The following is an 80,917-nucleotide window of genomic DNA, read 5'->3' on the forward strand; positions in this document are numbered from 1 at the left end:
TCAGTGGAGCTTGTGGAGCAGGTCCCGCACCGTGCCGGAGATCGCGGCCGGCGCGAGCAGCGACCGCGGCGCGAAGGGCTGCCGCCACAGACCGCCGTGGGCGGCGCCCGCCGCGAACAGCGCTTCCGGGTTGGATATTCGCGGCTCCTCGGGCGCGAACAGGTCGGCGACCAGCTTCGCGGCGAGCAGGGTCCGCGCGGTGGCGGGGTCGAAGATCTCGATGCCGAAACGGGAGGACGCCCGGTACGCGGCCGCGCGCCAGCCGTTCTCGCGGGCCAGACCACGGGTCCACGCGGGCGGGGCCACGGTGAACGACACCGGGCAGCCCGCCGACGCGGCGAGCACCGCCCGCCAGCGCGGCAATCGTTGCGCCAGCGCGTAATCCGGCCCGGCCAGCGCGGGCAGATTGTCGAACAGCCCCCACGCCCCGCCCTCGGTGTCGAAGATCGGGCGGGTGTAGTTGAGCCGGTACAGCGAGTGCGGCGCCACCCGGTGCAGCAGATCCTGCGCATTGCCGCGGAAACCGCGCTGCGCCAGGTGATCCCGGGCGGCCGCCACCACCGACGCCGGGACCGCGTAGGTGTCGGTCGGCGAACCCAGCATGGCCAGCGCCGCGTCGGGGTGATGCCGCAGCACCGCGTCGGCGAGCACGTCGGAGGCCACCGCCAGCCGCACCCCGGCGGCTCCGGGCAGCCCGGCGTAGAGCCCGAGCACCGGCCGCGCGTCACTGTGCGCCGTGATCCATTGCGCCAGGGCCGGAAAGCCCCGGGAGATGTCGACGCCCGGTTCGCCGTCCGCGACGGGGTAGTGCATGACCCCCGCGCCGGACTTGGCGGCGGCCCGCAGCCGCTCCCAGCGCACCCGGCCCGGCCGATCGACCGCGAGCACTTCCGCGCCCCAGCTCAGCAGCGGCCGCAGCGGCCCGAGTTCCGCGCCCGCGCCGGTCACGGTGACCCGGAAACCGGGCAGCGCCAGCCACTCCGGATGGTCGATGACCCGCTCGATCGCGGCCACGAAATCGGCTTCCAGGATGCCGTGGGTCTGCCATTCGGCCAGGCGCAGCCGCAGCGCGTCCTCGGCCAGCAGCAGTCCGCGCCACGGCACCTCGAGCCGCTTCACCACCGCGGCCTCGCCGGCCACGGCGGCGGTCTCCAGCCCGGCGCCGTCGGCCGCGGCGTCCACGTCGACGGTGTCCAGGGCCGCGACCGTGCGGCCGACGGTGAACCGCAGCATGTGCCGCACCGAGCGCAGCCCGGCCTCGGCCATGCCGATCGAGATCTCGGGCGCGCTGATCGCCAGCGCCGTCATTCCCCGGAAGACGCGGTGGTAGCCGTGCCGCCAGTCGCGGCAGGTCTCCACCGACTGCGCCAGGTCGGCGTCGTAGGGCCGGATCGCGTCGGCGACGACGGCGGCCGAGAACATGTCCGCGATCCGTTCGGGCGGGCCCGGCGGAAACACCAGATCCCACACGCCAGCACCGGTCCCCATACCAGTCACCCTGCCACGAATCGCGCGCCCGCAAAACTCGAAACCCGCACCCCGCGATCCCCGGAATGCCGTCCGGCGAACGCTAGCGGTGATCTTCCTGCGCGCGAGCCAGCGCGCGATGCAGCCGGGCCGCGGTGGCCGGGTCCAGAGCCGCACTGGCGGAACGGATCTCGGCCCGGGCGCAGCGGTGGATGGCGACCGCGTCGGACACCACCTCGTCCAGGGCGGCCTGCCCGATCCCGGCCTCGGCCAGATCCATGACGGTGCGCAGCGGCGTGGTCACCAGGAACGCGCCCGCCGATTCCACATCCTTGCGCGCGAAACTGCGCCGCAGCACGACCAGCCGCGGCGACAGCGGGAACCGCCCGACCCGCGCCGACAGGTGCACGAACCGCGGCCGCAACCGGCCCAGCCCGTGCAGTTCGGCGGCGCTGTGGTGGGAGACGGCGGCCGCCCCGTCGAACCAGGCCGACCACATGGCGTACTCGTCGAGCGGCCCGTCCGGCCAGTCGGCCAGCCGGAGCAGCCCCACCCCCGACCGCAGCACGCTGCCGTCGCGTAATCCGTCGCGGATCCGGACCTCACATCCGGTGCGCAGTACCTGTCGGGTGGTGAAGTATCCCGCGTGCCGCCCGGCCTGCTCCCGCAACGCGTCCCAGTCGTGTTCCGGATCCCCCGGTGCCGCGTTCCCAGCCATGGCACTCAGGATAAGCCGGACCCATGTGTGTTATGTCACAATCCGCGCCTGTGTGCCGACACCTCACACGATGCACAGAGCTCACACAGAAAGCTCGGGAAGAATCGCCCCCATGAGTTCGGAACCCACCTCGGACGACGCAACCAAGCGCGACGCCTCCGCCGCGCAGCCGGTCGACCCCTCCGTGCGGCCCGGCGACTCCACGGCGCAGCCGGTTGACCTCGGTAAACCGGACGGCACCCCCACCGAGGTCCTAGGTGCGAGACAGGACGCGACCACCGACTGGTGGAACGACCCCGCTCACACCGGCGACCCGGCCACCCCCGACCCCGACGCCCAGCCCACCCAGGTCCTGCACCCCGGCGAGGCCGCCTACGCGGCGGGCGCGACCGGCCGTCCCGGCCCCGGCTCGACACCGACCGCCGACACCGCGAAACTCGCGAACGGCACCGGTCCGACCGCGGCGCTGCCGGGCGGACCCGGTTATCCGGCAGGGCCTTCGGGTCCGATCACCCAGTCCGGCGGTATGCAGGTGCCACCGGGCGCCCCGCCTCCCCCGGCGAAAGTCGGTGGTGGACAGACCGGTTCGTCCGGTCCGAAGCGCAGCCGCAAGAAGACCCTGCTGATCGTCGCCCTGGTGGCCGCACTGCTGATCGCGGGCGGGCTCGCCGGCGGCGAGGCCTGGGCCCGCCACAAGGTCGAGAAGTGCATCAGCTCGCAGTTCGAGGCCCAGATGGGCTCCAAGATCGACGTCTCGTTCGGCTGGAAACCGCTGCTGCTCACCATGATCGACCACAAGGTCGGCGAGGTCACCGTGAAGAGCGACGATTCCAAGTTCGGCCCGGCCCAGGGCATGGTCGTGAACGCCACCTTCCACGACGTGGAGACCAAGGACGGCGGCAAGCAGGCCAGCGTCGGCAGCTCCAGCGCCGACGTCACCTGGAGCAATGACGGCATCACCCAGACGATGGCCGGTCTGGTCTCGGCCACCGCCTCCGATCCCGCCACCGGCACACTGAGCTTCGCGGTACTGGGCGGCCTGGCCCAACTGCAGGTCAAGCCGAAGATCGTGGACGGCAAGATCGAGGTCGAGACGCTGCAGGCGTCGCTGCTCGGCTTCGGACTGCCCACCGATCTGGTCTCGGGCATCGTCAAGCTCATGACCGAGAGCCTGCAGACCTACCCGATGGGATTGACCCCCAACAAGGTCGAGGTCACCAAGGACGGCCTGCACATCACCCTGCAGGGCGGAAACACCGTGCTGCAGGCGGATCCGAACGCCCAGCAGCAGCCCATCCTCTGCTGACGGATCGCCGCTAGACCGGAAACCCTTCCAGCACTGCGCGAGACCGGGACAGCCCCAGCCGGGTGGCGCCGGCGGCGATCAACTCCGCCGCCTGCGCCGCGTCCCGGATCCCGCCGCTGGCCTTCACCCCGAGCCGCCCGCCGACCGTTTCGGCCATGAGCCGCACCGCGTGCGCGCTCGCGCCGCCCGCGGGGTGAAAACCGGTGGAGGTCTTCACGAAATCCGCGCCCGCGCGTTCCGCGGCCCGGCACACCTCCACGATCGCCTCATCGCTCAGCGCCGCCGCTTCGATGATCACCTTGAGCAGGGCGCGATCTCCCACCGCCTCCCGCACGGTGACGATGTCGGAGAGCACCGCGCCGTACTCGCCCGCGCGCGCCGCGCCGACGTCGATGACCATGTCCACCTCGGCCGCGCCCTGCTCCACGGCGAGCCGCGCCTCGGCCCCCTTCACCAGCGAATGATGTTTGCCGGAAGGGAAACCCGCGACCGTGGCCACCACCAGACCGGGCGCGCGCACCGGCAGCATGGACGGCGACACGCAGATCGCGAACACCCCCAATTCGCGCGCCTCGGCCACCAGCGCGGTCACATCCGCGGGGGTGGCATCGGGTGACAGCAGGGTGTGATCGATCATCTCCGCCACGTCAGAGCGGGAAATCTTCGGCATGAGCACCGAGTTTGGCACATCTTTGTTGCGGGGCGCCGCCGCTGTCACGCAGACTTGTAGGCGTGCTGATCCGTCGTGAACGTACCGGCGATGCCGCCGCGATCGACGCGGTACACCGCGGCGCTTTCGGCGCGAGCCCCGATCGCCCCGCGGCTGCCGACGGCGATTCCTCTTCCTCCCGCGCCTCCGGCGACCCCGTCGAAGTAGGCCTGGTGCACACGCTGCGCGACGACGCGGCCGTCTGGGTCCCGACCCTGTCACTGGTGGCGGAGGTCCACGATCGGGTGGTCGGCCACGTCTGCCTCACCCGCGCGACCGTGGGCCCGTTCCCGGTGCTGGCGCTGGGGCCGCTCGGGGTGCTCCCGAACCATCAGGCCGCGGGCATCGGCTCGGCCCTCATGCACGCCGCCCTCGGGGCCGCGGACGCCCTCGACGAGCCCCTCGTCGGCCTGCTGGGCAGCCTCGAGTACTACCCGCGCTTCGGCTTCGTCCCCGGCGCCCGGGTGGGCATCATCCCGGATCAGCCGGACTGGGCCACCCACTTCCAGGTCCGCACCCTCACCGCCTACGAACTCGAGATCAAGGGCGACTTCCACTACGCCGAGGCGTTCTACAAGCTCTGACCGGGGCGTGCTTCACCCCTGTGCCGCGAGCCGGGCGGTTGCTGGGAGTATGTCCCTCATGAGTTCCACCCTGGACGACCGTCGCTACGTGCTCACCCTGGGCTGCCCGGACCGTCCCGGCATCATCGCCCGCATCACCTCGTTCATCGCCGATTTCGGCGGGTCGATCGTGGAGGCGGGTTACCACTCCGACCTGGAGACCGGGTGGTTCTTCACCCGGCAGGCCATCAAGGCCGCCACCGTGCCCTTCGACCTGGACGAGCTGCGCGACCGGTTCACCGCCGTCGCCGCCGACCTGGGCCCGGAGACCGACTGGCAGCTGCACGACTCCGGGGAGCGCCGTCGCGCGGTGCTGCTGGTCTCCAAGGACGGCCACTGCCTGCACGACCTGCTGGGCCGCGCCGCCTCCGGCGAGCTGCCCGCCACCATCGAGGCCGTCATCGGCAACCACCCCGACCTGGCCGGGATGACCGAGGCGCACGGCATCAAATTCCACTACATCCCGTTCCCGAAGGATCCGGCCGAGCGCGGTCCCGCCTTCGAGCAGATGCGGGACCTGGTCGACGCCCACGACCCGCACGCCGTCGTGCTGGCCCGCTTCATGCAGGTGCTGCCCGCCGAACTGTGCGAGCACTGGGCGGGCAAGGCCATCAATATCCACCACAGCTTCCTGCCGTCCTTCGTCGGCGCCCGCCCCTACCACCAGGCGTTCGCGCGCGGCGTGAAGCTGATCGGCGCGACCTGCCACTACGTGACCGCAGAACTGGACGCGGGCCCGATCATCGAGCAGGACGTCACCCGCATCGACCACTCCGACACCGTGCGCGACATGGTCCGGCAGGGCCGCGACATCGAGCGCGTGGTGCTGGCCCGCGGGCTGCGCTGGCATCTGGAGGGCCGGGTGCTGGTGCACGGCCGCCGCACGGTCGTCTTCGAATAGGACCCCGAAAGCCGAACGCCCGCCCCCGGTTTCCCGGGAGCGGGCGTTGTCGTTCGTGCGGCGGGTCAGCCCGCGACGGCGGCCGGGCCCCGGCGCGCGGTCCGGATGACCCGGTGCAGTTCGCTGTTGAAGGCGTGCTCGGCCTCGATGTTCACCAGGTGACCGGTCGGCAGGATGGTGTACCGCTCCAGATTGCCCGCGGCCGCGAGGTTGTCGGCGATCTCGCGCGAGTGCACCTCGGGCAGCAGCTTGTCGAAGGAGCCCGCCACGACCGTGGTCGGCACCGTCAGCGCCGCCGCGGCGTCGACCACGTCCAGCTCGACCAGTCCGCGGGCCACGGCCGCGCGCACCGACGGACGGCAGGAGCGCACGATCGAGACGCCGAAGTCGACCTGGTCGCGGGTGGCCGCGGGATTGGCGAGCCGGGACTTGGCGATCCTGTTGACCGCCGCGCCGCCGGGCAGCGGCAGCGGGGTGCCGAACAGCACCCGGGCCACCGACTGCGGATTCGGGACGATCTCGTTGAGCAGCGGAATCACGGTGGCGCGGTGCGAGATCTGCCGCGCGGCCGTGGTGGCCAACAGGGCCGCGGAGGCCCGATGCCGCACCTGGTGCGGATACTTGCGGGCCCAGGCCTGAATCGTCATGCCGCCCATGCTGTGTCCCACCAGCACCGCCTGCTGACCGGGCCGCAGCACCGCGTCGAGCAGATCGGAGAAGTCGTCGGCCAGCTGGTCGGCGCCGAAAGCCCGGGTGCCGCTGTCGCTTTCGCCGTGGCCGCGCTGATCGAAGGCGATCACGCGGTACTCGCCGGCGAAGGCGTTGATCTGCGGGTTCCAGTATTCGAGGGCACAGGACCAGCCGTGGGCCAGCACGATGACCTCGCCGTCGGCGGGACCGTACGCGTGCACGCGCAGCTCGGCGCCGTCACGGGTGGTTACGGGGATGACCTCGGCGGGACGCGGCGTGTTGAGGGAAGCCGTCTTGTAGCGGCGGGACCGCAGTCCGGGGCGAAAGGGAGCGGTCAACGCATCCGCGCCCGCCTCCTGGAGTTTCACCAGCATGAGCACTCCTTTGTGTTCCCGACCACAGTATCGCGCTAACCGGGGTGCTTGCAACAGCAAGCGGGTATATATCTTCTTGCTATACAACAATGTTCGCGGTGCGCGACCTCGCGGATAAGGTCCCCCAGGGGTGGGCGAGCCCCACCCCTCAGGCACCCACCACCTTCGCCGGAACCCCGAAAGCGGCCCCGGCGACCCGCGCGAGTTCGGCGTTGAACTCCCGGTAGGCCTCCACATTGCCCAGGTGCCCGGTCGGCAGCACCCGGTAGGCGTCCAGGCTGCCGGTCTCGGTGAGCATCGCCACGATCCGCTCCGCGTGCACCGGCGGGGTCATGTCGTCGGCCGAACCCGCGATGACCGTGGTCGGCACCGTCAGGTTGGCCGCGCCGCGCCCGACGTCCAAGTAGGACAACAGGGTTCCGAACCGCCCGCGCACCCGTGCCGGGCAGGACCGCACGATATTTTGGCCGAAGTCCGCGATGTCGCCGACCGACTGCAGGCTCATGACCTGGCGGCGGAACACCCATTGCACGGGCTTGACCGGCGGGAACAGGATCGGCGCGCTCAGCCCGAGCAGACCCATCCGGAACGGCAGCGCGACCGCGCCGCGATTGAAGAACGGGACCACGGTGGTCTCGGCGATCAGGTCACCGGCCGCGGTATTGGTCAGCAGCACCGCGTGCAGCTGCTTCCGCACGCGCTGCGGGTAGCGGCCCGCCCAGGCCTGAATCGTCATGCCTCCCAGGCTGTGTCCCACCAGCACGGCCCGCTGACCCGGCCGCAGCGCCGCGTCGAGGACCTCGGCCAGATCGTCGGCGAGCTGATCGGTGGTGAGCGGGGCGGTGCCCTCGTCGCTCTCCCCGTGCCCGCGCACGTCGTAGGCGATCACGCGGTATTCACCGGCGAAGGCGTTGATCTGGGGATTCCAGTACTCGAGGCAGCAGGTCCAGCCGTGCACCAGCACGATCACATCGCCGTCGGCGGGACCGTAGGCGTGCACCCGCAGCCGGGCGCCGTCGGAGGCGGTGACCGGCAGGACCTCGTAGGGTCCGGCGGGCGGATTCAGATCCGCGGTGCCGTAGGTCCGGGTGCGCAGGTCGGCCCGGTGCGCGAGCACCAGGTCACGGACCTTCCGGCCGAGGTCCGCAGGGTGAGGCAGCGTTGCCCGCATAGGACACTCCTTTGTGTTACTGACAGATACAGTAACCCGGAGTACCAGGTGCTAGCTAGTGCAAGCACCCGAAAAGTCCCCAATCGGAATCGAGCGCACAAAAAAGGCCGCCACCCGGTGAGCCGGGTGACGGCCGAAACTCGGAGGAACAGCTACCAGCGCGGCCCGCGCTGGATCTCGTCGACCTTGGGTCGCACATCGGCCAGGTAGACGCCGGTCGCGACCACCGCCGCGATACCGAGGAACCCGACCGCGGTCTGCCCCAGCAGCAACCCGCCCAGCGACGCCAGCAGAATGGCGATCCACACCGGCTTGGTCAGCTTGTCCACGGCCGTGAAGGCATCCGGACGCTGGCGAATCGCGTGCACGAGGGCGAACACGGTCATGCCCATCGCGGCCAGCCACAAGACCCACAGAATCAGTCCGGGTATTCCCATCACGCCACCATCATAGGAGCGACGACCCGGCCACCGCGACTTCCGGGCACGACACGAATCCGCACGACCTCCGGAACCCAGCGGCACTGCCCCGTAAACGAGCGTCGCCCCCGCGCACCGGAGTGCGCGAGGGCGACAAGCTCTTTCGCGGAACGCGAAGACCTACTTCTTGGCCGGGGCGGCCTTCTTGGCCGGGGCAGCCTTCTTGGCGGGCGCGGCCTTCTTGGCCGGAGCGGCCTTCTTGGCGGCGGGGGCCTCGTCCTCGACCGGAGCGGTCTCGGTGGTCACGTCCACGACCTCGGCGTCGACGGTCTCGTCGGCCGGGGCCTCCTCCTTGGCGGTGAAGCCGAGGTACGGGCCGACCTGGTCGCTGACCTTGCCCAGCACGTCCTGGGTCTGGGCCAGCAGGTCGTTGTAGCGGGTCTCGACCAGCTCGATGCGGTCCTCGAAGGCCGGGTTGGCGCGCAGCTTCTCGACGGTCTCCTCGCCGCGGGCGGCCAGGTCGGCGTAGAAGTCCAGCAGCTGGTGGTAGTACTGGTCGACCAGCTTGCGCAGCTCTTCGGGGGTGGCCTTCTCGCGCAGCTCGGCCAGATCCTCGGGCAGCTCGGACGGCAGCGCCTGCACGCGCTGGCGCAGGGTCTCGGCCTGCTCCTGCAGGTCGGCGGGAAGATTGGCGAAGCGCTCGCGGGCCTCTTCGATGCGACCCTGCACGTCTGCGGAGTTGGCGCGCTCACGGATCTGCGAGACGGCGTCGGTCACGACGGCGTAGAGGGCGTCGCCGGCACCGACGGTGGCGTAGATCGGCTTGGTGACGGTGGCGGTCAGATTCGATTCGGTCATGATGGTTCGCTCTCCTGGCGTGGCGGAACTTCGGTTGTGCGGTGCGGAACCTCGTTGTCCCTGTTTCCCCCGGGAACGCCCCCCATTAGCTCCGTTGCGTCCCCTCTGTCCTCGTTAGCCTGGTTCTCCCGGCAAAACGATTCATAGATGTCCAGGAGGACCTGCTTCTGACGTTCGGTCAGACCGTTGTCGGCCAGCAGGGCATCCCGGACCGGGCCGTGCGGCCTCTGCTCGAGGTACCCGGCCCGCATGTACAAGACCTCCGAGGAGACCCGCAGACCCTTGGCGATCTGCGCGAGTACCTCGGCGGACGGGTTCCGCAGTCCGCGCTCGATCTGACTCAAGTACGGATTGCTCACCCCCGCCAGCGCTGCGAGCTGCCGCAGCGAGACCTGGGCGGCCTCGCGTTGCGACCGAATGAAGCCCCCGATGTCGTGAGCCGCGTTGGCTACGCGGCCCGACCGGTCTCCGGCGGCGGACGTCTCCGCCGCGTCGCCGTCGATCGGTTCGGGAACCTCGGGATCGTGCTTCATCACTCACCTTCCGGCGGTTGTGGGGCCAATTCTAGGACGGGGTGCTAACTCTTGCAAGCGCTCTGTTAGCACGCCTTATCGATGCCAGGTCGGCAAACACTCAGCGCTTCAACCGAAGCGCCAATTGGTCAATTGTTCAGCCATTGAACAGCAAATGCGAAACGGTGTAGATCACAAGGCCCGCAAGCGAACCCACGACGGTGCCGTTGATACGGATGAATTGCAGGTCCTTGCCGGCCGCCAATTCGATCTTGCGCGAAGCCTCCTCGGCATCCCAGCGCGCCACCGTGTCGCTGACCAGACCGGCGAACTCGGCGCCGTAGTTGGCGACCAGGTAACGGACGCCCCGCTCCAGCCAGCCGTCCACCTGATCGCGCATCGCCGGGTCCGAGGACAACCGCTCGCCCAACTGCAGGACGTTCTCCGACACCTTGCGCCGCAAGGTCGAATTCGGATCGTCGGCCGATTCCAGGATCACCCGCTTGGCCGCGCGCCAGGTGGCCTGCGCCATCCCGGTGACCTCGCGCCGGCCCATCAGCTCGGTCTTGATCTTTTCCGCCTTCTCGATCATCGCCTCGTCGAATTGCAGATCGTGGGCGAATTCCTCGAGGAAGCGATTCGCGGCCAGCCGCACCTCGTGATCGGGCTGGGTCCGCACCTTCCAGGTGAATTCCACCAGCTCGCGATAAATGCGTTCGGCCAGGAGCGAATTCACGAATTTCGGGGCCCACGAGGGCGCGTCCCGGTTCACGATGCGGTCGAGGGTCTCCTGCGAGTCCAGCGCCCACTGGTGCGCGCGCTCGGCCAGCAGGTCCAGCAGCGGGGCCTGCCGGTTGTCGGCGATCAACTCGTTGAGGACCTTGCCGATGGGCGGGCCCCACAGCGGTTCCGCGATCCGCTTCACGATGGTCTGGTCGATGATCTGCTCGACGTCCTCGTCGCGCAACACGCCGATCACCGCGCGCAGAATCGTCGCGCTCTCGTCGGAGATCCGTTCCGCGTTCGCCGGTTCGGCCATCCACCGGCCCAGCCGCAACGGAATCTGCGCGGAATTCACCTTGACGGCGACGGCGTCGGGCGAGAGGAAATTGGTGCGCACGAAGTCACCGAGGCCCTCACCCACCTGATCCTTCTTCTTGCGGATGATCGCGGTGTGCGGGATCGGCAGACCCAGCGGATGCCGGAACAGGGCGGTGACGGCGAACCAGTCGGCCAGCGCGCCCACCATGCCCGCCTCGGAGGCGGCCTTGACGTAGCCCACCCACTCCCCGCCCCCGCCGCGGGAACTGATCCACGCGCAGACGATGTAGATGACGGTGGCCACGGCCAGGAAGCCCGTCGCGATGGCCTTCATCCGCCACAGCTCGCGCTTCTTACCCTCTTCGTCCAGGAGATCGGCGAACGCTCCGCCGCCGGTGGGCATGGTCTTCATCGGCTTCGGCTCGGTCTGCTCGAGTACCCCGGCACTGCCGGTAGGTTGCTCCATGACTTCCATTCTGGCGCGTGATGTGACGGACTCCCCGCCACCGGGCCCTTCCCGAACGGCGGCGATCCACAGCATGGGAGGCTTAAGCTGAATAGGCCCAGGCCCAGGACGCGAACAAGGAGCCAACGCAGCGTGACCACCAAAGGCAGCGTGAGTGCAGCCGTCGAGGCTGCCACCGGTCCACGCGGGGGTCGTGTGGACGGTCGCAAACGTCGCTGGCAGCAGCACAAGATCGACCGACGCGAAGAACTGGTGGACGGCACCCTCGCCGCCATCCGCAAGCGCGGCGGCGATGCCGGAATGGACGAGATCGCCGCCGAGATCGGCGTCTCCAAAACCGTGCTCTACCGGTATTTCTCGGACAAGCAGGATTTGACCCGCGCCACCATGGAACGGTTCATCGAGACCACCCTGATGCCGCGCATCTACGGCGCCATCAGCGACGACCTCGACGAATACCAATTGGTCCGCAACACGCTGGCGGCGTACGTCCACACCGTGGATTCGGACACCGATGTGTACCGGTTCATCATGGGCAACGGCGCGGCGACCGACACCTCCACCCTCGCCGACTTCGAGAAGTTGTTCGCGCAGGTGGTCTCGGCGGTCATCATCGACAAGTCCTTCGACCGCGGCCTGCAGACCGAAGGCGCCATGCTGTGGTCCTACGTGCTGGTCGGCGGCGTGCAGCTGGCGACGGACTGGTGGATCTCCAACCGCACCATGTCCAGCGAGGAAATGCTCGACTACCTCACCATGATGGCCTGGAGCGCCATCGAGGGCATGGTCCGCGCGGGCGGCGACCGCCATTACTTCAACTCGCGCCCCCACGTGCTACCCGATGCGGAGAACAACCAAAACAGTGCTAGCTGACGGCTAGCACTGGAGTTCCCAGTGTGGTTAGTCTGAGGTCGGCGGAGCGCACCCTCTGAGACGCTCACATCACAGGGCTTCCGCCATGTCGGCACCAACGGGGGTGTTGGCTCCCATGGAGGGTCACTGATGGCGAAAGAGCTGCCCACATCCAGGCTCGCGCGGGGGACGAAGCTGGGAATCGCTGTAGCCGGTAATGCCTTGCGCGCCCAGAAGACCCGACGCTCCATGCGCGGCAGATCCGAGGCGGTGCGCGCCCGGATGGCCGAGGAATCCATGATCCGGGCCACCGAGCAGATGGTCATGGTGCTGGGCACCATGAAGGGCGTCGCCATGAAGCTCGGGCAGATGCTGTCGGTGCTGGATCTGGACCTGGTGCCGCCCGAGCATCGGGAGCGGTTCCAGCGGCGGCTCGCGGTGCTGCGCGACAGCGCGCCCTCGGTGTCGTTCGACGTGATGCGGGCGGTCATCGAGGAGGACTTCGGGCAGCCGCTGGAGCAGGTGTTCGCCGAATTCGATCCCGAACCCGTCGCCGCCGCCTCGATCGGGCAGGTCTACAAGGCGACCCTGCACGACGGCCGCGAGGTCGCGGTGAAGGTGCAGTACCCGGGCATCGACACCGCCGTGCGCGCGGACCTCAAGAACCTGGCCATGTTCCGCCGCATCCTGCAGTCCGCCATGCCCTGGGTGACCCCGGCCGTGCTCGACGAGCTGCGGCTGAACCTGGAGAGCGAACTCGACTACGTCGCCGAGGCCACCACCCAGAAGCAGATCTCGGACCTGTTCGCCGGGCACCCGTTCATCGTGGTGCCCACCACCTACCCGGAACTGTCCACCACCCGCGTGCTGGTCAGCGAGTACTTCCCCGGCCGCGGCTTCGAGGAGATCCGGGAAATGCCCGCCGCCGAACGGAATCGGATCGGCGAGATCATCTACCGGTTCTACGTGGGCTCGCTGTTCACCTTCAACGAGTTCTGCGGCGACCCGCACCCCGGCAACCTGCTGCTCGGCCCCGACGGCCGGGTCGCGTTCCTGGATTTCGGGCTCTACAACCGGATGGATCCCGAACACGTGCGCTTCGAGGCCGTCTGCATTCGCGCGGCCGCCGAGGAGCGGGCCGAGGACCTGCGCGACCTCATGGTGCAGCGCGGCGTCATCGAGTCGCCCGAGGAGATCACGCCCGAGGAATGCCTGGAATACGTGCTCGCCGCGTGTGAATGGGCGCTGGTGGACGAGGAACTCACCATCACCCCGGAATTGGCCTCGGGCGCCTTCGTCCTCGCGGTGGACCCGCGGGCCACCGACTTCGAGGGCATGAAACAACAGAATCTGCCGCCCGAGCACCTGTTCTCCCGCCGCGCCGACTTCCTGACCTTCGGCATGCTCGGGCAGCTGGAAGCGACCGGCAACTGGCATCGCATCGCGCGCGAGTGGCTGTACGGGGACGACCCGGTCACCGAACTCGGCCGCGCCCATCACGAATGGCTGGCGAGCCGACCGGCTCCCACGCCCACCACCGGGGCACCCACCAAGAAGCCCCGCAAGCGCGCCGCCAAGGCGTGACAACCCCAACTCGCGGGGCTCTCTGGGGCTTCGCCCCCGAACCCCCAGGAACAGATTGGTGAGACCTGTGGCCGCAAGGGAATTCGACATAGCGTTATTCGGGGCGACCGGCTTCGTGGGGAAGCTGACCGCGCAGTATCTGGTGGAGGCGGCGCCCGCGGGCGCGCGTATCGCGCTGGCCGGCCGCTCGCTGGAGAAGCTGGCCGCCGTCCGCGCGGAACTCGGCCCGCTCGCCGCGGAATGGCCGCTGGTGCAGGCGGATTCGACGGATCAGGAGAGCTTGAACGCGCTGGCGGCGCGGACCAAGGTGGTCGTCACGACCGTGGGTCCGTACCTGCGCTACGGGTTCCCGTTGGTCCAGGCGTGCGCGGAGAACGGCACGCACTACGCCGATCTGACCGGCGAGCCGCTGTTCATCCGCGAATGCATCGACCGGTTCGGCGACAAGGCCGCCGAGACCGGCGCGAAGATCGTCAATTCCTGCGGCTACGACTCGATCCCGTCGGATCTGAGCGTGTACCAGCTCTACAAGCGCAGCGTCGACGACAATGCCGGTGAGCTCACCGACGTCACCCTGGTGGCGTGGCTCAAGGGCGGAATGAGCGGCGGCACCATCGATTCCGGGCGCGCCATGATGGAGGCCATCGCCGCGGATCCGGCCAAGGCGTCGGTCATGTCGCACCCGTATTCGCTGAGTCCCGACAAGTCCATGGAACCCGATGTCGGCCGCCAGTCCGACCAGGCGTGGTCCCGGGCCTCGGACATCGACCCGAGCCTGAACGGCTGGGTGGCGACATTCATCATGGGCGCGCACAACAGCAAGGTGGTGCGCCGCTCGAACGGCCTGCTGGGCTGGCCGTACGGCAAGAACTTCCGCTACCGCGAGGTGATGAGCGCGGGCTCGTCGGCCACCTCGCCGCTGGTCGCCGCCGGTATCGCGGGCGGCATCGTGGCCACCATGGCGACCGGCGCGGTGTTGTCGCGGGTGGCGCTGGGCCGCAAGCTGCTCGACCGGATCGTGCCCGCGCCGGGCACCGGTCCGAGCGAGCAGGCCCGCCGCAGTGGCTGGTTCACCATGCGCACCTTCGCCCACACCACCTCGGGCGCCAAGTACGAGTGCACCTTCGCGGGCAAGGGCGACCCCGGCTACCAGGCCACCTCGGTCATGCTCGGCCAGGCCGGTCTCTGCCTGGCCTTCGACGACCTGCCGGAGCTGGCGGGCATCCTCACCCCCGCCTCGGCCATGGGTGACGCGCTGACCGAGCGACTGCGCACCGCCGACATCACCATCGAGGTCACCCCGGTCTGACCGGGCTCGGCGGTCACGCCGGGGCGCTGTACTTCGCGATCAGCTCGCGATACTTCTCGAAGGCCGGCTTCGGCGTGTAATCCGAACGCAGAAGCCCGAATTCGAGGTTCATATCGCCCTGGTCGCTGTACGAATCGCGGAGGCCGAAGTGCTCGTAGGTGGTGATGCCGAGTTCGTCGGCCAGGCCGTCGACGAGCTCGACCACGGTCTCGAGCACCTCGGCCTGCCGCGCGTAGGACCGTCCCGGCCCGGTGGCCCAACCGTTTTCGCTGATGTGGATGGGTGTCGTGGCTGGTATGCCCGCGGCGGCGAGGCTGTCGCGCCGGAAGCCCCTCAGCACCGCCGTGGCGGCAGCTTCCAATTCCGAGGCCGGTAGCGGCCGGAAGACGTCGGGGAAGAAGTCCAGCCCGACATAGTCCAGCGCGTCGGTGAATTCGCGGCCGCCCAGGCGGCCGAGGTCCGTCCAGTACTCCTGCCCCGGATCGAAGGCCGGCGCCGCGTTGCAGCCGATGCGCACCGCGAGGCCGAGCCGATCCACCTCCGCGCGAGCGGCCAGCACTCCCTCGACCACGGCCCGCCGGACCTGCGGGAAGTCGCCGTTGCCGCCGGGGCCGGCGTGGTTGGGCTCCTGCGCGATCTGCAGCGAGGACAGCACCGGCCCGTACTCGCGAATCTGCTCGAGCAGGAACGCGAGCCAGCCGGTGAGGTCGTCGCCGGGCTCGTGGAAACACACCGCCAGATCGAGGGTCCGACGCGCCCCGGCGTACTGCCACGGCCGTGGCGGGGCCTCCTGGAATCCGCCGCGCGCATCGCTGTACAGGACGTATCCGCGCACCACGAACGGGTGTTCGCCGTGCAGTTCGTCGAGGGCGGCCGCGATGCGGTCGGTCCGTTCCGGCGGTCCGGGGGTGACATTGCCGTACTGGTCGCCGCCGAGCCCGCCCGCGTAGATGCCGAATCCGAGAGTCATGCCCCGACCGTACCTAGAATTTTGGTGTCACACCATTTTTAGTGTCACACCTATACTGGCCGCGACCGGAAGGAGCGATCGTTGGCACTGCGCGAGGAGAAGAAGGCCGCCACCCGGACCGCACTGGCCGACGCGGCCATGGCGCTGTTCGCGGAGAAGGGGTTCGACAAGGTCACCGTGGCGGAGGTCGCGCGGGCGGCGAACGTGTCGGTCAATACCGCGTTCAACTACTTCCCGACCAAGGAGGACCTGTTCTTCGACCGTCAGGACGAGGTCGTGGACCGGCTCGCGGCGGCGGTGCGGGATCGCGAACCGGGCGAGTCGGCCGCGGCGGCGGTGCGGCGCTCCTTCCTCGACCGGGTGCGCCGGGACGATCCGACGCTCGGCCTCGCGCCCGCCGCCGCCACCTTCTGGCAGCTGATCGACGACAGCCCGGCACTGCGAGCACGCTTGCTGCGACTCGGCGAGCAGACCGAGAACACCCTCGCCGAGGTACTGGCCGAGGCCACCGGCGCGGGTGCGGACGATCCCGTGCCGCGGCTCGTCGCGGCAGCTCTCGCGGGCCTCGATCGCGCACTGCACGCCGAGATCCGCCGCGCCATCCTGGCGGGCGCGGCCCCGGAGACGGTGCGGGCCACGGCGATTCGAGCGGCCACCGAAGGATTCGACGCGGCCGTGACGGGGCTCGCCGACGGCGAGCGGTGAGCCCCGGTCAGCCCGCGGTGCGGTCGATCAACGCGGTGAGCGCGACGCGGAGGTCGGGGCGGGCCGCGCCGGAATACAGTTCGGCCAGCGCGATCTCGGCGACCATGGCGATCACCAGATGTGCCACGGCGGGAGGATTCCCCCAGCCCAGCGTTTCGATATCGGGGGCGATCATGGCGGCCACGAGCTGATTGCGGGCCGTCACCTCGTCGAGCAGGTCCGCGTCGGTGCGGGATTGGGCCAGGAAGGCCTTCGTGCCGCGAGTCGCGAGGCAGGCGTCGAGGTACGCGGCGAGGCCGGTGTGGAGGCGGGCCGGGCCCGGCTCGAGCTCGCCGATGGCGGCGAGGACCAAGGTGGTCAGCTCGTCGTGATAGCGCCGGTGCAGGGCCACCACGTAGCTGCGGCGATCCGGGAAGTGGTGGTAGAAGGTGCCTTTCGCCATCCCCGCCGCCTGCACGACGGCGTTCACGGACAGTCCGGCCAGGCCCGTGCGGGCGGCCACGTCGGCCCCCGCGTCGAGCAGGGCGTTGCGGCCGGGTTCCGCCGGTCGTGGCATGGCCGAAATCCTTTCCTGGGCCGAGGCTTTCCCCGAGGGTACATCGCGAGCTAGCCTATGACCGACCGGTCGGTCATGCCCGGCGCGCTGGGGGCGCCGGGCGTACGACCGCCACGAACACCGGGAGCATCCATGTCGCGATCGGCCACCGGCCGTCTCACCCTCGCCGCCTTGTTCACCGCGAGCCTGTGCGCCGGCGCCCTCACCGGCCCGGCCACCGCCGACCAGCCCGATCCGTCGTACAGCTATTTCGGCGGGCTGGCCGCCGAGCTCACCGCGCCGGGGCAGCCGCCGCCGGGCGCGAACGACTGGTCCTGCACACCGACCGCGGCGCACCCGAATCCGGTCGTCCTGCTGCACGGGCTGGGCAATGAGACCGTCGGCTGGAACACCCTGTCGCCGGTGCTCGTCAACGCCGGATACTGCGTCTTCACCACGACCTACGGCACGGGCGCGCTCGGACCGATCATGGGCGCGGTGACGCCGGTCGAGACCAGCGCCCGGCAGATCTCCGACTTCATCGACCGGGTGCGCGCCGAAACCGGTTCGGACAAGGTCGATCTCGTCGGCCATTCGATGGGCGGCGCGGTCCCCTTCTTCGCCCTGAACCACCTCGGCGCGGCTCCGAAGATCGACCACTACGTGGCGCTGGCCGCGCCGCTGCACGGCTCGACGGTGAGCGGTCTGGCGAGCCTGCAACCGCTGCTCGAATCCACCGCACCCGGAATGGAATTGGCGGCGCAGTGCGGTCCCTGCCAGCTGTCGCCCGGTTCGCGAATCGCGGTGGACCTGAACCCGGACCCGGCCATCGCCCCCGCGATCCGGTTCACCACGGTGGTGTCCCGCTACGACGAGATCGCCACCCCCTGGACCACCGGCCTGCTCGACGGTCCGAACGTCGACAATGTGGTGCTGCAGGACCTGTGCGCGACCGACTACACCGAGCACTTCGAACTGCCCGCCGATCCGGTGGCGGTGCGGGTGGTGCTCAATGCCCTCGATCCCGGACACGCCCGGCCGGTGTCCTGCACGGTCGTGCTGCCGTTCGCGGGACCGCCGGTCCGATAGAAATCCTCCGCCCGAATGCGACAGGTCACGAACTGCGGTCGAGCGCGACGACCAGCACCCGCAGAATCTCTCCGGTAGGGTCGCGGGCGGGACGGAGGTGGTTACCGAGAAAGGGGGGTCGGCCACGTGAAATGGATCCTGACCCCGGACGAGTTCGCGATCATCTGGACCCGCGAAACCGATCTGGAACGCCGTCCCTACCCGCTCGACACGAGCCCCCCGGCCACCGAGAACCCCGGCGGCGCATCGCGATTCGGCCCGCTGGCGCTGGGCGCGCCGATGCCGCGCCACCTGCGCCGCACCGATCCGGACCTGGCCGCCGCCCTGGCGCTGTGCGCCCGCACCGACACCACGACCGTCACCCTCTACGGCGAACGCACGGCCCGGCCCGGCGCCCGGCGCATTCTCGCCTTCGCGGCGGTGGGCCAGCAGCGGGCCGGGATCCTGGTCTCGATGCCGGACGCGGTGACCGTATCCCTGTGTCCCGCCGAGCATCTGGGACGGGAGCTGGTGGAGATCATCGGATCCGCGCCGCCCGGACGGCTGGACACGCTGCGCGAACCCCAGCAGGCCGTGCTGTATCCCGACGCCGCCGGAGCCGGGGAGGAAGCGGATCGCTTCCGCCGCAAACTGCGCGAGCCCGTGGACGGGCGCGGCTTCATCACCGTCTCGGTGGAACCGGCGAATCCGCTCTCGCCGCCGACCCGGCATCGCACCTGGCTCGACTTCTCCGGCGACGGCCGCTACCTGCTCACCACGGCCGCCGATCTCACGCTGACCCCGGTCACCGACGAGGAACTGGCCGCCCAGCTGGTGCACCTGGCCCGGGTGTGATTCGGCGCGGTTGCCTGCGGGAAACCACGCCGCGTGCTACGCATGACGAATGGCGAAGGCGACATCCTGGTCCAAACCGGTCACCAAGGCGCTACGCGCCGACGGCATCTCGGTCGCGGACCTGAATCCGTCCACGACTCCGGGCTTCAAGGGCGACAAGCGTGCCGGTGAGGCCCTGCTCGAGGAGCGCCGCTCGGTGCTGTCGGATCTGCAGGAGAAGCTCTACGCCAACGGCCGCTCCGGCGACACCCGCAGTGTGCTGCTGGTGCTGCAGGGCATGGACACCGCGGGCAAGGGCGGCATCGTCCGGCACGTGATCGGCTCGGTCGACCCGCAGGGCGTGGATCACGCGGCCTTCGGGGTGCCGACCGCCGAGGAGCGCAAACACCACTATCTGTGGCGGATCCGCAAGCAGCTGCCGCGCGGCGGGCAGCTCGGCGTGTTCGACCGCTCGCACTACGAGGACGTGCTGGTGGTGCGGGTGCACGAGCTGGTCCCGCCGGACGTGTGGGGCAAGCGCTACGACGAGATCAACAAGTTCGAGCGCAAACTCGTCGACGACGGCACCACCGTGGTGAAGGTCGCCATGTTCGTCTCCCTCGACGAGCAGAAGAAGCGGCTCATGCAGCGGCTGGAACGCCCCGACAAGTACTGGAAGTTCAATCCCGCCGACATCGACGAGCGCGGCTACTGGCCGCAGTACCAAGAGGCGTACCAGGCGGTCCTGGATCGCACCAACACCGACTACGCCCCCTGGTACGTGCTGCCCTGCGACTCCAAGTGGTACGCCCGGCTGGCCGTCACGGAACTGCTGATCGACGCCCTGCAGGGCCTGAAACTGGACTGGCCGCCGGCCGGGTTCGATATCGACGAGCAGAAGAAGCGCCTCGCGCGGGCGTGATCCCTGTCCCCCACACGCCCGCTTGCTGGTTTCTCTCAGGTTCGCGGGTGAAGATGGGCCCGCACATGTCGTGACTACGGAAGGTGTGGTGAGCGCAGAGGTGAGCAACAAACCGGGTCGGAACCCGCTGGCGCAGGCGGCCAAGGCCGACCGCAACCGCAGGATCCTCATTCAAGTGGCGGTGGCCGTCGTCCTGCTCGGCCTGATCGCCGGCATCGGCATCACCTTGGCGACGCGCAAGCACAACGACGACAAGGCCGCCGAGAGCTCGAACACGTTCCACTGGAATGCCGAGCAGGCCGCGCTGGTGCCGCCGAACCTCACCCCCGAGGGCGCGATCCGGATCGACAACGCCGCCGCCCCCGCGCCCGCGGGCAAGCAGAAGGTGTCCGTGCGCGTGGTCGCCGACGTGCAGTGCCCCGCCTGCAACATGTTCGAGAAGGCCAATGCCGACGCGCTGGTCAAGGCCGTCCAGGGCGGCCAGGCGGTGGTGGACTACAACATCATCACCTTCCTCGACCGCGCCTCCAACGGCAATCAGTTCTCCACCCGCGGGGCCGCGGCCGCGTACGTGATGTACGAGGCCGACCCGTCGAAGTTCCAGGCCTGGCTGTCCGCCATGTACGAGCACCAGCCCAAGGAGGGCGGCAACGGCATGAGCGACGACCAGCTCATCAAGATCGCCAAGGACTCCGGGTACACCGATCCGGCTGTGGCCCAGGCCATCAAGGACGGCAAGTACACCACCTGGGTGAAGCAGCAGACCGACAAGGTCTTCGCCACCGGTGTGAAGTCCACCCCGACGGTGTACGTGAACGGCACCCAGGTGTCCGACTCCCAGGCCCTCATGTCCTCCGGCGGCATGACCTCGGTGATCGAGAACGCGAGCAAGTGATGATCTCCGCGGGACCCCGATCGGCGTGGCCGCTGCTGCTGGCCGCGCTGATCGGCTGGGGGGCCTCGGTCACGTTGCTGGTCGAGAAGTTCAAGTCGCTCACCGAACCCGGCTACCGGCCGTCGTGCACGATCGACTCGACGCTGTCGTGCACCACGGTGATGGCGGACAAGACGGCGTCGCTGTTCGGATTCCCGAATCCGATCATCGGTGTCGTGGGCTTCTCGGTGGCCGTCACCATCGGCGTACTGCTGGTATGCGGAATCTCCTTGCCGCGCTGGTTCGTCGGAGGTCTGTGGCTGGGCCTGCTGCTCGGTGTGGCCGCGATCGGCTGGCTGGTCTGGGACGCGACCTTCCGGATCCACGCGCTGTGCCCGTGGTGCATGGTGGTCTGGGTCGTAACCCCGGCCATGCTCGCCATCGTGACGGGCCTGATGTTCGGGCGCGGGCGCGGAGTGGCACAGATCGTCGCGGAGTGGCGATGGACGCTGGTCGCCGTGTTCTACGCGGTGGTCATCCTGATCGTGTACGTCCAGTTCCAGTCGTACTGGAACAGCAAGTTCTGATCGGCCGGGGCTAGTTCGGCGGGCCGACGGTGAGGGTCACATTCACCGTCCGGCGCGCCCCGCCCGGTTCGCTGATCTCGAGCCGCACCACATCGTCCGGTTTATGGGCGTTGAGTGCGGCTTTCAGCATTTGTGAGCCCGTGATGGGGCGATCGTCGACGGCGGTGATGACCTCGCCGTCGGCGAGCCCGGCCTCGTAGGCGGGCTGTCCGTAGATGGCGACGTCGATGCGCGCGCCCGCCGGCGCCCCCGACTGCGGGGACGGCTGCGCGTCGGAGGTGAGGATGCCGAGGGTGGCGGTGGGGCCGATGTGCACGGTGTCGGTCGGTGTGCCGGAATGGATCTGGCGGACCACGCCCATGGCGGTGTCGATGGGCACCGCGTACCCGTTGGGCCCCTTGCCCACCGCCTTCGCCGCCTCGCCGGAGGCGGCGGTGACGACCCCGATCACCGAGCCGTAGCGGTCCACCAGCGCGCCGCCGGACTGCCCGGCGGCGACCGCGGCCGCGACCTCGATCATGCCGCGCAACGACTTCCGCGTGAGGTCGGCCGAATTGCGCGCCACGATGGACGAATCCAGATTGGTGATGGGCCCGCCCACCGCGGTCGGCGATCCGGTGCCGCCCGCATTGCCGATGGCCAGCACGTCGTCGCCCACGTGCAGCGGGGCGGAACTGCCGATCCGGGCGACCGGGAGCCCGCCCGCGCCCTGCAGATCCAGCAGGGCGATATCGGCCATGGCGTCGTATCCGGCCACGACGGCGGTGTAGACGGCGCCGGTGCCGACATCCGAAACCGTCACGGTGTCAGCGCCTTTGATGACGTGATGGCTGGTGAGCACCTCCCCCTCGGCGCTGAGCACGATGCCGGATCCGGCCGCGCCCATGCCGTAGGGGCGGATGCCCGCGGTGATGTTGACCAGCGCCGGTTCCGCGACGCGCGAGACCAGGGTGACGTCCAGCGGAGGCAGCGGCGGGCCGGTCAGTCCGGCGGTGGCGATCTGGTCGCCGAAGGGCCAGCGGGGCAGTTCGCCGCGGTAGCCGAGGAATCCGGTGATGCCGAGTACGACCACCACGATCAGCGCGAGCACCCGGCCGCCGCCACCGCGTCTGTCGCTGTCCACGGACCCTCCCGATTGCGGTTCGCCCGCCGGCTCGAGCAAGTGTCTCTCTACCGGTGTACCAGCATTTCCCCGGCCCGTTGCGCATTCAGTGGCTGAGTGCCGCGACGCCCAGCATGAACAACACCCCGGCCAGGGTGCACACCAGCGGTCCCCGAGCCGGTTTGCCCGCGTGTGCCTCGGGCAGGATATCGGCCGTGGCGAGGTACAGCAGGAAGCCCGCGAAATAACCCAAGAACAGTCCGACCAGTCCGGATGGGACGCGGACCACCGTGCCGATCACGGCGCCGATCACCGGCGCGGCCGCGTCCAGCCCGAGCATGATCAGGCCGCGCTTGCGGGCATTGCCGTACAGCGTGGTCAGCGTGAAAGTGTTGAATCCGTCCGCGAAGTCGTGGCAGATGACCGCGATCGCCACCGCCACACCGGTCGCCGCGCCCGCCTGGAAACCGAAGCCGATGCTCAGACCGTCGAGCGTGCTGTGGAAGACCAGCCCGCCCGCGGCCATCAGCCCCAGCGAACTGAAGTCGTGATTGTGCTGGTGAGCGACGAATTCGTCCTCGTAGCCGGTGTGGATCGCCATGGACCGCTCGATCACGTGCACGGTGAAGAAGCCGACCACCGCGGCCAGCAGCGGCACCGGCACCCCCAGCACCTCGCTGTCGTCGAGCTCCAGCGCCTCGGGCATCAGGTCGAACGCCACCACACCGAGCATGACGCCCGCGGCCAGCCCCAGCACCAGGCGCTTGCGCTCGCCGATGCGCACCGCCAGCAGCCCGCCCACCAGGGTCGAGCACATCGACAACAGGGCCAGCAGAATCGCCATTCCGCCAGCATGCCGACCGATTGCGGGGCCGTCGGCGCGGCGCGCCGGGGTGGGAAAACGGACGGATGGTTTGAGCTCCAGGGCATGCCGGAGTAGGCATGACTGCATGAGCACCGCTACCGCCTATGCCGTGAACGCCCCGGACGGGTCCTTCGAGAAGGTCGCCATCGAGCGCCGCGAACTCGGCCCCCACGACGTGCTGATCGACGTGAAGTACGCGGGCATCTGCCACTCCGACATCCACACCGCCCGCGACGAATGGCACGGGACCGCCTACCCGTGCGTGCCCGGCCACGAGATCGCCGGAATCGTGGCCGCCGTCGGCTCCGAGGTGACCCGGCACCGGGTCGGCGACCGCGTCGGCGTGGGCTGTCTGGTCGGCTCGTGCGGCGAGTGCGAGCCCTGCGTGGCCGGGGAGCAGCAGTACTGCACCCGGGGCGCGGTGTGGACCTACAACTCCCCCGTGTCCGCCGAACAGCAGGCCGGCGGGCGCACCCTCGGCGGCTACTCCACGCAGATCGTGGTGACCGAGGACTTCGTGCTGTCCATCCCCGAGGGCATCGGGCTGGATGTGGCCGCGCCGCTGCTGTGCGCGGGCATCACCCTGTTCTCGCCGCTGCGGCATTGGAACGCCGGGCCCGGCAAGCGGGTCGCCATCATCGGCATGGGCGGGCTCGGGCACATCGGCGTGAAGATCGCCGCCGCAATGGGCGCGGAGGTGACCGTGCTCAGCCACTCGCTGTCCAAGCAGGAGGACGGCCGCCGGTTCGGCGCGCACCACTATTACGCCACCGGCGACCGCGCCACCTTCAAGCAGCTGCGCGGCGCCTTCGACCTGATCATCAACTCCGTGTCCGCCGACCTGCCGATCGAGGACTACCTCAAGCTGCTGCGCCTGGACGGCAGCCTGGTGGCGCTGGGCCTGCCGGACCAGCCCTACAGCATCCGGGCCTCCGTGCTGTCGGGCTTCCGCCGCTCCCTGTCCGGCTCCATGATCGGCGGCATCGCGCAGACCCAGGAGATGCTGGACTTCTGCGCCGAGCACGGCATCGGCGCGGAGATCGAGGTCATCCCCGCGGACCGCATCGACGACGCCTACGAGCGCGTGATCGCCTCCGACGTGCGGTACCGCTTCGTCATCGACGCCGCCACCATGTGACACCGCGGGGCATTTCGCACCGGCCGCTGCGAAATACCCCGCGCCGCACGTGATTCACCGACGGCTACTGGCCCGACTGCTCGCGCAGGGCCTGCTTGGCGGCGTCCTGCACCTTGTCCACCGCGCCGGCGAACTTGCCGTCGGTCTGCTGGTCCAGCGCGTCGCCGGCCTTGTCGATCAATGGCTCCAGCTTGTCGGCGTGCTGGCCCGCCAGCTCCGCCGCCTTGCCCGCCGCGTCCTTCAACTGATCGAACATGCCCACGGTCCACACTCCTGTCTCGAAACAACGTCCAGGACAGGCTATCTCCGTACGACGGGCGGGACCGGCGCCGCTCAGTTCGCGGGCGGCGGGCTGAAGACGCCGAAGCGGTTGCCGGAGGTGTCGAGCAGTTCGGCGAAGACCAGGCCGTTCTTGGCGGTCATGGGCTGCAGGAACACCTTGCCGCCCTGCTTCTCGGCCGCGGCCAGGGTCGCGGCGACGTCCTGGACCAGCACGTAGAAGATGGCGTGGTTGGCCGAGGCGTCGTCGACGTGCGCGAGGCCGCCGGCGGGCATCTCGTTGCCCGGGTAGGTGATGAGGTCGTAGCCGCTGTCCTGGTCCGGGTCCTGGGCGAAGTTCCAGCCGAACAGGCCGTTGTAGAAGGTCTTCACCGAGTCGGGCTGGTCGCTGCCGACCTGGAACCAGGCGACGGTGTTGAAGGGCGGGGTGGTCATGGCTGTCTCCCGTGCGGTCGTCGTGGATTTCTCGTTCCCCACCACGATCTCGCCGCCCGGCGACAACCCCCTGTCGGTGTTTCCCGATCTTTTGTCGGTGTTTTCCGGACCTAGCCGAGCGAGATCATCCGGATCTCGTGCACCGGCTCGGCGGGGCTGCACGTCTCGATGGACCGCTCCGGCCCGATCCGCTCGGTCAGCTCGATCGCCTTCATCCGGTCGAGCCGGAAATTGCGCGGTTCGTCGCGCAACAGGCACCAGCCCAGCAGGTACCAGCCCCGGCCGCCGTGCAACAGGGCCACCGGTTCCACCTCGCGCTCACTGAGCACGCCCGCCCGATCCAGGTATTCGATGCGCAGCACCCGCCGCGCCACCACGGCCTGCTCCACCTCGGGCGGCACCGGCATGGGCGCGATCGCCTCGGGCGATTCCAGCAGCCGCACCCGCAACGCCAATTGCCTTGCGGCGGCGGCGTTCTGGGCGGACATGGCGGCCAGGATCTTGCGCAGCGCGCTGCGCCCCGCGTCGGCGAACGGACCGCCGTCGGCGCGCGCCACCGCGACGGCCAGCGCCACCGCCTCGGCCGCGGTGAAGTTCAGCGGCGGCAGCGACATGCTCTTCTCCAGCGCGTACCCGCCCCGCCGCCCCACATCGGCGTAGATGGGCACCCCCGACTGCTGGAGCGCGCTGATGTCCCGCTCGACCGTGCGCACGCTCACCCCGTGCCGCGCGGCGAGTTCCCGTGCGGTGCGCAGGCGCGGCGACACCGCCCGCAACTCCTCGACGATCGCGTAGAGCCGGTCCGTGCGGTTCACGCCCACACCCTAGCGAGGCCCACCGACAATTCCGGAGGCCCGCGGACCTACTTTCCCTGCTGGTCCGGCGGTATCTGATCGCCCTTCTGGTCGTGACCGATTCGTGACAGCGAACGCGCGGAACCCCGGTCCGATCGGCGGATCGAACCGGGGTTCCGGGGTGAGAACGCTACGGCCTCAGGCGGTTTCGCCCGCGGCCGCTTCCGCGCGGCGGCGGACCCGGCGGGCGGCGGCCACCAGATTGCGCAGCGACGGATCCAGCTGCCAGTGGTGGCGGGTCTTGAGACCGCCGTCCGGGTTGGCCCACAGCCGTTCCGGGCTGACGGCCTCGGCGGCCGCGGTGAGCAGCTCGTCCAGTTCGTCGATGTCCGGGATCCGCGCGGACCGCGATTCGTAGACGCCGGGGCCGACGCCGTGGGTGAGGCCGCGGCCCTCGGCGCAGTCCTCCTTCAACGCCTCCAGCACCCATTCGATCGAGCGGGTGGCGACGATGGCGGTGACGTCGGCGTCGAGTTCCTCGATGGCCGCCACGACGTCGCCGCGGCTGGAATAGCCGATGTGCGTGTGGATCTGGGTCTCCGGCTTGATGCCGGAGGTGGCCAGCTTGAACGCGCCGACCGCCCAGCGCAGGTACTCGGCCTGCCCCTTCTTGCGCAGCGGCAGCAGCTCGCGGATGGACGGCTCGTCCACCTGGATGATGGCGATGCCCGCCTTCTCCAGGTCCACGACCTCGTCGCGGATGGCCAGCGCCACCTGGTCGGCGGTCTCGTAGAGCGGCTGGTCCTGACGCACGAAGGAGCGGGCCAGCATAGTGACCGGACCGGTGACCATGCCCTTGACCGGCTTGTCGGTGAGCGACTGCGCGTACGCCGTCCACGACACCGACATCGGCTCGGGGCGGGCCACGTCGCCGTACACGATCGGCGGCCGCACACAGCGGGAGCCGTACACCTGCACCCAGCCGAAGTGGGTGGTGGCCATGCCGTCCAGCTGTTCGGCGAAGAACTGGATCATGTCGTTGCGCTCGTGCTCGCCGTGCACCAGCACGTCCAGGCCGATGTCCTCCTGCAACCGGATGGTGGACTCGATCTCGGCTTCGATGCGCTTGCGGTACTCGTCGAACGACAGCCGGCCCTGACCGAGGTCGTGGCGCGCCTGCCGGGCGGTCGGGGTCTGCGGGAACGAGCCCAGCGTGGTGGCGGGCACCAGCGGCAGCCGAAGTTTGGCCTGCTGCGCCAGCTTTCGCGTCTCGTACGGTTCGCGCACCCGCATCTGCGGGGTCACGGCGTAGACGCGCTGGCGCACCGCGTGCTTCTGCTTGAAGTGCACCGAGGTCGGCTTCTTGCGCCACTTCTCCGAGGGGCCCTCGGTGAGCGCCTTGGCCAGCGAGACCACTTCCAGCACCTTCTGCTTGGCGAAGGCGAGGCGGTCGGCGACATTGCCCTCCAGCTCGTATTCGCGCAGCACGTCGTAGGGCACGTGCAGCAGCGAGGCGCCGGTGGACACCACCATGTCGGGGCAGACCTGGGCGAGCGCGTTGAGGTATTCCAGCGTCACGTACCGGTCGGCGCGCCACACATTGGTGCCGCTGATGACGCCGGCGTAGAGCCGCTTGCGCTTGATGCCGGGGATGGCGGCCAGGTCCTCGGGCCGGACCCGGTAGCTGGCCAGGTCCAAGCCGATGGCCTCGACCGCCGTGCGGCACAGGATTTCGGTGGCCTCACCGAAATCGCCGTACGAGCCGGTGACCAGCATGCGCGGACGCAGCGGGGCCTTGGACAGCCGCTGGTAGGTCTTCTCGAACAGCTCCATGGTGGACGGCGAGCGGTCGCTGGTGAAACAGGGCTCGTCGAGCTGCACACAGGTGGCGCCGCGCTTGGCGAGCACCTCGAACAGTTCCTCGTACACCGGTAGCAGCTTGTCGAGCAGCACCAGCTTGTCGAATTCGGTTTCGCCGGGCACGTGTCCGGTCTTGGACAGCAGCAGCAGCGACAGCGGGCCGAGCACCACCGGACGCAGCTCGATGCCCGCGGCCTTCGCGCGGTCGAACTCGTCGAGCAGCGCTTCGGGGTGCAGCGAGAACTCGGTGTCGGTCTCGAGTTCCGGCTGCCGGTAGTGGTACGGCGTGTTCAGCAGCTTGACCAGCTCGAGCGGCGGCAGATCGGGCCGGCCGCGAGCCATCAGGAAGTAGAAGTCCAACGGGTCCAGGTCGTCCCGGAAGGGCTCGAACCGCTGCGGGACCGCGCCGAACAGCAGCGCGTTGTCGAGAACGTGGTCGTAGAAGGAGAAGGTGTTGCCGGGGACCTGGGTCAACCCGGTGGCAGCCAGCTCCAGATACTGACTCTCCTGAATCTCGCGCCCGACCGCGAGCAGTTCGTCACGGGAAAGCGTGCCGTGCCAATACGACTCGAGTGCACGCTTGAGTTCGCGGTGTTGCCCGATCCGCGGGTAACCCAGAATGCTGGACCCGAATCCGTCGGCGACGTTGACCATGAGAAGGACACTCCTTCCGAGCTGCGGGCCGGAATCGACCTGTTTGCAGCTTATGCCCGGTGAAGGTGGACGCCGCCACATGCCCGGCGACGCGCACCTGGGTAGAGAACGCGCGGCGCTCTCACGAGCGCCGCGCGGATCAGGAACTCAAGCGCGGTTGTACTGGTAGAAGCCCGCTCCGGCCTTCTTACCGAGGAGACCCGCTTCGACCATGCGCATCAGCAGCGGCGGCGCGCTGTAGAGCGGCTCCTTGAACTCCGAGTACATGGAGTCGGCGATGGACTTCACGGTGTCGAGGCCGACCAGGTCGGTCAGCGCCAGCGGGCCCATCGGGTGGGCACAGCCCAGCACCATGGCCTTGTCGACGTCTTCCTTGGTGGCGAAACCGGATTCGACCATCCGGATGGCCGAGAGCAGGTAGGGCACCAGCAGCGCGTTGACCACGAAACCGGAGCGGTCGGCGGAACGCACGACCTGCTTGCCCAGCACGTCGGCGGCGAACTGCTCGGCGCGCTTGGTGACGGTCTCGGTGGTCTTGAGGGTGGTGACCAGCTCGACGAGCGGCAGCACCGGCACCGGGTTGAAGAAGTGCATGCCGACCACCCGCTCCGGGTTGTTGGTCGCCACGGCGATCTTCATGATCGGAATGGAGGAGGTGTTGGAGGCCAGCACCGCGTTGGGGTCGGTGACGACCTTGTCGAGTTCGCTGAAGATCGCGGTCTTCACGTCCTCGTTCTCCACGACAGCCTCGACCACCAGCTGGCGGTCGGCGAAGTCGCCGAGGTCGCTGGTGAAGCGCAGCCGCCAGGCGGTCTGCTCGCGCTCACGCTCGGTGATCTTGCCGCTGGACACCCCGCGGTCCAGCGACCGCAGGATGCGGGCGCGGCCGGCGGCGGCGAGTTCGCGGGTCTGCTCGAAGACGAGGACGTCGACGTGTGCCCGGGCGCAAACCTCTGCGATGCCCGCACCCATCTGTCCCGCGCCGATGATGCCGACGCGCTGAATCTTCTCTGTGCTCACGGTCCCGCTCCTGCTCTTTGGCCGTCGTGGCTGTGGATGAAGGCGTCGTACCGAACCGACCCTGCGCCTTCTTAAGGTCTTCGAAAAACGGTGGTGCAAAAAACGCTATAGGAAAATGCCCTCCCCGCCGGGGCTGTCGACGGGAAGGGCGGGTGAACACCGCCGGGAGGACAATTGCCGATCCTCCCGGCGGGTTCGGGTTCCCGGGACGGCGGAGGTTGTGATGCGACTACCGCCCCGGGCACAGGTTCTCGGAACCTGTGATGGCTCAGTGGAACTGGCCCTCTTCGGTCGAGCCCTTCAGCGCAGCGGTGCTGGTGTTGGGGTCGACGGTGGTGGCGATGGTGTCGAAGTAGCCGGCGCCGACCTCACGCTGGTGCTTGACGGCGGTGAAGCCACGCTCGGCGGCGGCCTTGAACTCGCGCTCCTGCAGGTCGACGAACGCGGTCATGCCCTCGCGAGCGTAGCCGTGCGCCAGGTCGAACATGCCGTAGTTCAGCGAGTGGAAGCCGGCCAGGGTGATGAACTGGAACTTGAAGCCCATGGCGCCCAGCTCACGCTGGAACTTCGCGATGGTGGCGTCGTCCAGGTGCGCCTTCCAGTTGAAGGACGGCGAGCAGTTGTAGGCCAGCAGCTGGTCCGGGAACTCGCTGCGAACCGACTCGGCGAACTTGCGCGCGACCTCGAGGTCCGGCACGCCGGTCTCCATCCAGATGAGGTCGGCGTAGGGGGCGTAGGCCTTGGCACGCGCGATGCAGGGCTCGATGCCGTTCTTGGTGCCGAAGAAGCCCTCGGCGGTGCGGGTGCCGTCCAGGAACTCGCGGTCGCGCTCGTCCACATCGGAGGTGATGAGGGTGGCGGCCTCGGCGTCGGTGCGGGCGATGATCACCGACGGCACGTCGGCGACGTCGGCGGCCAGACGCGCGGAGGTCAGGGTGCGGATGTGCTGCTGGGTGGGGATCAGCACCTTGCCGCCCAGGTGGCCACACTTCTTCTCGGAGGCCAGCTGGTCCTCCCAGTGCACGCCGGCCGCGCCGGAGGCGATCATGGCCTTCTGCAGCTCGTAGGCGTTCAGCGCGCCACCGAAGCCGGCCTCGGCGTCGGCGACGATCGGGGCCAGCCAGTTGGCGACCGAGGTGTCACCCTCGACCTTGGCGATCTCGTCGGCGCGCAGCAGCGCGTTGTTGATGCGACGCACCACGGCCGGGACCGAGTTGGCCGGGTACAGCGACTGGTCCGGGTAGGTGTGGCCGGAGAGGTTGGCGTCACCGGCGACCTGCCAACCGGACAGGTAGATGGCCTTCAGGCCGGCGCGAACCTGCTGCACGGCCTGGTTGCCGGTGAGGGCGCCCAGCGAGTTGATGTAGTCCTCGTTGTTGACGAGATCCCAGAGGATCTCGGCACCACGGCGAGCGAGGGTGTGCTCCTCGACGACGGTGCCCTGCAGCTTCACGACCTGCTCGGCGGTGTAGTTGCGGGTGACGCCCTTCCAGCGGGGGTTGGTGTCCCAATCCTGCTGGAGTTCCGCAGCGGTCTTCGGGGTGCCGACCTTCGACATCTCTGACTCCACTTCTTCGTTCGGTCTCGGTAAGCCCCGCGAGTCGAACTTCTGAGGAAAGTCCGACCACTGCTGGAGCGGCAATTTGCAGACTTGCTAGGCCCGCGAGGTGTACTTCCACACGATGGCACAGGAAAAAATGTCCGTCTACCTGTTGCAAGTGTGAATCCCCGCTAGCTTTCACCGGCATCTTGCTAAGCCTGCAAAATTTGCCTGTTAATAGCAGCGGTGGAATCTACTCGCCGGTAGCGCTGACGTGCAGTTTTGCATAACGCCCGTACTGTTTGGGTGATGCGGGCCACCGGTGCATGACGCGCCGACGGCCGTCCAGATGTGAGCACCTTCACAGCACAGTGTGATCTTGGTTGTTGTGAGGCATGCCACCGGGGTCCGATTTCCAGACCGTTCGGTCGACTGGGAACAAGTTTCTAGCGACGCTAGACAATCTAGCCGGAGTCTTGTTATCGTTGCTTCAGTTCCTAGCACCGCTAGATTTCAGCCGAAAGAGGCCCCCGATGTTCATCCTGACCGGCCAGATCCTCGTCGCCCTCGCGATCCTCGCCAATGCCGTCGTCTACGGAACCGACTGGTCCGTCGCCCTCATTACCCGGTCCGTCTACCGCGACCACCTCGACGACGCGACCGTCACGATCAGCGCCGGCTGGGGCCACTACTACGGCGACAAGCGCATGCCGATCTTCGGCGCCGGCGGCGTCGTCACCGCTGTCCTCGCCCTCGGCTGCGCGATCGCCGCCGGACAGGCCGCCGCCGCGGTGGCCGCCGGACTCGCGCTCGCCGCCCTGCTCACCTGGCTGGCCTGCTACGTCCTCATCGCCAAGCCGATCAACACCGCGCAGACCGCGGCCGCACAGACCGGCGTCATCCCCTCCGATGCCCGTGCGCTGCAGGACAAGTGGGACAGCATCCTCAACGCTCGGGTCGCCCTGCAGACCATCGCCCTGTCCGGCCTGATCGCCGCCCTGGCCCTGTTCTGACCGCCACCCCACCCCGGCACGCGCGAGGCCCCGCACCGAATCCGGTGCGGGGCCTCGCGTTTCCGGCGGACACCCCTCAGCCCGTCGACGGCTCGACGAGCGCCACGGGTGGTGGGGTGGGCGGCGGGCCGGGCTCGGTGGAGACCCGGGTCCCGCAGCTGGTCGACACCACGAGCATGACCGTGACGGCGAACGCCAGCACCGCGGCGCAGCCGATGGCGAACCACCCGGCATGGATCCGGCGCGGGAACGGCACGTACATGCCGAGCCCGCCGACGTGGATGATCATCGGATCGCCTCCCGCCCCGCGCGATTCCGGACACCGGTGGCCAGCTCGCGGGATCCTGGGGAACAGGGATGGCATCGCTCGATCGGCCGTCGCGCCCGTGCTTCGTCCTCCTCGCGCGGCTCCGGCTCCCCTCCGTCGCCGGTGTCGCGCAGGGCGAGCAGGCACATGGCCTCTGTGAGGCCGAGCCCGATCAGCGCGGCGTGCAGGCTCGCGGCGTCCGCGTCGAATTCCCCTGTGGGCCCGGAAAACCCGAGCAGGATCAGCTCTGCGAGCCGGACACCCGCCAGGGCTTGCGCCCTGGTCAGTCGCCGCGTCATGGGCAGGTACGAGAGCACCCACCGTCCCCGTCCCGGCTCGGGCACATCCACCCGGAACGCCACCTCGTGAGCGACGTCCGAGGTGATCAGCCACTCGTTTTCCCATACCGCCATACCGATCCTCCGTTCCACTCGGACCCGCCCCGTCCCGGCATTGCCCGACGCTTCCATTGGACCGTCCGCGAGCCGCCGTCCCCGTACCGCGATGTCCCGCCGTTTCTTCCCGGCCCGAACCGGCTCCGACCTGCGCCGAGAGCGGGCCCGGACCCGGAAGTTTCCCGCCCGGCCCCGGATTTCTTCGCTACCGTCGATAGCGAATACAGCTGTCCGCCAAGCGAATACGCCCGGATCTCCGATTGCCGGGCGATGGCGGGCGGTCGAGGAGGTGCCCCGATGGAGTCGACCGCCGCTTCCTCGCAGGAGATCGCCCGGCTCGGCCGTTCGCTGCGGGCGCTCGGATTGAGCGAGCAGACTTTGGTGGAGCCGCTGGCCGTCGAGCTGATGCGGCGGGGGCTGCGGCCGCGGACGGCGTGGCGCAAGGCCAACGGCCTCAATCAGCGGCAGGCGGCGGAACGCTTCAATCAGCTTGCGCCCCTGGTGGATCCGGACGGCCATCGGGAGCCGCGGATGAAGAACAGCCGGCTGTGCGAGATCGAGAAGTGGCCCGCCCGCACACCGGAGGGGTACGGCTATCGGGCGCCCGCGCTGCACACGCTGGAGTTGCTCGCGCTGGTGTACAACACCACCTGGGACCGGCTGGTCGACATCGAGGATCTGGCGCACCTGTCGCCGGGCGATCGCCGCGCCTACCAGTCCGCGCGAGAACGCCTGGGGCTGAACCGGACCGGCGCCGGGCAGCTGTACGTTCCCACAGGGGATTCGACGACCTTCATCGGCCGCCGCCACCCCATGGAGGAGATGCGCCGCCGGGTGGACCTGCACTTCCTGGGCGACTCCCGCGCGCAGTTGATCACGGGTGTAGCCGGGGTCGGTAAGACCGCCTTCACCCGGCAGCTGGTCGCCAAGTTCGCCGACCGCTTCCCGGACGGCGCGGTGTGGCTGGGGATGCGCAGTCACGATCGGGAGGCGGGCGCGACCAGCGCGTCCCGGCTGCTGGCGGCGGGCCTGAGTCAGCTGGGGGTGCGGCCGCCGCTGCGGGCCGATCAGGGCCGGTTGGCGCAGCTGTGGCGGCGGGAGACCGCGGGGCGGCGGCTTCTCGTGGTGTTCGACGATGTGCTGGAGAGCAAGCAGATCCGGCCGCTGCTGCCGCAGTCGCCGAGCTGCTTCGTGGTGATCACGAGCCGGCGTCCGCTGACCGGCATGGTGCGGGTCAATCAGCTGGAGCTGGAGCCGCTGGGCCCGGACGAGGCCGAGGAGATGCTGGCCACGCTGGGCAATCTGGGCGCGGGCTACGACTCCGTGGCGGCTCGCCGGATCGTGGAGGTGGCGGGCGGGCTGCCGCTGCCGATCCGCTTGGTCGCGGGCCGGATCAGCCGCCGGCCGGGACTGTTGGCGGACCTGCGTGACGACCTCGACGCCCTGAGCACCCTGGTGACCCTGCCCGCGACCGGGCCGAGCGTGGGTATGTGCCCCGCGGAGCTGATCCTCGACAAGTTCTCCGCCGAGGACGAGTCCATGCGTGATGCCTTCGCCCTCTCGTACGCCCGGCTCCGCGACGAGGAGGCGCGGCGCGCGGTGCGGCTGCTCGGCTGGTTCCCGAGTTCGACGGTGTCCTCCGATGATTTCGCGGCCATGGCGCAGGCCGAGGACTCGGCCGCGAAACGCCTGCTGCAGCGGGTCTTCGAGGACGGGATGATCGATCAGCTCGCCAGCCGTCCGGGTCATCAGCGGTATCGGATGCACAATCTGCTCCACCTCTACGCCCGCTGCCGCGCCGACGCGGAGAGCCTGCCCGGCGAGCACGGGGCCGCGCTGGGCCGCCTGCTCGGGCACTATCTGGAGACGGCGAGCGGTATCGGCAAACCGCGCCCCTTCGACACCGTGCATCCACACGCGGGCCGCGACTTCCGCAATCCGAACATGGCCGTCATGCAGGCCCGGCTGTGGTTCGAGGAGCGGCTGGGCACCATGCTGGCGTGCGCCCGCACCGCCGAACGCACCTCGGACACCGCGCGGTTCGCCGATTTACTGGCCGGGCAGCTCGCCACCCTGGGCTATCTGGCCGAGAGCCGCAGCATGTTCGAGCTCGCCACCTCGATCAATCACGCCATCGGCGACCGGACCGCCGAATGCGACGCCTGGTACGGCCTCGGTCACCTGCTCAATACGGTGCGCGAATACTCCAGGGCCGCGCTCTGTTTCGAGCATGCCCGCCGGCTGGCCGAGGACATCGGCGATCATGCCCGCACCGCCCGCGCCCTGCTCTGGCATGCCGCCGCGCTGCGGCACCAGGATCGCCGCGATGCCGCCCGCGACGCGGTCCGGCAGGTCCTGCGCATCGCGCATTCGCTCGATGACCTGCATCTGGAGTGCGACGCTCTGCGCGAGCTCGGCCATATCGAGCGGCTCAGCGAGCGCTACGCCGCGGGCGACGAGTACTACCACCGGGCGCACGCCATCGCCCGGCGGATCGGGGACGGCTACTGCGAGGGCTGGTCGGTGTGGGGGCTGGGCGGGATCGCGGGTCTGCGCGGCGACCTGGACGAAGCCTGGACGCTGTTCGAGGAGGCGTACCGGATCAGCAAGGAGATCCCGGACACCCTGCTCCAGATCGACACCCTGCGCGGCTTCGGCCACATCCACCGCAATCGCGGCGAATTCGATTCCGCCCGTATCAAATACGAGGAATCGCGCGCCCTCACCCGCGGTATGTCCGACGCGGGCGGTGAGGCGGCCGCGTGGTGGGCGCTCGGCGAACTCGAACGCCGCGCCGACAACCCGGCCCTGGCGCAGGTCTATCTCGAGAAGGCCCGCACCCTCTGCGAGGGCATCGATCCCGCCCGCCTGCTGAAGGTCCAGCAGACGCTGACCGCGCTCGGCGCGTGACGGTGTGGCCCGTCGATCCGGCCCGCACCGTCCCATCTGGTCCGATGTGCGGCGGGCCGGTCGGGCTACCCTTCTGGTCACTTGGCCAGCGAACCCGCGCGGGCGGGATTACCCTGCTCGCGTGAGTCCCGAACGCTGCGATGGAATTCTGCTCGCGGCCGGTGCCGGTCGGCGATATGGCATGCCGAAAGTGCTGGCCGAGGGTGGCGCGTGGCTGCGCGGGGCGGTGCGGGCGCTGCGGGACGGCGGCTGCGAACGGACCGTCGTGGTGCTGGGCGCGACCGGACCCGCGTATCGGGCGGCGGACGGGGGTTGGCTGGTGTCGCAAACCTCGGGCATAGCGATTCCCGAAGGCGTGCAACCCATTTGGGCCGAGGACTGGGACCTCGGACTGAGCGCGTCGACCCGTGCGGGCCTGGCCGCGGCGGCCGCGCCCGGGATCGCCACACGCTCCTCGGCGACCGCTCCCGCCGAGTTCGTGGCCATCATGCCGGTGGATACACCGGACGTCGGCCCCGAGGTGGTGGCGCGGGTGATCGCGGCGGCGCGGGCGAGCGAGAGCCGGGTGGCGCGCGCGTTCTTCGGGTCGGTTCCGGGTCATCCGGTGGTGCTGGGGCGCGCGCACTGGGCGGGGGTCCGCGCGAGCGCGGAGGGAAATTCAGGGGCGGGCACTTATTTACGAGAACGAGCGGATATGGTGTGCGTCACGTGCGATGACCTCGCTACGGGGATCGATCGGGATTATCCGGCGGGCAGCGCACTGTGAGCGGGAGCATGTGATGCGGGAAATCATCGACGACCTTCTTCGGGTGTGGCACAGCGGGCGGACCGGAGGATTGGCCACTCTCGTTCGGGCACAGGGCGCGACGCCGGTGCCGATCGGTTCGGCCATGGTGGTGGACGCCGACGGCCGGGCCTTCGGATCCATCTCGGCGGGCTGCGCCGAGGCCGCCGCGTACGAGGCGGCCGCGGAGTCGGCGCGCACCGGCCGGCGCGGGCTGCAGCGGTTCGGTCCGGGCAGCGGCCTGGACGCCCAGATGGACTGCGTCGGCACCCTCGACGTCTTCACGGAACCGTTCTCGCGCAGGCACTTTCCGGAATTCCCGGATATCGCGGCGGATATCGACGCGCAGCGTCAGGTCACCCTGTTCACCGTGGTCTGGCATTCCGATCCGGACGTGATCGGGCAGCACCTCATCACCGACCGCAAGCACGGCACCGAGCTGGTCTCGCTCCCCGACTCCGACGTGTTCGTGTCCTCGTTCGCCCGCCCGCCGCATCTGATCCTGGTGGGGGCCAATGCTTTCGCGAGCGCGCTGGCCACTCAGGCCCGGATGCTCGGCTACCGGATCACCATCGTCGACGCCCGCCCGACCTTCGCCAACTCGACCGCCTATCCCGGCTGCGAGGTGGTGGTCGACTGGCCGCACCGCTATCTCAACACCCTGGCCTCGGCCGGTGAGATCGATCGCGAGACCGCCATGGTGGTGCTCTCGCACGACCCGAAGTTCGAAATCCCTTTGCTCACCGTCGCTTTGCGACTACCCGAGCTGGGGTATCTGGCCGCCCTGGGTACCCCGGCGTCACACGGGCATCGGCTGGAGGCCCTGCAGGCGGGTGGTTTCAGCGACGAGACCCTCGCCCGCCTGCACTCCCCGGCGGGCCTGGACGTGGGGGCGCGCACCCCGGCCGAGACCGCCGTCTCGATCACCGCGGAACTGCTGGCGGTCCGCAACGGCCGGTCGGCCGAGCCGCTGTCCACCTCGCCGGGTGGGGGCCGGCGGCACGTGCAACTGGCGCGCTGACCCCCGGTCCCGTCTACTGCTTCAATTCCGGGTGCTCGGCGAACATCTCCTTCAGCACCGACAGGTCGAACAGCTGCTCGGCCTTGATGTCGATCTTGGACTTGCCGAGCGCCGCGATGTTCTGCGCGATGAGCTCGTCGGTCATGGTGAACAGGCCGTTGGCCTTGGTGTTCGCGGACACCACCAGATCGTTCTGCGCCATCGCCTCGAGCGACTGTTCCTTCAGTTCCAGCCGCTGGTCCTTGCCGTACACCTCGACGGCCAGCCGCGCCGCCTCGCCGGGATTGGCGACGGCGTCCTTCCAGCCCTTCACCTCCGCCATCAGGAACGCCTTGAGCTTGTCGCGCTCGGTGTCGATGGTCTTCTGATGCACGGTCAGCGTCTCCGCGACCAGCGGCAGCCCGAAGTCGGCGAACAGGAAGTTGATGTTCTGGAATCCCTTGGAAGCCAAGGTGATCGGCTCGTTGGTGGCGTAGCTGACCCAGCCGTCCACCTCGCCGTTGGCCAGCGGCGTCGGATCGTATTGCGCGGGCACCACGGTGACGTCGCCCGGCGACATGTTGTTGGCGGCGAGCAGCGCGTTGAAGATGAGCTGATTGGTGTCCTGCACCCCGATCTTGCGGCCCTTCATGTCCTGCGGGCTGCGGATCGGCTTGTTCGCGGCGCTCACGATGCAGAAGGGGTTCTTCTGATACGTGGTGCCGACGATCTTGGCGGGCAGACCCTCCAGAACGGCGGGCGCGGTGGTCTGCGGCGCGGACATGCCGATCCAGATCTTGCCGGTGCCGAGCCCGGCCTCCACCGAGGTGCTGGCCGCGCCGCCCGCGATCAGATTCACCGACCCGAATCCGGCGTCCTTGAAATAGCCCTTGGAATCGGCGAAATACTCCCCCGCGAATTCGATGTTCTTCAGCCAGGACAACTGCACCGCCACGGTCCCGAACTTGGAACCGTCGGCGATACTGCCGTTCCCGCCGCCCGACGAGTCCTTTCCGCAGGCGGCGAGCACCCCGGCCGCGCTCACCGCCGCACCGGCCAACCCGGCGTAGCGGAAGAAGGAGCGACGGCCCATGGACAACTGCGCGGCCGGAACCGGCCGGAACAAACCACTCATGCGGCGAATGTAGGCCGTTTCGATTTCCGATTTTTTGCTTTGGCCAACGTATTTGTATGCGCCGCGTTAACTCGTGTGCTCAATCCCGTCCGGCGCGCGGCGAGAAGCGGGCCAGCACCAGGTTCTCCAAGACGCCGACCACCGCGTAGGCCACCACCGACACCACCGTGACCAGCGCGATCGAGGCCCACAACCGGTTGTACTGGAACGTGGGTATCGCGCGAATCAGACCCGCGCCCAAACCTGTTCCGCTGCCCAGCCATTCGCCGAGCAGTGCCCCGATGAGCGCGCCCGGCACCGAGATTCGCGCCGCCGCGAACACCGACGGCAGCGCGGCGGGCAGGGCCACCATGCGCAGCGCCGTCCAATGCGAACCCCCGTAGGCCACCACGAGTTCGGTGGCCTGCCGGGGCGCGGACCGCAAGCCGGTCATGATCATCACCAGCGCTGGGAAGAACACCACGATCGCCGCCATGACGGTCACACCCAGCAGCCCGCGGCCGAACACCAGCACGATGATCGGGGTGATCGCGACCAGCGGCACCGACCGCAGCAGCATGGCCACCGGCATGAACGCCTGCGCCACCGCCGGGACGCCCACGAACACCGCGGCCACCAGCAGCGCCGCGCCCATCCCGGAACCGAACCCGATCGTCGCGTCCCGCAGCGTGATCCGCAGTTCGCCGAAGATGATCCTGCGGGCGGACTCGGAGGTGGGCCCGGTGACCAGGTACCGCCACACCTCACCCGGACTCTTGCCGACCAGCCCGACCTGCGGATACAGCTTCAGGAAGCCGTACCACAGCGCCACCAGCAGGATCAGCGAAACCAGCAGCGGCAGCAGGAATCTGCCTATCGGCCGAAGCATGTTCAGGGTTCTCATCACGCCTCCGCTCGCGTCCACGGCACCGCGATCCGGGCCACCAGCGCCACGAGGGCATAGCCGAGTCCGGCCAGCGCGGCCGCGGCCAGCGCCATGCCCCAGGTGCGCGGCACGTTGTAGGCGGTCTGCGCGGCGGTCAGCGCCACCCCGATGCCGCTGTCCACGCCGCCCAGGTACTCGCCGATGATCGCGCCCAGCACCGCGGACGGCGCGGCGATCTTCAAGGCCGCCAAGGTGTTCGGCAGCGCCGCGATCAGCTGCACCCGCCACAGTCGCTGCCAGCGCCCGCCGCCGTAGGCGCGCACCAGGTCCAGTCCGGTCGGATCGGCCGACCGCAGGCCCGACACCGTCCCGACCATGGTGGTGAAGAAGCAGTACATGGCCGCCAGGAACACCGTGGGCGTGCGGCCGCCGAACACCACCAGGATGATCGGCCCCAGCGCCAGCAGCGGCGTGCAGTAGCTGAGGATGGCCAGCTGGGTGACCAGCATTTCGATCGGCGGGATCAGCACCACCAGTACCGCGAGCGCGATGGCCAGCCCGTTCCCCCACGCGAAGCCCTGCAGCGCGCCCCACGCGGTGATCCGGAAGTTCGGCCCGTAGAGCGCCCAGCCGTCGGTGTACATGGTGCGCAGCACGATCCACGGGCTGGGCACCGTGCCGCCCGCGACGCGGAGCTCGGCCAGCAGGGTCCACAGCAGGAGCAGCGCGAGAATGCCCGCCGCGCCGCCGATTCGGGACAGGCGGTTCATTCCGTCGCCACCCCTCCGTGCCCGCTGCGCCCGAACAGCAGCTCCGACAGGTAGTCGTGCAGCTTGTGGAATTCGGGGGTGCGCATCATCTCCGGGGTACGGGGCCGCGGCAGATCGATCTCGACGATCTCCACCACCCGGCCCGGCCGCGGGCTCATCACCGCCACCACGTCGGAGAGGAAGACGGCCTCGGCGATGCCGTGCGTGACCATCAGGGTGGTGGCGGGCTTCTCGGTCCAGATGCGCAGCAGTTCCAGGTTCAGCCGCTGCCGGGTCATGTCGTCGAGCGCGCCGAACGGTTCGTCGAGCAGCAGGATGGTCGGCTTCACCACCAGCGCGCGGGCGATCGAAACCCGTTGCCGCATACCGCCGGACAGCTGCGCGGGCTTGCTCTTCTCGAAGCCCTCCAGCCCGACCAGCGCGATCAGGTCCGCGATCAGCTCCTTGTCCACCGGCAGGCCCGCCACCTGCAACGGCAGCTTGATATTGGATTCCACACTGCGCCACGGCAACAGCGCCGAATCCTGGAAGGCGATCCCGAACTGATGCCGCCGCCGCAGCTCGGCCGGGGTCTCGCCATTGATCCGCGCCGTCCCCGCCGACGGCGACTCCAGATCCGCGAGAATCCGCAGGATCGTGGACTTGCCGCAGCCCGAGGGCCCCAGCAGCGACAGGAACGCGCCCTGTTCGGTGTGCAGATCCACCGCGTCCAGCGCGGCCACCGTCCGCCGCCCCGACCGGAAGGTCTTGCTCAGCCCGCTGATGTGAATGCCCGTCCCCGCGGCCACTTCCGAACTCATAGGGCCACGGTAGGTGCCCGCAATTGCGGGCGGATTGCGAATGAACAGACGAGATGACCGACTTGTTACGGTGCGGCCGGATCGCTCACCAGAAGCTCGACGGCTCGAACCAGTCGCGCGCCTCGCGGCGGAACAGCAGCACGATCACCGCCAGCGACACCAGCGGACCCAGCGGACCCGGCGGCCGCCCGTCCAGAATCGACGGCACCGTCCAGAACATGTTCAGCACCGCCACCAGGATCGCGCCGACCCGGATCGCCTGGCCCTCGGAATGGAAGGTCAACCCCATCAGCCCGAGCAGCAGCGCCGGGACGAACGGCACCCCCGTCGCGATGGCCGCCGTCGAACCCATCAACCAGCCCGAGGCCGCCACGCACAGCACACCCAGCCCACCCATGCCCACGGCGAGCACCTGCGCCGCGCGCACCACCCGCGGCATCCGATATCCATTCCCGACACCCGACCCTTGATCGGGTTGAGTCTCCAGGTCCGACACTCCCCCAACGTAACCCCGAGCCATCTCCCGATCGGGCCACCACGCCGCCGGGTCTGTTTTCCCCCGCGGGCTCGCTGCGGCCTACGGGCGGACCGCGACCGTCTCCAGTTCCCGCACCCGCACGGTGGGCAGCAGCCGGTCCCGCAGCACCCGATCGATCTCGCCCGCGACCGGGATCACCACCGCCGCGGCCGAGGTGGCGACCGCGTCGGCGAGCAGCGCCGGCCAATCGGGAGCGGGCTCGGCGGCCAGCGCCGCGATGATGGCCGCCACCGCCGCGTCCCCCGCCCCGGTGGGGTTGCCCGCCAGCGGCTTCGGCAGTGCGGCCGTCCAGGCCCGGGTCGGGGTCACCGCCACCATGCCGTCGCCGCCGCGGGTCACCACCACCGCGCCCACACCGTCCGCGATCAGGGGTTCCACGGTCGCCAGGATCTCCGGGACGGTGCCCGCCGGGCGGCCGGTCAGCCGTTCCAGCTCCTCGACATTCGGCGTGAGCACGATGCCCGGCACCCGCGCCGCCAATTCCAGTGTCTGACCGTCACAATCGCAGACCGTGGGCACGCCCCGGGCGATGGCGGTGCGGGCCAGCTCCGCGGGCAGCCCCGCACTCACCCCGCCCGGCAGCGACCCGGAGATGACCAGTCCGCTCATGTCCGACAGCAGCCCCGCCACCCGCACCCGCAACTGATCCACCGCGCGCGGCTCGGTGACCCGCGGCCCCGGCTCCCACAGCGCGGTCGCGGTGCCGTCGTCGGACTCGCTGATCACCACGGTGCGCCGCACCCACGGCAGCGCGTGCACGAAGTCCACCGGCATCTCGAGTTCCGCCGCGGCCGCGAAGGAGTGATCCGAGAACCCGGTGGCGCGGGCGTACTTGCCGAGCTGGTTGAGCACCCGCGTGACATTGATGCCACGCCCGCCCAGCCGCTGGTCCACCGAGTGCACCCGATGCGCGCGACCACGCTCGAAATGCTCCACCCGGTAGGTCATGTCGTAGGCGGGGTTCATGGTCACGGTGACGATCACCCCACCATCACGGCACGTCACGGCACCGGATGCAACCCCTGGAAGGCAATGTGGCACCGAATGTCGTTGCCGTTCGGAGACATTCGAGGGGCAGGATGTCGGCCGTGCATTCGCTCCCGCCGAAACACCTCCTGCTGCAAGCCTGCCGCGGCCTGCCCCCCGACGACCATCCGGTACTGCGCTGCGCCGGATTACTCGCGGACCTGCACGAGCGGCGACTCACCTCCGCCGACGGCACCCACCGCATCGACCACGACCGGGCCCGGCTGGTGCACGATATCGACTGCTGGGTGGCGGCCGAGATGCCCAAGGCCGCCCGCGACGCGCACCTGCACACCGAGACCGTCGGCACCGTGGTGGACCGGCTGGCCCAGTTCTCCGCGCTGGCCTACCTGTCCCTCGCCATGTCGCCCGACGCCGCCACGCTCGACGCCGCCCAGCGACTCACCGAATTGGCCATCGCCTACGAGGATCTCGCGGGCGAACTCGCGGCGGGCCGCCGCCGGCTACCGAACCTCACCGGCACCCACGACTACGAATCCTGACCACCGCGAGACATGACCGCGGCCGGCGGTGCCCGGCGAGGGGGCGGGGCACCACCGGCCACACAGGTGGACCATGCGCAATCCACCGTCGAGCCGGCGGATGGCACGGGGCGTGCAGGGAATTCCGCGTGGGAGATGCGGTGGCAGTTCCTGCGACGACCCGTCACCTGACAACCGTCCGCCGAAGCTCGACCACCGAATCGTGCGATACGAATCTCGGAGCGACCCCGGTTTCAGCTGTGAATCCCCTGTGAGAGGACCGAAGCGCGGAAGGTTTAGGGAAAAGCCCCTATTTCGCCCCGGGTAGCAGGGCCCGAATGGTGTCGATGGTGTCGGCCTGGTGGGGTTCCTTGTCGGGGCGATAACGAACGACCCGGGCGAAGCGGAGGGCGACTCCACCGGAATAGCGGGGGCTGGTCTGCACTCCGTCCAACGCGATCTCGACCACCAGTTCCGGATGGAGATAGACGGTATTCGCGTCGCGATCGCGTTCGTGGCGCGGGAATTCACCGGTCTGCCAGTGCAGCAGGGCATCGGTGAGGCCCTTGAACGTCTTGCCGACCATGATCGGCGGCCCGCCCTGCGGATCCCGCGCGCCCAGATGGAGATTCGACAGATAACCGGTGCGGCGACCGTATCCCCATTCCGCGCCCAGCACGATCAGGTCGAGGGTGTGGGTAGGTTTGATCTTCTGCCAGGCCCGCCCGCGACGGCCCGCCGCATAGGGGGCGTCGAGAGATTTGATCATGATGCCTTCGTGCCCCGCGGCGAGCGCACCGTCGAAATACTCGGCGGCACGCTCGGGATCGGGGGCGATGAGCGCCGGGATGCCGAGACCCCCGGCCACCTCGGTGAGCGCCCGACGGCGATCCCGCAACGGCGCGTCGAGCAGATCCTCCCCGTTCAGATGCAGGCAGTCGAAGAAATACGGGTGCAGCAGCAGTTCCTGCGCGACGGCCGCGCCGAAGCGGCTCATGGTCTCCTGGAACGGCCGCGGCCGCCCGGAATCATTGAGCGCCAGGGTTTCTCCGTCGAGCACCACACTGGTGCAATCCAATTTCCGCACCAGTTCCACCAATTCGGGAACGCTCGCGGTGATCTCACGCAGGGTTCGGGTGAACACCCACACCCGGTCGCCGTCGCGGTGCACCTGGATGCGCGCGCCGTCCATCTTGTGCTCGACGCTGACCTGCCCGTCGAATTCGGCCACCGCCTCCTCGAGGCTGGCGCCGGGCGAGGCCAGCATGGGCTGGATGGCCCGCCCGACCCGGAGCCGGAACGCCTCCAGGGCCGCCGCGCCGCCGGTGCGGGCGGCGACCGCGGTGACCGGCAGCTGCCCGGACAGCATGTGCGCCCGCCGGACGGCGGCGATCGGCACGTCGAAGGCGACGGCCACGGCTTCGGCGACGATGGCGGTCAGCGCCCCCTGCCGCATCTCCCCGGTGAGCAAGCGGATCAGGAAGTCGTGCTCGTCGCGGGTGGCGGCCCCGAACAGGGTGGCCAGCAGCTCCTGGCGCCGGGCGGCCGACCCGGAGCCGCTCACCCCGGAAAGCCGCTCGAAGAAGTTGTCCACAGTTTCCACGGCCAGGGTGGGGACGGTCGCGGACTCCACCTCGAGCCCGGTCAGCGTCCGCCATCCGGTGCCGATCCGACCCTGGGTCAGCTCGCCGGACAGCCACGCCACGACCTGCGCCAACTCCCCCGCCTCGGCTCGTTTCAGCAGCTCGGCGAAGATATTGATCTTGTTCTTGCGGGACGATGTCGCCCGCACGGCAGCTGACGCTTCGACCACTTCGGACAAGAGCATTTCCCGACGGTATCTCGGGCTACCGACATCGGTGTGATGCACAGCTCAGCGGGTCTGCTAATCCTGCGATTGGCAGGGATGTGAATTCGCCAATAAACTGGGCGCATGGCCAAGACTTACGTCGGAGCGCGGCTGCGGCAGCTGCGCACCGAGCGCGGTTTGAGTCAGGTCTCGCTGGCCAAGAAGCTCGAGATCTCGGCTAGCTATCTCAATCAGATCGAACACGACGTGCGCCCGCTCACCGTACCGGTATTGCTGCGCATCAGCGAAGTCTTCGGCGTCGACGCCGGCTTCTTCTCCTCCCAGGACGACACCCGGCTCATCGCCGAACTCCAGGAGGTCGTGATGGATCAGGAACTCGGGGTGGAGGCCGACGCGCAGGAGATCGCCGAAATGGTGTCCGCGCATCCGGGTCTGGCGCGCGCCATGGTGAACATGCACCGCCGCTATCGGAACACCACCGCCCAGCTGGCCGCGGCCACCGAGGACCGGTTCGCCGACGGCAGCGGTTCGGCCGCCATCTCGAAACCGCACGAGGAAGTCCGCGACTACTTCTATCAGCGCCAGAACTACATTCACGAATTGGACACCGCCGCTGAGGAACTCACGCATCGCATGCGTTTCCACGGCGGCGATCTGAAACGTGAGATCCCGCGCCGCCTCGCCGACGCCCACGGCGTCCAGATCGTCGAACGCATCGACCTCGGCGACGGCGTCCTGCACCGCTTCGATCCGATCGCCCGCCGCCTCGAAATCGCCCCCCATCTCTCCGGCGGCCAGCGCGTCTTCAAACTCGCCGCCGAACTCGGCTATCTGGAATGCGGCGACCTCATCGAAAAGCTGGTGGCCGAGGGCAATTTCTCCAGCCAGGAGTCGATCGTGCTGGCGAAATTGGGCCTGGCCAACTATTTCGCGGCCGCGACCGTCCTGCCGTACACCCATTTCCACGAGGTGGCCGAGGACTTCCGCTACGACATCGAACGCCTGTCGGCCTTCTTCACGCAGAGCTACGAGACCATCTGCCACCGCCTGTCCACCCTGCAGCGCCCCAAACTCCGCGGCGTCCCGTTCTCCTTCGTCCGCGTGGACCGCGCCGGCAACATGTCGAAACGCCAGTCCGCGACCGGCTTCCACTTCTCCTCCAGCGGCGGCACCTGCCCCCTGTGGAACGTCTACGAGACCTTCGCCTACCCCGCGAAGATCATGACCCAGATCGCCCAGATGCCCGACGGCCGCAAATACCTCTGGGTGGCCCGCACCGTGGAACGCCGCGCCACCCGCTACGGCGAACCCGGCAAAACCTTCGCTATCGGCCTCGGCTGCGAACTCCGCCACGCCGGCCGCACCGTCTACGCCGACGGCCTGGACCTCAACGAGCCCAAGGCAACTCCGATCGGCGCGGGCTGCCGAGTCTGCGAACGCTCCAACTGCCCCCAGCGCGCTTTCCCACCCCTCGGCAAATCCCTGGACATCAGCGAGCACCGAAGCTCCATCTCGCCGTACATCATTCAGTAGAGCCGCCGCGGCGAAGCTGCCTCACCGCTCACATCGCGCCGGTGCCAGCTGTCAAAACACTCGGACAGACGCCCAAAATACGGCCTGATCTGCACCGATGCTTCACCCGCACGATCCGAATCATGCTGCGGTGAGCAGAATTTCACGCCCGGGCAACATCGGAAATCGGACATTAATCGAGAGTCATTCCGGCGCAACACTTCACGTTTACCTTTCGTTCCACGAATACAGCCGCTGTATACGCGGCGGTATTCGGAAGCGGCGCAGCCGACGTCGCCGAACACGTGAACCGAAGGATCCGCCCCATGCACGACTCTTCCCGCCGGGACAGGGCTTCCCGCCTGATGAAGGCGATCACCATTCCGACCGCGTTGGCGCTGTCCGCCGTCATGGTCGCCGGTTGTGGATCGCGCGACAGCGACACCGCGTCCGGATCCAATGCCAAGTCCTGCGTGGACACCTCGAAGGACACCATCAAGATCGGTTCGCTGCATTCGCTGACCGGCACCATGGCGATCAGTGAGGTCACCGTCGCCAATGCCACCAAGCTGGCGGTGGATCAGATCAACGCGGCGGGCGGCGTACTCGGCAAGAAGATCGAGGTGGTGCTCGAGGACGGCGCGTCGGACCCGAAGACCTTCGCCGAGAAGGCCGAGAAGCTGGTCAGCTCCGACTGTGTCGCCGCGGTGTTCGGCGGCTGGACCTCCGCGTCCCGCAAAGCCATGAAGCCCAAGTTCGAATCGCTGAACTCGCTGCTCTACTACCCGGTTCAGTACGAGGGCCTCGAGGACTCGAAGAACATCTTCTACACCGGCGCCACCACCAACCAGCAGATCATCCCCGCGCTGGACTACCTGAAGCAGAAGGGCGTCACCTCCCTCTACCTGGTGGGTTCGGACTACGTGTTCCCGCAGACCGCCAACCGCGAGATCAAGGCCTACGCCAAGGCCAACGGCATCGAGATCAAGGGCGAGGACTACGCGCCGCTGGGCTCCACCGATTTCTCCACAATCGTCAACAAGGTGCGCAGCGCCAAGGCGGGCGCGGTGTTCAACACCCTCAACGGCGACTCCAATGTGGCCTTCTTCCGCGAGTACGCGAACGCGGGCCTGAAAGCCGCCGAGATGCCGGTGGTCTCGGTGTCCATCGCCGAGGAAGAGGTCGGCGGCGTCGGCGTGCAGAACGTCGCGGGCCAGCTGACCGCCTGGAACTACTACCAGACCGTCGACACCCCGCAGAACAAGGCGTTCGTCTCGGCGTACAAGGCCGCCTTCGGCGCCACCAAGCCCACCTCCGACCCGATGGAGGCCGCCTACACCTCGGTCTTCCTGTGGAAGAACACCGTCGAGAAGGCGAAGTCGTTCGCGGTGGCCGACATTCAGCAGGCCGCCGACGGTGTCAGCTTCGACGCCCCGGAGGGCACCGTCACCATCGACGGGTCCAACCACCACATCACCAAGACCGCCCGCATCGGCGAGATCCGCCCCGACGGGCTCATCTACACCGTGTGGGACTCGGGCAAGGCCATCGCGCCGGACCCGTACCTGAAGAACTACGACTGGGCCAAGGGCCTCAAGTAACTCCCGGCGGCCGCCGATGAGGGGCGGCTGGTGCGGTGCGCCACCCCGCGCGCCGCACCAGCCGTACGGCGTTCTCCACCAATAGAACTCACGAGGTATCTCACATGGACGTCGCTGTCGGACAGCTGTTCACGGGTCTGAGCCTGGGCTCGATCCTGCTGCTCGCCGCGCTGGGCCTGTCACTGACCTTCGGTCAGATGGGCGTCATCAATATGGCGCACGGCGAATTCATCATGGCCGGGTGTTACACCACTTACGTTGTGGAGCAACTCATCTCGGCGACCGGCGTGGCGCTGATCGTGTCACTGTTCGTCGGTTTCCTGGTCGGCGGTCTGCTGGGCGCCGCCCTGGAAATGGGGCTCATCCGCTGGATGTACGACCGCCCGCTGGACACCCTGCTGGTCACCTTCGGTGTCGGGCTGGTGTTGCAGCAGGCGGTGCGCGACATCTTCGGCGCCCCCGCCAAGAACGTGGTCGCGCCCGAATGGCTGACCGGCGGCATCGGGATCGCGGGCACCGTGGTGCCCAAGACCCGCATCTTCATCATGGTGCTGGCCGTGGTGGCGGTGATCGCGCTGGCCACCGCGCTCAAGACGACCCCGTTGGGCCGGCGCATCCGGGCGGTGGTGCAGAACCGCAGCCTGGCCGAAACCTCCGGCGTCTCTTCCCGCCTCACCGACGTCAGCACGTTCTTCATCGGGTCGGGACTGGCTGCCGTGGCCGGTGTCGCCCTGACCCTGATCGGCTCCACCAGCCCCACCATCGGGCAGTCGTATCTGGTGGACGCGTTCCTGGTGGTCGTGATCGGCGGCCTGGGACAGATCAAGGGCACCGTGATCGCGGCCTTCGGCATGGGGCTGCTGAATTCGTTCATCGAGTACTCGACCACGGCGACGGTCGCCAAGGTGATCGTCTTCATCGTGGTCGTGATCTTCCTGCAGGTCCGCCCGCAGGGTCTGTTCACCGTCCGGACGAGGAGTCTGGCATGACAACCATCCAGCGCCTGAGCGCCAACTCTTCGCTGAAAGCCCTGGGCGGCTTCGCCATCGCCGCCATCGTCCTGTTCGGACTCGCGCCCGCGCTGCTCAGCGATTTCCGGCTGAGCCTGCTCGCCAAGTTCCTGTGCTTCGCCATCGTCGCGGTCGGCATCGGCCTGGCGTGGGGCCGGGGCGGCATGCTCACCCTCGGCCAGGGCGTGTTCTTCGGGCTGGGCGCGTACATCATGGCCATGCACCTGCAGATGGCCGACGCCGCCAAGGCGCACGAGGACGTGCCGGAGTTCATGGTCATCGCCGGCGTGCCCGAACTGCCGTCGTACTGGCGGCCTTTCGAGTCCGCGCCGGTGGCGATCCTGGCCATTCTGGTGCTTCCGGCCGCCATGGCCGCGGTGCTCGGTTTCGGCGTGTTCAAGCGCCGGGTCAAGGGCGCGTACTTCGCCATCCTGAGCCAGGCGCTGGCCGCGGCGCTGGCGATCCTGCTCACCGGGCAGCAGACCATCGGCGGTTTCACCGGGCTCAGCGACTTCCGGTCGTTCTTCGGTTTCCGCCTGGACGATCCGGTGAACCGGCGCATGCTGTTCTTCATCGCGGCGGGCACCCTGCTCGTGGTGGTGGCGGTGGCGCGCCAGCTCATGCGCAGCCGGTACGGCGAACTCCTCGTCGCGGTGCGGGATCAGGAGGAGCGGGTCCGCTTCCTGGGCTACGACCCGGCCAATATCAAGATCGTCGCCTATGTGGTGGCCGCGTTCTTCGCGGGCATCGCGGGCGCGCTGTTCACCCCGATCGTCGGGATCATCTCCCCCGCCGACATCGGCGTGGTCCCGTCCATCGCGTTCCTGATCGGCGTCGCCATCGGCGGCCGCACCACCCTGCTCGGGCCGGTGCTGGGCGCGATCGGCGTGGCCTGGGCGCAGACCACGTTCTCGGAGAACTTCCCCTCGGCGTGGACCTACTTCCAGGGTGCGCTGTTCATCGTGGTGGTCGGTTTCATTCCGGCCGGGCTGGCCGGATTCGGGCCCATGGCAAAGCAATTGCTCCAGCGTGTGCGGCCCGCCGCCAAGTTGGCGGCACCGATCGAGGCGGCGGTGGAAGCCTGATGGGCGAGTATCTCGAAGTCAGCAAGCTGTCGGTCAGCTTCGACGGGTTCAAGGCCGTCTCCGAGGTCGACCTCACCGTCGTCTCCGGCGACCTGCGCTTCCTCATCGGACCCAATGGCGCGGGCAAGACCACCCTGATCGACGCCATGACCGGCCTCACCCCCGCCACCGGATCGGCCCGCAAGAGCGGCACCGAACTGATCGGCCGCAAGGTGCACCAGATCGCCCGCCTAGGCGTGGGCCGCACCTTCCAGACCGCGAGCGTGTTCGAGCAGCTCACCGTGCTGCAGAACCTCGACATCGCCGCGGGCGCGGGCCGTTCCGCGCTCACCCTGCTGCGCCGCCGCAAGGGCGTGCTGCCCGCCATCGAGGAGGCGCTCGAGACCATCGGCCTCACCGACCTGCGCGACCAACCCGCCGGGGTGCTCGCGCACGGGCAGAAGCAGTGGCTCGAGATCGGCATGCTGCTGGTGCAGAACGCGTCGGTGCTGCTGCTCGACGAACCCGTCGCGGGCATGAGCGCCGAGGAGCGCGAGGAGACCGGAAACCTGTTGCGCCGCATCGGCAAGGAGCGCGTGGTCATCGTGGTCGAACACGATATGGACTTCATGCGCGCCTTCGCCGACTCGGTGACGGTGCTGGCCGGCGGGCGCGTGCTCAGCGAGGGCAGCGTCGAAGCCGTGCAGGCCGACCCGAAGGTGCAGGAGGTCTACCTCGGCACCGCCGCGGCGGGCGAGCTGCCGCCCACCGCCGACCCGGAATCCGACCCCGAACCCGCCACCGACGCGAAGGAGGCCGCCGATGCTGGAACTCGTTGACCTACACACCGGCTACGGCCGCACCGAGGTGATCCACGGTGTGTCCCTGACGGTTCCGGCGAACGGCGTCGCCGCCATCATGGGCCACAACGGCGCCGGGAAGACCTCGCTGTTACGCGCGGCGGTCGGGCTGCTGCCCGCCAAGTCCGGGCGCATCCGCTTCGACGGCGAGGACATCACCGGCCTGTCGCCGTCGCGCCGGGTGAAACGCGGTCTCGCCTACGTCCCGCAGGGACAGCAGAGTTTTCCACAACTGTCCACAATGGAGAACCTGCAGGTGGTGGCCGACGGCCGGGCCAAGGGCAAGGAACTCATCGCCGAAGCCCTGGACCTGTTCCCGGCGTTGCGGGAACTGCTGACCCGCAAGGCCGGACTGCTCTCCGGCGGTCAGCGCCAGCAACTGGCCATCGCCCGCGCCCTCATCACCGAACCGAAGCTGCTGATCCTGGACGAGCCGACCGAGGGCATCCAGCCGTCGGTGGTCGCCGAGATCGAGCGCACCATCATCGATCTCACCGCCCGCGGCGGCCTGAGCGTGCTGCTGGTGGAACAGCACATCGGTTTCGCCCTGCAGGCCGCGCAGCAGTTCTACGTGCTGCGCTCGGGCCGCGTCACGTCCTCCGGGGAGGGCGGCGCGGGCGCGGAATCCGCGGTGCGCCTGGCCATGGCGATCTGATCGGACAGCGGCGTGAACGCGCGCAGGGGGCGCATTCCGTTGTCGGAGCGGGTCTACCGCGCGCTCCAGCAGGATCTCGCGGCCGGGGTGCTGGTGCCGACCGAGCGGCTCGGCGAGGAACGTCTCGCCGAGGCGTACGGCGTCTCCCGCACCCCGGTCCGGGAGGCGCTGGCCCGGCTGCTGTCCGACGGTCTGCTGGAACGCCACACCGACGGCCTGTACCCGTACCGGCCGCGGGTGGACGATCTGGGCGATCTGTACGAACTCCGGATCGTGCTGGAGGCCAGAGGAATCCAGCGGCTACAGACCACCGCGGCCGGACTCCCGGACTCGCTGGCCGCCGCCCCGCTCCGGACCCGGGTCCCCGACACCACCCGCACGCCCCTGGTCCTGGCCGAGGTGCGCCGCGAACTCGACTTCTGGCGCGACCTGCGCGACCACCCGCCCGCACCCGACGCGGAGCTCATCGCCGCCGACGAACGCTTCCACACCACGCTGCTCCTGGCCGCGGGCAATTCCGCGCTCGCCGACGCGCTCTCGGCCGTGCAGGCCCGCGTCCGCCCGGTCCGCGCCCTCGACATCCCGACCCCCGGCCGCATCGCCGCCATGGCCGAGGACCACATCGCCATCGCCGAACACCTGCTCGCCGATGACCTCGACGCCGCCCTGCGCGCCCTGCTGGCGCATCTGGCCAGCTCCCGCGCCCATGTGCTGACCCGCGCCCGCCGCGCCCTGGAGCTCACCCGGCTCGCCCGCGCGGTCCGCGAGTGACGCGCTCCCGCACCGGCTTCGCGGCCCGGTCGGAGCGCGGGGGCGGCCGCCGGGACGACGACTCCGGCCGCCACGGTCTGGCGAGTGGCCCAGACAGGGTGTTGACTGGACCCATGGTGTCGACGAAGCCACGCATCGCTCCCGGTCGTCTGCGGGAGCTCGGACCGGTCAACTGGGTTGTCTGGCAGGCGCTTTCCCGCGCCGCCGGGACGGACGACGCCCACCTGTTCAGCACCCTCGGCCGCACCGGCGGCCTGTTCCGCGGCTGGCTGCACTTCTCGGGGCGGCTCATGCCCGGCGGCAAACTGCGGCGCTACGAATCCGAACTGGTCATCCTCCGCGTCGCGCACCTGCGCGAATGCGAATACGAGACCGACCATCACATCCGGCTGGGACGGCGCGCGGGCGTCACCCCCGACATCCTGGACCGGCTGCGCGAGGGACCCGCCGCCGCGGGCTGGACCGACAAGGAACGCGCCCTGCTCACCGCCGTCGACCAGCTGGTCACCACCCGCGACCTCGACGACGCCACCTGGCAGGCGCTGGCCGCGCACTACGACGAGCAGCGGCTCATCGAGATCGTGCTGCTCACCAATCAGTACGAGGGCCTGGCCAGCACCATCACCGCGCTGCGCATCGAGACCGACCACTGACCGGAAGCGCTAGCGGCGCAGGCGGAAGACCGGCTGGGTGGCGGCCTCGTACGGGATGTCGCGCGGGAAGGCCGGTTCGGCGGGGCGGGCGGGCTGGACGCGGGCGTGCAGGTGCATATCGTGCCAGCCGTCGGTGTGCAGGCCCGCGCTGCGATTGATGCCCTCGAGGATGAAGCCGGATTTGCAGGCCACCCGGCAGGATTGGGCGTTGTGCACGGAATGGCGTAATTCGAGGCGGTGGAATCCGGCCACCTCGAAGGCCCAGCCGACCAGCGCCTCCACCGCCCGCGGCGCGATGCCGCGACCGCGGGCCGCCGGGATCACCCAGTACGCGACCTCCGCCTCGCCGTGCCACAGCTCCATGTGATGCAGTGAGGCGCGGCCCATCAGCCGACCGCTGCGGCTGTCCGCCACCGCCCAATTCGCCGCCGCGCCACTGCTCCACGACCGCCCCCACGAGTCCACCCAGTCCCCTGCCTCCTCCACGGTGTCGGCGGTGCGCACGTGCCAGCGGGCGATAGCTGGATCCTGGAATGCCGCGTACACCTCGGGGCCGTCGCGCCGCAACCACGGCCTCAGCACCAGTCCCTCCCCCACGGGAAGCACCGGCTGCACTGCCCTGGTGAAGGTTTCGGCGGCAACGACTGCCGGGGCCGATCGGGGCATAGCTGAAATTCTGCCGCCACCCGCCGCTCCGTGCGGCGAAATTTAGACCATCGTCCCGGTCGGTCTGTGCCAGGTTCGCGTAAGAGACAGGCGCGCCCAGGGGTTCCCGATCAGCGTTCGGGGTGCTCGATCAGGCCCGCCAGCCCGTCGAGGACCCGAGCGAGACCGAACTCGTAGGCGTGGTCCGCGCTGTAGGCGCTGTCGTGCGCTTGTCCGGCCGCCTCGCCGACCCGCGCCGCCAAGGGGTAGCGCTCGGCGTCGAACACCCGGGCCAGCAGCGGGGCCGCGCGCTCCCACCAATCATGGTCGGATTGCCCGCTTTCCGCGGCCGCCCCCGCGGTATCGATCGCAAGCTGCGCGGTGGAGGTCACGAACCCCAGCACGTACGTGAGCGCCGCGTCCATGTCGAGGTCGCCGAGGCCGAGGCCGTCGAAGGCCCGCAGTTCGTGGTCGTACTTCGCCGCCACGCCCGGCCCCAGCGGCGGGCGCGTGGTGGGCAGGTACGCCACCCACGGGTGCGCCGCGAGCATGGCGCGATTCTCGGCCGCGATCGTGGAAACCCGCTCCCGCCAGCCCATTCCGCCCAGGTCGTGGCGCTCCATGCGCTGGTAGACCGTGTCGAGCATGAGATCCAGCAGTTCCGCCTTGCCGGGCACATAGGTGTAGGTGGCCATGGGCGTGATGCCGAGCGCGGCCGCGACCGAGCGCATGGTCAGCGCGGCCAGACCCTGGGTGTCGGCGATCCCGATCGCGGCCGCGACGACGGCGTCCACGGTGGTGCGCTGTTTGGGCCCGCGCGCCGACCCGCCCGAGCCGGGCTCGCGCCAGAGCAGTTCCAGGGTTCGCACCGGGTCTCCCGCGCTGCTGCGTTCCCCGCCTTTCGCGGCCATTCGCGTCACCTCCGCCGCCGATCGTATCCATGTGATGGTCGTCACTTTGCATCCCGTCGGGAATTTGCGTACAAAGTACAGCGTACTTAGTACAGAGTTGATCGGCACCACCTAGGAGGACCCTTGAACGTCACCGCATCCGCGATCTCCCTGAACGTGCCCGACGAGACCGCCTCCGCCAGGTTCCTCATCGACCACTTCGGTTTCACCGAGAAGATGTCGGCCGACGGCTTCGTCAACCTGACCCGGCCCGACACCGGCTTCGACGTCATCTACCTGCGCACCGGCCTGGGCAGCTTCAAGCCGGACCGCATCGTGGGCAGCGCCGGCCAGGGTCTGCTGGTGGTCTTCGTGGTGGATGACATCGATGCCGAATACGCTCGCGTGCGGGGCGAGGGCGTGCCGATCGTGACGCCCATCGAGACCGAGCCGTGGGGCGAGCGCTACTTCCAGGCGCTGGACCCCAACGGCATCGTCATCCAGTTGGTGCAGTGGGTCTGAGCCGGATGTCGATTCCGACCCGCCCCGTTCGAGGAGTAGGCGAGGGTCGAACCACGATCCCCACACGAAGGAGGATTCGACTATGCGACACCTGGTGCTGATTCGCCTGGACCCCGCCCAGGCCCCCGACGGTCCCGGCGAGGACCTGATCGCGCGGGTCAACGAGATCATCGAGGAGATGACCAAGGCGGGGGTGCTGCTCGACACCGCGGGCCTGCGCCCGCCCGAGGAGGGCGCCCGGATCCGGCAGTCCGGCGGCACGCAGACCGTCATGGACGGTCCCTTCACCGAATCCAAGGAGATCATCGGCGGCTATCTGCTGCTGCAGACCCGGTCCAACGAGGAGGCCGCCGAATGGGCCTCCCGGTTCCTGCGCGTGCACGGACCCGAATGGGAGATCGAGGTCGAGGTGCGGCAGCTGGAAGGCCAGCACTGACTCCGCCGGAGGAGCGGGCGCGCCGGGCCGTGGAAGCGGCCTGGCGCATCGAATGGCCACGGCTGGTGGCGGGATTGACCCGCCTGGTCGGGGATATCGCCACCGCCGAGGAACTCGCGCAGGACGCCCACGTGGCGGCACTGGAACAGTGGCCGTCCGCGGGCGTCCCGCCGAATCCCGGCGGCTGGCTCATGCTCACCGCCAAACACCGCGCGGTGGACCGCATCCGGCGCGACGCGAATTTCGCCCGGAAGCTGGAACTGCTGGGCCGGGAGGCGATCACCGCGGAAGCGCCGGTGGGCGAACCGGACCCGGTGATCGCCGACGACCTGCTGCGCATGATCTTCACCGCCTGCCACCCGGTGCTCACACCCCCGGCGCGGGCGGCGCTCACCCTGCGCATGGTGGGCGGCCTGACCACCACCGAGATCGCGCGCGCCTACCTGGTCCCGGAATCGACCGTGGCGCAACGGATCGTGCGCGCCAAACGCACCATCGCCTCCAAGGGGATCCCCTTCGAGGTGCCCGAGGGCGCGGAGCTGACCGCGCGGCTGGACTCGGTGCTCGAAGTGATCTACCTGATCTTCAACGAGGGCTACGCGGCCACCTCCGGCGAACGCTGGGTGCGCGCCGAACTCTGCGAGGACGCGCTGCGCCTGGCCCGCATCCTCACCGGACTGCTGCCCGAGGAGCCGGAGGTACACGGCCTGACGGCCCTGCTGGAATTGCAGGCCTCGCGCACCACGGCCCGCAGCGATTCCGGCGGCGGCCCGATCCTGCTCCCCGATCAGGACCGTTCCCGCTGGAACCGCCTGTACATCGAACGCGGACTGGCCGCCCTCGCCCGCGCCCACACCCTGAACCGGACGCGGGAGCTCCCGCCCGGCCGCTACGCCCTGCAGGCCGCCATCGCCTCGGTGCACGCGGTGACCCCGGCCGCCGCCGACACCGATTGGCGGCGTATCGCCGGACTGTATGCCGTCCTCGCGCAACGATTTCCGTCACCGGTCGTGGAGTTGAACCGCGCGGTGGCGGTGGCGATGATGCACGGGCCCACGGCGGGCCTGGAGTTGATCGACGCGGTCGCAGCGGATCTGGACGGCTATCACCTGCTGCACGCGGTGCGCGGGGATCTGCTGGAACGGCTGGGCCGGACCGCCGAGGCGCGGGCGGCCTTCGAGCGCGCGGCCGAACTCACCGCCAATGACAGCGAGCGCGAACTGCTGCGCGAGCGGGCGCGCTGACCAGCGGGTCAGCGCTGATCAGGTAGTTCCCCGCGTGTCGCTCACCCGGACACCGAACTTCAGGGGCGTACGGTCGGTTTCTGATTGGAAGACAGATGGGGTCTGTTTTTTCGTGAACGACACGGAAGGACCAGGCGTTGCCCGCTTCCCACGAGAACACCGCCCGCCGGCGCCCGATCCGAGTCGCGGTACTCGGACTGCTGACGGCGGCCATCGCGCCCTTGACGGTCGGCGTCACACACGCCGACGCCCGCACCGAGATCGCCAACCCCGTCTCCGCCACCGGCGTCCCGGTCGCGCTTCCCATCGATCCGGCCTCGCTGCTGCAACTGGTCGGCTCGGCCCAGCGCTTTTCGAAGCCCGCCCTGCAGACCATGTCCCGCTTCATGGTCCCGTTCGACCAGTGGGATTCGTTCAACCACATCATCACCCGCGAGAGCGACTGGCAGGTGTTCGCGATCAACCCGACCTCGGGCGCGTACGGGCTGCCCCAGGCCCTCCCCGCGCACAAGATGTTCAGCGAGGGCCCGGACTGGATGTTCAACCCGCTCACCCAATTGCGCTGGGCCTACCGCTACATGGTCGAACGCTACGGCAGCCCGAACAACGCGTGGGCGTTCTGGCAGGCCCACAACTGGTACTGAGCCCGCCCCGTCCGCTCGATCAGTTCAGCGCCGCCCGGAACACCTCGGCCACCGGGGTGGTCGGGCGGCCCAGCAGCCGTTGCAGGTCGCCGGAGTCGACGGACAGGATGCCGCCCGCGATCCCGGCGTCGGCATCGGCCAGCACCGCCGCGTATCCGGCGTCCAGGCCCGCACCCTGCAGCGCGGCCGCGTAATCCTGCTGCGGCAGATCCTCGTAACGCACCGGCTTGCCGGAGACCTCCGAGATCACCTGCGCCAGTTCGGCGTACGAGAGGGTCTCGTCGCCGCCGAGCTCGTAGACCTTGCCCTCGTGCCCGTCGGTGGTGAGCACCCGGGCGGCCGCCTCGGCGTAGTCGGCCCGCGCCGCGCCGGATACCTTCCCGTCCCCGGCCGCGCCGTGCAGCACACCGCTCGCGACGGCGTGGCCCAGACCGCCCGCGTAGTTCTCCCAGTACCAGCCGTTGCGCAGCAGGGTGGTCGGGATGCTCGCCCCGGCCAGCGCCGCCTCGGTGCCGATGTGCTCCTGGGCGAGGATCAGCGGATTGCGGTCGGCCTGCGGAATGCTGGTGTAGGCCAGCAGTTTCACGCCCGCGGCCTCGGCGGCGCGCAGCACATTGGTGTGCTGGGCCACGCGCTTGCCGAACTCGTTGCCGGAGACCAGCAGTACGCGGTCGACGCCCTGGAAGGCGCGTTCCAGCGCCGCCGGATCGTCGAAGCTCGCAACCCGCACCTCGACGCCGCGCTCGGCCAGGTCGGCCACCTTGGCGGGATCGCGGACCACGGCGACGACGGGCTGCGACCCGTCCTTCAGCAACGCCTCGACGACCAGGCGACCCAGCTGACCACTGGCTCCGGTGACTGCGACGGTCATGACTACCTCCAGGTTCGATGGAATGAACTGCACGCTCGACATGTACTAACTAATAGTAAGCACATGCTATTCCTGAACCGCTACCCGAATGGCAGGTAACCTGAATCTCATGAACGCCCGGCCTTCCGACCAGTCCTTCGCGGACGACCCGACCCTGGAAGCCGACGTCTTCGCCCGCAACTGCGCCTCCCGCCCGGTCCTGCAGGACGTCGCCAGCCGCTGGGGCGTGCTGGCCCTGGCCGCCCTGCGCGAGGGCCCCTACCGCTTCTCGGCGCTGCGCCGCCGGGTCGACGGCATCTCCGAGCGCATGCTCTCCCAGACCCTGCAGACCCTGGAACGCGACGGCATGGTCCATCGCGAAGTCCAGCAGTCCATCCCGCCGGTCGTCGAATACACCCTCACCGACCTGGGCGAACGTGTCGCCGACCAGCTGGTCGGGCTGATCGACATCCTCGAATCCAATATCGCGACCATCGAAGCGGCCCAGTCCGCCTACCACCGCCCGTAAGGAGCCGCATGTCCGCCGACACCGATCTGCACTACCTCGAACGCTGCGTGGAACTGGCCGCCGAGGCCCTCGACGCCGGCGACGAGCCGTTCGGATCCCTGCTGGTCGACGCGGACGGCAAGGTCCTGGCCGAGGACCGCAACCGGGTCTCCGGCGGCGACGCCACCCGCCACCCCGAATTCGAGCTGGCCCGCTGGGCCGCCGACCACCTCACCCCCGAGCAGCGCGCCACCGCCACCGTCTACACCTCCGGCGAACACTGCGCCATGTGCTCGGCCGCCCACGCCTGGGTCGGCCTGGGCCCGATCGTCTACGCCGCCTCCACCGCCCAGCTCACCGAGTGGCTCACCGAGTTCGGCGTCCCCGCGGGCCCGATCCGCCCCCTCGCCATCCAGGAGGTGGCCCCCTCGATCCCGGTCTCGGGCCCCTTCCCGGAACTCACCGACCGCGTCTACGCCCTGCACCGCCGCCTGCACCTGGCGGACTAGCCACACCGACGAAAACGGCCTGATGCCAGCGATTTACGCCGGCATCAGGCCGTCTTGCGGGGCAGGCCCCCCGGACCTCGGGGGTCCGGGGGCCTGCCCCCGAAAATCTCGAGGGGGTTCGGGGGCGAAGCCCCTGAGCCCCTTCGGAGTCAGAAGTTGATCATGTGGCCGGCGAGGCCGTGGATCGCTTCCTGGATCGCTTCCGACAGGGTCGGGTGGGTGTGGACGTTGCGGGCGACCTCGTTGACCGTGAGGTCCCATTTCTGGGCCAGGGTCAGTTCCGGCAGCAGCTCGGAGACGTCCGGGCCGATCAGGTGGCCGCCGAGCAGTTCCCCGTACTTGGCGTCGGAGATCAGCTTGACGAAGCCCTGCGCGTCGCCGAGGCCGTGCGCCTTGCCGTTCGCGGTGAACGGGAAGGTGGCGACCTTGACGTCGTAGCCCTCGTCCTTGGCCTGCTGCTCGGTGAGGCCGAAGGAGGCGACCTGCGGCTGGCAGAAGGTGGCGCGCGGCATCATGCGGTAGTCGCCCAGCGCCTGGGTCTCCGCGCCCGCGATGGTCTCGGCGGCGACCACGCCCTGCGCCTCGGCGACGTGCGCGAGCTGCAGCTTGGCGGTGACGTCACCGATGGCGTAGATGCCGGGGACGTTGGTGCGCATGTAGTCGTCGATGGCGATGGCGCCGCGATCGGTGAGCGCGACGCCGGTGTTCTCCAGGCCGTAGCCCTGCACGCGCGGCGCGAAGCCGACGGCCTGCAGCACCTTGTCGACGGTGACGGTCTCGATGGCGCCGGTCTTGTTGTCCTTGATGGCGACGGTGACCTTGGAGCCGTCGTCTTCCATGGACTGCACGGCCGCACCGGTGGTGATGGTGATGCCGAGCTTCTTGTACGCCTTGGTGATCTCCTTGGAGACGTCGGCGTCCTCGTTCGGCAGTGCGCGGTCCAGGAATTCGACGATGCGCACGTCCACGCCGTAGTTCTTGAGGACGTAGCCGAACTCCATGCCGATGGCGCCCGCACCCACGATGAGGATGGAGCCCGGCAGGTCGCGGGTGAGGATCTGCTCCTCGTAGGTGACCACGTTGGCCGACAGCGAGGTGCCCGGCAGCAGCTTGGTCTCGGTGCCCGCGGCGATGATCACGTTGTCGAACGTGATGTCCTCGGCGCCGCCCTTGGTGAGCGCGACCGAGAGCGACTTCGGGCCGGTGAAGGTGCCCTTGCCGTCGAACTCGTCGATCTTGTTCTTCTTCATCAGGAAGTGGACGCCCTTGACCCGGCCGTCCGCGACCTTGCGGCTGCGGTCGAACGCCGCGCCGAAGTCGAAGGTCGCGTTACCCGAGATACCGAAGGTCTTCGCTTCCTTGGTGAAGATATGAGCCAGCTCCGCGTTGCGCAGCAGTGCCTTGGACGGAATGCAGCCCACGTTCAGGCACACGCCACCCCAGTATTTCTGCTCGACGATCGCTGTTCGCAGGCCGAGTTGAGCGGCACGAATCGCGGCGACGTAACCGCCGGGACCAGCGCCGAGAACGACGACATCGTAGTGGGAAGTCACGGCTTCGAGACTAGACCTGTTGCCGGGTGCTCACTCAGCCATCCCCCGCCCGGGTGAGACCGGGACCACGTGAGAGCGGTCACTCCCACACCATGGAAACGACCGATCAGTTCGCTATGCAGGCGGAATCAGCCGTGCCACACCTGCCGGGCGACGCGCGCGAAGTTGCCGCCGAAGACGGCCGCCCGGTCCGCCGCGGAGAAGCCGCGGTCGGCGAGCGCCGCGTCCAGTCCGCGCACCCCCGACGTGCCGAGCAGATCCTCCGGTGGCGTCCACTGCAATTGGCCGTAGCGGAGGTACTCCTCGGAATAGCTCTCCGGATTCTCGATCAGCTCCCGATTGAAATCGTCGGCGTCGAAGGAGTAGTCCGAGCCCACCCCGACGTGCTCGATACCGACCAGTGCCGCCCCGTAGGCGATGTGGTCGGCCATGGCCTCCACCCGCCCGGCCCGGTCGGCGGGCTCGTTGCGGCCCAGGAAGATGCCGACCCCGTTGACGCCGATCACCCCGCCGGTGGCCGCGCACGCCTTGGCCTGCTCGTCGGCGATATTGCGCGGATGCTCCCACAGCGCCGCGAAATTCGAGTGGCTGTAGATCATCGGGACGCTGGTGATCTCCGCGATGTCGAGGCCGGTGCGGCGCGAGCAGTGCGACCCGTCGGCGAACACGCCCACCTCGTTGAGGGTGCGGATCAGGTCACGTCCGTAGGCGGTGAGCCCGGTGTCCTCGGTGTCGAGGCAGCCGCAGCCGGCGGCATTGGCGTGGTTGTAGGTGGGCAGCAGCGAGCGCAGACCCAGTTCGTGGAACAGCTCGACATTGTCGAGATCGCCGTCCAGCGGCCCGGCGTCCTCGAGATCGAAGGCCAGCGCGATGGTGGACTCGGTCTCCGCGGTCGGCGTGCTGGGCCAGGCGTCCTCGATGTCGTGCACCAGCCGGAAACGGCCGTCCGTCAAGGCATCCCGCCGCAGCTGGGTGACCAGTTCCAGCGAATCACGGGTGGTCTGCGGCGAATATCCGATGTTCACCGAGAGATACGAGCCCAGCGGGTACCGAATCAGCTCGGTGACGTCCGCGGTCGGCAGTAATGGCAGGCAGCAGTGCTGTTCCCACAGCCGGGGCTCATGCGACACCCGGCAATCCTACTGACCGGACAGTGCGGTCGGCCTCACCCGCGCCCGAGGGTCCTCGCCACAGTGGTCGGCAACACGTTCGCGACCGGCGAACGCGCCCCTGGGCAACAATGTGGGCATGACCGGTGTTGGAGAGGGTGTGACGGACCCCTACCTGTGGCTCGAAGAAGTCGAGAGCGACCGCGCGCTGGCGTGGGCCGAAGAACGGAACGCGGTGTCGAAGGAGCGTTTCGCCTCGACCGAGCGTTTCGGCGAACTCGAGGCGCGTGTGCTCGCCATGCTCGACACCGACACTCGCATCGCCTATCCGAGCCGGCGCGGCCCGTGGCTCTACAACTACTGGCGCGACCGCGAGCACCCCAAGGGCCTGTGGCGGCGCACCACCTTCGCCGAATACGCCAAGGCCGAGCCGGACTGGGAGATCCTCATCGACCTGGACGCGCTGGCCGCGGCCGAGGGCGAGAACTGGGTGTGGGGCGGCGCGGCGGTGAAGCGCCCGGAGCAGCGGCGCGCGCTGATCAGCCTGTCGCGCGGCGGCGCGGACGCCAAGGCGATCCGCGAATTCGACATCGAGGCAAAGACTTTCATCGACCCGGCGGACGGCGGCTTCCACCTACCCGAGGCCAAGTCCGACTACGCCTGGATCGATCACGACACCATCTACGTGGGCACGGACTTCGGCCCCGGTTCCCTCACCGACTCCGGCTACCCCCGGGTGGTGAAGCGCTGGCGGCGCGGAACCCCCTTGGCCGAGGCCGAATTCGTGTACGAGGGCCGGTCCACCGACGTGGCCGTCTCGGCGGGCTACGACCGGACGCCCGGCTACGAACGGCACTACCTGAGCCGCGCCACCGACTTCTTCAACGAAGAGGTCTACCTGCTCGAGTCCGACGACACCCTGCAGCTGATCGAGGCCCCCACCGACGCCGACGTCTCCTGGAACAAGGAGTGGCTGCTGGTGCGGCCGAAGACCCCGTGGGAGGTGAACGGCTCGACCTATCCGGCGGGCGCGCTGCTGGCCGCGAACTTCGAGGAATTCCTGTCCGGCGCACGCGATTTCGAGGTGCTCTTCACCCCCGATCCGCACACCGCCCTGCACGGCTACAGCTGGACCGAGAACCACCTGCTGCTGGCCACCCTGCACGACGTGCAGACCGAACTGCACGTGCTCACCCCCGGCCCGGACGGCTGGACCCGCGCGCCGCTGGCCGACGCCCCGGCCATGTCCACCACCAGCGTGATGAACCTCGACCGGCTCGAGGGCGGCGACGAATTCATGCTCTCCACCAGCAGTTTCACCAGCCCGGCCACGCTCATGTCGAGTTCGGTGGGCGGTTCGGTGGAGGTGCTGAAGCAGGAGCCCGCGTTCTTCGACGCCGACGGCATGGAGACCGATCAGTTCTTCGCCCGTTCCGACGACGGCACCGAGATCCCGTATTTCGTGATCCGCCACCGTGATCTGCGGGGCACCCCCGGACCGACCGTCATGTCCGGCTACGGCGGCTTCGAGGTCTCGCGCCGCCCGGCCTACAGCGGCGCGGTCGGTATGGGCTGGCTGGAACGCGGCGGCACCTACGTCATGACCAATATCCGCGGCGGCGGCGAATACGGCCCCGAATGGCACACCTCGGTGCTGAAGGCCAACCGGCACAAGGCCTACGAGGATTTCGCGGCCATCGCGCGCGACCTGGTGGCGCGCGGCATCACCACCCACGACCAGCTGGGCGCGGTCGGCGGCAGCAATGGCGGCCTGCTCATGGGCGTCATGCTGACCCGCTACTCGGAGCTGTTCGGCGCCATCGTGTGCCAGGTGCCGCTGCTGGACATGCGGCGCTATCACCTGCTGCTGGCGGGCGCGTCCTGGATGGCCGAGTACGGCGACCCGGACAAGCCCGAGGAGTGGGAGTACATCTCCAAGTACTCCCCGTACCAGAACACCAGCGCCGAGCGGGCCTATCCGCCGATCCTGCTCGCCACCTCCACCCGCGACGACCGGGTGCACCCCGGTCACGCCCGGAAGATGGCCGCGCGCTTGGCATCCGAGGGCCACGAGGTCTGGTACTACGAGAACATCGAGGGCGGCCACGGCGGGGCCGCGGACAACAAGCAGTCCGCGTTCCAGGCCGCGCTGGTCTACGAGTTCTTCCTGCAGCAACTGATGGACGGTGAACGGCCGCGTCGCGCTTGAAAGATCCGCCCGTTTCGGAAAGATCGGACTCGGTTGCCGATGTGGGGCGTCCCCACCGAGCGAGGAGTCGACGTGGCCGAACTGGACGAGCTGATCAGTAGCACCGCCGCGGCCACCGGACTCGATCCGGAGGACGTCCGCGCCTTCGCCGCCACCGCCGAGCGGCGCGAATACCCGGCCGGGGCGGTGCTGTTCCACGAATCCACGCCGCGCGAGTGGGCGGGCATCGTGGTGGCGGGCGAGATCCGGATCACCTCCGGCCTCACGGGCCACGTGATCGAGCTCGCCCGGCTCGGCCCCGGCAGCCTGATCTCGGAGATCGCGCTGGTCGACGACACGCCCCACACCGCCACCGGGCGCAGCGTCACCGGCGCGGTCGTGCTCACCGTGCCCCGGGCGACCCTGCGGGAACTGGCGGTCCTGCACCCGGATCGCTACTACCGCATGGTCTCCCGGGTCGCCCAGCTGGTCGCGCACCGCATGCGCGCGGTCTCCGCCCAGCTGTCGGCCGCCATCGCGGCCCAGCAGCCGCTGGGCGGCATTCGCATCGAACACGATTCGCTCGGCACCCGGGAACTGCCCGCCGAGGCGTACTACGGGGTGCAGACCCTGCGCGCGGTGGAGAACTTCCAGATCTCGGGCATCAAACTGCGCAAGTTCGGGCACCTGGTCAATGCCCTGGCCCACGTGAAAAAGGCTGCGGCCCTGGCCAACGCGGAACTCGGTTCGCTCGCCCAGCCCAAGGCCGACGCCATCGTCGCGGCCTGCGACGAACTGCTCACCGGCCGGCTGCGCGAGAACTTCATCGTCGACATGGTGCAGGGCGGCGCGGGCACCTCCACCAACATGAACGCCAACGAGGTGATCGCCAACCGCGGCCTGGAGCTCATGGGCCACCACAAGGGCGAATACCAGTACCTGCACCCCAACGACGACGTGAACCGCTCGCAGTCCACCAATGACGTCTACCCCACCTCGGTGAAGCTGGGCGTCTACCTGTCCCTGCAGGACGCCTCCGCGGCGCTGGGCGAACTGCAGAACGCACTGCGCGCCAAGGCCGTCGAATTCGCCGACGTGATCAAGATGGGCCGCACCCAGTTGCAGGACGCGGTCCCGATGACCCTGGGCCAGGAATTCGGCGCGTACGCGGTCATGATCGGCGAGGCCATCAACCATCTGCAGCGCATCGGCGGGGACCTGCTCGCGGTGAACATGGGCGCGACCGCCATCGGCACCGGCATCACCAGCCCGCCCGGCTACGCGGACCTGGTCACCGTCAAGCTCGCGGAGATAACCGGATTGCCCATCGTGCAGGCCGAGAACCTGGTCGAGGCCACCCAGGACTCCGGCGATTTCGTGGCGGTGTCGGCCACCCTCAAACGCGCCGCGGTGCAGCTGTCCAAGATCTGCAACGATCTGCGGCTGCTGTCCAGCGGTCCGCGCGCGGGCCTGGGCGAGATCAATCTGCCCGCCATGCAACCGGGTTCGTCGATCATGCCGGGCAAGGTCAACCCGGTCATCCCGGAGGTGGTCAGCCAGGTCTGTTTCCAGCTCATCGGCTACGACATGACGGTCACCATGGCCGCCGAGGCCAGCCAGCTGGAACTCAATATGGCCGAGCCGATCATGGCCCACGACCTCATGATGGGCACCATGATGCTGCGCAATGCCGCGGTCACCCTGACCAGCCGCTGCATCACCGGTATCACCGCCAACCGGGAGCACTGCCGGGATCTGGTGGCGCACAGCATCGGACTGGTGACCGCGCTGGTGCCGACACTGGGCTACGAGCAGTCGGCGGCCATCGCCAAGGAGGCGCTCGAGTCCGGCGGCAGTGTCTACGACCTGGTGCTCGAGCGCGGAGCCATGACCAAGGCCGAGCTCGACGACCTGCTCAGCCCCGAGAAGATGACCGCGCCGCGCTCACCGCGGCTCTGAGCACCCCGATCCGCTGTCGAATCAGCGGTCCCGCAGCCACTTTTCGACGTAGTCGATGGTGGAGCCGGGATCGCTGATCCAGCCGTTGTGCCCGAGCGGGGCCGGATTGTGCCAAGTGGTGATGTCGGCCTGCGGCATTTTCGCGAGCAGTTGCCGGGCCGATCCGCGCGGGGTCAGCTCGTCGCCGGTCATGGTGATCGACAGGACCGGCAGTTTCAGCCGCCCGATCCGCTCCTCGTAGTCCATATCGGCTCCGGCGGGTTCGAACCTGCCGGTGCGGGCCAGTCGTGCCCAATCGGCGATGAGCGCCTTGGACTGCCGCCCGAAGCCGCCCGCCGTGACCGTATCGCCCGGCCAGAACCCGGCCAGATTGGCGGTCAGCGACAGCGCCGCGCTGCCGACCGCGGCCAGCCCGGAGTACCCGCGGAAATGCGGTGTGCCGGACGCGATGAGGATGAGCCCGCCCAGCCGCCCCCGGATCCGGGACGCGTACATGGCGCCCAGCTGGCCGCCCATGCTGTGGCCGAGCAGGTACGGGGTGCTGTCGGGGAAGCGCAGCCGCACGGCCTCGAACATGGCCGGGAAGTCCACCGCCACCAGGTCCTGATAGCCGTAGCGGGACGGTCCGGTCGCGGGTTCGCCGCCGTTGCCGCGGATCTCCAGCAGCGCCACATCGAAACCCCGGGCCGCCAACGGTATTCCGAACAGCGAGTAGTACTCCCCCGGCACACCGAGGCCGGGGGCGATCACCACCACCGGCCGCGGCGTGTCGGCGGTGATCGGATGCCGGTGCGAGCCTTTCGCCGGAATCAGCCGCACCGGGATCGTGGTCCCGTCGGGCAGCTGGATCGGCACCGTCTCCATGTTCGGCGCAGCCTCCATGATCGGCACGCTACCCGTAAAGTTCGCGCCCGTCCGCGAGGCGGACGGGCGCGAAAGAGCGTCGGAAGGTGGGTTTTCGGGTCAGGCGCTGACCGCGCCCATGATGATGCGGCGCAGCACCTGGATGACGTCGTCGAGCGGCTGGCGCGGATCCGAGCCGCTCCAGGCGTCGACCACGTAGTTCACCGCGCCGATGATGGCGAGCACGCGCATTTCGTAGTCACCGGGCGGGATCTCGCCGTGCAGGGCCGCGTCCTCGGCGGCGCTGGCCAGCAGGGCGCCCCAGGCGCGGCGCAGCTCCAGGCGGAACTTCTCCACCTTGGGGCCGGCGCCGACGACCTCGACGAGCGCGACTCTGGCCTTGCGCGGATCTCGTCCGATGGACTCGATGTAGGCGCGGACCGCCGCGTCGATGATGTCGATGGCGCTGGCGTCGGAGTGCTCGGCGATGGTGGCCGCCACGGCTTCCCGCGACTCGCGATCGATGTGCTCGTAGAGCTCGAGCAACAGCGATTCGCGACCGGTGAACTCCTCGTAGAACTGTCTGGAGGAGAGTCCGGCGTCCTTGCAGATGGCTCCGACGGAACTATTGGCGTATCCATCGCGCGCGAACACCGTGAGCCCGGACTCCAGAAAACGCGCACGACGCTGCCGCTGCCGGTCTTCTACGGGCTGCCCGGCGTACATTCTTCCCGCGTTCGTTTCCTGTGACATTGCGCCAGACAATACCGAAGGGCCCGATCCCCTCGTCATGGATCGGGCCCTTCGTTTGAACCTTCGACTTACCGCGCGTTAGCCGAAAGTTGGCTCAGCAACGCCAGGTCACCCGACGCACCCGGGACGGTGGGTATAGGCAGGGGAACCGTCCCGAGTTCGGTACGCGGGTCCGGGGGGAGAGACTCGCGGGCCGATGTCGCATTGACCCGAAAGTCACTGATCGTTTGCCGTTCATCACGATACAGAGCGGGCGAACTGGACGGAATACTTTTCGAGGAACTTTTTAGGTTTTATTTGACCGCCCCTCGCGACGCGCCGCCGGACCAGCGCCGGAGCCGATGCAGGGGCGGAGTACCCACGCCGCATCCGGATAATCCGGACACGAAAAAAGGGCCCGATCCCCGAAACCGCGGGAGGGCCCTTCCGCCTCGCTCCGGCACCTGTTCAGTTGCCGAAAGATGGCGCTCGCGTGGCTACTTGGCAGAAAGGCTCGCGGAGCCGGTAGCCAGCAGCTTGAACAGGGTCTGAGAAAGAACATCCGAAAGGAAGTTCGCCATGGTGGTGCTCCGATCCGAACGATTGCCAGTGCCGTCACTGACTGTTTGCCATCGCGACGATACCGAGCCGATACCCCCGGAGGGAAGATTACGGATGAACTTTCTAGAACCAACCCGATAGAGCACTAGATTATGCGGGCACCTCGGGCTCTCCCAAGGTGAGCATCAGACGGTTGGCCCACGAGAACGAGGCCGCCGACAACACCAGATCATGCAGCTCCGAGGCGTCGAAACCCAACTGCCGCAAGCGGTTCAGATGGCCGGCGGTGGCGCGGGGCGGATTGGCGGCCAGGGCGTCCACGAAATCGATGACCGCGTCCCACCTTTCGTCGATGCGCACGTCGTTGCCTTCGTCCAGCAACCGCTGAACATCCCCGTGCCGCTTGGACAACGCAGATGTGAAACGTGAATGAACGGAGGCGCAGTACTCGCACCCGTTGTGCCGGGAGGTAACGGTCGCCGCGAGTTCGCGCTCCGCGCGGGTCAGCCCCCCTCGACCGTAGAAGATCTCTTTGTCGTTGCCACTGCGATGGGCCAGCACCTCCGGGTTGCGCGCGAGTAGCCGGAAGTACGGCCCGATCCCGCGATCACCCTCCAGCAGGGGTTTCTGCAACTCATCGGCATCGGCCAGCCGGATGGGTTCCACCCACGGCACCCAGTCCAGATGTTCCTGGGTGAATCCTGTTGGGCGGCGACCACTTTCGACGCTGCGGACCTCGCTGACGCCCTGCTCACCCATTGTCCGCTCCGATCAGTGTGAGACCGGCCAGCAGCCGGACCTGGAAGTGCACGAATCCGACGAGCTGCGCCACCGTGACGATGTCGCGCTCGGACAGCCCGGCCGCGGCCAGGGCGTCGATATCCGCGCGGGTGATGGCGGCGGGCGCGGTCGTGACCCGCGCGGCGTGCCGAAGGATCGCGGCCAGCACCGGATCCCCCTCGGCCGGAGCCGTTCCCAGTCCGGCGTAATGCGCCGCCAGCTCGGGCGCGCCCGCCAGCTCCGCCACCGCCACGGCCGCCGCGATCAGCCGGTCCCGCCCGACCGTCGCGGCCGCCGGACCGTCCAGCAACGCCTCGTACACCCCCTGCGTATGCGCGATCACCGCCGGGCGTGTCGCGCGCAGTGCCCGCTCGGCGTCCGCGCGCGGGCCGAGAACGGCATCGATGACATCGGCGGACCGGTCCGCCTCGGGTCCAGCCGGGGCGAGTGGCGCCACCTCGACGGCGGCGGTCGCTTCGGTCACGAGGAAGTCCTTTCGTCGGGTCGCCAACCCAGTTGCGGGGCAACCTTGGTGGCGATGAGTTCGATGGAGCGCAGGGTGGCGGCGTGGCCCGGATCGACCGGGTGGACCTGCACGATGAAGTCGGTGGCGTGCCGCAGCGCCACGTCGGCGGCGAGCTGCTCCACCACCTCGTCGGGCGTGCCGAAGTAGATGTCGCGCAGCACCTCGGCGACCGAATCGGCCACCTCCGGCCCGCCGTTGCGGCCCAGCTGATCCAGGAACCTGGCCGCGCCGCGCTCGGCCAGGGCCCGCGCCTCGGCGTGGTCGTCGGCCACGAAAACGCCCCGGGACGCGCCGATTCGCGGTTCCGCTCCCGGTGGCAGCGCGTCGAGATACGCGTCGACCAGCGGCTGCTGGATCTCCCACAGGGTGGCCGCGGGCGCGGCCGGATCCCGCGGCTGCGCCTTCGACAGCAGCAGTCCGTCACCCGCGCGCCCGGCGCGCGCCGCGCCCCCGGCCGAGAAGGTGGCCTGCCACAGCCGGTCCCGCAGTCCGGGCGCGGGCGGATTCAGCCCCCGATCCCCGATCAACGGCGTCCCCGCCAAGGCCGCGGTGACCTTGGCGAGCTTGTCCGCGTACAGCCCCTGCCGGTCGAGATCGGCCGCCTCGAACAGTTCGAAGGCGTGCCGGGATCCGCCCGCGCCGAAGCCGAGTTCCAGCCGCCCGCCCGACAGCTCGTCCAGGACGGCCGCGTCCTCGGCGACCCGGATCGGGTCCTCCAGCGCCAGCGTCACGATGGCGGTCCCGACCCGGATCCGCGGGAACCGGGCGGCCGCGTGCGCCAGGAACACGAACGGCGACGGCAGCCCGCCCTCCGCCGGATCCAGGTGGTGTTGCGCCACCCAGGCGGTGTCGTAGCCGAGCCGTTCGGCCAGTTCGATCTGGTCCAGGGCCTGCCGGTACACGCCGGCCGCGTCCTCGGCCGGGTCGGTGCGAACCAGGCGGGTGAAGAAGCCCAGGCGTCGCGTGGTCATGTCGTCACCTTTCCTAGGTAGGCATCGCGGACGGCCGGATCGCCGACCAGGTCCGCGGCCGGACCGTGCAGCACGATCCGCCCCGTGCGCAGCACATTGGCGGTGTGCGCGATGCTCAGGGCCAGCTCCGCCTGCTGTTCCACGATCAGGATGGCCAGGCCCAGTTCCCGATTGAGCCGGGCGATCTCCGACAACGCCCGATCCACGAACAACGGCGACAGTCCCATTGTCGGCTCGTCCATGCAGATCAGCCGGGGTTTGCTCATGAGGGCGCGGGCGAAGGCCAGCATCTGCTGCTCCCCGCCGGACAGGGTCCCCGCCCGCTGCAGGCGGCGCTCGGCCAGCCGCGGGAAATGCTCGAACAGCTCGGCGGCGCGCGCGGCCAGCACCGCGCGCCGCTCCTTGCGGATGTAGCCGCCGACGAAGAGGTTCTCCTCGACGGTCATGGCCGGGAACACGCGCCGCGCCTCCGGCACCGAGGCCAGCCCCGCCCGGATCCGGGCCGCCGCAGGGGTGGCGCTCACGTCGACGCCGTCGATGCGGACCGCGCCGGAACTCGGATGCAACAGTCCCAGAGCGGTTTTCATGGTGGTCGACTTGCCGGACGCATTGCCGCCGAGCAGGGACACGATCTCGCCGGGGCGGACCGTCAGCGACACCTCGTCGAGGGCCCGGGACGCTCCGTAATGCACCACCACGCGATCGAATTCGAGGATCGGCGTGGCGTTCTCGTCGAACTCAGACATCGACGGCCACCTTTCCCCCGGCCCGGCTGCGGCCCAGGTACGCCTCGATGACGCGGGGATCGGAGAGCACCTCGTCGGGCGTGCCCGACGCGATGATCCGGCCCTCGTCCAGCACCAGCACCCGGTCGGAGAGCTCGTGGACCAGGTCCATCTTGTGTTCGACCAGCAGCACCGTCTGACCCTGGGCCTTCAATTCGGCCAGTTGCGCGCCGATCTCGGCGGTCTCGGTCTGGTTCATGCCGGCGGCGGGTTCGTCCAGCAGCAGCAGATCCGGTGCGGAGGCCAGCGCCCGCGCGATCTCGGTGCGGCGACGGTTGGCGTAGGACAGCGTGTAGGTGGGGTGATCGGCGCGCGGGACCAGTCGCTCGGAGAAGCGGTCCAGCTGGGCGTCGATGCGGGCCGCCGATTCCCGGCGCTCGGCCCGCGCCGCCGGGGTCGGCGCCAGCGCCACACCCAGTTCGGCCAGCAGCGACACCCACTTCAGCACCGGAATGTTCGCGAGCCGCCGCAGCGGGCGGGTGGCGCGCAGGGTGGTCTGCAACCCGACGTCCACGTTCTCGCGCACGGTCATGGTGCCGAAGACCCGCCCGTTCTGGAAGGTGCGGGCGATCCCGGCCGCCGCGGCCGCCTCCGGGCGACCGGGGCGAATCCGCTTGCCGCGCACCAGCACTTCCCCGGCATCCGGCTTCAGCACCCCGGAGATGAGATTCACCGTGGTCGATTTCCCGGAGCCGTTGGGCCCGATGATGGACACGAATTCGCCGGGGGCGATGGTGAATTCGACACCGTCCACCGCCCGCACCCCGCCGAACGAGCGCCGCAGACCGGTCACGGTGAGTACCGCTTCCGTTCCGGTCTCAGGCTTCGACCGGGCTTGGTTCGCTTGTGCGGACACGATCCCTCCTCACCAGAATTCCCTGCGGCCGGAACCGCACCACCAGCAACAACACCAAGCCGTACAACACGATTCGCCACGACGGCGCCAGCCGCAGCAGCTCCGGCGCGCCGATCAGCACCACCGCGCCCAGCACCGCGCCGTACGGCGAAGCGGTGCCGCCGAGCACCAGGATGGTCACCACCAGCAGCGACATCGGCAGGTTGAACACGGTCGGATCGATATAGGAGTACTGGTGCGCCAGCAGCGCGCCGCCGATCCCGGAGCAGAACGCCGCCACCGCGAACGCCAGCGCCTTGTAGTCGCGCACCGGCACGCCGGCCGAGCGTGCCGCCACCTCGTCGGCCCCGATGGCCCGGATCGCGATCCCCAGCCGGGACCGCTGCACGCCGACGATCAACGCCACCACCGCGGCCAGCACCACCAGCTCCAGCCGGAAAATGTCGGTGTGCGTGGTGAATTCGAAGCCGAAGACGCTGGGCGCGGGAATCCCGAAGATGCCGTAACTGCCGCGCGTCACCGATTCCCAGTTGCGGATGATCGCCACCGTGACGATGCCGATGCCCAGCGTCGCGATCGCCACGTAGTGCCCGCCCAGCCGCCACAGCGGCGCGGCCAGCACCGAGGACACCACGGCCGCCACCACACCCGCCGCCACGATGGCGGGCAGGAACGCCCACCCGTGCGACACGGTCAGCACCGCCGAGGTGTACGCGCCGATCGCGATCGGCCCGGCCTGCCCGATGGCCAGCTGCCCGGCCGATCCGGCCACCAGGGTCATCGACACCGCGATGATCGCGTACGCCAGGATCTGGGTGCCCACCGAAATGCCGTAGTCGTCGGCGATCAACGGAATCGCCACGCCCGCAACACCGAAAGCCAGCAGCGCGTGCCACCAGCGCACCCGCAACTCCCGGCCCGCGCCGAGGAACGTCCCGGTCATGGGCTCGGATTCGATGGCGGGCGGCCGGGCCAGCAGCCCGCCGGGCCGCAGCACCAGGAAGATCACCAGCAGTCCGAACGTGATCAGATCCCGGTAGCCGTCCCCGAACCAGTAGATGCCGAACGCCTCCACCAGGCCGAGCACGAAGCCGCCGAGCACCGCGCCCGGAATCGACCCGAGCCCGCCGATGGTGGCCGCCACGAAGCCGGTCATGCCGACCACGCCGCCGCTGGTGGGCGAGATGTTCGAGTTGTAGAGGCCGACGAAGATGCCGGCCAGCCCGCCCAGCCCGGAGGCGATGGCGAAGGCCAGCGACTGCACCCGCCCGACCCCGATGCCCATCTGCGCGGCGGCATCCGGATCCTGCGCGGTCGCGCGGATCGCCAGCCCGTGCCGGCTGAACCGCAGGAACGCCCACAGCCCGCCCATCACCAGCAGGGTGATGGCGAACATGGCCACGTCGGAGGTGCCGAACCGTACCCCGCCCACCTGGAAGTTGTTGGTGGACAACACCTGCGGGAACGGCCGGGTGTCCGGCCCGAACACCAGGGCCACCACGTTCTCGATGATGAGCCCCACCGCCACCGTCGCCAGCAGCGCCGCGATGGCCGGGGCCCGGCGCAGCGGCCGCACCGCCAGCACGTCGATGGCCACACCGACCAGCGCCGTCACCGCCACCACCACGACCAGCGCGGCCCACCACGGCACCCCGTGCTGGGCGATCAGCCACCAGCCCAGCACCGAACCGAACGCGAAGATCGCGCCGTGCGCGAAATTGATGACATTGCTGACCCCGAAGATCAGGGTGATGCCCACGGCGATCAGCGCGTACGCATTGCCGTGGACCAGACCCGCGATGAGCGTGTCGAACATCTACTTCTTGCTTCCGACCGGTACGAACTTGCCGTTCTGCAGAATCAGCTCGATCGGCTTCACCCCGCTGGGACGGCGCGTCTGCTGATCGAAGGCGAAGGTGCCCAAGCCGATTCCGTCGAAGTCCTTGACCTCGCGCAGCCCCTTCAGCACGCCCTCCCGGGTCGCGCCGCCCGCCTTGGCGGCCTTCACCACCGCGTTCAGCGCGTCATAGGCGTACACATTGAAATCGCCCGGGTCGGTATTGAACTTGGCCCGGAACTTGGTGACGAAGTTCTGCACCTTCGGGCTCGGATCCGACGGCGTGAACACACCGTTCACGATGTCGCCCTCGGCCGCGGCGCCCGCCAGCTCGATGAACTGCGGCGTGTTCTGCCCGCCGAAGAATTGCCCGGTGAACCCGACATCCCGCAGCTGCTTGACCACCAGCGCACCGTCCGGTCCGTACCCCAGGTGCACGAAGGCCTCCGGGTTGGCGTCCCGGCCCTTGATCAGGACCGGCCGGAAGTCCTGCGAATCCGGCAGGATCGCCGAGGAATAGGCGATCTCGATGCCCTTCTCCTTGGCGAACTGCTCGAAGTACTTGAAAGCCTGCTTACCCCAGTCGGTTTCGAGGTAGACGACCGAGACCTTCTTCGCCTTGGAGCGCACCCACTCGGCATTGCGCTCCTGGTACACGTCCAACGTGATGGACGGACTCCACGAATAGTCCCCCGCCTTGGTGAAATCCACCGCGGAGTTGGTGAACCCGTACTGCACCAGCTTGCCCCGGTTGTACACCGGCGACGCCGCGATCGACGCGGGCGACGAGAAATCGCCCAGCTCCGCGATGATCGACTGATCACCCACGAACTTGGTCGCGATCGGCACCGTCTGCTTCGGATCCGACTGCGAATCCTCCCACTTCAGCGCCACCTTCTTGCCATTGATCCCGCCCGCGGCATTGATCTCGTCGAGCGCCAGGTCGAACCCCTGCTGCCAGAGCCGCCCGTACTCGGCGGAATTGCCCGTCTTCGGCCCCGACACCCCGAAATACACGGTGTCCGAACTGCTTCCGGACGATTCGCTACCGCAGGCCGCCGCCAGACTCGCGACCAACGCCGCCGCCCCGACACCCACCGCCACCCGGAAACCACGCGACCGGGACAAGATCCTGCTCATTGCAACCTCTACATTCGCGCACCGGCACACGGCCGGGCAGGGGGACACGACCACGACAGAGGAATGCGCGGTCCTGGCGCTTGCGCCACCCGGTCGGGCAGCGCCTGGTCGTCACCCGGGGCACCCCACCGCCCACGCGAGGGTTGCCGATCAGCGAGCCGGGGCTCGAAAAACGCTGATACTCGTGACCGTGTCCAGAAAGGTAGCCGTGACAACCGGCGGCCGACACCGTTCGAATCACCCTGATGCCAAACACCGCCCGGCCCCGCCGCCGGGAAATCCCCTGTCACCCCCGCGAATTGCCCCCGCGGCCGCATCGCCCCCCGCCGATGCCGCCGCTCACCCCTATGTCAGATGCGCGGTCAGCCAGGCCCGGAACTCGGTCAGGTCCCGCAGCACCACGTCCGCGCCGGCCGCCGACAACTCCTCGGCCGCGTACGGTCCGGTCGTCACCGCCACCGAGGTCGCGTCCGCCACCTTGGCCGCGCGCACGTCACCGAGATGATCACCCACATAGATCGAGGCGCCGCGCTCGAGCAGCACCTCCCCCTTCTCCTCCGCCCAGGCCCCGCCGACCAGTTCGTCGACCGCCAGCCCCAGATGATCCAGATGCAGCTGCGCGTGCGGCCCGTTCTTCGCGGTGATCACCAGCACCCGGCCCCCGGCCTCGTGCACCGCGGCCAGCGCGTCCACCACACCGGGCAGATGATCCGACGCGTGCACCGCCAACTCCGGGTACATCTCCCGGTACATGGCCACCACACCCGGCACCTCGTGCTCCGGGAACCACTGCGCCGCCTCGTGCGCCAGCGGCGGACCCAGCCGCGACACCACCAGCTCCGAATCGATCGCCACCCCGGTCCTGGCGGCCACCGCGTCCCACACCGCGGCGATCCCCGGCCGCGAATCGATCAGCGTCATATCCAGGTCGAATCCGACCACCAGGTCACCAGCCACATCCCGAACCCTACGGGCCGCGGAAAATCGGAGGCCCCGCGGCAGGGCCGCCACCTAAGCTCGGACCATGCCGAGCGATCAGGGAACGCTGTTCTGTGGAACCGACCTCGCCGCCCGCATCGAGGGCGTCGAAACCGAACTGATCGCCAAGGGCAGCGCGGCCGCCGCGGCCCGGCTCGGACCGGACACCGGCTTCGTGATCCCCCTCGCGGGCGGGGTCGCGTCCTTCGCCGAGGACGGATCACCGCTGAACAAGATCGCCGGGCTCGGCTTCGCGGGGATACCCGACGAGGCCGAACTCGACGAGATCGAGCGGCTGTTCGCGGCCCGCAAGACGCCCGTGCAGGCCGAGGTCTCCCAACTCGGCGACCCCGGCGTCGGGGAACTGCTCACCGGACGCGGGTACCGGCTGGTGTCGTTCGAGAACGTGCTCGGCCGCGAACTCGGCGCCGCGCTGACCGCGGACGTCGCGTCCGGCGTCGAGGTGACGCCCAGCGGCGCCGACGAATTCGACGCCTGGCTCGACGTCGTCGCGGACGGCTTCGCCCACCCCGACACCCAGGGCGTCGCCTCGCACGAGGAATTCCCCGCCGAGATCATCGCCAACGCCATGCGCGACCTCACCGGCGCGGCCGGGGTGCGGCGGTTCCTGGCCCGGCGTGACGGCCGGGTGGCCGGAGGCGCGAGCCTGCGGCTGGCCCGCGGCGTCGCCCAGCTCACCGGCGCGGCCACCGATCCCGCCCACCGGCGGCACGGCGTCCAATCCTCACTGCTGTCGGTACGCCTGGCCGAGGCGAGCGCGGCGGGCTGCGATATCGCGGTGGTGACCACCCAGCCCGGATCGAAATCGCAGCAGAACGTGCAACGGCAGGGGTTCAGCCTGCTCTACACCCGGGCCATCCTGGTCAAAGCCTGATCGACACCCGACCGGGCGTCCCTCCGGTCAGCCGGGCAGCCGGTGCGCGGCAATGGGTTTCAGCTGCTCGCGCAGCACATCGCCGTCGCCGCCGAAGAGCTGCTCGTCGGTGTCGACGGCGATCCGCACCGCCCGGCTCGCCAATTCCCTGCCCTCGGCCGTGATCTCGACCCGCAGCGCGCGGGCGTCGACGGGGTCGGCCCGTCGCGCCAGCAGCCCCCGCTCCTCCAGACCGCGAATCACCTTGGACGCCATCATCCGATCCGCGCCCGACATGTCCGCCACCTGCTGCTGGGTCGGCAGCTCACCCGACCGGCCCAGCCAGCCCGCCGAGGCCAGCAGATTGAACTGGGTCGGCGTGAGCCCGAGCGGACGCAGATTGCGTTCCAGCGTCGCCCGCCACTCCAGGGCGGCGTGATGCAGCCAGAAGCCCGGACTCATGAGCGGTCCCCGTGGTTCAGCCACGCCGTCGTGCCTCCTGTTCCAATGCGGCGAAGGTCAGCGGCATGTCCGCGCGCATGCCCTTCTCCCAGACGAGCTTGAACAGCGGGCCCATCGGCCCGTGCACCTCGACGTGCTCGGCCACCCGCACCCGGCCGTCGCCGAGCGGGACGTAGGTGCGGTGACCGCGCAGCTTCCCGAACGGGATGCCCGCCTCACTGGTCCACGACTGTCCCGGCTCCACGGCCACGATAGTGAACGGCCCGGCCGGCGCGCCCTTCGGCTTCACCCAGCCCTTGGTCCCGGCCGCGAACTCACCGTCGATACGGGACTTCTCCTCGTGCGGGTCCCATTCCGACCAGCGGTCGACATCGGTGGCGACCGCCCAGACGCGGTCCAGGTCGCCGGTGATCACGGCCTCTTCGGTGAACGAGTACATCATCGTCGTCTCCAATATCGGGGAAATATGTTGTTGCAACAACAGTAACCGTCGTCGCGACAACAATCAACCCCGGTCGGCGACCCGCGACCGATGGATGGGCCCGATGACGGCGACACCATGTGCCGCCGCCACCGGGCGTCCGACCGCTATGGGACCGGCGCGTAACCCAGCGGGCGCGTCGTGAACGTGCCCCGGCCCTGCGTCCGGCTCCGCAAACGCGTTGCGTAGCCGAACAATTCGGCCAGCGGGACCGTGGCCGTCACGACCACCGTGCCGGTCCGGGTCACCGACCCCGTCACCCGGCCCCGCCGGGCGGCGAGATCACCGAGCACCGCGCCGACATGGTCCTCCGGCACCGTGGCGGTGAGCTCCACCAGCGGTTCCAGTACCGCCATGGCACTGGCGCGCAAGGCTTCCCGCAGCCCCAGGCGGCCCGCGGTGCGGAACGCCAGGTCCGACGAATCCTTGGAGTGCGTCGCGCCGTCGGTGAGCGTGACCCGCAGACCCGTCACCGGATGACCCGCCAGCGGGCCCTCCGCCAGGGCGTCCCGGCACCCGGCCTCGACCGCGCGCACGAACTCCGCCGGCACCCGGCCGCCCACCACCGTGGACTCGAATTCGAAACCCGTGGCGCCGGGCTCGGATTCGCGCAGCGGCCGCACGTCGAACACGATGTGCGCCCACTGCCCCGAACCGCCGTCCTGCTTGGCGTGCCGGTAGGTGAAGCCCCGCACGCCGCGCACCACGGTCTCCCGGTACGCCACCTGCGGCCGGCCGACCGTCACGCTCAGCCCGCGGTCGCGGCGCAGCTTCTCCACCACGACCTCCAGGTGCAGCTCGCCCAGCCCTGCCAGCAGCGTCTGCCCCGACTCCGGATCGGTCCGCACCGTCAGCGACGGATCCTCCTCAGCCAGCCGGGCCAGCGCCACCGCCAGCTTCTCGGCCTCGGCGCCGGTCCGCGCCTCCACTGCCACCGACACCACCGGCTCGGTCGGAGCCGGCGGCTCCAGCAGCACCGGGGCCTCCGGAGCACACAGGGTCGCGCCGACCCGCACGGCCTTCGGGCCGACCAGCGCGACGATGTCGCCCGCGGGCGCGGACTCCACCTCCGCGTGCCGGTCCGCCTGCACCCGCAGGATGCGCGAAACCCGCTCGCGCCGACCGCTGCCCGCGTCCAGCACGGTGTCACCCTTGCGGAGGACACCCGAGTAGACGCGGACGAACGTCAGCCTGCCGGTCGACGTGGCATGCACCTTGAACGCCAACGCCGCCAGTGGTTCCGCCGGATCCGCGGCCCGCGCACCGTCGCCCACCGCCGGCCGATCCAGCGGCGACGGCAGGTAGGCGGCCACGGCGTCGAGCAGCGGCTCGATACCGATATCGCGGTACGCCGCACCGCACAGCACCGGCACCACCTCACCGGAGAGCGTCAGCTCCCGCAGCGCGGCGGCCAAGGCGCCCGCGGACAGCGCGGAGCGCTCGACGAACTCCTCGAGCGCCGCCGAACTCCGCTCGGCCACGGCCTCTTCCAACGCCTTGCGGGCCTGCGCCACCGCATCCGCCAGGTGGTCCGGGATCGCCGTCTCCGCGAACCCGTGCTCCCACGTGAGCGCACGCAGCCCGACCAGGTCCACCACGCCGGTGAACACCTCACCGGAGTACACCGGCAGCTGCACGAGCAACGGAACCGGATGCAGCCGTTCCCGAATCGAGGCCACCGCGGCCGTCAGGTCCGCCCCGGCCCGATCCATCTTGTTGACGAACGCGATCCGAGGGACCCCGTACCGGTCCGCCCGCCGCCACACCGACTCGCTCTGCGGCTCGACTCCGGCCACGGCGTCGAACACCGCGACCGCGCCGTCCAGCACCCGCAGGGACCGCTCGACCTCATCAGAGAAGTCCACGTGCCCCGGCGTATCGATGACAGTGAACCGGTGCCCGGCCCACTCACAGCTCACGGCCGCCGCGAAGATGGTGATCCCCCGATCCCGCTCCTGCGGATCGAAATCGGTGACGGTCGTCCCGTCGTGCACCTCGCCGCGCTTGTGGATGCTCCCGGTGAGGAACAGCATCCGCTCGGTCACCGTGGTCTTCCCCGCATCCACATGCGCGAGAATCCCCAGATTGCGAACAACGGCCAGGTCGGGTCGAGAAACATTGGTACGCACGGTCTTCAGTCCTTCGTGCTGATCAGGAAAAGAACAGCGCGATTCCCCCGGACGGAGACACCGCTCCCGGGCTACTCGATACGGCCGCGCAGCCGACACCGAGTCGGCAAAGAAATCATGCTGCGACCGTATCCACCCGACACCCCTTGTGTCGCCTCATTTTTCACGTCGGGCTTCACATCGACAGATGCCCGAAGTGGATCGCCGCCAGATTCGCGATCACCAGCAGCGGGAAGGCCACCGCGACCTTCCGATGCCCCAGCTGCCAGAGCCCAGCGGCCGCGCCACCGAAGACCAGCACCTTGGTGGCCACCGCGGCCGCCGGCACCGAGAAGCTCGCCTCCGGCGCCGCGAAGAGTCCCCACAGCACCATGGCGGCGACAGCCATTCCCACACCCCGGAGGATCTTCGCGGTGCGACTCCGGCCCGTACGGACGCCCCAATAGGCCAGTGCGCCAACAGCGACCAGCTCGGCCACGAAGGCGAGGGTGAAGTTCAGGATGGACCAAACGGTGGTGATCATAGCTACTCCGAGATCAGTGCTCTCTGTTTCGATCAATGATCACCGATTCAGTGACCTGAGTCAAGAGCACTGCTCTCATAAGTGGCCGAGCGGGCCATAGATACGCCAAAGGCCCCCAGCAGATTGCTGGGGGCCTTCGCGAATGATGTTCCGGCGGTGTCCTACTCTCCCACACCCTGTCGAGTGCAGTACCATCGGCGCAGGTGGCCTTAGCTTCCGGGTTCGGAATGGGACCGGGC

The 80,917-nt window shown here is 69.1% G+C and carries 82 protein-coding genes, 1 rRNA gene and 1 riboswitch; of the genes, 35 read left to right on the forward strand and 48 right to left on the reverse strand.

The genetic code is table 11. The features are described from left to right. The gene (locus ACWEOI_RS11575; protein WP_452359524.1) at positions 1-1,488 is read right to left on the reverse strand and encodes a hypothetical protein; all 1,488 of its coding nucleotides are present in this window, start codon (positions 1,486-1,488) and stop codon (positions 1-3) included. Positions 1,489-1,570: 82 nt separating this feature from the next. Next, a complete protein-coding gene (locus ACWEOI_RS11580; RefSeq protein ID WP_357090904.1) occupies positions 1,571-2,185 on the reverse strand; it encodes a hypothetical protein in 615 nt (204 codons plus the stop codon). Positions 2,186-2,297: 112 nt separating this feature from the next. Here ACWEOI_RS11580 and ACWEOI_RS11585 point away from each other — a divergent pair, with 112 nt between their 5' ends. After that, on the forward strand, positions 2,298-3,491 hold the full coding sequence (locus ACWEOI_RS11585; RefSeq protein WP_433668835.1) for an LmeA family phospholipid-binding protein: 1,194 nt from the start codon (positions 2,298-2,300) through the stop codon (positions 3,489-3,491). Between the two features lie 10 nt (positions 3,492-3,501). Here the strand turns inward: ACWEOI_RS11585 and deoC are convergent, their stop codons facing one another. Next, on the reverse strand, positions 3,502-4,161 hold the full coding sequence (deoC, locus tag ACWEOI_RS11590) for a deoxyribose-phosphate aldolase (RefSeq protein ID WP_433668837.1): 660 nt from the start codon (positions 4,159-4,161) through the stop codon (positions 3,502-3,504). Positions 4,162-4,223: 62 nt separating this feature from the next. Here deoC and ACWEOI_RS11595 point away from each other — a divergent pair, with 62 nt between their 5' ends. Both ACWEOI_RS11595 and purU read left to right on the forward strand, forming a co-directional pair. Continuing rightward, positions 4,224-4,784: a GNAT family N-acetyltransferase gene (locus ACWEOI_RS11595; protein WP_452359525.1), complete on the forward strand. Its 561-nt coding sequence runs from the start codon at positions 4,224-4,226 to the stop codon at positions 4,782-4,784. 58 nt (positions 4,785-4,842) lie between these two features. Continuing rightward, complete coding sequence (gene purU / locus ACWEOI_RS11600; protein ID WP_379276993.1) at positions 4,843-5,724, forward strand: formyltetrahydrofolate deformylase; 882 nt, start codon at positions 4,843-4,845, stop codon at positions 5,722-5,724. A gap of 65 nt (positions 5,725-5,789) precedes the next feature. On the opposite strand, the gene ACWEOI_RS11605 is transcribed toward purU, so the two are convergent. The 6 genes from ACWEOI_RS11605 to ACWEOI_RS11630 all read right to left on the reverse strand — a co-directional run bounded on the left by ACWEOI_RS11605 (position 5,790) and on the right by ACWEOI_RS11630 (position 11,201). Next, positions 5,790-6,788 (reverse strand): alpha/beta fold hydrolase, encoded by a 999-nt coding sequence (locus ACWEOI_RS11605; RefSeq protein ID WP_433668842.1) that lies wholly within the window; start codon positions 6,786-6,788, stop codon positions 5,790-5,792. A gap of 148 nt (positions 6,789-6,936) precedes the next feature. Continuing rightward, positions 6,937-7,959, reverse strand: a complete 1,023-nt coding sequence (locus ACWEOI_RS11610; protein WP_452359526.1) for an alpha/beta fold hydrolase — start codon at positions 7,957-7,959, stop codon at positions 6,937-6,939. 152 nt (positions 7,960-8,111) lie between these two features. Beyond that, positions 8,112-8,396, reverse strand: coding sequence for a DUF2516 family protein (locus ACWEOI_RS11615; protein WP_357090891.1), 285 nt, complete (start codon positions 8,394-8,396; stop codon positions 8,112-8,114). A gap of 162 nt (positions 8,397-8,558) precedes the next feature. Then, on the reverse strand, positions 8,559-9,236 hold the full coding sequence (locus tag ACWEOI_RS11620) for a hypothetical protein (protein ID WP_404205288.1): 678 nt from the start codon (positions 9,234-9,236) through the stop codon (positions 8,559-8,561). After that, positions 9,233-9,769, reverse strand: a complete 537-nt coding sequence (locus tag ACWEOI_RS11625; RefSeq protein ID WP_357090887.1) for a helix-turn-helix domain-containing protein — start codon at positions 9,767-9,769, stop codon at positions 9,233-9,235. The genes ACWEOI_RS11620 and ACWEOI_RS11625 overlap by 4 nt, the downstream gene beginning before the upstream one ends. 136 nt (positions 9,770-9,905) lie before the next feature. Next, on the reverse strand, positions 9,906-11,201 hold the full coding sequence (locus ACWEOI_RS11630) for a DUF445 domain-containing protein (protein ID WP_452359586.1): 1,296 nt from the start codon (positions 11,199-11,201) through the stop codon (positions 9,906-9,908). Positions 11,202-11,387: 186 nt separating this feature from the next. Between ACWEOI_RS11630 and ACWEOI_RS11635 the strand changes: the two genes are divergently transcribed. The 3 genes from ACWEOI_RS11635 to ACWEOI_RS11645 all read left to right on the forward strand — a co-directional run bounded on the left by ACWEOI_RS11635 (position 11,388) and on the right by ACWEOI_RS11645 (position 15,000). Next, entirely contained in the window at positions 11,388-12,128 is a 741-nt protein-coding gene (locus tag ACWEOI_RS11635) for a TetR family transcriptional regulator (RefSeq protein ID WP_433668845.1), read from the forward strand. Positions 12,129-12,257: 129 nt separating this feature from the next. Then, a complete protein-coding gene (locus ACWEOI_RS11640; protein WP_433668847.1) occupies positions 12,258-13,691 on the forward strand; it encodes an AarF/UbiB family protein in 1,434 nt (477 codons plus the stop codon). Positions 13,692-13,758: 67 nt separating this feature from the next. Then, positions 13,759-15,000 (forward strand): saccharopine dehydrogenase family protein, encoded by a 1,242-nt coding sequence (locus ACWEOI_RS11645; RefSeq protein ID WP_452359527.1) that lies wholly within the window; start codon positions 13,759-13,761, stop codon positions 14,998-15,000. Between the two features lie 13 nt (positions 15,001-15,013). Here ACWEOI_RS11645 and ACWEOI_RS11650 read toward each other — a convergent pair whose 3' ends face one another. After that, the gene (locus tag ACWEOI_RS11650) at positions 15,014-15,970 is read right to left on the reverse strand and encodes a hypothetical protein (protein ID WP_452359528.1); all 957 of its coding nucleotides are present in this window, start codon (positions 15,968-15,970) and stop codon (positions 15,014-15,016) included. A gap of 81 nt (positions 15,971-16,051) precedes the next feature. Here ACWEOI_RS11650 and ACWEOI_RS11655 point away from each other — a divergent pair, with 81 nt between their 5' ends. Then, positions 16,052-16,675, forward strand: a complete 624-nt coding sequence (locus ACWEOI_RS11655; protein WP_452359529.1) for a TetR family transcriptional regulator — start codon at positions 16,052-16,054, stop codon at positions 16,673-16,675. A gap of 7 nt (positions 16,676-16,682) precedes the next feature. Here ACWEOI_RS11655 and ACWEOI_RS11660 read toward each other — a convergent pair whose 3' ends face one another. Continuing rightward, complete coding sequence (locus ACWEOI_RS11660; RefSeq protein ID WP_452359530.1) at positions 16,683-17,231, reverse strand: TetR/AcrR family transcriptional regulator; 549 nt, start codon at positions 17,229-17,231, stop codon at positions 16,683-16,685. Positions 17,232-17,363: 132 nt separating this feature from the next. Between ACWEOI_RS11660 and ACWEOI_RS11665 the strand changes: the two genes are divergently transcribed. The 5 genes from ACWEOI_RS11665 (at position 17,364) to ACWEOI_RS11685 (ending at position 21,495) form a co-directional block, all read left to right on the forward strand. Continuing rightward, a complete protein-coding gene (locus ACWEOI_RS11665; RefSeq protein ID WP_452359531.1) occupies positions 17,364-18,299 on the forward strand; it encodes an esterase/lipase family protein in 936 nt (311 codons plus the stop codon). A gap of 126 nt (positions 18,300-18,425) precedes the next feature. Then, the gene (locus tag ACWEOI_RS11670; RefSeq protein ID WP_452359532.1) at positions 18,426-19,133 is read left to right on the forward strand and encodes an ESX secretion-associated protein EspG; all 708 of its coding nucleotides are present in this window, start codon (positions 18,426-18,428) and stop codon (positions 19,131-19,133) included. Positions 19,134-19,182: 49 nt separating this feature from the next. Beyond that, entirely contained in the window at positions 19,183-20,034 is an 852-nt protein-coding gene (locus tag ACWEOI_RS11675; RefSeq protein ID WP_433668860.1) for a PPK2 family polyphosphate kinase, read from the forward strand. An 88-nt stretch (positions 20,035-20,122) separates the two neighbouring features. Continuing rightward, complete coding sequence (locus ACWEOI_RS11680) at positions 20,123-20,929, forward strand: DsbA family protein (protein ID WP_452359533.1); 807 nt, start codon at positions 20,123-20,125, stop codon at positions 20,927-20,929. After that, positions 20,929-21,495 carry a vitamin K epoxide reductase family protein gene (locus tag ACWEOI_RS11685; RefSeq protein WP_452359534.1) on the forward strand — a complete coding sequence of 189 codons (567 nt, stop codon included), beginning with the start codon at positions 20,929-20,931 and terminating at the stop codon, positions 21,493-21,495. The genes ACWEOI_RS11680 and ACWEOI_RS11685 overlap by 1 nt, the downstream gene beginning before the upstream one ends. Positions 21,496-21,505: 10 nt before the next feature. Here ACWEOI_RS11685 and ACWEOI_RS11690 read toward each other — a convergent pair whose 3' ends face one another. Both ACWEOI_RS11690 and ACWEOI_RS11695 read right to left on the reverse strand, forming a co-directional pair. Beyond that, positions 21,506-22,618 (reverse strand): S1C family serine protease, encoded by a 1,113-nt coding sequence (locus ACWEOI_RS11690; protein ID WP_452359535.1) that lies wholly within the window; start codon positions 22,616-22,618, stop codon positions 21,506-21,508. Between the two features lie 85 nt (positions 22,619-22,703). Continuing rightward, complete coding sequence (locus tag ACWEOI_RS11695; protein WP_452359536.1) at positions 22,704-23,441, reverse strand: ZIP family metal transporter; 738 nt, start codon at positions 23,439-23,441, stop codon at positions 22,704-22,706. Positions 23,442-23,547: 106 nt separating this feature from the next. On the opposite strand from ACWEOI_RS11695, the gene ACWEOI_RS11700 reads away from it, so the two are divergent. Beyond that, positions 23,548-24,600 (forward strand): NAD(P)-dependent alcohol dehydrogenase, encoded by a 1,053-nt coding sequence (locus tag ACWEOI_RS11700; RefSeq protein ID WP_452359537.1) that lies wholly within the window; start codon positions 23,548-23,550, stop codon positions 24,598-24,600. Between the two features lie 64 nt (positions 24,601-24,664). Here the strand turns inward: ACWEOI_RS11700 and ACWEOI_RS11705 are convergent, their stop codons facing one another. From ACWEOI_RS11705 to aceA, 6 genes are all read right to left on the reverse strand, one after another. Next, positions 24,665-24,856: an antitoxin gene (locus ACWEOI_RS11705; RefSeq protein WP_357281948.1), complete on the reverse strand. Its 192-nt coding sequence runs from the start codon at positions 24,854-24,856 to the stop codon at positions 24,665-24,667. A gap of 77 nt (positions 24,857-24,933) precedes the next feature. Beyond that, complete coding sequence (locus tag ACWEOI_RS11710) at positions 24,934-25,314, reverse strand: VOC family protein (RefSeq protein ID WP_357281949.1); 381 nt, start codon at positions 25,312-25,314, stop codon at positions 24,934-24,936. A gap of 110 nt (positions 25,315-25,424) precedes the next feature. Further along, the gene (locus ACWEOI_RS11715) at positions 25,425-26,129 is read right to left on the reverse strand and encodes a WYL domain-containing protein (protein ID WP_433668869.1); all 705 of its coding nucleotides are present in this window, start codon (positions 26,127-26,129) and stop codon (positions 25,425-25,427) included. 177 nt (positions 26,130-26,306) lie between these two features. Continuing rightward, positions 26,307-28,622 (reverse strand): 5-methyltetrahydropteroyltriglutamate--homocysteine S-methyltransferase, encoded by a 2,316-nt coding sequence (metE, locus tag ACWEOI_RS11720; protein WP_452359538.1) that lies wholly within the window; start codon positions 28,620-28,622, stop codon positions 26,307-26,309. 147 nt (positions 28,623-28,769) lie between these two features. Continuing rightward, positions 28,770-29,642, reverse strand: coding sequence for a 3-hydroxybutyryl-CoA dehydrogenase (locus tag ACWEOI_RS11725; RefSeq protein ID WP_433668873.1), 873 nt, complete (start codon positions 29,640-29,642; stop codon positions 28,770-28,772). 268 nt (positions 29,643-29,910) lie between these two features. After that, complete coding sequence (gene aceA, locus ACWEOI_RS11730; RefSeq protein ID WP_433668875.1) at positions 29,911-31,200, reverse strand: isocitrate lyase; 1,290 nt, start codon at positions 31,198-31,200, stop codon at positions 29,911-29,913. A gap of 515 nt (positions 31,201-31,715) precedes the next feature. Here aceA and ACWEOI_RS11735 point away from each other — a divergent pair. Next, on the forward strand, positions 31,716-32,195 hold the full coding sequence (locus tag ACWEOI_RS11735; RefSeq protein ID WP_452359539.1) for a DUF1772 domain-containing protein: 480 nt from the start codon (positions 31,716-31,718) through the stop codon (positions 32,193-32,195). A gap of 76 nt (positions 32,196-32,271) precedes the next feature. On the opposite strand, the gene ACWEOI_RS11740 is transcribed toward ACWEOI_RS11735, so the two are convergent. Continuing rightward, positions 32,272-32,484: a hypothetical protein gene (locus ACWEOI_RS11740; RefSeq protein WP_452359540.1), complete on the reverse strand. Its 213-nt coding sequence runs from the start codon at positions 32,482-32,484 to the stop codon at positions 32,272-32,274. Further along, positions 32,481-32,915 (reverse strand): hypothetical protein, encoded by a 435-nt coding sequence (locus tag ACWEOI_RS11745; RefSeq protein ID WP_452359541.1) that lies wholly within the window; start codon positions 32,913-32,915, stop codon positions 32,481-32,483. The genes ACWEOI_RS11740 and ACWEOI_RS11745 overlap by 4 nt, the downstream gene beginning before the upstream one ends. Positions 32,916-33,194: 279 nt before the next feature. Here ACWEOI_RS11745 and ACWEOI_RS11750 point away from each other — a divergent pair, with 279 nt between their 5' ends. From ACWEOI_RS11750 to ACWEOI_RS11760, 3 genes are all read left to right on the forward strand, one after another. Continuing rightward, positions 33,195-35,807, forward strand: coding sequence for a tetratricopeptide repeat protein (locus ACWEOI_RS11750; RefSeq protein WP_452359542.1), 2,613 nt, complete (start codon positions 33,195-33,197; stop codon positions 35,805-35,807). 121 nt (positions 35,808-35,928) lie between these two features. Next, positions 35,929-36,573: an NTP transferase domain-containing protein gene (locus ACWEOI_RS11755; RefSeq protein WP_433668884.1), complete on the forward strand. Its 645-nt coding sequence runs from the start codon at positions 35,929-35,931 to the stop codon at positions 36,571-36,573. Positions 36,574-36,586: 13 nt separating this feature from the next. Further along, on the forward strand, positions 36,587-37,612 hold the full coding sequence (locus tag ACWEOI_RS11760; protein ID WP_433668886.1) for an XdhC family protein: 1,026 nt from the start codon (positions 36,587-36,589) through the stop codon (positions 37,610-37,612). Positions 37,613-37,625: 13 nt separating this feature from the next. Here ACWEOI_RS11760 and ACWEOI_RS11765 read toward each other — a convergent pair whose 3' ends face one another. From ACWEOI_RS11765 to ACWEOI_RS11790, 6 genes are all read right to left on the reverse strand, one after another. Further along, the gene (locus tag ACWEOI_RS11765; RefSeq protein ID WP_452359543.1) at positions 37,626-38,726 is read right to left on the reverse strand and encodes an ABC transporter substrate-binding protein; all 1,101 of its coding nucleotides are present in this window, start codon (positions 38,724-38,726) and stop codon (positions 37,626-37,628) included. 79 nt (positions 38,727-38,805) lie between these two features. Continuing rightward, positions 38,806-39,609 carry an ABC transporter permease subunit gene (locus ACWEOI_RS11770; protein ID WP_433668890.1) on the reverse strand — a complete coding sequence of 268 codons (804 nt, stop codon included), beginning with the start codon at positions 39,607-39,609 and terminating at the stop codon, positions 38,806-38,808. After that, the gene (locus ACWEOI_RS11775; protein ID WP_452359544.1) at positions 39,609-40,361 is read right to left on the reverse strand and encodes an ABC transporter permease; all 753 of its coding nucleotides are present in this window, start codon (positions 40,359-40,361) and stop codon (positions 39,609-39,611) included. The genes ACWEOI_RS11770 and ACWEOI_RS11775 overlap by 1 nt, the downstream gene beginning before the upstream one ends. Further along, entirely contained in the window at positions 40,358-41,161 is an 804-nt protein-coding gene (locus ACWEOI_RS11780) for an ATP-binding cassette domain-containing protein (RefSeq protein WP_433668894.1), read from the reverse strand. The genes ACWEOI_RS11775 and ACWEOI_RS11780 overlap by 4 nt, the downstream gene beginning before the upstream one ends. Positions 41,162-41,246: 85 nt before the next feature. Then, a complete protein-coding gene (locus ACWEOI_RS11785) occupies positions 41,247-41,600 on the reverse strand; it encodes a hypothetical protein (protein WP_433668896.1) in 354 nt (117 codons plus the stop codon). 138 nt (positions 41,601-41,738) lie between these two features. Further along, positions 41,739-42,704 (reverse strand): hexose kinase, encoded by a 966-nt coding sequence (locus ACWEOI_RS11790; RefSeq protein WP_433668898.1) that lies wholly within the window; start codon positions 42,702-42,704, stop codon positions 41,739-41,741. A gap of 83 nt (positions 42,705-42,787) precedes the next feature. Here ACWEOI_RS11790 and ACWEOI_RS11795 point away from each other — a divergent pair, with 83 nt between their 5' ends. After that, on the forward strand, positions 42,788-43,228 hold the full coding sequence (locus ACWEOI_RS11795; protein ID WP_379274079.1) for a DUF4254 domain-containing protein: 441 nt from the start codon (positions 42,788-42,790) through the stop codon (positions 43,226-43,228). 289 nt (positions 43,229-43,517) lie between these two features. Here ACWEOI_RS11795 and ACWEOI_RS11800 read toward each other — a convergent pair whose 3' ends face one another. After that, complete coding sequence (locus ACWEOI_RS11800) at positions 43,518-45,035, reverse strand: ATP-dependent DNA ligase (protein WP_452359545.1); 1,518 nt, start codon at positions 45,033-45,035, stop codon at positions 43,518-43,520. A 105-nt stretch (positions 45,036-45,140) separates the two neighbouring features. Between ACWEOI_RS11800 and ramB the strand changes: the two genes are divergently transcribed. The 8 genes from ramB (at position 45,141) to ACWEOI_RS11840 (ending at position 53,143) form a co-directional block, all read left to right on the forward strand. Then, positions 45,141-46,550: an acetate metabolism transcriptional regulator RamB gene (gene ramB / locus ACWEOI_RS11805; protein ID WP_433668901.1), complete on the forward strand. Its 1,410-nt coding sequence runs from the start codon at positions 45,141-45,143 to the stop codon at positions 46,548-46,550. Positions 46,551-46,894: 344 nt separating this feature from the next. Next, positions 46,895-48,130 (forward strand): urea ABC transporter substrate-binding protein, encoded by a 1,236-nt coding sequence (gene urtA / locus ACWEOI_RS11810; protein WP_452359587.1) that lies wholly within the window; start codon positions 46,895-46,897, stop codon positions 48,128-48,130. 104 nt (positions 48,131-48,234) lie between these two features. Beyond that, positions 48,235-49,119, forward strand: coding sequence for an urea ABC transporter permease subunit UrtB (gene urtB / locus ACWEOI_RS11815; RefSeq protein ID WP_452359546.1), 885 nt, complete (start codon positions 48,235-48,237; stop codon positions 49,117-49,119). Beyond that, on the forward strand, positions 49,116-50,225 hold the full coding sequence (gene urtC, locus ACWEOI_RS11820) for an urea ABC transporter permease subunit UrtC (RefSeq protein ID WP_433668905.1): 1,110 nt from the start codon (positions 49,116-49,118) through the stop codon (positions 50,223-50,225). The genes urtB and urtC overlap by 4 nt, the downstream gene beginning before the upstream one ends. After that, positions 50,225-51,043 carry an urea ABC transporter ATP-binding protein UrtD gene (gene urtD / locus ACWEOI_RS11825; protein WP_433668907.1) on the forward strand — a complete coding sequence of 273 codons (819 nt, stop codon included), beginning with the start codon at positions 50,225-50,227 and terminating at the stop codon, positions 51,041-51,043. The genes urtC and urtD overlap by 1 nt, the downstream gene beginning before the upstream one ends. Then, a complete protein-coding gene (gene urtE, locus ACWEOI_RS11830; RefSeq protein ID WP_357090809.1) occupies positions 51,027-51,719 on the forward strand; it encodes an urea ABC transporter ATP-binding subunit UrtE in 693 nt (230 codons plus the stop codon). Before urtD ends, urtE begins: the two co-directional genes overlap by 17 nt. 12 nt (positions 51,720-51,731) lie before the next feature. Next, the gene (locus ACWEOI_RS11835) at positions 51,732-52,490 is read left to right on the forward strand and encodes a GntR family transcriptional regulator (protein ID WP_433668910.1); all 759 of its coding nucleotides are present in this window, start codon (positions 51,732-51,734) and stop codon (positions 52,488-52,490) included. 113 nt (positions 52,491-52,603) lie between these two features. After that, entirely contained in the window at positions 52,604-53,143 is a 540-nt protein-coding gene (locus ACWEOI_RS11840; protein WP_433668912.1) for a carboxymuconolactone decarboxylase family protein, read from the forward strand. Between the two features lie 9 nt (positions 53,144-53,152). Here ACWEOI_RS11840 and ACWEOI_RS11845 read toward each other — a convergent pair whose 3' ends face one another. Together ACWEOI_RS11845 and ACWEOI_RS11850 are read right to left on the reverse strand one after the other, a co-directional pair. Beyond that, complete coding sequence (locus ACWEOI_RS11845) at positions 53,153-53,809, reverse strand: GNAT family N-acetyltransferase (protein ID WP_433668914.1); 657 nt, start codon at positions 53,807-53,809, stop codon at positions 53,153-53,155. A 110-nt stretch (positions 53,810-53,919) separates the two neighbouring features. Then, complete coding sequence (locus ACWEOI_RS11850; RefSeq protein ID WP_452359547.1) at positions 53,920-54,699, reverse strand: TetR/AcrR family transcriptional regulator C-terminal domain-containing protein; 780 nt, start codon at positions 54,697-54,699, stop codon at positions 53,920-53,922. A 123-nt stretch (positions 54,700-54,822) separates the two neighbouring features. Here ACWEOI_RS11850 and ACWEOI_RS11855 point away from each other — a divergent pair, with 123 nt between their 5' ends. From ACWEOI_RS11855 to ACWEOI_RS11870, 4 genes are all read left to right on the forward strand, one after another. Then, complete coding sequence (locus ACWEOI_RS11855; protein WP_452359548.1) at positions 54,823-55,200, forward strand: VOC family protein; 378 nt, start codon at positions 54,823-54,825, stop codon at positions 55,198-55,200. Between the two features lie 82 nt (positions 55,201-55,282). Beyond that, positions 55,283-55,636: a YciI family protein gene (locus tag ACWEOI_RS11860; protein WP_379274101.1), complete on the forward strand. Its 354-nt coding sequence runs from the start codon at positions 55,283-55,285 to the stop codon at positions 55,634-55,636. Positions 55,637-55,665: 29 nt separating this feature from the next. Then, entirely contained in the window at positions 55,666-56,880 is a 1,215-nt protein-coding gene (locus ACWEOI_RS11865; protein ID WP_452359549.1) for an RNA polymerase sigma factor, read from the forward strand. Between the two features lie 137 nt (positions 56,881-57,017). After that, positions 57,018-57,524 carry an aggregation-promoting factor C-terminal-like domain-containing protein gene (locus ACWEOI_RS11870; protein WP_387302133.1) on the forward strand — a complete coding sequence of 169 codons (507 nt, stop codon included), beginning with the start codon at positions 57,018-57,020 and terminating at the stop codon, positions 57,522-57,524. A gap of 19 nt (positions 57,525-57,543) precedes the next feature. Here ACWEOI_RS11870 and ACWEOI_RS11875 read toward each other — a convergent pair whose 3' ends face one another. Further along, positions 57,544-58,395: an NmrA family NAD(P)-binding protein gene (locus tag ACWEOI_RS11875; protein ID WP_433668923.1), complete on the reverse strand. Its 852-nt coding sequence runs from the start codon at positions 58,393-58,395 to the stop codon at positions 57,544-57,546. A 109-nt stretch (positions 58,396-58,504) separates the two neighbouring features. On the opposite strand from ACWEOI_RS11875, the gene ACWEOI_RS11880 reads away from it, so the two are divergent. Together ACWEOI_RS11880 and ACWEOI_RS11885 are read left to right on the forward strand one after the other, a co-directional pair. Next, a complete protein-coding gene (locus ACWEOI_RS11880; RefSeq protein ID WP_357090790.1) occupies positions 58,505-58,903 on the forward strand; it encodes a winged helix-turn-helix transcriptional regulator in 399 nt (132 codons plus the stop codon). 8 nt (positions 58,904-58,911) lie between these two features. Then, a complete protein-coding gene (locus ACWEOI_RS11885) occupies positions 58,912-59,391 on the forward strand; it encodes a nucleoside deaminase (RefSeq protein WP_404204272.1) in 480 nt (159 codons plus the stop codon). A 149-nt stretch (positions 59,392-59,540) separates the two neighbouring features. Here ACWEOI_RS11885 and lpdA read toward each other — a convergent pair whose 3' ends face one another. Continuing rightward, complete coding sequence (gene lpdA / locus ACWEOI_RS11890) at positions 59,541-60,944, reverse strand: dihydrolipoyl dehydrogenase (RefSeq protein WP_379274114.1); 1,404 nt, start codon at positions 60,942-60,944, stop codon at positions 59,541-59,543. Positions 60,945-61,072: 128 nt separating this feature from the next. Next, on the reverse strand, positions 61,073-62,074 hold the full coding sequence (locus ACWEOI_RS11895; protein ID WP_452359550.1) for a dipeptidase: 1,002 nt from the start codon (positions 62,072-62,074) through the stop codon (positions 61,073-61,075). Positions 62,075-62,192: 118 nt separating this feature from the next. On the opposite strand from ACWEOI_RS11895, the gene ACWEOI_RS11900 reads away from it, so the two are divergent. Together ACWEOI_RS11900 and aspA are read left to right on the forward strand one after the other, a co-directional pair. After that, positions 62,193-64,262: a prolyl oligopeptidase family serine peptidase gene (locus tag ACWEOI_RS11900; RefSeq protein WP_452359551.1), complete on the forward strand. Its 2,070-nt coding sequence runs from the start codon at positions 62,193-62,195 to the stop codon at positions 64,260-64,262. A 72-nt stretch (positions 64,263-64,334) separates the two neighbouring features. Further along, complete coding sequence (gene aspA / locus ACWEOI_RS11905; RefSeq protein ID WP_452359552.1) at positions 64,335-66,200, forward strand: aspartate ammonia-lyase; 1,866 nt, start codon at positions 64,335-64,337, stop codon at positions 66,198-66,200. Between the two features lie 21 nt (positions 66,201-66,221). Here the strand turns inward: aspA and ACWEOI_RS11910 are convergent, their stop codons facing one another. The 10 genes from ACWEOI_RS11910 to ACWEOI_RS11955 all read right to left on the reverse strand — a co-directional run bounded on the left by ACWEOI_RS11910 (position 66,222) and on the right by ACWEOI_RS11955 (position 76,188). Beyond that, positions 66,222-67,064 carry an alpha/beta fold hydrolase gene (locus tag ACWEOI_RS11910; RefSeq protein WP_452359588.1) on the reverse strand — a complete coding sequence of 281 codons (843 nt, stop codon included), beginning with the start codon at positions 67,062-67,064 and terminating at the stop codon, positions 66,222-66,224. A gap of 99 nt (positions 67,065-67,163) precedes the next feature. Further along, a complete protein-coding gene (locus ACWEOI_RS11915) occupies positions 67,164-67,796 on the reverse strand; it encodes a TetR/AcrR family transcriptional regulator (protein ID WP_357090781.1) in 633 nt (210 codons plus the stop codon). Between the two features lie 690 nt (positions 67,797-68,486). Continuing rightward, positions 68,487-69,095, reverse strand: a complete 609-nt coding sequence (locus ACWEOI_RS11920) for a peroxidase-related enzyme (RefSeq protein ID WP_452359553.1) — start codon at positions 69,093-69,095, stop codon at positions 68,487-68,489. Continuing rightward, positions 69,088-69,600 (reverse strand): hypothetical protein, encoded by a 513-nt coding sequence (locus ACWEOI_RS11925; RefSeq protein ID WP_452359554.1) that lies wholly within the window; start codon positions 69,598-69,600, stop codon positions 69,088-69,090. The genes ACWEOI_RS11920 and ACWEOI_RS11925 overlap by 8 nt, the downstream gene beginning before the upstream one ends. Further along, entirely contained in the window at positions 69,597-70,613 is a 1,017-nt protein-coding gene (locus ACWEOI_RS11930) for a putative FMN-dependent luciferase-like monooxygenase (protein ID WP_452359555.1), read from the reverse strand. The genes ACWEOI_RS11925 and ACWEOI_RS11930 overlap by 4 nt, the downstream gene beginning before the upstream one ends. Next, positions 70,610-71,359: an ATP-binding cassette domain-containing protein gene (locus ACWEOI_RS11935; protein WP_433668940.1), complete on the reverse strand. Its 750-nt coding sequence runs from the start codon at positions 71,357-71,359 to the stop codon at positions 70,610-70,612. Before ACWEOI_RS11935 ends, ACWEOI_RS11930 begins: the two co-directional genes overlap by 4 nt. Next, positions 71,352-72,254 (reverse strand): ATP-binding cassette domain-containing protein, encoded by a 903-nt coding sequence (locus tag ACWEOI_RS11940; protein WP_433668941.1) that lies wholly within the window; start codon positions 72,252-72,254, stop codon positions 71,352-71,354. The genes ACWEOI_RS11935 and ACWEOI_RS11940 overlap by 8 nt, the downstream gene beginning before the upstream one ends. Next, positions 72,217-74,070, reverse strand: coding sequence for an ABC transporter permease subunit (locus ACWEOI_RS11945; RefSeq protein ID WP_433668942.1), 1,854 nt, complete (start codon positions 74,068-74,070; stop codon positions 72,217-72,219). Before ACWEOI_RS11945 ends, ACWEOI_RS11940 begins: the two co-directional genes overlap by 38 nt. Continuing rightward, the gene (locus ACWEOI_RS11950) at positions 74,071-75,231 is read right to left on the reverse strand and encodes an ABC transporter substrate-binding protein (RefSeq protein WP_433668944.1); all 1,161 of its coding nucleotides are present in this window, start codon (positions 75,229-75,231) and stop codon (positions 74,071-74,073) included. Between the two features lie 71 nt (positions 75,232-75,302). Then, positions 75,303-75,421, reverse strand: a riboswitch (SAM riboswitch). Positions 75,422-75,576: 155 nt separating this feature from the next. Then, positions 75,577-76,188: an HAD family hydrolase gene (locus ACWEOI_RS11955; RefSeq protein WP_452359556.1), complete on the reverse strand. Its 612-nt coding sequence runs from the start codon at positions 76,186-76,188 to the stop codon at positions 75,577-75,579. Positions 76,189-76,276: 88 nt separating this feature from the next. Here ACWEOI_RS11955 and ACWEOI_RS11960 point away from each other — a divergent pair, with 88 nt between their 5' ends. Continuing rightward, entirely contained in the window at positions 76,277-77,104 is an 828-nt protein-coding gene (locus tag ACWEOI_RS11960) for a GNAT family N-acetyltransferase (RefSeq protein ID WP_452359589.1), read from the forward strand. A gap of 27 nt (positions 77,105-77,131) precedes the next feature. On the opposite strand, the gene ACWEOI_RS11965 is transcribed toward ACWEOI_RS11960, so the two are convergent. From ACWEOI_RS11965 to rrf, 5 genes are all read right to left on the reverse strand, one after another. Then, complete coding sequence (locus tag ACWEOI_RS11965; protein ID WP_452359557.1) at positions 77,132-77,569, reverse strand: MarR family winged helix-turn-helix transcriptional regulator; 438 nt, start codon at positions 77,567-77,569, stop codon at positions 77,132-77,134. Further along, positions 77,562-77,987: an SRPBCC family protein gene (locus ACWEOI_RS11970; protein WP_452359558.1), complete on the reverse strand. Its 426-nt coding sequence runs from the start codon at positions 77,985-77,987 to the stop codon at positions 77,562-77,564. The genes ACWEOI_RS11965 and ACWEOI_RS11970 overlap by 8 nt, the downstream gene beginning before the upstream one ends. Before the next feature lie 146 nt (positions 77,988-78,133). Beyond that, complete coding sequence (gene fusA, locus ACWEOI_RS11975; protein ID WP_452359559.1) at positions 78,134-80,155, reverse strand: elongation factor G; 2,022 nt, start codon at positions 80,153-80,155, stop codon at positions 78,134-78,136. Between the two features lie 175 nt (positions 80,156-80,330). Further along, complete coding sequence (locus ACWEOI_RS11980) at positions 80,331-80,678, reverse strand: YrdB family protein (RefSeq protein WP_452359560.1); 348 nt, start codon at positions 80,676-80,678, stop codon at positions 80,331-80,333. A gap of 148 nt (positions 80,679-80,826) precedes the next feature. Further along, positions 80,827-80,917: ribosomal RNA gene (gene rrf / locus ACWEOI_RS11985) — 5S ribosomal RNA — on the reverse strand; the annotation flags it as partial.

The organism is Nocardia sp. NPDC004340 (assembly GCF_053602575.1).

What these genes read in the sequence shown, in the direction of transcription:
- ACWEOI_RS11575 (WP_452359524.1), bottom strand. Translation starts at nt 1,488, where the DNA reads ATGGGGACCGGTGCTGGCGTGTGGGATCTGGTGTTTCCGCCGGGCCCG.
- ACWEOI_RS11580 (WP_357090904.1), bottom strand. Translation starts at nt 2,185, where the DNA reads ATGGCTGGGAACGCGGCACCGGGGGATCCGGAACACGACTGGGACGCG.
- ACWEOI_RS11585 (WP_433668835.1), top strand. Translation starts at nt 2,298, where the DNA reads ATGAGTTCGGAACCCACCTCGGACGACGCAACCAAGCGCGACGCCTCC.
- deoC (WP_433668837.1), bottom strand. Translation starts at nt 4,161, where the DNA reads ATGCCGAAGATTTCCCGCTCTGACGTGGCGGAGATGATCGATCACACC.
- purU (WP_379276993.1), top strand. Translation starts at nt 4,843, where the DNA reads ATGAGTTCCACCCTGGACGACCGTCGCTACGTGCTCACCCTGGGCTGC.
- ACWEOI_RS11605 (WP_433668842.1), bottom strand. Translation starts at nt 6,788, where the DNA reads ATGCTGGTGAAACTCCAGGAGGCGGGCGCGGATGCGTTGACCGCTCCC.
- ACWEOI_RS11610 (WP_452359526.1), bottom strand. Translation starts at nt 7,959, where the DNA reads ATGCGGGCAACGCTGCCTCACCCTGCGGACCTCGGCCGGAAGGTCCGT.
- ACWEOI_RS11615 (WP_357090891.1), bottom strand. Translation starts at nt 8,396, where the DNA reads ATGGGAATACCCGGACTGATTCTGTGGGTCTTGTGGCTGGCCGCGATG.
- ACWEOI_RS11620 (WP_404205288.1), bottom strand. Translation starts at nt 9,236, where the DNA reads ATGACCGAATCGAATCTGACCGCCACCGTCACCAAGCCGATCTACGCC.
- ACWEOI_RS11625 (WP_357090887.1), bottom strand. Translation starts at nt 9,769, where the DNA reads ATGAAGCACGATCCCGAGGTTCCCGAACCGATCGACGGCGACGCGGCG.
- ACWEOI_RS11630 (WP_452359586.1), bottom strand. Translation starts at nt 11,201, where the DNA reads ATGAAGACCATGCCCACCGGCGGCGGAGCGTTCGCCGATCTCCTGGAC.
- ACWEOI_RS11640 (WP_433668847.1), top strand. Translation starts at nt 12,258, where the DNA reads ATGGCGAAAGAGCTGCCCACATCCAGGCTCGCGCGGGGGACGAAGCTG.
- ACWEOI_RS11650 (WP_452359528.1), bottom strand. Translation starts at nt 15,970, where the DNA reads ATGACTCTCGGATTCGGCATCTACGCGGGCGGGCTCGGCGGCGACCAG.
- ACWEOI_RS11660 (WP_452359530.1), bottom strand. Translation starts at nt 17,231, where the DNA reads ATGCCACGACCGGCGGAACCCGGCCGCAACGCCCTGCTCGACGCGGGG.
- ACWEOI_RS11665 (WP_452359531.1), top strand. Translation starts at nt 17,364, where the DNA reads ATGTCGCGATCGGCCACCGGCCGTCTCACCCTCGCCGCCTTGTTCACC.
- ACWEOI_RS11675 (WP_433668860.1), top strand. Translation starts at nt 19,183, where the DNA reads ATGGCGAAGGCGACATCCTGGTCCAAACCGGTCACCAAGGCGCTACGC.
- ACWEOI_RS11685 (WP_452359534.1), top strand. Translation starts at nt 20,929, where the DNA reads ATGATCTCCGCGGGACCCCGATCGGCGTGGCCGCTGCTGCTGGCCGCG.
- ACWEOI_RS11695 (WP_452359536.1), bottom strand. Translation starts at nt 23,441, where the DNA reads ATGGCGATTCTGCTGGCCCTGTTGTCGATGTGCTCGACCCTGGTGGGC.
- ACWEOI_RS11700 (WP_452359537.1), top strand. Translation starts at nt 23,548, where the DNA reads ATGAGCACCGCTACCGCCTATGCCGTGAACGCCCCGGACGGGTCCTTC.
- ACWEOI_RS11705 (WP_357281948.1), bottom strand. Translation starts at nt 24,856, where the DNA reads ATGTTCGATCAGTTGAAGGACGCGGCGGGCAAGGCGGCGGAGCTGGCG.
- ACWEOI_RS11710 (WP_357281949.1), bottom strand. Translation starts at nt 25,314, where the DNA reads ATGACCACCCCGCCCTTCAACACCGTCGCCTGGTTCCAGGTCGGCAGC.
- metE (WP_452359538.1), bottom strand. Translation starts at nt 28,622, where the DNA reads ATGGTCAACGTCGCCGACGGATTCGGGTCCAGCATTCTGGGTTACCCG.
- aceA (WP_433668875.1), bottom strand. Translation starts at nt 31,200, where the DNA reads ATGTCGAAGGTCGGCACCCCGAAGACCGCTGCGGAACTCCAGCAGGAT.
- ACWEOI_RS11735 (WP_452359539.1), top strand. Translation starts at nt 31,716, where the DNA reads ATGTTCATCCTGACCGGCCAGATCCTCGTCGCCCTCGCGATCCTCGCC.
- ACWEOI_RS11740 (WP_452359540.1), bottom strand. Translation starts at nt 32,484, where the DNA reads ATGATCATCCACGTCGGCGGGCTCGGCATGTACGTGCCGTTCCCGCGC.
- ACWEOI_RS11745 (WP_452359541.1), bottom strand. Translation starts at nt 32,915, where the DNA reads ATGGCGGTATGGGAAAACGAGTGGCTGATCACCTCGGACGTCGCTCAC.
- ACWEOI_RS11750 (WP_452359542.1), top strand. Translation starts at nt 33,195, where the DNA reads ATGGAGTCGACCGCCGCTTCCTCGCAGGAGATCGCCCGGCTCGGCCGT.
- ACWEOI_RS11760 (WP_433668886.1), top strand. Translation starts at nt 36,587, where the DNA reads ATGCGGGAAATCATCGACGACCTTCTTCGGGTGTGGCACAGCGGGCGG.
- ACWEOI_RS11765 (WP_452359543.1), bottom strand. Translation starts at nt 38,726, where the DNA reads ATGAGTGGTTTGTTCCGGCCGGTTCCGGCCGCGCAGTTGTCCATGGGC.
- ACWEOI_RS11770 (WP_433668890.1), bottom strand. Translation starts at nt 39,609, where the DNA reads ATGAGAACCCTGAACATGCTTCGGCCGATAGGCAGATTCCTGCTGCCG.
- ACWEOI_RS11775 (WP_452359544.1), bottom strand. Translation starts at nt 40,361, where the DNA reads ATGAACCGCCTGTCCCGAATCGGCGGCGCGGCGGGCATTCTCGCGCTG.
- ACWEOI_RS11780 (WP_433668894.1), bottom strand. Translation starts at nt 41,161, where the DNA reads ATGAGTTCGGAAGTGGCCGCGGGGACGGGCATTCACATCAGCGGGCTG.
- ACWEOI_RS11785 (WP_433668896.1), bottom strand. Translation starts at nt 41,600, where the DNA reads ATGCCGCGGGTGGTGCGCGCGGCGCAGGTGCTCGCCGTGGGCATGGGT.
- ACWEOI_RS11800 (WP_452359545.1), bottom strand. Translation starts at nt 45,035, where the DNA reads ATGCTCTTGTCCGAAGTGGTCGAAGCGTCAGCTGCCGTGCGGGCGACA.
- ramB (WP_433668901.1), top strand. Translation starts at nt 45,141, where the DNA reads ATGGCCAAGACTTACGTCGGAGCGCGGCTGCGGCAGCTGCGCACCGAG.
- urtA (WP_452359587.1), top strand. Translation starts at nt 46,895, where the DNA reads ATGAAGGCGATCACCATTCCGACCGCGTTGGCGCTGTCCGCCGTCATG.
- urtB (WP_452359546.1), top strand. Translation starts at nt 48,235, where the DNA reads ATGGACGTCGCTGTCGGACAGCTGTTCACGGGTCTGAGCCTGGGCTCG.
- urtC (WP_433668905.1), top strand. Translation starts at nt 49,116, where the DNA reads ATGACAACCATCCAGCGCCTGAGCGCCAACTCTTCGCTGAAAGCCCTG.
- urtD (WP_433668907.1), top strand. Translation starts at nt 50,225, where the DNA reads ATGGGCGAGTATCTCGAAGTCAGCAAGCTGTCGGTCAGCTTCGACGGG.
- urtE (WP_357090809.1), top strand. Translation starts at nt 51,027, where the DNA reads ATGCTGGAACTCGTTGACCTACACACCGGCTACGGCCGCACCGAGGTG.
- ACWEOI_RS11840 (WP_433668912.1), top strand. Translation starts at nt 52,604, where the DNA reads ATGGTGTCGACGAAGCCACGCATCGCTCCCGGTCGTCTGCGGGAGCTC.
- ACWEOI_RS11845 (WP_433668914.1), bottom strand. Translation starts at nt 53,809, where the DNA reads ATGCCCCGATCGGCCCCGGCAGTCGTTGCCGCCGAAACCTTCACCAGG.
- ACWEOI_RS11850 (WP_452359547.1), bottom strand. Translation starts at nt 54,699, where the DNA reads ATGGCCGCGAAAGGCGGGGAACGCAGCAGCGCGGGAGACCCGGTGCGA.
- ACWEOI_RS11860 (WP_379274101.1), top strand. Translation starts at nt 55,283, where the DNA reads ATGCGACACCTGGTGCTGATTCGCCTGGACCCCGCCCAGGCCCCCGAC.
- ACWEOI_RS11875 (WP_433668923.1), bottom strand. Translation starts at nt 58,395, where the DNA reads ATGACCGTCGCAGTCACCGGAGCCAGTGGTCAGCTGGGTCGCCTGGTC.
- ACWEOI_RS11880 (WP_357090790.1), top strand. Translation starts at nt 58,505, where the DNA reads ATGAACGCCCGGCCTTCCGACCAGTCCTTCGCGGACGACCCGACCCTG.
- ACWEOI_RS11885 (WP_404204272.1), top strand. Translation starts at nt 58,912, where the DNA reads ATGTCCGCCGACACCGATCTGCACTACCTCGAACGCTGCGTGGAACTG.
- ACWEOI_RS11900 (WP_452359551.1), top strand. Translation starts at nt 62,193, where the DNA reads ATGACCGGTGTTGGAGAGGGTGTGACGGACCCCTACCTGTGGCTCGAA.
- ACWEOI_RS11910 (WP_452359588.1), bottom strand. Translation starts at nt 67,064, where the DNA reads ATGGAGACGGTGCCGATCCAGCTGCCCGACGGGACCACGATCCCGGTG.
- ACWEOI_RS11915 (WP_357090781.1), bottom strand. Translation starts at nt 67,796, where the DNA reads ATGTCACAGGAAACGAACGCGGGAAGAATGTACGCCGGGCAGCCCGTA.
- ACWEOI_RS11920 (WP_452359553.1), bottom strand. Translation starts at nt 69,095, where the DNA reads ATGGGTGAGCAGGGCGTCAGCGAGGTCCGCAGCGTCGAAAGTGGTCGC.
- ACWEOI_RS11930 (WP_452359555.1), bottom strand. Translation starts at nt 70,613, where the DNA reads ATGACCACGCGACGCCTGGGCTTCTTCACCCGCCTGGTTCGCACCGAC.
- ACWEOI_RS11935 (WP_433668940.1), bottom strand. Translation starts at nt 71,359, where the DNA reads ATGTCTGAGTTCGACGAGAACGCCACGCCGATCCTCGAATTCGATCGC.
- ACWEOI_RS11945 (WP_433668942.1), bottom strand. Translation starts at nt 74,070, where the DNA reads ATGTTCGACACGCTCATCGCGGGTCTGGTCCACGGCAATGCGTACGCG.
- ACWEOI_RS11950 (WP_433668944.1), bottom strand. Translation starts at nt 75,231, where the DNA reads ATGAGCAGGATCTTGTCCCGGTCGCGTGGTTTCCGGGTGGCGGTGGGT.
- ACWEOI_RS11970 (WP_452359558.1), bottom strand. Translation starts at nt 77,987, where the DNA reads ATGATGTACTCGTTCACCGAAGAGGCCGTGATCACCGGCGACCTGGAC.
- ACWEOI_RS11980 (WP_452359560.1), bottom strand. Translation starts at nt 80,678, where the DNA reads ATGATCACCACCGTTTGGTCCATCCTGAACTTCACCCTCGCCTTCGTG.